Genomic DNA, 111,356 nt, shown 5'->3' on the forward strand with positions numbered 1-111,356 from the left:
CACGCCGTCGTCGAGGCGTAAACCAGCGTCCACCGCAACCCGTCCAACGTCCGTGACGACGGCCGACGCCCTTCTGACCAGGACGGGATGGCGATAGATGCGCACTGATTTGGGTCGGCCGACAACAGAAATATTTTTGATTTACAGAAATTTTACACTTGACACGAATTCTGAAAAACGGAACTGATTTGCCCGTCGGGTCGTTTTGACGCACTTAACCGTCATTGCGAGCGCAGCGAAGCAATCCATAGCGTGGCTTGGGGCAATGTGGATTGCTGCGCTCCGCTCGCAATGACGCGGAGAGGACGACATCCAAATCAAGCTGTCACTCCCCGATCAGCGTCAGCCACTCATCTTCGGTCAGCACGGCCACGCCCAGCTCACGGGCCTTTGTCAGTTTGGACCCCGCATCCTCGCCGGCAACGACATAGTCCGTCTTCTTCGACACCGAGCCCGCGACCTTGGCGCCGAGACGCTCCGCCACCGCCTTGGCTTCATCGCGGGTGAATTTGGTCAGCGAGCCCGTGAACACCACGGTCTTGTCCGACACCGGCGAGCTCTTGCGCGGCCGTTCGGCCGCCTTCACCTCGATCTCGCGCAGGAGTTCGCCGAGCGCCTTCACATTGCGCGGTTCGGCAAAGAACTCGACAACGGCGTCGGCCACGATCTCGCCGATGCCGCCGATATTGTTGAGGTCCTGATAGGCCTCGGTGGTGTTCTCGTCATCCTTCGTGCCCTTGGCGGCCGCCAGCATCGCCTCGCGAAAATTATCGATCGTGTGGTAATGCCGCGCCAGCAATTTGGCATTTCCCTCGCCGACGTGGCGGATCCCGAGCGCAAAGATCAGGCGATGCAGGTCGATGCTGCGGCGGGCGTCGATCGCGTTGAACAGATTGCGCACCGAGGTCTCGCCATAGCCCTCGCGTTGCATCAGCTTGCTGGTGGAGCGGGCGTCACGCTTCTGCAGCGTGAAGATGTCGACCGGCGACATCACGAGGCCGTCTTCGTAAAACTCCTGGATCTGCTTGTCGCCGAGGCCGTCGATATCGAACGCGAGCCGCGAGACGAAATGCTTCAGCCGCTCTGTCGCCTGCGCCGGGCAGATCAGGGCGCCGGTGCAGCGCCGCACCGCCTCGTCTTCCTCGCGCACCGCATGGCTGCCGCACACCGGACAAACCTCAGGAAATTTGTACGGCTTTGCGCTACTCGGCCGCTTGTCCATGACGACACTGACGATTTGCGGGATCACGTCGCCGGCGCGCTGCACGACGACCGTGTCGCCGACGCGGATATCGACGCCATCGCGGAGCGGACTGCCATCATTGCCGATGCCCTTGATGTAGTCCTCATTGTGCAGCGTCGCATTCTGCACGACGACACCGCCGACAGTGACCGGCGCCAGTCGTGCCACCGGCGTCAAAGCGCCGGTGCGGCCGACCTGGATGTCGATGCCGTTGAGAACGGTGGTCGCCTGCTCGGCTGCGAATTTATGCGCGATCGCCCAGCGCGGGCTCCGCGACACGAAGCCGAGACGGTCCTGCCAGTCGAGCCGGTCGACCTTGTAGACCACGCCGTCAATGTCATAGCCGAGCGAGGCACGCTCCTCGCCGATCTTGCTGTAGAATTTCAGGACATCTTCGACGTCCTTGCAGAGTTTGGTCCGTGGATTGACGACGAAACCGGCCTTGTCCATCCACTCCAGCATGCCGTGCTGGGTATCCGCCGGCCGCTCGCTCATCTCACCCCAGGTATAGGCAAAGAATTTCAGCGGCCGCGACGCGGTGATCGTAACATCCTTCTGGCGCAGCGAGCCCGCCGCCGAATTGCGCGGATTGGCAAACACCGTATCGTCAGCTTCCGCCTGCTTCTTGTTCAGCTCCAGAAAATCCTTCTTGAGCATGTAGACTTCGCCGCGCATTTCGCAGGCCGCCGGAATGTTGCGGCCCTTCAACGTGTGCGGAATATCCTTGATGGTGCGGACATTGGCGGTGACGTCCTCACCGGTAAAACCATCGCCGCGGGTCGCCGCGCGGACCAGTTCGCCGTCTTCGTAGCGCAGCGAGAGCGACAGGCCGTCGATCTTCGGTTCCGCGACCAGCGCCGGAATATGGTCGGCATCGAGCTTGAGAAAGCGCCTGACGCGATCGACGAATTCGGTGACGTCCTCGTCGCTGAAGGCGTTGCCGAGCGACAGCATGGGGACGGCGTGCTGCACTTTTGCGAACCCGCGCGCCGGCGCGGCGCCGACTTTTTGCGACGGCGAATCCGTCGTGACCAGATCGGGATACTTCGCCTCGATCGCCTCCAGCCGCTGACGCAATGCGTCATAAGCGGCATCCGAAACGGTCGGCGCATCCTTCTGATAGTAGCGCTCGTTATGCGCCTCGATTTCCAGTGCCAGCCGCATCAGCTCGACCTTGGCCTGGGCCTTGGTCAGCTTGGCGACGTCGACGAGCGGCTTCTTTGCTTTCACAGCCATCGCACCACGCCACCTTCACGCCGTCGCCGCGCGGAGCAGCCGGTCCGCCGCGGCTCTCGCTTCCGCGGTGATTTCCGCGCCGGCCAGCATCCGGGCGATTTCCTCGCGGCGGTGGTCGGCGGCGAGTGCGTTGACGCGGGTGGCGACGCGCTTGCCCTTGTCCATCGCGTCCTTGGAAATCAACAGATGATGGTTGGCTCTCGCGGCGACCTGCGGCGCGTGCGTCACCGCCATCACCTGGACTTTGCCGGCAAGCCGCGCCAGCCGGGCGCCGATGGCGTCCGCCACCGCGCCGCCGACGCCGGTATCGATTTCGTCGAACACCAGCGTGGGCGCCGAGCCGCGGTCGGACAGCACCACCTTGAGCGCCAGCAAGAAGCGCGACAGCTCGCCGCCGGAAGCGACCTTCATCATCGGCCCCGGCTTGGTGCCGGGATTGGTCTGGACCCAGAACTCGACGCGGTCGATGCCCTGCGGGCCCGGCGAAGCGGCGTCGGTCTCGACCTGCGCCATGAATTTTGCACGTTCGAGTTTCAGCGGCGCCAGTTCGGCGTTGACGGCCTTGTTGAGCTTTTCCGAAGCTTTGGTGCGGGCGGCGGAGAGTTTGGTTGCTGCCGCGGCATAGCGCCTGTCGGCTTCATCAGCGGCGGCTTCCAGCTTCTTCAATTGGTCCGCGCCGGCATCGATCAGCGCCACGTCGGAGGCATATTTCGCGGCCAGCGCCGCCAGCCCCTCGACCGGCGTCGAATATTTGCGCGAGGCGGCGCGCAGCGCGAACAGCCGCTCCTCGATCCGCTCCAGCTCGGCCGGATCGAAATCGGCGGCAATCAGCGCGGCGCTGAGATGCTGATCGGCCTCCTCCAGCGCGTTGATCGCGATATCGATCGCCTTCACCGCGGGCTCGACCAGCGCCGGCGAATTGGCGGCACGGCGTTCCAGCCGCCGCACCGCGGCCGCCAGCGCCGGCACCGGCGAATGGTTGCCGCCGACGGCCTCCTGCGCTTCGCGCAGGTCGCTGGCGATCTTTTCGCCCTGCATCATGGTGGTGCGGCGTTCGGCGAGTTCGGTTTCCTCGCCTTCCCGGGGCCGCAGCGCCTTCAATTCGTCGGAGGCGTGGCGGAGGTAGTCGGCTTCGCGGGCCGCGCGCTCCATGTCGGCGCGGTGGGCGTCGAGCGCGGCGTTGGCGGTGCGCCGGATATCCCACAGCGTTTCCAGCGCGGCCACGTCTTTTTCCAGCCCGGCGAAGGCGTCTAGCAGTTGCCGGTGGGTCGAGGCATCGACCAGCGCACGCTCGTCGTGCTGGCCGTGGATCTCGACCAGCGCAGCACCGACGGCTTTGAGCGTCTGCACGCTGATCGACTGATCGTTGATGAAGGCGCGGGTGCGCCCGTCGGCAAGCTGCACGCGGCGCAGGATCATTTCACCGGTATCGTCGAGGCCGTTTTCGGAAAGGATCTTTGCGGCCGGATGGCCCTTGGGCACGTCGAAGGTGGCGGTGACCTGTCCCTGCTCCACGCCATGGCGGACCAGCCCGGCGTCGCCGCGGCCGCCGAGCGCCAGCGCAAAGGCATCGAGCAGGATGGATTTGCCCGCGCCGGTCTCCCCGGTCAGCACCGCGAGGCCACGGGAAAACTCGATATCGAGCCGTTCGATCAGGACGATGTCACGGATCGACAGACGGGCCAGCATGCGAACTAAATTCCTAGCCGAGACCCATCTTCTTGAAGGCCCTGGAAATATAGGAACCCTGATTCTCGCTCGGCTCGAGACCGCCGGACTTTACTAGATTATAGGCGTCCTTGTACCAGCGACTGTCAGGAAAATTGTGCCCAAGCACGGCGGCGGCGGTTTGCGCTTCGCCGACGATGCCGATCGCTATGTAGCCCTCGGTGAGGCGGAACAGCGCTTCCTCGACGTGGCGGGTGGTCTGATAGCGGGTGACCACGGTCTTGAAGCGGTTGATCGCCGCGGTGTAGTCGCGCTTTTTCATATAATAGCGGCCGACATCCATTTCCTTGCCGGCAAGCTGGTCACGCCCGCCTTCGAGCTTGGCCTTGGCGCTGGTGGCGTATTCCGAGGTCGGATATTTGCGAATCACCTCTTCGAGCGCGGCGATCGCCTTTTCGGTGCGGCCCTGATCGCGCGAAATATCCGGGATCTGGTCATAATGCGAAGCCGCGATCAGGTATTGCGCGTAGGCGGCGTCGGGGCTGCCCGGATGCAGCGTAACGTAACGGGTCGCCGCGCCAATGCAGCCGTCATAATCGCCGGCTGAGTAGAACGAGTATGCCGACATCAGCAGCGATTTGCGCGCATAGTCGGAATAAGGATGCTGGCGGTCGACCTCTTCGAATTTCTTCGTCGCCGCCTTCGCATCCTTGCGCTGGTTCATCAGGTACAAGCCCTCATTGTAGAGCTTGTCCGCGGGCTCCTCGATGAAGGTGTCGTCCTTGGCGGTGAACTTGTCCCACAGCGAACCGGTGCCGCATCCGCTCAAGGGGACAGCCAGCGCGATCAGGCCCGCCGCGAGCCGGAGCGACCGGGCTGCCCGATGAAGGCGAGAAATACCCGCTGATTTGCATGGTTCGAGCGTCATACGCTGTGCCGACATGAAATGTGAGACCTGACGCCTTTTACGCAGTTGTAGCTACGCAGTTGGTAGCGGTGCGGTTGGTGGTTGAGCCCGTCCATCCATGAACCGCGGTCATGAACGCAATATTCCCCAAGCCCAATATTCCCTGGCCCCATATTCCCAAGCGCTCAGTATTCGTGGCGCCCTGTCTTGCAACCGCGGGCCTATCTAGCCGAAAAATGGTCCTTAACCAACCGAATACGCAGGCATTTCGCCCGGATTAAGGCGGCAAGACACCATCGTTACTAATTGTGGTTACTACGGAAATTGGAACGGGCGGCAAGAAAGCCGGCTTCGGCGCATCTCGAAATCGAAAGTCAGGACGTTTCGAAATCGAAAGTCAGGACACGTCCGGGCCATAGGCAGGGGCGACCATGCCGCCGACCATTCCGGCGCCGGCTTCGACGCGGGGGCGGCGTGCCGGTTCGGCCTCGACCACCCGCCAGGCGCTGCGATCGGCCATCAGGGCGGTCAGCACCGCGTGGTTGAGCTTGTGGCCGCCACGGGACGACCGGTAGGCGCCGAGCAGCGGCAGGCCGGCCAGCGCGAGATCGCCGATCACGTCCAGCACCTTGTGGCGGGCGCATTCGTCGCTGTAGCGCAGGCCTTCGGTGTTGAGCAGACGGGTCTCGTCGAACACCACCGAATTCTCAAAGGACGCGCCGAGCGCGAAACCGGCGCTCCAGAGCCGCGCCACGTCATTCATGCAGCCGAAGGTCCGGGCGCGGGAAATCTCGCGGCGGAAGCTTTCGGGGCTCAGATCGAGCGAATAGCTCTGGCGGCCGATCACCGGATTGGCGAAGTCGATCTCGACCTCGGCGCGGAAACCGTTGGCATAGGGGCGCAGTTCGCCAAAGGAATCACCGAGCGAGACTTGCACCGGCTTCAGCACCTGGATGAAGCGGCGCGCGGCGGACTGGGTCACGATGCCTGCCTGATCGATGGCGGCGACGAAGGCAGCCGCGCTGCCGTCCATGATCGGAACTTCCGGGCCGTCGACTTCGATGGTGGCGTTATCGACACCCATGCCCCGCAGCGCAGCAAGCACATGCTCGGCGGTGGAAACGAGCGGGCCCTGGCGGTCACCGAGTACGGTCGCAAAGTCGGTGGCGATCACGGATTCCGCGATCGCGGGAACTTCGCGGTCGGCATCGTCCAGACCGGTGCGGACAAAAATAAAACCTGCGTCGACAGGCGCAGGTCCGATGGTCAGATTAACCGGTAAACCGGAATGAACGCCGACACCTGTCACGGTGGCTTGCGACCGAAGCGTTGTCTGACGGCTGAACTTCATTCGATAATCGCCCGCTACCCGACTTTACCAAAAGACAGGAACTGTCCGCTTTCGCGTCGAATCTGCTTCCGGTATCCCCAAGTCACGGCAGACCATAGTCACTGCCCTCAAGCGCACAACTCACGCTTTTTTACCGATTGTTACCCTATCTCTGCCGCATTCGCGCCAAGGCTTAACCAAATTCCGGCGCGGTCCGGCCGCGGTCCGGCCGCCGCATCAGATCACGCAATTCATAATTAATCATTTAATATCAGTGACTTGATGACGAAGCTGTGAAGCCCGCATTGCCCAAGAAAAAGGCCCCGACGGGTTCCGCCGGGGCCTTTTGGGTTGCCTGAATTGTAACAAAACCTCAGTTGGACTGCCGCCGGAGGAAGGCCGGGATATCAAGATGGTCGTCGCCCTGTGGCGCCGGGGCAACAGGTGCGGGGCGGCCATGGACGTCCAGACCCTGCGGCGCCGGACGACGAGCATACTCCGATACCGGCTCGTTACCCATCTGCTGGGCGACGGAACGCTGCGGTTTGCGCTCGGGGAGCGGCGGCAGCGGCGCCATCGCCGGACCCGAGGCGCGGGCCGCGATCGGCGGCTCGCTCTCTTCATCGCGGCGGCCGAGGCCGACATTGGCCAGGCGCTGCAGCAGCGACAGCCGGGTCTTCTGCGGAGCATCCTCGTCCGTCTCGCCGCGGGCCTGCCGGATTTCGGCCTGGGCCGGCATCGGAAGGTCCTCGAACTTGGGCATCCGCGGGCTGCGGGACGGCGGACGTTCGGCCGCCTGCGGGATGAAGGTTTCCGGCAGCGCAGCCTGCGCTTCCGGCTCGGCGCGGGCCGCCTCGTTATGATCCGGGAACAGCGTCGGCTTCTGGGCAATCGGGCGAACCGTGACGTCGCCATAGGAGCCGGGCTGCAACGGCGCCTGGGCCTGCGGGACTTCCGGAGCAACGGCCGCGGCAATGGCGGCGAGCGCGGCACGCTCGACGCTGTTGGACGCGCGCTGCTGCGGGGCTGCGGCGGGAACCGGGGGTGGCGAGGCCTGCTGCACGGGCGCGGGGACCTCGTGCCTCTGGGCGCGGTCGGCAAGGCGCTGGTTGTCAGCGCGCAGCCGTGCGGTCAGATCGGCCAGGCGGGTGTCCGGCGTCGAGGCGGGCGCGTTGGTCACGACGGCAGCGGGTGCTGCCGCGTTGCGGGCGATCAGCGCCTGTTCGATGCCGGTGGCCACGACGGAGACGCGGATCACGCCGTCGAGGTTTTCGTCGAAGGTCGCGCCGACGATGATGTTGGCGTCCTGGTCGACTTCCTCGCGGATTCGGGTGGCGGCTTCGTCGACTTCGAACAGGGTCAGGTCCTTGCCGCCGGTGATCGAGATCAGCAGGCCGCGCGCACCCTTCATCGATGAGTCGTCGATCAGCGGATTGGCGATCGCAGCTTCAGCCGCGGTCAGCGCGCGCTTCTCGCCGGTGGCTTCGCCGGTGCCCATCATCGCCTTGCCCATCTCACGCATCACGGCGCGGACGTCGGCGAAGTCGAGGTTGATCAGGCCTTCCTTGACCATCAGGTCGGTGATGCAGGCGACGCCCGAATAGAGCACCTGGTCAGCCATCGCGAAGGCGTCGGCGAAGGTGGTCTTTTCGTTGGCGACCCGGAACAGGTTCTGGTTCGGGATGATCAGGAGCGTGTCGACCACCTTGTGCAGTTCGGCAATGCCCGATTCGGCGGTGCGCATGCGGCGCTGGCCTTCGAAGTGGAACGGCTTCGTCACCACGCCGACGGTGAGGATGCCCATCTCGCGCGCGGTCTTGGCGATCACGGGCGCTGCACCGGTGCCGGTGCCGCCGCCCATGCCGGCGGTGACGAACACCATGTTGGCGCCGGTGAGATGATCGCGAAGCTCGTCGATGACCTCTTGCGCCGCGGCCGCGCCGACATCGGGCTGCGATCCGGCGCCGAGGCCCTGGGTCACTTGCGTGCCCATCTGCACGATGCGCTGTGCCTTGGACATGGTCAGCGCCTGCGCGTCGGTATTGGCGACGACGAAATCGACGCCCTGCAACCCGGCAGTGATCATGTTGTTGACGGCATTGCCGCCTGCTCCACCGACGCCGAAGACGGTGATCCGTGGTTTCAGCTCGCTGATGTCAGGGGGTGTCAGATTGAGTGCCATGGTTGCCTCTCGATTATAACGCGCGCGTTGGTTCGCCCCGGCCGACGGCCGCAGGAGTTGATAATTGTCGTTTGGTATGAAGACCGGTCATCAGAAGCCCTCTCGCAGCCATCGTCCGACCCTTCCGAAATAGCCGTCAGTCCCTGTCCTGAGCTGCCGCGTATGCCGCGGTTCGACGTGTTCAAGGTGTGCGTATTGCGGGTAGACCAGGAGGCCCGCGGGCACCGCGAACGAAGCGCTCTTGGCCTCATTGGGCAGCCGGCCGAAGCCGAGCGGGCGGCCGATCCGGACCGGCCGGTTGAGAATGCGGGTGGCGAGTTCGACGGTACCGGTGAGCTGGGACGCGCCGCCGCTCAGGACAACCCGCGCCCGCGGCTCTGCCGCAAAGGGGGAATCCGCGAGCCGGTCCCGGACCATTTCAAAGATCTCCTCGGCGCGATGCCGGACGATGTTCGCGATCGTGGCGCGCGAGACGATCTGCGGCGCATCGCGCTCGTCATCGCCTGCGGTGGGTACGGACATCAGCTCGCGCGCGTCTGACCCGCCGGTCAGCACGGTGCCGTATAAGGTCTTGATTCGCTCGGCATCCGCAATGCAGGCGCCGACGCCGCGTGCAAGATCCATCGTCATGTGTTGCCCGCCGACCGCAAACCCCGAGGCGTGCACAAAGCGCCCGGCCGAATAGGTCGCGATCGTGGTCGATCCGGCGCCCATCTCGACCACGGCGGCGCCGATGTCGGCTTCGTCGTCGGTGAGCACCGAAAGGCCGGCCACATAAGGACTTGCCGCCATGGCTTCGACGTTGAGATGGCAGCGCTCGACCACCAGCATCAGGTTCTTGGCCACCGTCGCATCCGCCGTCACGACGTTCATGTCGACGCCGAACTGTCGCGCCACCATGCCGCGGGGATCGCGGATGCCCTTGACGCCATCCAGCGTGTAGCTGACCGGCAGCGCATGCAGCACGGTGCGGCCTTCGCCGGTGGCGTGGCGCATGCCGGTGGACGTCACGCGGGTGACATCTTCCGAGGTGACCGAGCCGCCTCTGATATCGGCGGCGGCTTCGACCAGCTGGCCCTGCAGCCGGCCGCCGGAGACCGACAGCAAAACGGATTCGACGCGGACCTTGGCCATGCGTTCGGCCAGCGCCACCGCCTGGCGCACCGCCTGTTCGCATTCGGCCAGATCGACCACCGCGCCGGCCTTGACGCCGCGCGACTGGATCTGGCTGTAACCGATCAGCTCGACCGCGTGGCTGCGGCCGCGCAGCGCCTCGTTCGGCGGCGATGGCTTCAGCCGCGCGATCATGCAGGCGATCTTGCTGGTACCGATGTCGAGCGAGGCCACCAGCGCGGTGCGCTTCTGCGCCATCGGCCGCGTCTTCGGGGTCTGGTTGCGATCGAGGCCGGTCATGCTGCGTCACCGGCTTTTTTCTTGGTCTTCTTGTCCTTGAACAGTTCCTCGCGGGCCTTCGCCGCCTCTTCGGACAACAGCACCGTCAGCCGGTCCGGCAGGCGCATGTCGACCACGACGATGTCGCGGGAGAACAGCCTGTCCTCCTTGTCGAGCTTGCTCAGCAGCGCCAGCGCATTGCCGACGTCGTGTTCCGGCAGGCGGATATCGAGACCATCCTTGAGGCGCAGGTTCCAGCGCCGTTCGCCGACATAGATCGCAGCCTTGGTCACGCTGCGGACCTGCGGATAGCGATCCAGCAGCGCCAGGAAGTCGCGCGCCTTGTCGGCGGCACCCTTGCCCACCACCAGCGGCAGCGAAATGAATCGCCGCGACATATAGGGTTCGAGCACCGCGCCATCCTCGGCGATGACGGACAGCCGGCCGTCCTGCTGCCACAGCGCGAACGCGGTACGCTCGACGATGTCGATCTGCAGCCGGCCGGGATAGAGCTTCAGGATCGCGGCGTCCGATATCCAGGGATTGGTCTTGAGCTTGTCGCGCACGGTGGCGGCATCGAGGAACAGCAGCGAGGAACGGCCGTTGACGCCGCCGATCGCGAGCACTTCATCCTGGCTCAGCTGCTTGCGGCCGTTGATGGCCACCTCGGTGATGCGGAAACCGGCCGAATTCGCCAGCGCGTTGCGGGTATCGCTGAGCGCACCGACGAACTCGTCGACATGGCCGCCCTTGACGACACCAAGCGAGGCGCTGCCGAGCAGCATCAGCACGGTCAGGGCGACGCCGGCACGGTTCGGCAGGTAACGTTCGAGCAGAAGGATCAGGCGGTTCGGCGGTTCGCGGTCGATCGCCCGCTTCGCCCGCACGCGGGCGCGAAGGCCCAGCCGCTCGCGCAACAGCACGACCGCTCCGATAGCGGCGGCTTTCAGGTCAGCTTGGGGCCCCAGCGATCGCAGCGATCGAGCGAGGCGTCCTGCACCATCCATTGCACGAGCTCGTCAAAAAGTTGTTCCCGCAAAAAGGCTTGCGGGCTCTGGCGCACGTGATGTCTCGGTGATGCCGGGATGGGTTAAGACCTCGGTTGTGAGGAGGCCATTTTTCCCTCGATGCGATCGTCGAAGCGGAAATCCGCAACAGCTTACGCCCCGGCAGCCAAGCGCCACATGCGCCGCCAGCGTTAACCTTCGGACTTCCTGGTAAACAAAGGGTAAATCTGGCCGGTCAGAGGCGTGTTTTGAGCAGCCTTGTGAGTAGTTTGCCGGGCATTGGTTAGGATTTTAGTAATATTTCATCCGGCCGGGGCGGGTTCCCTCACCTGACGCATTAACTTGGCGAATCACCCCCGCCTGTCGACACGCTTCTCGGCCAGTACGATCTGGTCGCGCAGGAAATCGGAAAAATCGATTCCCTGGGCCTTCAGCGCCTTCGGATACAGCGAGGCCGCGGTCAGTCCCGGCAAGGTGTTGGTCTCGAGGTAGATCAACCCCTTGGCCGAGACGATGAAATCGCTCCTGGAATAGCCGCTGCACGAGAGTGCCCGGTGCGCCCGGTGCGCCTGGTCCATCAAGGCCGCGGTAATCGCGGGCGAAAACCGGCCCGGACAGATCTCCTGGGTCGATTTGAGCAGATACTTGGCCGTGTAGTCGAACGCACCCTCGCCCGGAATGATCTCGACCGGCGGCAGCGCCATGATGGTGCCGTCGGAGCGTTCCAACACGCCACAAGTGGCTTCGACGCCGGAAACGAATGCCTCGATCAGATATTCCTCGGACTTGGCGGCGTTACGGACCGCGACGAGATCCTGCTTGGCGTTGACGAAGATCAGGCCGTAGCTCGATCCGTCCCGCGCCGGTTTCGCAATCAGCTTGCCGTATTCGGCAAACGCGGCATCGATATCGTCGAGCGCGATGCCTACCGGCGTCTCCACGCCCGCAATCGCCGCGAAGCGCTTGGCCGCGGTCTTGTCGAAGGCCAGATTTGAAGACGCCGAGCCGGATCCCGTGAAGGGAATGCCGCGCATTTCGCACATCGCCTGCAGTTCACCGTTCTCCGCCCTGCCCCCGTGCAGGCCGAGCACCAGCACGCGATCTTCGGCTTTCGCTTTATCGAGCGCCGCTTCGAATGCGATGCCGCGATTACCGGGCTCGAACTCGTCCTCGAACGGCCGCTGGTGATTGAGCAGGGCTTCCGACTTCACGTCGTGCACGGTGTCGGCGACATGCCAGAACCACAGGTCCGCCTCCGGCAAGGCGCGATGCAGCGCCTGCGCGCTCGCCACCGAAACCAGCCGCTCCTTGTTGGTGCCGCCGAAGAGAATGGTAATCCGCATCAGCCTTGCTCGATTCCAGGTTGTCCGATTCCGATCCGCTTGATTTCCCAGTGTAACTCGATTCCGGAATTTTCCTTAACCCGCGCGCGCACGGTTTCACCCAGCGTTTCAATGTCATGCCCGGTCGCGTTGCCAGTATTGATCAAGAAGTTGCAGTGCATTTCCGACACCTGTGCGCCGCCGATGCGCAAGCCGCGGCAGCCAGCGGCATCGATCAACTTCCAGGCGCTGTTGCCGGGCGGGTTCTTGAAGGTCGATCCCCCCGTCTTTTCGCGGATCGGCTGCGCGGTCTCGCGATGGGTCTGCACTTCCTCCATCCGTGCCCGAATGGCCTCGGGCGCGGCAATGGCGCCGCGAAAGCGCGCGGAAGTGAAGATGATGGCAGGATCAACGCCGCTGTTGCGATAGACGAACTTCATGTCGGCATTGGTGAAGGTGTGCTTCCTGCCGTCGCGGCCGATGCCGGTGGCCTCGATCAGGACGTCCTTGGTCTCGCCGCCGTTGGCGCCGGCATTCATGCGCAGCGCGCCGCCGATCGTGCCGGGAATGCCGAACAGGAATTCCATGCCGCCGATAGTGGCTGATGCCGCGGTTTCCGCCACGCGCTTGTCGAGCGCGGCGGTGCCTGCGACCACAATGTCGCCTTCCGCGCGGGTCTCGCCGAACGCGCGCGGCGACAAGCGGATCACGACGCCGGGAATGCCGCCATCGCGCACGATCAGGTTGGAGCCGACGCCGACGACATAGACCGGCAATTCGTTCGGCAGGTTCTTCAGGAAGTACGCGAGATCGTCTTCATCCGACGGCGTGAACAGCAGCTGCGCCGGACCGCCGACGCGAAACCAGGTCAGCTCGGCGAGCGACTGGTTCGCCAGCAGCCGCCCGCGCAGGCCGGGCATCGCGGATTTGAGATCGGGGGTGATGTCGGGGAAGGTCAACGGAATTCTCTCGGTTCGTCATGGCCGGGCTGGCTCTTCCCATTCCCTCCCCCCTTGCGGGGGAGGGTTAGGGAGAGGGGTAAGCCACGCGCACCGCCGTTGCCGCCACCCCTCTCCCCAGCCCTCCCCCGCAAGGGGGGAGGGAGCCGAGTGTGCCGAGTCTCAACTGCGGTGTTCATCAACGCCACCCTCACCCCAGCGCCTTCAGTTCGCCGGGCAGCGCGTAGGCCCATTGGGTGATGTTGCCGGCGCCGAGGCAGACCACGTAATCGCCATTGCCTGCGATGCCGCTGATCACCTTGGCCAGTTCGGAAGAGTTTTGCAGCGGAATCACCTCGCGATGGCCGTGGGCGCGCAGGCCGAGCACGAAATGGTCGCGGTCGATGCCTTCGATCGGCGCCTCGCCGGCCGGATAGACTTCGGCGACGACGACCGCATCGGCGTCGTTGAAGCAGGTACAAAATTCCTCGAACAGCGATTGCAGCCGGGTGAAGCGATGCGGCTGCACCACGGCGACGATCTTGCCGTTGGTGGATTCGCGCGCCGCCTTCAGCACCGCTGCGATCTCGACCGGATGATGGCCGTAATCGTCGATGATGGTGACGCCGTTCCATTCGCCTGTCTTGGTGAAGCGCCGCTTGACGCCGCCAAAGCCCGCCATCGCCTTGCGGATCACCTCGCCGGAAATGCCGAGTTCATGCGCCACCGCGATCGCCGCCGTCGCATTCGATGCGTTGTGGCGTCCCGGCATCGGCAGCATGATGTCGGATATCTCATGCGTGGCGCCGGTCTTGCGGTTGCGGAACACGACCTTGAACTTCGAGCCGCCGCCCATCGGCGTGAGATCGACCAGCCGCACATCAGCCTGCGGGTTCTCGCCATAGGTGATGATGCGGCGATCCTCGATCTTGCCGACGAGGGTCTGCACCACGGGATGATCGGTGCACATCACGGCAAAGCCGTAGAACGGCACGTTCTCGACGAAATTGCGGAATGCATCCTGGATCGCCTCGAAAGTGTTGAAGTGATCGAGATGCTCGGGATCGATGTTGGTGACGATCACGACGTCGGACGGCAGCTTCAGGAACGTGCCGTCGCTCTCGTCGGCCTCCACCACCATCCAGTCGCCCGCGCCCAATCGCGCATTGGAGCCATAAGCATTGATGATGCCGCCGTTGATCACGGTCGGATCGAGGTCGCCGGCATCGAGCAGCGTTGCTACCATCGTCGTCGTGGTGGTCTTGCCATGGGTGCCGGCGATCGCAACACAGCTCTTCAGCCGCATCAGTTCGGCCAGCATTTCGGCGCGGCGCACCACGGGAATGCGCTGGGCACGCGCCGCCATCAGTTCGGGATTATCGCGCTTGATCGCGGTCGAGACCACCACCACGTCGGCGCCGTCGACATTCTCGGCCTTGTGGCCGACCGAGACTGATATGCCCTTGTCGCGCAGCCGCGTGACGTTGCCGCTTTCAGAGGCGTCCGAACCCTGCACGGTATAGCCGAGATTGCTCAGGACTTCGGCGATGCCGCTCATGCCAATGCCGCCGATCCCGACGAAGTGGATGGGTCCGATCTCGCGCGGCAGTCTCATGGCATTCTCACCTTCGTCATGCCCGGGCTTGTCCCGGGCATCCACGACTTCTACGTCACTTCATGCAAGACGTGGATGGCCGGGACAAGCCCGGCCATGACGCAAAAACAATGAAAATCGACCGTCGCGGCCTAGATTCCGGCAACTTTCTGCACCAGATCGGCCAGCCGCCCGGCCGCGTCCAGCCTGCCCACGGTGCGGGAGGCGGCGGCCATCTCGGTCAGCTTCGCCGGCTCGGCGGCGAATGCGGAAATTTCAGCAGCCAGGCGGTCCGGCGTGAACTCCGCCTGCGCGATGCGCAGCGCGCCGCCGACCTTGGCCAGCACGCCGGCATTGGCGAACTGGTCCTGATCGATCGCGCCGGGCAGCGGCACCAGGATCGAGGGCCGGCCGATCGCGGCGAGCTCGGCCACCGTGCCGGCGCCGGAGCGCGAGACCACCAGATGGCTGGACGCCAGCCGCGCCGGCAGATCGCTGAAGAACGGCGCCAGCTCAGCATCGATCTTGAGCCGGTCGTAGACCGCGCGCACCCGCGCCATATCCTCTTCGCGCACTTGCTGCGTCAGCATCAGCCGACTCCACAGCACCGGCTCCAGCCGTTCGATCGCCGGTGGCACGATGTCGCTCATTACGCGCGCGCCCTGGCTGCCGCCGACCACCAGCAACCGAAGGGGTCCGTTCGCCTCCGGCGACGCAAAGGGTATCGCGGCGGCGGCCAGGATCGCCGGACGCATCGGCGTGCCCACCGTCGTTGCCTTGCCAGCCAGCGCCGGATCGCGGTCGAGCACGCCCGGCAGCGAGGTCGCGATCGCGTTGACTCGGCTTGAGAGAAACCGGTTGGCGCGGCCGAGCACCGCGTTGGCGTCGTGGATGAGACTGGGCACGCCGAGCAACCTGGCCGCCATCAGCGGCGGCAGCGTCGGATAACCGCCGAAGCCGATCACGGCTGATGGCTTCAGCCGCCGCACCAGGTTGAGCGCTATGAGGCCGCCATAACCGAGCATGACAGCGGTGCGTGCCAGCGCGATCGGATTGCGGCCGCGCACGGTCTCGCTCGGGACCACGTCGATATTGTCATTGGCCCTGGAGAACAGGCCGCTGTAGCGCAGCGCGCGGGCATCGGTCGCAAGCCGCACGCGAAAACCGCGTTTGATCAGCTCGACGCCGAGCGCTTCGGCCGGAAACAAATGGCCGCCGGTACCGCCGGCGGCGAGCAGGATCAGAGGTGCGTTTTTTTCCATGGAAGGTCTTTTACAAGCAACAAGCCGTCATTGCGAGCGCAGCGAAGCAATCCATAGCGCGGCATAACGGATGGGTGGATTGCTTCGTCGCTATCGCTCCTCGCAATGACGAGGAGATACCTTCACCGCCTACGCGTAACTCCGCACCGCGTTGGCATTGTTCTGCGACTCGATCTCGGTGCGCGGGCGCTGCCGCGTCAGCGCCAGCATCATGCCGACGCCGTAGGCCAGCGAGATGATCGAGGAGCCGCCATAGGAGATGAACGGCAGCGTCATGCCCTTGGCCGGGATCAGCTGCAGATTGACCGCCATGTTGATCGCGGCTTGCACGCCGAACAGGATGGCGAGGCCGGAAGCGGCGAACCGCGAGAACATGTCCTCGCTGGCATAGGCGCGCAGCAATGTGCGGATCACGACAAAGGCGAACAATGCCACCAGTGCCAGGCACAGGATGATGCCGAACTCTTCGGCCGCCACCGCGAACACGAAGTCGGTGTGGCTGTCCGGCAGGCTGCGCTTGGCGATGCCTTCGCCGGGCCCGAGCCCGAACCAGCCGCCGTTCCAGAACGCATCCATCGCCATGTCGAGCTGGAACGTATCGCCCGAGCCGGGATTCATGAAGCGTTTGATGCGGTGCGCGACGTGCGGCACCAGCAGATACGCGCCGAACAAGCCAGCGGCGGCAGCGCCGGCAAGACCGGCCACCCAGATCATCCGCATGCCCGCGATGAAGAACAGCGCGCCCCACACCATCAGGATCAGCATGGTCTGGCCGAAATCCGGCTCCATCACCAGGAGCGACACCAGCAGCAACAGCAGCACCATCGCCATCGAGGTCGCCGGCATCTCCGGACGTTTGGTCGATTCCGCAAACAGCCACGCCGCGACCACGACAAAAGCCGGCTTGGCGGATTCCGAGGCCTGGATATTGACGCCGAGCAACGTGATCCAGCGCCGCGAACCCTTGACCTCGGCGCCGAACATCAGTGTCGCCACGATCAGCACGATCGAGACCGCGAATATCAGCAGCGCCCCACGGCGGATGTGCTTCGGGGACATGAAGGATACCCCGATCAGCACGATGAAGGACGGCAGCAGGAACATCACGTGCCGGTTGAAGAAGTGGAAGGGATCGAGCCCGATCCTTGTCGCCACCGGCGGGCTCGCCGCCAGCGACAGGATGAGGCCGCCCACGACCAGCGCGATGATCGCCGCGAGCAGCAGTCTATCCACGGTCCACCACCATTCCGAGAATGGGGTGCGTTGGTCACGGGCGAGCATGGGCGTCCCCAAATGGCAGAGGTAACATCCATTGGTGGCGGAGGATGGTTTCCAAGGGGTTAATGGGGGCCTCAAATTTTCGGTTTCACCAATTGCGCCCTTGGCTTTAGGGTAAGCTCCAAAATCACAAGCCTTGGGGGAAACCATGCGTTCGCTTACCGGTATCGTCGTGGCATCGCTGCTCGTCGCATCACTTCAGACGGCGTCTGCCAAGGATAATGAGAACTGGGTGGTGTCGTGGACGGGTTCGGTCCAGGGCCCCTATCCGGTCGGCAACCCGTCCGCCCAGCCTGACCAGAAATTTGCGTTCCCCGATCCTGCGGCCGGCGCGCGGGATCAGACCTTTCGCCTGATCGTGCGGCCCGATATTTGGGGAAAACAGGCCCGCATCCGCCTCAGCAATGCCTTCGGCACCAAGCCCGTGACGTTCGACGGCGTTTGTGCCGGCCTGCAATTGGGCAGTGCGGCGCTGCTCCGCGGCTCCAATCGCCTGGTGACGTTTGGCGGCAAGATGTCCGTCACCGTCCCACCCGGCGATTCGGTCTGGAGCGATCCCGTCACGTTGCCGTTCGCAGGGCAGCCCGACACCCTCGCCGGCCGCCGCCTCGCGGTCAGCTTTCACGTCGTGGGCGAAAGCGGCCCGATGACCTGGCACGCCAAGGCGCTCACGACGTCGTACGTCACCGCACCCGGTGCGGGATCCAAGGGCACGTTGGAGGACGAGGCGGCATTTCCGTATACGACCGCGTCGTGGTTCTTCCTCGATGCGATCGAGATGACGGCCCCGACCGACGCCTTCGCCATCATGGCGTTCGGCGATTCCATCACCGACGGCACCGCGTCCACCATGAACGGCGACGACCGCTGGCCCAACGTGCTGTCGCGCCGGCTAAAGGCGATCCATGGCAACAAGGTCGCGGTGGTGAACGGCGGCATCGGCGGCAACCAGATCGCCGGACCGGCCGAGTACGGTCCCGGCAAACCGTTTCCCGGTGGCCCCGCTTCGGGCCAGCGGCTCGAGCGCGACGTGCTCTCGCTCTCCGGCATCTCCAGCCTGATCTGGCTGGAAGGCATCAACGACTTCAGCAAGAACGGCAACGCCGAAAGCGACAAGGTCATCGCTGCCATGAAGGAGGGTGTCGCGCGGCTGCGCGCGAAATGGCCGCATATCAAAATCGTCGGCGCCACCGTGACGACGGCGCTCGGCAGTTCCAGCGCCGCCCACGGCTTCCCCGAACAGGACACCAAGCGGAAGGCACTGAACGACTTCATCCGCACGTCAGGCACATTCGACGGCGTGATCGATTTCGACAAGGCGACCCTCGATCCGCAATCGGGCGGCCTCAAACCGGAGTTCGTCCCCGACAGCACGACGGGAGGTGCCGGCGACAAGCTGCACCCCAATCGCACGGGTTATCTGGCGATGGGCCAGGCGATCGATCTGGACTTGTTCAAACCGGTGCGCGCCGGTCGGAGTGCTAAGCGCAAAGAATAGCCGCGCAAGTCTAAAGGCGAGGGATCCAACCCGGACGGCTCAACAGATATTCGACCATTCGCGGCGGAATGCTCAGGGCTGCGGCTATCTCGCGTTCATCCTTCGGCAGTCCCGCGATGATTGATGCCTCATTCCTGCTTCGGACTTTGGAAAGCCACTCCGGATCAACTACCACGGCACGGCCGACCGCAACCAGATCAGCTCCCATTGCGATCGCCTCTTCGGCATCCCTACACGTTTTAATCCCACCGCTCGCCATGACTGCGCTGCGGCCCGCTATAACGCGGGCAAATTCCGTGATTGGATTCTCTGCAGGGGCGTCATTCTCCTCGACCGGACCATTATAAACACGGGTCTCTCGCTGAGGTCGGCTCTTGCGATAGTCATCAAGCGAAATGGAGATGTAGTCGAGATCCAGCCTGGCAAGTTCATTGCAAAGCAGCTTGGCGTCCTCAAGCGTATAACCGTCCGGCTCGGCCTCGAACGGCGTAACGCGAAACCCGGCAATCAGCTTTGGACCGAGGGCGTCGCGAACGGCCTGCGCGACAGCGAGAGCAAAGTTCATGCGTTTTGAAAGCGTTCCTCCCCAATGATCAACGCGATGATTGGCCCGAGGTGAGAAAAACTGATGAATCGCGTAATGGTTGGCTCCGTGAATCTCGACGCCGTCGAAACCGGCTTTTCGCGCCAGGGAAGCAGCCTCTCGAAAGCTCGCGATCAGGCTTGCAACCTCATCTGATGTCATTGCCCTTGGCGTCTTTGCTCCGGGCCGCAACGATGCAACCGCAGACGGCGCACGCAGACATTGCTCACCTATCAACTCGGGCTTCGCGATGCGGCCACCGTCATAGATCTGGAGGATCGCAAGACCTCCTGCGGCATGCATTGCTTCGGCGAGCCGACGGAGACCAGGCAGGTGCCCGTCATGTGTCGCGCCTGTTCCCTGCCACGAGCGCCCGTTTTGTTCGACGTAAGTGGCGGAAGAAATGGTCGCGCCGAATCCGCTGGCGGCTCGCCGACGGACGAATTCCAGTTCGTGTTCGGTAGCCGTCCCCTCTTCATGGGAAGAATCGGTTGTCAGCGGAGCAATGGCAAACCGATTTGCCATCTCTTGTCCGCTGTTGAACCTGAAAGGAGACCAAACGACCATCGATCGAACCTCGGTTATTCCTCAAGCTGGGCGGCATCGAATGGAGGCGCGTCTAGTGGAAGACGCGTCCGGAGTCGATGACGACAGTTTGGCCGGTCATGGTCTCGGTGCGGCACATGGCGACAACCATGTCGGCGCAGTCGTCCTTGTCGGCCGGCTTCTTCAGGAGCGAGGCCGATGCGGAGCGTTCGACCTGCTCGGGCCTGAGGTTCGCTGTCGCGCGGGTGCCGTCCAGGAGACCCGGTGCCACGCAGTTGACAAGCGTCTCGGGCGCCAGCGCCACCGCCATGCAACGCGTCAAGTGAATGAGGCCCGCCTTCGACACGGCATAGGCGATCGAAGAACCGGTTGGGCTGAGCCCCGCCACCGAGGCGATGTTGACGATGCGGCCTTGTCCCTGGGCCTTCATGACAGGAGCGACCGCCTTGATCAGTTGCATCGGCCCCGTCAGGTTGGTGGCCATGATCCTGTTCCACACCTCCATCGACAGACTGTCGAGATCGCCGAACGGGATCGCGAGATTGTAGGCGGCGTCATTGATCAGGATATCAAGGCGGCCGAAGGCCTGCGTTACCTCGCCGACCAGCCGATCCACGGCTGCGGCGTCGGTGATGTCGCAGGCGAAAGTTCGAGCGTTGATCTGATAGCGCGACGCTAGTTCGCTGGCGACGCTTTCGGCCTGGTCCCGGCTGCGCGCGTACATAACAGCCACATGTGCGCCCTCCTGCGCGAGCGCGTGGCAGATGCGCTGCCCCAGTCCGCCGTTGCCGCCCGTCACCAGTGCAACCATGCCCTTCAGATCCATCGCTTCTCTCCTTCAAATGCGCATGCGCCGGTCCGCGCGGGCTTCCAGGGCCCGCGATCGATACATGGGGTCGGCGGCGCGTTGATATCAGGCTCGGCTTTCGCTGGGTACCGCCTCAGCGCTTCACCAACGGGCAAGCGCTCTCGCTCAGCGGCCGCGCCGCTTGCTCAGCCGGCACCGTGGCAAGGAGCTTGAGATAATCGAACGGGTATTTGGATTCCGAAGGCTTCTTCACCTGCAGCAGAAAATAAGGCCGCATCACACGTCCGTCCTCGCGCACCGTGCCCTTGGTGTAGAAGTCGTCAATCGGCAGTTCCTTCATCTTGGCGACGACTTGGGTCGCATCGGTCGTACCGGCTGCCGCGACCGCCTTGAGGTAATGCAGCGTGGCCCCGTAGGTCCCGGCATGGATCATGCTCGGCGGTTTCCCGGCGTTCCGGGCGATCAGGCGTTTGGTCCAGGCACGGGTCGCATCGTCGAGGTCCCAGAAGAAAGTCTCGCTCGCGGTCAGGCCCTGCGCCGCTTCGAGGCCAAGGGCGTGGGTGTCCGGAAACTGCAGCAGGAGTGCTGCCACGCGCTGGTCGCCTTTGCGGCCGAGGCCAAATTCCCCGGCCTGTTTAATCGCGTTGATGGTGTCGCCGCCGGCGTTCGAGAGCGCGACGATCTTGGCCTTGGAGGCTTGCGCCTGCAGCAGGAAGGACGAGAAGTCGGCGGTATTGAGCGGATGGCGCACGGCCCCCAGCACCTTGCCGCCCGCGGCCGTGACGAACGCCGAGGTGTCCTTCTCGAGGGCATGCCCGAATGCGTAGTCAGCGGTGATGAAAAACCAGCTATCGCCGCCCTGCTTCACCAACGCCTGGCCGATCGTCGCCGCAAGGCCGTAGGTGTCGAAGCTCCAGTGCACGCCGTGCGACGAACAGGCTTTTCCGGAGAGATCCGACGTCGCGGCGCCGGTGTTGATATCAACGGCGTCGCGCGTCCGCGTTATCTCTCGCACCGCGAGCCCCACGGCCGAATTGGGAACGTCGAGGATGAGTTTGACGCCCTCATTCTCGATCCACTGCCGCGCGATGTTGGCACCGATGTCGGGCTTGTTCTGGTGGTCGGCGAAGATGACTTCGATTGGCCGGCCCAGCACCTTGCCGCCGAAATCCTCGACCGCCATGCGCGCGGCATGGACCGAGCCCATGCCGGACAGATCCGCGTAAAGTCCCGTCTGATCGTTGAGAACACCGAGCTTGACCGGTTGCTGCGCGACCGCGGAGGCGGTCAGCCCCGCTCCCGACAACAGGAGCACGAACGCGGCGATCATATTGCGACGCATGAAGAGCCTCCCCTTTTTCGTGACGACCGCTTGATGCCGGTCGTCTTGACAAGATGGTACAGGGGAAGCGCATCGCTGGAAAGCGAGGCGCCGGCTTTTGTTTCCGTGCCGCGCATCGTGCTGCAGGGCAGCGACAGCAGTCGCGGCGGCGATAACTTCACACCACCGGCTTCACACCCGGCATCGCCGTGACGAGATCGCGGAATTTGGTCCCGCGGATTTCGAAGTTGCGGTACTGGTCGAACGAGGCGCAGGCTGGCGACAGCAGGACCACGGGATCGGCAAGGCCTGAGGCTTCGGCGTCGCGCGCGGCGCTGGCGACGGCGACTTCGAGCGTCTGCGAAATCTCGTGCGGCACGCGGGTGCCGAGCGTGCCGGCAAATTCCTGCGCCGCTTCGCCGATCAGATAGGCTTTGCGGATGCGCGGGAAATATTCGGTGAGGCTGGTAATGCCGCCGAGTTTCGGCTTGCCGCCGGCGATCCAGAAGATGTCGCCAAAGGACGACAGCGCATGCGCCGCTGCGTCCGCATTGGTGCCCTTGGAATCGTTGACGAACAGCACATTGCCGAGGCGACCGACCTGCTCCATGCGGTGCGCGAGACCGGGAAAACTGCGCAGGCCGTTCTGCAGGATGTCGGTCGAAATCCCCATCGCCAGCGCGCAGGCCGCTGCACAGGCCGCGTTCTGTGCGTTGTGCAGGCCGCGCAATGAGCCGATGCCGCCGAGCTTTGCGATTTCGCTCCGCGCGCCGCCGGAAGCACGAACGATGGTTTCGCGCTCGACATAGACGCCGCCGGGCAGCGGGTTTTTCACGGAGATGCGCACCACGCGCTTGCCGGTCTGATCGAGCCGGTCGGCGATGTTGCGGCACCAGCCGTCGTCGACGCCGACGATGGAGGTGCCCTGCGGCTGCACGCCCGCGACCAGCCGCGCCTTCACCGCCGCGTAATGCTCCAGCGTGCCGTGGCGATCGATATGGTCTTCGCTGACATTGAGCAAAATGCCGACGGAGGGATCGAGCGAGGGCGCCAGATCGATCTGGTACGACGACATCTCGATCACATGCACCCGCCCCATCCGCGGCGGCTCCAGCGACAGGATCGCGGTGCCGATATTGCCGCCCATCTGGGTGTCGTAACCGGCGACCTTCATCAGGTGCGCGATCAATGCCGTGGTGGTGGATTTGCCGTTGGTGCCGGTGATGGCGACGAACGGCGCATCGGGCGCGTGACGCCTTCGCTCCCTGCAGAACAATTCGATATCGCCGATCACCTCGACGCCGGCCTGCCGCGCCATCAGCACCGACCAATGCGGCGCCGGATGGGTCAGCGGCGCGCCGGGAGTCAGTATCAGCGCGGCGAAATTATCCCAGGACGCCGTACGCAGATCGGCGGTGATGAAACCTTCCTGCGCCGCCTTGGCGACGTTGTCCGCACTGTCGTCCGCGGCAATCACCTCCGCGCCGCCCGCCTTCAGCGCGTGGCAGCTCGCAAGGCCGGAGCCGCCGAGGCCGAATACGGCGACGGTCTTGCCCGCAAAGGAAGTGACGGGGATCAAATTATCACCGCAGCTTCAGCGTGGAGAGGCCGGCAAGCGCCAGCATCACCGAGATGATCCAGAACCGGATCACGATCTGCGGTTCGGTCCAGCCCTTCTGCTCGAAGTGATGATGCAGCGGCGCCATCCGGAATACGCGTTTGCCGGTCAGCTTGAACGACACCACCTGCACGATCACGGAAACCGCTTCCAGCACGAACAGGCCGCCGATCACGGCCAGCACGATCTCGTGTTTGACCGCAACCGCGGTCGCGCCCAGCATGCCGCCGAGCGCGAGCGAGCCGGTGTCGCCCATGAAGATCGAGGCCGGCGGCGCGTTGAACCACAGGAATCCCAGTCCGGCGCCGAGCACCGCGCCGCACAGCACCGCAAGCTCACCGGTGCCGGCGACGTATCTGATCTGCAGATAGTCGGAGAACACCGCGTTGCCGGTCAGATAGGCGATCATGCCGAAGCTGGCGGCGGCGATCATCACGGGCACGATCGCGAGACCGTCGAGACCGTCGGTCAGGTTGACCGCGTTGCCGGCGCCGACAATGACGAAGGCGCCGAAGATCACGAAGAACCAGCCGAAATTGAACACCATGTCCTTCAGGAAAGGAATCGCGAGCGAGGTCGAGGTCACGTCGCGCCCGAGCCGCACCAGCGCGTAACAGGCAATCAGCGCGATCACGCCTTCGATGGCGAGACGAAACTTGCCGGCAAAACCGCTATGGGTCTGTTTCGTCACCTTCAGGTAATCGTCATAGAAGCCGACGAAGCCGAAGCCGAGCGTCACCGCGAGCACGATCCAGACATAGGGATTGAGCGGGTTGGCCCACAGAAGCGTCGAGACGACGAGGCCGGACAGGATCATCAGCCCGCCCATCGTCGGCGTGCCCTTCTTGGCAATGATATGCGAGGCCGGACCGTCGGTGCGGATCGGCTGGCCCTTGCCCTGCCGAAGCCTCAAGTGATCGATGATCCATGGACCGAACAGGAACACGAACAGCGCGCCCGTCACCATCGCCCCGCCGGTGCGGAAGGTGATGTAGCGGAAGACGTTGAGGAGGCCACGCAAAAAGGCGAAAGCGGGGACGGTGTTGGAAAGCTCGATCAGCCAGTAAAACATTCAATATGCCCTATTGCGCGGCTTGCGCCGTCTTGCCGGGTAAGCGCATTGCAAGCGCGTTGACAATCGTTTTCATCCTCAAACCAAGCAAATCTTGGTCACGATCGCGGCGGCGGTTGCGCGAATCACCACGGAAATCACGGGTGGGTCAGCCCGGCCAGTTTACGCTCTTGCCTGCAAGGCAGCCAGCAGCTTGGGCACAAACTTGTTGACCCAGAACATCTTTTTGCTGCCCTTGACCACCACGACGTCACCGCTTTGCAACAATGCGGCGATTTTCTGCGGCTCCAGCGTGGCGGGGTCGTCGTGCCAGCCGAGGGCGCGATCGGCCGGCAGCAGGTCGTAGAGATGGCGCATCAGCGGGCCGACGCAGTAGACGCCGTCGATGCCGGGCAGGTCCCTGGCCAGCTTGACATGATAGGCCGGCGCGTCGGGGCCGAGCTCCAGCATGTCGCCCATGATGGCGATGCGCCGGCCTGACTTGACCGGCCGCGCCTTCAGGCTGTCGAGCGCCGCGACCATGCTGGCCGGATTGCCGTTGAAACTGTCGTCGATCACGGTGACGCCGGCGGCGGTCTGCTCCACCCCGCGCCCGGTCATGATGCCGACCTTGCCGAGTTCGTTGGCCAGCGCCGCTTCATCGAGGCTGGCAGCATGGATCGATGCCAGCGCGGCCAGCGCGTTCTGCAGACGATGCGGCGCGCCCGGCGTCAGGCCGAATGCGACCTGCTTGCCGCCGACTTGCGCCGAGACCGCCCAGCTTTCGCCATGCGGGCTGTGTTTCAACTCATGCACTTCCGAGCCGTTGCCGAAGCGAACAAGCTTGCCGTTCCACTCCGGCGCTTCGACGTCGGTCGGCAGCACCAGCACGCCATCTTTTGGCAGGCCTTGCGCGATGCTCACCTTTTCGCGCCGGATCGCCTCCAGGCTGCCGAGCTTTTCCAGATGCACCGGCTGGACATTGACCACCAGCGCCACGGTCGGCTGAGTCAGCTCGCTGAGCCGCGCGATTTCGCCGGTCTGGTTCATGCCCATTTCCACCACCCACAGCGAGGCGCCCGGGCTGGCATTGCACAGCGTCAGCGGCACGCCCCAGAAATTATTGAAACTGCTCGGGCTGGCATAGGCGGCAGGGTAAGCGGCGAGATATTCCTTGGTGCTGGTCTTGCCCGCGCTGCCGGTGAGGCCGATCACCGGGCCCTTGAACCGCGCCCGCGCCGCGCGCGCCAAGCCCCAGAGACCGTCGATCAGCGTATCCTTGACGATCAGCTGCGGAACGCTGACGCCTTCGATCCTGTGCGGCACGATCATCGCCACAGCACCGGCGGCTTCCGCCTTGTCGGCGAATTCCCAGCCGTCGCGCGCGCTGGCGAAACTCGAAATGAAGCCGCCGCTCGGCGTGCCGCTGAGCGCCACGAACAGGCATCCGGGTTTTACCAATCGGCTGTCCTGCGTGACGAAATCGATCGCCGTATCCGGAAATGTTCCGGCCAGTCCCAGCGCTTTCGCGACTTCGGCAATCGTCCACAATGGCGCAGCGCTCATGTCGTCCTCTCCGCGAGTGCGGCCGCCACCGCGTCGTGATCACTGAATGGTAGCGTCTTGTCACCGACGATCTGGCCGGTCTCGTGGCCCTTGCCAGCGATCAATAGCGCGTCGCCCGGCTGCAACGCCGCGATCCCGGCCTTGATGGCTTCCGCCCGGTCGCCGATGTCAGTGGCACCCTTGGCGGCATCCAAGATGGCGGCGCGAATTTTTTCCGGGTTCTCGCTGCGCGGATTGTCGTCGGTAACGATGACGCCGTCGGCGTTCTCGGCCGCGATCGCGCCCATCAGCGGACGCTTGCCGGCGTCGCGGTCGCCGCCGCAGCCGAACACCACGACCAGCTTGCGCTTTGCATAAGGCCGCAGCGCCTGCAGCGCCTTCGCCAGCGCGTCCGGCTTGTGGGCGTAGTCGACGAATACAGGCGCGCCATTGTGTTCGCCGACCTGCTCCAGCCGGCCCTTGGCGCCTTCGAGATGTTCGAGGCCGGCGAGCACCGCCGCGGCTTCGCTGCCGGTGCCGATCGCCAGCCCCGCTGCGACCAGCGCATTCTCGATCTGGAATTCGCCGACCAGCGGCAGCTTGATCATGTGCCTGCGCCCGCGATGTTCCAGCGTCAGCTTCTGCGCAAAGCCATCGACGGCGGCATCGACCAGACGGATGCCCTCGCCCGCACCATCGGCGTTGCGGCCGATGGCGATGATCCGCAGTTTCCGTTCCCGCGCTGCGTCGATCACCTCACGCGAACAATCATGATCGGCCGAGATCACGGCGGCGCCATCGGCTACGACGAGATCGCGGAACAGCCGCAGCTTGGCGTTAAGGTAATGCGCGACGTCGGGATGATAATCCATGTGGTCGCGCGTCAGATTCGTAAAACCACCGGCGGCGATGCGTACGCCGTCCAGCCTGTATTGGTCGAGCCCGTGCGACGAGGCTTCAAAGGCAAGATGGGTGACGCCATCGCCGGTGATCTCGTCGAGCTGGCGATGCAGCGCGATCGGGTCCGGCGTCGTCAGCGAGCCGTAGACCGTGCGCTTCGGCGAAACGAGACCAATGGTGCCGATGCTGGCGGAGGCATGGCCGAGCCGTTGCCAGATCTGGCGCGTGAACGCCGCGACCGAGGTCTTTCCACTCGTGCCGGTGACGGCCGCGATTGTCTGAGGCTGCTTCGGATAAAATCGCGCCGCCGCCAGCGCCAGCGCGCGGCGCGGATTTGGCGTCGTGACGAACGGCACGCGATCGCTGGTGGCATGATCGCCCGCGATCGCGACGGCGCCTGCGGCAATGGCTGAATCGACAAAGCGCGAACCATCAGTCTTGCTGCCGGCGAGCGCGAAAAACAGATCGCCCGGCTTCACCGCGCGGCTGTCCAGCGCCAAGCCCTTCACGTCGACAGATTCGGCCTGCGGCTCGATCGCGGCATCATTGCTGAAGAGGTCGCGAAGTTTCATGGTCGTCCAGTCCGGCCCGGGCGCAGCTTGGCGCGTCGTCCTACGCCTTACTGGGTTGTCCTCGATGTCGCAAGAATGAGGCGATCTGCCGTCGGCAGATCGAAGCGCGGTTCGACGCCCAAAAGCGGTCCGATTCGAGCGATCACCTTGCCGCCGGTCGGCACCGTGTTCCAGCCCGAGGTAATGAAACCATGGGTTTCCGGCAGCGCCTTGGGCTCGTCCAGCATGATCAGCAGCTGATATTGCGGGTTGTCGGCCGGGAAGATTGCGGTGAAGGAATTGAGCACCTGCTTCTTGGAATAGCGACCATTGACCACTTTTTCCGAGGTGCCGGTCTTGCCGCCGATGTAATAGCCCTTCACGTCGGCCTTCTTGGCGGTTCCGATCTCGGCGTTAAGCCGCATCAGATAGCGCATCTTGTCCGACGTTTCGGTCTTGAGCACCTTCTTGCCGATCGCCCTGGCTTCTTCCTCCGAGCGCTTGAGGAAGGTCGGCGGGATCAGATAGCCGCCGTTGACGACCGCGTTGATGCCCATCACGGCCTGCAGCGGCGCCACCGCCATGCCGTGGCCGAAGGCAATGGTGATGGTGTTGAGTTCACCCCAGCGCTTCGGCACGATCGGCGACGTGCTTTCCGGCAGTTCGGTGCGCAGCCGGTCCAGCTGGCCGAGCTTTTTCAGGAACGCCTTGTGCGCCTCGACGCCCTGCCCCAGCGCGATCTTGGCGGCGCCGACGTTCGAGGAAAACGTGAATACTTCCGACAGCGTGATCGAGCGGCCGACGGGATGCGTATCGTGGATGGTGAATTTGCCGTACTTCATCGCACCCCGGCCGTCGTACAGCGTGTTGAGGTTGGCCTTGCCGGAATCCAGCGCCATCGCCAGCGTCAGCGCCTTGAAGGTCGAGCCCATCTCGAACACGCCCGTGGTCAGGCGGTTGATGCGGTCGGGGTCGTGCGCCTCTTTCGGGTTGTTCGGGTCGAAGTCCGGCAACGACACCAGCGCGACGATCTCGCCAGTCTTGACGTTGGAGACGAGGCCGGAGGCGGCCTTGGCCTTGTACTTCTCTTTCGCCTTCATCAGCTCGTCGCGCAGCGCGTGCTCGACGCGCAGATCGATCGACAATTCGACCGGCCGCTGCAGCCGGTCGGTGGCGAAGCCTGCGCGATGCAGGTCGGCCAACCCGTTATTGTCGAGCCATTTCTCCATCCCGGCGATGCCCTGGTTGTCGATATTGACCAGGCCGATCAGATGGGCGACCGACGCACCGGTCGGATAGACGCGCTTGTTCTCGCGCAGGAAGCCGATGCCGGGAATGCCGAGGCGATGAATGGCCTGCTGCTGCTTCGAGGTGATCTCGCGCTTCAGCCACACAAAGCCCTTGCGCGACGACAACCGCTCGCGCACCTCTGAAGTGTCGAGATCAGGCAATGTCGCGGTCAGAAGCTCGATCGCCTCGTCCTTGTCGATGATGCGACGCGGTTCGCCGAACAGGCTCGGCGACTTGACGTCGGTCGCCAGCACCTCGCCGTTACGGTCGACGATGTCGGGCCGCGCGGTCGCGATCGCGTCCCGCGAACCGGTGCGGGCTGAATTGTGGCTGTCGGCGCCGATCGCAAACATGACGAGGCGTCCGGCGATGATGGCGTACACCAAGGCGAACGCCAACACTGCAAATCCGACGCGGGCCCGCGCCTTCGCCGCGCGATCGACATTGCGCCCGTAGAGCAGGCTGCGGATCAGCCGCTGACGCCAGGGCTCGGCAGGCTTTGCAGGTCGGGTGGTGGCAAGCGCCTGATCGGTCATTGCTGAGCTCCCGGCGCGGGCACCGAGCCGGTCACGGTCGGCGCATCGGTGGCAGCCTCGATGGTATTGATCATCGCGCCGATCGGATCAGGCGCGCCTGGCCTCGCAAAGCTGGGCGGCCGTTCCGGCAGGTTCTTCAACTGGTCATATTGCGTGGCGACCAGGGACTTCAGCGGAAGGTGGCGGTCGGCAAGGCCCTGCAGCCGGAGCGGCGCGTCGAGCTTGGCCCATTCGGCGCGGAGCGCGGCAATGGCGTCGCGCTGCTCGCGGATTTCCGCGTTGAGCCGCAGCACGCGCTCGGTGCGCGAGGTCGATTCCATCTTGATCCGGTAGACATAGGAGGCGGCAAACACCAGCATGCCGATCACGAGGAGGTGGATGATCCGCATGGTCAGCCTCCCCTCATGACGCTGTCGATGGTCGGCCACGCCGGCAATTCGTCCACCGCATGCGCCGGCGCCGCCGTACGCTCGGCGGCGCGCAGTTTGGCGGACCGCGCGCGCGGATTGGCCGAAACCTCCGCCTCATTGGGCGTGACCGGACGCTTGGTCAGAATCTGGAAACTCGGAACGGCCTGTGCGACCTCGGGCAAATGCCGCGATCCGCCGCCGGACTTGCCGCGCTGGTTGAGGAAATCCTTGACGATGCGGTCTTCCAGCGAATGAAACGACACCACGACCAGCCGGCCACCCGGCTTCAGCACGCGCTCCGCCGCCGACAGCGCCAGATGCAGCTCGTCGAGTTCCGCGTTGACGAAAATCCGCAAGCCCTGGAACGTCCGCGTCGCCGGATGAATTTCGTTCGGCTTGGAGCGGACCACCTTGCCGACGATATCGGCGAGCGCCTTCGTGGTCGTGATCGACGCTTCCTTGCGGGCGGCGACGATGGCGCGCGCGACGCCGCGGGAGTGACGCTCCTCGCCGAAGATGTAGATGATGTTGGCGAGATCGGCTTCGGAGGCTTTCGCGACCACGTCCGCCGCGGTCGGGCCATCATGCCCCATCCGCATGTCGAGCGGGCCACCGAGCCGGAACGAAAAGCCGCGCTCGGCCTGGTCGAGCTGCATCGAGGAGACCCCGACGTCCATCACGACGCCGTCGACGGCATCAACGCCCTGCGCGGCACAGACCTCGGCGAGATTGGAAAACCTGTCCTCGACCAGGGTCAGCCGGCCATCCGCATGGTCGACCAGATCGAACCCGCCAGAAATTGCCGACCGGTCGCGGTCGATACCGATCACCCGGGTTCCGGCGGTTTCCAGGATCATGCGGCTGTAGCCGCCGGCGCCGAAGGTGGCGTCGACATAGATGCCGCCGTCGCGGGGGCCAAGCATCTCGACCGCCTCGCGGCCGAGAACGGAGATATGGCGGGAGGCAGCCGGGGTCATTCGCCGGCCTTCAGCGTATTCCAAGGTACGATACGGAAACTGGACACCAACCGGTCCATTGCGCCTCAAATCCCTGCGCTTCGCCGGGCTGTTCCGGCCAAAAAACCGCTGCGAGGCGCGCTGGCTGTTTCCCGCCCCCGCCCGCAAACCCTGTTTTCCGGACGGAATTTGCTGGGCTGCCATGGCTTTTTCGAGCGTGAAAGAGGGCCTCGGCCGTCCCCAAAACCGGTTCGGCTCTTCATCACTTAGTAACGGCACTTAGCGTTAAGAAAGCGTTGATGATCGGCCGCGGCTTTTACGCGCTTTTTTACTACTGCAGGCCAGTGATGTCCCGGCTCACTGGTGCAGCCAGTGATGCCCGCCGCACACACTCGGTCAAAATGCGAAACCGGGGGCGGCTGCCCGATTGCGCGGATGACTTGGTAAAGGAATAGTAAAGATCGATATTTTGTAAAATTTGCGGGTTGTCGTTCTCCTGCCCGGTTTGAGCTCATATAATGGCTGCTGGTTCGTTCACGTCTGCTGGTATTGATTCGAAGCGTCAACGCGCCCTTCCCGTTCCCAGGGCCATCGCGGACATGAAGACTTTTACCCCGGATTCCTCGATTGCCTCCGACGTGATCCCGTCGGCGAACTATGGCGATCGGAACAAGGGGCGCCTGCCCGACATGATCCTGCTGCACTACACCGGCATGCCGGATGTGGAAGGCGCGATTGCCCAGCTCTGCACGGCGGGAACCGACGTATCGGCGCATTACATCGTGCTGGAGGACGGCCGCATCGTGCAATCCGTGCCCGAGAGCAAGCGCGCCTGGCATGCCGGCGTGTCGTTCTGGGCCGGCGAAGAAGACATCAACTCCTGTTCGATCGGGGTCGAGATCATCAATCGCGGCCACGACTGGGGTTATCCGGATTTTCCGCTGCGCCAGGTCGCCGCCGTAATCGCGCTGTGCCGCGGCATCATGCTCCGCCGCAACGTGCCGCCGCATCGCGTGCTCGCGCATTCCGACGTCGCGCCTGCGCGCAAAAAGGATCCCGGCGAGAAATTCCCGTGGCACTCACTGGCCAATTCCGGCGTCGGCCATTGGGTGCAGCCGGCGCCGATCGTGCGCGGCGAATCGCTCAAGCTCGGCAGCATCAGCGACGATGTCGCCGGCCTGCAGACCGCCCTGGCGCGCTACGGCTACCAAGTGCCGAACCACGGCAAGTACGACGGCCCGACCATGGAAGTGGTCACCGCGTTCCAGCGCCACTTCCGCCCGGCCCGCGTCGACGGCATCGCCGATCATTCGACCATGAGCACGCTGCACGCGCTGCTGGCCACTCTGCCGGCCGATGCGACGCCGACGCAGGTCGCGGCACAGTAATCCGCGCGAGATTTTTTAGCCGTCATTGCGAGCGCAGCGAAGCAATCCATGCTTCGGCTTGGCGAGCTATGGATTGCTTCACTGCGCTCGCAATGACGGCTACAATTCACCCAGCTCTGCCATCCGCCGTGCGTAAAGCCGCCGCAACGGCTCCAGTTGCGTCGCTGACGTGGCGGCCTGATAGGCTTCGCGTGCGGCGTCTCGCCGGCCGAGGCGGCGGAGCAGATCGGCGCGGACGGCCGGCAGCAATTCATATCCCTTCAGCCCGCCGCGCGCCTCGAGCGCATCGATCAGGTCGAGCGCCCGCGCCGGTCCATCGACCATCGACAGCGCGGCGGCGTGATTGAGTTCGATCACCGGCGATGGGCTGATCCGCAGCAGCACCTCATAGAGGCCGGCGATCTGCGGCCAGTCGGTGTCGTTATAGTTCGGCGCACGCGCGTGCAGCGCCGCGATCGCGGCCTGCACCGCATAGGATTGCGGCCGCCCCGGCATGCGCAACGCCTCTTCTACCAGCTTCAAGCCCTCCGCGATCTGGGCCTGATCCCACAGCGAACGGTCCTGCTCTTCCAGGAGCACGATGTCGCCGCCCGCGGTCTCGCGGCCGGCGCGGCGGGAATCGTGCAGCAGCATCAGCGCCAGCAATCCCTTGATCTCGCCGCGGCCGGGCATCAGCGCGTCGAGCAGCCGCGCCAGCCGGATCGCTTCGCGCGCCAGATCAGGCCGCATCAGATCTTCGCCCGAGGTCGCGACATAGCCTTCGGTAAAGACCAGGTAGATCACCGCGAGCACGCCCCGCAGGCGCGGCTCCAGCGCTTCGCGTTCCGGTACTTCGTAGGCGATTCCGGCGAGGCGGATTTTCTGCTTGGCGCGAACGAGGCGCTGCGCCATCGCATCCTCGCTCGCGAGAAACGCCCGCGCCACCTGCGCTGTCGAGAGCCCGCACACCGTGCGCAGCGTCAGCGCCACCTGCACTTCCATTGCAAAGGATGGATGGCAGCAGGTGAAGATCAGGCGCAGCATGTCGTCGTCGAGCACATTGTCGGCGGCTTCGTCAGGCGCCGACGCGTTGAGCAGGATTTCGCGCGTCAGTTCCTGCTGCTTGCCGCGAAACGCGACGTTGCGGCGGACGCGATCGATCGCCTTGTTGCGCCCGACATTGACCAGCCAGGCCCGCGGATTGGATGGCAGATTGGCGGTGGACCAGCGCTCCAGCGCCACCGCGAACGCATCCTGCAGCGCGTCCTCGGCGAGATCGAAATCGCCGACGAGGCGGATCAGGGTCGCCAGCGCCCTGCCCGCCTCGTCGCGGAATATCTTTTCGATCTCGGTGGGGGTCATGGAGCCATTCAGCGATAGTCATTCCGGGGCGTGCGCAGCACGAGCCCGGAATCCATAACCACGATCGGGAGTATGGATTCCGGGCCCACGCGAAGACGCGTGTCCCGGAATGACGGAGAGTGGTGGTCAATCATAAACCATCACCGGCCGCACCTCGATCGACCCCGTCTTGGCGCCGGGAATCCGCGCGGCGATGGCCAGCGCGGTGTCGAGATCCTTGGCCTCGACCAGATAATAGCCGCCGAGTTGCTCGCGCGTTTCCGCGAACGGACCGTCGGTCGTCAGGGTCTTGCCGTCGCGAACGCGCACGGTGGTCGCCGTCGTCGACGGCTGTAAGCCGTCACCGGCCTTGAAATGGCCGCTCTGAACGATGGACTGGGTGAACGCGCCGTAGTCGGCCATCATTTGCTGGCGCCCCGCGGCGTCCATTTTGCCAAGCTCAGCCTCGCTCCGATAGATCAACAACAGATACTGCATCGCTCTACTCCTCCTGATCGGCGGGTTTGCCGACACCCAGTCGAACGGGCCGGACGCGAAACGACATCTTCAGGATAGTTTATTTTGCTCCGTTTCGTGGCTTGACGCCACGCCGCCCAGCCCCCATGCGTAAGGGGTCAGTCGGCCGGACGGCCGCTCCCGCTACGGTCGAAAGGCTGCGGGAGAGGAAAGTCCGGGCTCCATCGACATACGGTGCCGGATAACGTCCGGCGGGGGCGACCCCAGGGAAAGTGCCACAGAGAACGAACCGCCTTCTCCTTGGGAGGAGGCAAGGGTGAAAAGGTGCGGTAAGAGCGCACCGCGGGTCCGGCAACGGAACCGGCATGGCAAACCACACCGGGAGCAAAACCGAATAGGGACGGCACCGCGGGCAGTTCGCGAAAGCGAAAACGCCGCAGGGCGATGTCAGGCTCGCCGTCCGGGTAGGTTGCTCGAGGCCATGTGCAAACAGGGTCCCAGAGGAATGGCCGTCACGTATCGTCAGCGAAAGCGAGCGGTGCCCTACAAAACCCGGCTTACAGGCCGGCTGATGTTTCTAAAATGAGGGGTTCGGCGTAACGCGCCGGACCCCTCGCCATTTTCAGGAGCGCGCGCTCCGGCAGCTCAATCGCGCGCCGCCTCCTCGATCGCCTGCGCGAGCCGCGCCGGATTGCTGAAGAACATCTCATGGCTGCCGTCACACTCGACGAGGCGAAACAGGCCGAGGCGCTCCGATAGCCGCGGATGCCATGGCAGGCTGTGCGGCAAGGCAATGTCCTGCCGGCAATTGACGTAGGATTTGCCGACCGGCAACTCCGCCAGCGGACGCTTCAAAGCGATCTTGTCGGTGAACGTCCGGTAGGGATGCGGGTTGAGCTTGGCGTACGCGGACTTTGCCAGTTCGAAGTCGGCGTCGTTGATGAAAGCATCGCGCCAGATTTCAAACGGCAGCATGACCGCGTTCTTGTTGGCGGTGGCCACCGCATCGAACAGCCCGACATAATGCGGCGGCACCATGTCGTTGAGACACTGCCCGTCCAGCGGGACGAAGGCGTTGACATAGACGAGGCGCTTGATGCGATCCGTCAGCCGGTCGGCAACGCCTGAAATCAGCATTCCCCCATAGCTGTGGCCGACGAGCCAGATATCCCGCAGATTATTGGTTTCGATGTAGCTGGTAACCGACGCGATCGCCTGTTCGAGCCCGATCTTGTCGCGATCGTCGCCCGCGTTGTTGCCAGCAACCGTCGGGCAATGCACGGCATGGCCGGATTTGCGCAAGTGTCCGGCGACGGCATCCATTTCGGCACCGGTGTGCCACGCGCCGTGTACAAGGACGTAAAGGCCTGCCATTTCCGTCTCCCCCGTTTATGGAAGTGGATTTGATAGGCCGGGCAGATTATGCCGGATGGCCGGATCAAGCCACCATCATCGCCGATTTACGCCAGGGGCTTTGCCTGAACGGGTCAGCGCTGCCGCCTGAATGCGGCCGGTGTCATGCCGAGATATCTGCGGCATTGGCGAATGAAATGGGACGGATCGGACAGGCCGACGCGCAATCCTATTCCGCCGACACCGATGTGATCGAATCGCGCTTCACTCAGCATCCTGCGCGCGACCGCCATCCTGCAGTCGTTCAGCACGCCGCTAAACGTCAAGCCCGACTTGTTGAGGCAGCGATGCACCGTCCGCTCCGAAACCCGCAGATGCTCCGCGACGGAAGCGGCCGTCAACCCCGGTTCGGCGTAGAGCAACCGGATGGCGCGACCGATCTGGCCCAGGAGATTGCCCGCATCGCGCTGCTCGGACGGCGTGGTTGGAATCTCGCTGCCTGCCGCCAGCGCCAGCAAGCCGCCGAGCTGGTCGGTGAGAACCTGCGCGGGCAGCGGCAGGTCGACGGCCAGATGGGGCGACAGCTGACATGCAAATGCACTGAGCGCCGCGCCCCAGCCGGTGCGCCCGTCGATGCGCTGCCCGGCCCGCCGTTCGGGATCGACGATCCACGATTCAACCCAGGGGATCGGCAGCTCCAGCGACAGCGTATTGGAAGTCACCGGAAAGTTGAATTCATAGCAGCGCCGGGAGTCCAGCAACACGAGATCGTGCGGCTGCATGATCGACCGATGGCCGTTCTGCATCACCGTCCAGTCGTTGTCGGTCTTGCACAGAAGGTAATAGTAGTTCGACGCGCTGCGGTCGAGGCTGGCTTTCCTGCGGTAGACGTGCTGCGCGGAGCCTTCGACGCGATTGATGCCGATGGTGTCGAGTTGCCCGCGCTGGACCGAGCAGTCGAAGCCCGACCGGACCGGCGTCGTGATATCCATCTCGAGAAAGCACTCGCAGACGGCGCCGATCCAGTAGTCCAGCCGCCGCTCCGGCTCGACCAGGCCGGTCGACCATTTCTCGATGACTGCCGCCGTCCTGGCCGCCATGGCTCCGCCTCCCCAAGTTTTACGCCACGATCTTCTCCAACAGCGCCATCAGCGCTTCCGGCGCGGTGACGTTCGGCGCGTGGCTGGCGTCGATCTCGAAATAACGCCATGCCGGATCACTCCTGGTCTTCCTCGCAAACGGACCGAACGTATCGGCCGGCGGGAAGCGGGTGGCGTAGATGTAACTGCGTGGCAGCGTCAGTGTGCCGCCTTGCAGCTTGAGCCTGGTCTCGAAGCATTTGACCGGCATCGGAACGCGCCGCACAGCCAGCCATTCGACGTCTTCAGCCGCGGTGTCCGGCGGCGACGTCATCGGCGGGATGCGCCAGCCATCGCCCTTTTTCGCGCCATCCAGCATCGGCTGCCGGCCCGGCTCGTTGATGTCGAACAGCGACTGGCCATCGTCAGGCACGAAGGCGTCGACATAGATCAGCTGCGTCACGCGATCCCTGGCGCGATCGGCCACGCCGGTCGCGACCATGCCGCCATAGCTGTGGCCGATCAGCACGATGTCGCGCAGATCCTCGTATTTGATGACGTTGAGCATGTCCTCGATATGGGTTTCGAGATCGATCGAGGGGTTTGCCAGATGCGCGCGCTCGCCAAGCCCGGTGTAGCTCGGCGTCACCAGCCGATGCCCGGCGGCGCGCATCAGCGGGTGCATCTTCTTCCACGCCCAGCCCGCCGACCACGCGCCGTGACAGACAAGGAAGGTTTTTGCGGAGGTTGAGCTCATCGGGGGCGTTTCCGTGAAGTTATTGTTGAAGGTTTCGATTGCGATAGTACCTGCTGGCGCCGTCGTGTAAATGTCGGCGCAATGACCAAGAAGACGGGACTCTGATGGAAACGTCCGCCTATGCGCTGTTGCTTTTTGGCGCGCTTGCCGGAGGCTTCGTCTCCGGCCTTGCCGGTTTCGGAACGGCGCTGATGGCGCTGGGGATCTGGCTTTACGTGCTGCCGCCGTCGCTGGCCGTACCCTTGGTGCTGATCTGCTCGGTCAGCTCGCAGATCTCGACGCTGCCGACAATGTGGAAGGTTCTCGACTTCAAGCTGGCCGCGCCGTTCGTCATCGGCGGGCTTGCCGGCATGCCGATCGGTGCGCTGCTGGTCGCGCAGGCCGAGCCGCAAATATTCAAACTGAGCGTGGGCGTGATGCTGCTGGTGTTTCCGGCCGCGCTGTTTTTCGTCCGCAAGCCGATGGCGTTCGCCTTCGGCGGCAAGCCGGCGGACGCTGCCGTTGGATTTGCCGGCGGCATCCTGGGCGGCCTTGCCGGGCTGTCCGGCCCGCTGCCGACCCTGTGGGCCAGCGTGCGCGGCTGGACCAAGGATCAGCGCCGCGGCGTATTCCAGATCTTCAACGGCAGCGTGCTCGGCGCCGCCTTGCTGCTGCAGATCATCAGCGGCTTCGTCAAGACCGAAGTGTTCTGGCTCGCGCTCCTGGCGCTGCCGGGCACGCTGATCGGCGCACGGATCGGCGCGCGGACCTATCAGGCCCTGAGCGACCGCAATTTCTACGACATTGTGCTCGGCTTGCTGTTTCTGTCCGGGCTCGCACTGGTGTGGAGCAGCATTGCTCCGAAGTAGCTGCGCATGGCCGCCATGTGCTCCGAGTAGATTGCTGTACGCTGATCTGCAAAACAGTTATCCAGTCGCATCATGACCTCTCCAACTTTTTCACGCGCACGTCTCGGTCTGTTGCTGGGTTTCGTCGGCGTGCTGATCTTCGGCGGCACGCTGCCGGCGACGCGGCTCGCGGTCTCCGCAATTGATCCGATTGCACTGACCTCGCAGCGCACACTGATCGCCGGAATATGTTCGCTGATATTGTTGGTCGTGCTGCGCCGCCCGCTGCCGCCGCGCGAACTGTGGCCGCAACTGGTCGTCACGATGATCTGCGTCGCGATCCTGTTTCCGTTCCTGATGTCGGTGGGGGTGCAGACCGTCGACGCTTCGCATGGCGGCGTGGTGTTCGGGATCATGCCGATCGCGACCGCTTTGGTCGCGGTCATGATCACCCATGAACGGCCGCGGCCGCTGTTCTGGATCGCCTCGTTCGCCGGCGCAGCATTGGTGATTACGTTTGCGCTGCGGCAAGGCGGCGGCGAACTCTCGGGCGGCGACCTGTTCCTGCTTGCCGCGGTGGTCGTCTCCGGCATCGGCTATGCCTTCTCCGGCCGACTCACCGCGCAGATGCCGGGCTGGGAAGTCATCAGCTGGGTGCTGGTGATCGCCTTGCCGCTCTCGATCCCGGCCGCCGCGCTGACGATGCCGGCTGACATCACCCACATCCCCTTAAAACCGTGGCTCGGGCTGCTCTACGTCGCGCTGTTCTCGCAATGGATCGGCTTCTTTGCCTGGAACGCCGGCATGGCGATGGGCGGCATCGCGCGGGTGTCGCAGGTGCAGCTGCTGCAGCCCTTCGTGGTGTTTGCACTCGCGGCGGTTTTCAACGACGAGACCATCACGCCGCAGATCGTGCTGTTCGCCGCCGGCGTGGTCGCGACCGTCGCGATCTCGACCCGCACGCGCGGGCGCAAAGCGCCCGATCGTTCGGAGCTGACATCCGTTCCAGGCGTCACGCCGCCGGCAACGCCGACTTGAGCGGCGCCAGGCGTTTCCTGAACTCCAGATGCAGCAACCACAAACTCAATGCGGCTTGCAGCGTCGTCGTGGCGTTCGAGATGTACCATGCATATTCGATGCGAAACCCGGGTCTGGCGGAGAGCCAGAGAACCGGTAAGGCGTAGGTGATCAAACGTGCGCCGGAGCTCAGCAGAATCGGTTTGGTGTTGCCCAGTCCCTGAAACATACTGTTGCTCACAAAGGTAAATCCCTGCGCCACGAGGTTCAGCGAGACCATCTGCAAAAACAGAATGGCAACGGCAATCGTTTCCGGATCGTTCGCGAAGCCGCCGAGCAGCAGCCCGGGCTGCCACTGCGCCAGGATCGTGAAAGTCACCATCACCAAGGTGGCAACCACGGCGGCCTTGGTGAAGGTTTCCCGCACGCGCGCGGCGTTGCCGGCGCCGAAATTCTGCCCCGCGATCGGTCCGGCGGCGATAGCGATCGCCAGCGCCGGCATCTGGATCAGGCCGAGCACACGCGTTCCAATGCCGAAGCCGGCCTGGGCCGCCGCGCCGAAGTCGCGCAAAGCGTAGAAGATCACGCCCATCCAGAGGAAGATAATCGCGAACTCGCCGCCGGCCGGCAGGCCGACATTGAGAATGCGCTTCCATTGCCGGAGCTGCGGACGAATTTGCGCGAAATCGAAGCCGACATAGCGCTCAAGCCTGCGGAAATAGATCCACATCATCAGGACGCCCATCACGACTGCGAGCGAACTCGCAAGGCCGGCTCCCGCGACGCCGAGCGCAAGGCCGGTACCCCAGCCCGAAATCAGGACCGGCGCCAGCGCGATATTGATCATCACCGCGAGCGTCTGCACGATCATACTGGGTCGCACGATGCCGGTACCGCTCAGCGCGGCGCCCATCACCCGCGAAGCGAATTGCAACGCCAGCGCGGGCATGAACCAGAGCAGATAGGTCGTGCCCGCCGCGACGGTGGCTTCGTCAGCCGCCACCATCCGCATGTAACCGCTGGCGAATGCGGACCCGACAACCCAGGTCAGCAACCCGGACACGGCCGCCAGGCCGAGCGCCTGGTTGAACACCAGATTGGCGTCCAGTCGATCCTTGCGGCCCACCGCATGGGCGATCAGCGAGACGGTTCCGACGCCCAGCACCTGCAACCCGCCATTGAGAAGAAAGCCGAGATTGCCGGCCGCCGCCACACCGGCGATGGCTGCTTCGCCAAGCCCCGCGACGAAATACAAATCGACGAGCTGGCAGATCATGATCGTGACCATGCCGGCCAAAATCGGCGGCGCCATGTTGAGGATGTGGCTCACGATGGAGCCCTGCGTCAGGTCTTTCATTTCAATTCCATATCTTCAAATCTGTCTCTGGCACGCGGCCTCGGAAGGCCGCGCGCCGCAATGCCATTTACTCGGCCGCTGTAATGCGGCCGAACTCCGTCGCCTGCCGCTCGAACAGCCCGCGATAGATGCCCCCCGCGCGCGCCGTCAGCATCGCGTGGGTGCCCTGCTCGACGATCTTGCCGCGATCGAACACCAGGATCCGGTCGAGGCTGCGCACCGTCGACAGCCGGTGCGCGATCACGATCGAAGTACGGCCTTTCATCAGCCGCTCCATCGCCTGCTGGATCAGGCCTTCGGACTCCGAGTCGAGGCTGGAAGTCGCCTCGTCCAGGATCAGCACCGGCGCATCGGCCAGGAACGCCCGCGCCAGCGCGACACGCTGACGCTCGCCGCCCGACAGCTTGACGCCACGTTCACCGACAAGCGTGCCGTAACCCTTCGGCAGCCGCAGGATGAACTCGTGCGCATTCGCCAGCCTTGCCGCCTGCTCGACCGCTGCCATGCTGGCGCCGGGCCTGCCATAAGCGATGTTCTCGGCCAATGATCGGTGAAACAGGATCGGCTCCTGCTGCACGATCGCGATCTGGCTGCGCAGCGAATGCTGCGTCGCCTTGGCGATGTCCTGACCGTCGATCAGGATCTTGCCGCCGCCGATGTCGTAGAGCCGCTGCACCAGTTTGACGAACGTCGTCTTGCCCGAACCGGAACGGCCGACCAGGCCGACACGCTCGCCGGCACGGATGTCCACCGACAGGCCGTCGTACAAGGGATCGCGATGTCCGCCGTAATGGAACGTCACGCCGTCGAACACGATGCGGCCGCCCTGGATGTCGATCGGCCTGGCGTCGGGCGCATCCGCAATGCCGATCGGCTCGGCATGGATCGCAACCAGTTCCTCCATGTCGTTTACCGAACGCTGCAGATTGTTGATGTGCATGCCGACGTCGCGCAGATACGCATGGATGATGTAGTAGCTGGTCAGGACGTAGGTGACGTCGCCCGGCGTGGCGCGGCCCGCGATCCACAGCAGGATCGCGCCGCCGATCACGGACGTGCGAAAGCACAGCAGCACCGCGAGCTGCGCCGTCGAGGTGTAGTTGTAGCGTATCCAGGTCCGCCGCACGCGCCTGCCCCAGCGGCCGATGACGCCGGCCAGCCGTCCGTCCTCGCGCCCTTCCGCGCCAAAGGATTTCACCACCGCGTTGCAGGTCAGCGCATCCGCCAGCGTGCCGCCGACCTTGGTGTCCCAGGCGTTGGAGACTCGCGCGGCCGGTGCGATGTAGTTCATCGAGAACGCGATCGTCATCGCGACATAGATCACCGTGCCGACCGCAATGACCGCCCCGAGCGAGGGCCAGTGCAGCCCGAGCAGGATCATCGAGCCGAGCAGCACCGTCAGCGACGGCGCCAGCGCCATCAGGATGGTGTCGTTGAGCAGGTCGAGCGCCCACATGCCGCGGGTGATCTTGCGCACGGTGGACCCGGCGAAGCTGTTGGCGTGCCAGTCGGTCGAGAAGCGCTGCACCCGCATGAAGGCGTCGCGCGACACGTCGGACATGATCTTCAGCGTGAACGGCACGATCGCCTGCAGGCCGATCAGCCGCAGCACCATCGACAGCGCGCCCAGCGCCACGATGCCGCCAAAGGCGATCATCGCCGCGCGGCGCGCAGCGGGATCAGACGCGCCTTGCGTCAGCGCGTCGACCAGATGGCCGGAGAACAGCGGCATGAACAGGTCGGCGGCTGTCGCCCCGAGCAAACCGCCGGCAACAACGCTGGCGCGGCCGGGCTGTTCGAGCCAGTGCCGGAACACGAACGGGAGCACCACCCGGATCGCCGTGGGACGCTTATTGGTTTGAGCGGTCATGGCCTCATCCGGCACCGCTTGCGCGCACGCCGGCTCCATCTGAAAGGACGCAAGGGACGGCACAGGGCCGAACGCAAGCGTCGTTGAAAAAATCGGTAACTCGTTGAGAAGTTTTGAAGATCGGGGAAGCTTGGGATGATCGGGACGTCAGGCCCGGTCAGCGCTGGCGAAATTGGGGCTCAAAGGCCCGGTACGGCGTCCAGCATAGGCATCGAACGCGAGCGGGCGGTCTGCGAATAAGACGAAATCATGCAAATCCTCCCCGGTTCGAGCGACAACGCGCATGCTTATAAATGCATCACGGGTGATTTGCAATATGACAACCGCGTGAGCGCGCGAAATCAATCGACGCTAAGTTCAGTGCCACCACTTCAATGCCCCGGGCCGCCCGCTTGCCACGCCGGCGGCTTGTTCAGCAGCACGACCAGAAGACTGAGGCCGACATAGAAAACGGCCAGCATGAAGAAGGCGTCGCCGAACCCCATCACCACCGCCTGGCGGTGGACGATCTGCGATAATTGCTTCATCGCCATCCGCGCGGCGTCGCCCATGCCCTGCATACGCTGGGTGAACATGTTGAGCGTCTCCACCGCGGTGGCGTTGCCCCAGTTCATGCGATCGTGCAGCCGCGAGATGTGCAGATCGGTGCGCTCGTTCAGCACCTGGTTGATCAGCGCGAGCCCCACCGCGCCGCCGAGATTGCGCGTCAGGTTGAACAGGCCGGAGGCGTTCTTGACCCGCTCCGGGGCCAGCGTGCCGAGTGCGATGGTGTTGGTCGGCACCATCGCGAACATCATGCCGACGCCGCGCAGGATTTGCGGGACCAGCAGTTCATAGAAATCATATTCGCGGGTGATCCAGGTCATCAAATAGGAGCCGAGCGCGAAGCTGCAAAGCCCGAAGGCGATGAGGTAACGCATGTCGACCTTGGTCATCAGCCGTCCGACCAGCGGCGCGGTGAGGAACATGGCAACGCCTGAGACGAACATGGTCTCGCCGATCATCAGCGCGCTGTAGCCGCGCACTTCGGCGAGATAACGCGGATAAACATATGTCAGGCCGTACAGCCCGATGCCGACGCAGAACGAGATCAGGCAGCCGATGGCGAAATTGCGGTCGCCGAACGTCCTGATATCGACGATCGGTTCATGCGCGGTCAGCACGCGCCAGAAAAACGCGATCGCGGACACCAGACAGACGGCGGCGCAGGCCGCGACCGACGTATCCTGCAGCCACTGATATTGCGGGCCTTCCTCGAGCACATATTCGAGCGAGCCGAGGAAGCCCGCCATGAACAGCAGGCCCCACCAGTCGAAATGTTCGAGCAGCTTGAAGTTCGGCTCGTCGAAATCGACCAGGATCAGCACGCCGATGGTGATGCCGATGCCCGGAATGATGTTGATGAAGAACAGCCAGTGCCACGACATCAGGTCGGTGATATAGCCGCCGACGGTGGGACCAATCGTCGGCGCCAGCGTCGCGACGAGGCCGATGATCGGGCCGACGATGTAGAATTTCGAGCGCGGAAACACCGTATAGGCGGAGGCGAACACGGTTGGGATCATGCCGGCGCCGAGAAACCCCTGCAGCGCGCGCCACACGATCATCTGCTCGATCGTGGAGGCGAAACCGCAGAAGAAGCTCGCGATGGTGAAGCCGGAGGCGGAGATCGCAAACAGCAGGCGGGTGCCGAACGCACGCGACAGGAACCCGGACAGCGGAATCGCGATCACCTCGGCAATCAGATACGAGGTCTGCACCCACGACACTTCGCTCGAGCTTGCCGAAAGCCCGGCCTGGATCTCGTTCAGCGATGCCGAGACGATCTGGATGTCCAGGATCGACATGAACATCCCGAACACCATGATGAGGAACGCAAACAGCCGCCGCGGCGGGATGCGCTCGTCCGGCACGCTTGCGGCTGGTATCATCGACGGCGATGCGGTGGTGGCGTCTGCCATGATCTGCTCAGGACGCGCGCCGGGCTTAACCCCGGCGCTATAAAATTACTTCGGATGAAGCATCGGCGACGCGTCGAGGTCGGCCTCGTTGTCGGCATCGGCGGCGCCGTCACGGGTGTTGACGGTGGTGTAGACCGACATGCCCGCGCGCAGCAGGTTTTGCTTCGCGACATCCTTCGGCACGCGGATCCGCACCGGCAGCCGCTGCACGATCTTGGTGAAATTGCCGGTGGCGTTATCCGGCGGCAGCAGCGTGAACACCGAACCCGCCGCGGGTGAAATGCTGTCGACCACGGCCGCGAATTTGCGATGGCCGTAGGCGTCCACGGAAATCGTCACGGGCTGGCCGGGACGGATGCGCTTGAGCTGAGTTTCTTTATAGTTGGCGTCGATGAAGACGTCGTTGAGCGGCACCACATTGCCGAGGCGCTGGCCGGCCTGGATGAAATCGCCGGTGTTGACGATGCGGTTGGAGAAGGTGCCGTCGACCGGCGCACGCACCGCGGTGAAGGCGAGATCGCGCTCCGCCTTGGCCAGCGTGGTCTGCAACTCCGCCAGCTGGGCGCGGGCCTCGTTCTGCTGCGCCCTGGTCACCTCGACATTGTCGCGCGCGGCATCAAAGGCCGCCTGCGCCGATTTTACCTGCGCCACACCCTGATCGCGGCCGGCTTCGGAAACTTCAAACGTGGCCCGCGAGGCAAAGCCCTTGGTGCTCAGCGCCTGCTGACGGTCGAAGTCGAGACCTGCGCGCTTCAGCGCCGCTTCCGCGGAGACGAGTTGCGCCTTGGCCTGCTCGACCGCGCTTTCCATCGCCGCCACCTGACGGCCGATGCGGTCGATGGTGGCCTGCTGGGTCGCGATCTTGGTGCGCGCGGCATCCACGGCGATCCGGTAATCGCCGTCATCGATCCTGTAGATCACGTCGCCGGCGCGAACGATTGAATTGTCTGCTGGAATGATCGACGCGATATGGCCGGCGACCCGCGCACCCAGCGTGGTATTATTGGCGCGCACATAGGCGTCGTCGGTCGAGATATAAAAGCGTCCGATGAATGTGTAGTAGACGCCGTAGCTGACGGCCGCGAGTGCCAGCAACGCGAACACGCCCATCATCACGAATTTGCGCTTGCCGGATTTCGGCGTGGCGGGTTGTGCGGCATCGGCGGGCGGTGCGGCCGGCCTGTCGGTTGCCGGCGCGCCTGGAGCAGTTGCCGGCTGGCGCCTGGTTTCTTCCGCAACGTGAGTTCGCAGCTGGTCCGCCAACTCGGCGGGGTCGCGCGCGGCTTCGTCTTCGGCCGTTGCCGCCTCCGGCTCCTGACGAGCCGACGCCTCCGGCTGTTGCCGAACGACACGTGCGGCCTGGTCTCTCGCTGCGGCCATACCCCGGCCTCCCCATTACTCATGCACGGCGCAGACGCAGCCGAAACCCGGCCGTGAAGGCATCGCCACTTCCAGAATTAGCATTGACCGAACCGTTCGGTCAAGATACATTTGCGTGAAGGGACCTTAGAGCGAAAGCACCTTCCCGTGCATATGTCGGGTTGAAATCTTTCCCGAGAAGATAAACCAATGGTTGCAGACACGTCGCATACGCTTGATGTCGTCGCCGACGAGGATTCCTCGAAGCGCCGCCAGATCCTCGATGGCGCGCGGAAAGTGTTCCTGGATCTCGGTTTCGACGGCGCCAGCATGGGCGAGATCGCGCGCTCCGCCGGCGTCTCCAAGGGAACGCTCTACGTCTATTTCGCCGACAAGCACCGCCTGTTCGAAGCCATCGTCGAGGAAGAATCGATCGAACAGGGCAAAACCGCATTCAATTTCGATCCCGACCGCGGCGTCGACATCACGCTGCCGGAATTCGGCCGGGCCTACATCCAGGTGCTTTGTCGGCCCGGCGGCGGCTCGGCGATCCGTACCGTGATGTCGATTGCGGAGCGGATGCCGGAAGTCGGCCGCAGATTTTATGACAATGTGCTGGCCCGCACCGTCAACCGCTTCGCCGCTTATCTTGAGGCGCGGGGGCGACTCGGTGAGCTCGTGATCGACAATTACGAACTCGCGGCCTGGCAATTCATGCAGATGTGCCAGGCGACGCTGTTTCAGGCTTTCATTTTCCAGGCCAAGCCCTCACCGTCGCCAAAGCAGATCGCAACCGTCGTCGACAGCGCAACGCGGGTGTTTCTGACGGCGTATCGGGCGAAGGTGGTGTGAGCTTAACTTCGTAGGGTGGGCAAAGGCGCCCTTGCGCCGTGCCCACCGCTCCATGCGCGAATGCAAGATGGTGGGCACGCGGAGCCTGTCATCGGGCGCGCATTCGCGCGACCCGTTGGCTTTGCCCACCCTACGACTGCAATGACGTCACTCGCGCCCTCCCGTTCGTTCAAATTGTCCGCAACTGCAACCGGGTGCCCCCTCGCCGCGTTTGACCCGTGGGAGGAATCCGCCATGGCAATTTTCGGTCGAAAGCCCCGGCCCTCTCGCCGGCGAACCAACCAGGCTGCATGGATGACCATCGACGGCAGTTTTGCCGCGCGTCAATGCACCGTCATCGACATTTCGGAAGGCGGTGCGCGATTGCGGGTGGAAGACCCGCAATTCGTCAAGCCGCATTTTCATCTGAAGTTCGACCGGGCCTCGCCGGGCAGGGCCTGCAAGGTCGCCTGGAAGAAGGGCGACCTGATCGGGATCAAATTCGTTTAGGCCGGACGGCACCGTCTGCTAGTTTAAGCCGATCCCCGCGACGACCGCCATCGTCATGCGGCGCAGCAATCGACGCCCGCTATGGAACAAGTGTTCCCGCCAGCCGTTGCCTGCGACGAAACCAAATCGACCTTTGATTCAAAAGCCGGGTTCGTATTTGCGCCGACGCAGGCTCGCAAAGCGCAATCATTTGGGAGGCTCGGGGGAAAAATAGGCCATGCGTGTCCTGATCCTTGCCTTGTCGATCCTGGGAATTCTTGTCTGCTCGGACGCTGCCAAGGCGGGGCCCAGCACGACCACGCGCGAGCAGGCCGCATCCGTCGATGAGGCGGTCTTTACCGAAGAAGCAACGCAGGAAACCGAGGATCGGATCGGCCTCGACAAGCGAAAGCGCCGTGACCTGCAGCGCCGGCTGACCCGTCTCGGCTTCGACACCAGGGCCAGCGGAAAGTTCGACGCGCGGACCCGCGCCGTCATCACGCGATGGCAGGCCGCGCGCGACTATCCCAAGACCGGCTTCCTCAACCCGTTGCAGCATCAGGCGCTCCTCAACGAGTCCGCCTCGACGGCGAACGCCAGCATCCGTGACAACAAGTCCGGCGGTAACGAGCGCCGGGCCCGACGTCGCGGAGGCGGCGGCGGTCCGGTCGGTGTGATCGGCGGTGTCGTGGGCGGCGTGGTCGGCGGAATTTTCGGACGCCGGTAGTCCGCAACTAGTCCTGGGCTTGAACTCGGCCGCCGCGACCGGCAGCCAGACGTGGGGCAGTTAGCCGCGCCCCAACACAAATCCGTCATTTGACACTTCGTCTTATTTTGTCAAATTCGTCAAATGAAGCCCCGCGACCGCATCCTCGATGCCGCCATGCTGGTGTTCCGCCGGCAAGGTTTCCGGCGCTCGTCGATCGAGCAGGCGGCGGAGGCCGCCGGCCTGACGCGGCAGGCGCTCTACCATCATTTCAAGTCCAGGGAAGAACTGTTCCGCGCCGTGATCGAGCGGCTGCATGAGAACGCGCTGGCCGCCGAGATCGCGGCGGGCGAGGCCACCGAAAAGGCCGGCGGCGGTCTCGCCGACATCCTGATCGCCGAGATCACCGCGCGGATCGGGCAGTTGATCGCGCCGCTCGAGGGTTCGCCCCATATCGAAGAGCTGTTCTCCGAGCACCTGCTGCAGGCCCGCGACATCTACCAGAAATATGCCGCTCATTATGCCGCGCAGCTGACGTCCACGATCGAACGCGTCTGCCGCAAGCAGCGTCTCGCGATCAACGGCATGACCGCGCCCGACTTCGCGCGCTGCATCGAAATGGCGTTCAACGGCACCAAGTCAGCCTATCCGGCGATGCAGCCGGCCGACGCCTTCCTGCGGGCTTTCGGCATCATGGTGCGCACGCTGGTCGCCGGCGCCGTGAGCCCAGCGCCAAAGCCGCGTTCAAGAGAAGCTGCAGGAAAACCTGCGAGAAAAACTGCAAGAAAACCTGTCGCAAGCAAACCCGCCCGCAAATCAGGAGATCGCAGATGAGTACGATGACGATCAACGGCCGTGTCGCCCCCCTGCCCGACGACCTCGACGCGATGCTGATCGATGTGGTCAGAAGCGATCTCGACCTCACCGGCACCAAGCTCGTCTGCGGCGCCGGCGTTTGCGGCGCCTGCACCGTGCTGGTGGATGGCGCGCCGGTGGCGAGTTGCCTGATGCCGGCCCGCGCCGCCGCCGGCAAGACCGTCACCACGGTCGAGGGCATCGGCGCCGAAAAGCTGCACCCGGTGCAGAAGGCGTTCATGGTGCACGATGCGCTGCAATGCGGGTTCTGCACGCCGGGCTTCATCGTCGAGGCCGCGGCGTTTCACGACCACTGGCGGGCAACACGAGGAACGGCAACACCTTCGCGCGACGACATCGGCGCTGTCCTGTCGGGGCATCTGTGCCGCTGCGGCGCCTATGACGGCATCTTCAGCGCGGTGGCCGCGGCCTGCAGCGGCCAGTTCGACGGCGGCGACATCGTCTCGCCGCGCGTCGAGGCGCGCGACAAGGTGACGGGTGCGGCGAAATATACCGTCGACATCCGTCATGAAGGCCAGCTCGAAGGCGTCATCCTGCGCTCGGAGATCGCGCATGGCAAAATCGGCGAACTCGATTTCGCGCCCGCGCTGGCGCTGCCGGGTGTCGGCGCCGCGATCTCGCTGCTCGCCGAAGACCGTATCGTCCGCTTTGTCGGCCAGCCCATCGCCGCCGTCGCGGCAAGCGACCGCAAGACCGCGCTGGCGGCGATTGCCGCGATCAAAATGTCCAGCGAAAAGCTGCCCTCGGTGATCGGGCTCGATGAAGCCCGCAAGCCGAATGCGCCGGTGGTGTTCGAAAAGGCGGACCGCAAGAAAGCCGGCAACGTCTCCGAAGGCGGCGGCTCGCCGGCGCCGTGGAAGGCGAATATCCGCGGACCCTCGGCGGCGTTCTCGCTCAAGCCCAAGCTGGTGCGAAGCTGGGTCGAAAGCGCGCGTCAGGAGAAAAATCCATTGTTGGTCGAAGGCGTATTCCGCACCGGCACGCAATCGCATACCTGCCTGGAGCCGCACGCCACTGTCGCGCATTTCGAGGGCGACCGCCTCACCGTGCACGCCTCGACGCAGAGCGTGTTCCATCTGATGGAGCTGATCGCCAAGCGCTACAAGCTCGACCACGACAAGATCCGCGTCATCGCCGATCACGTCGGCGGCGGTTTCGGCTCGAAGGCCAGCCTCGGCGCGGAGACGACGATCGCGATCGATCTGGCGCGCGCCGCCAACGCGCCAGTCCGCGTCGCCTTCGACCGCCACGAAGAACTTTCGGTGACCGGCTATCGGCCGGCGTCGGAGGTCAGGATCGCGCTGCTGCCGTCCGAGCAAGGCGGCTTGAAAGCGCTGTCGGTGACCGCCTATGCCGACACCGGCGCCGCGATCAATTCCACCATCGCAACCCTGGCGCGGCTGATCTATCCGGCCGAAGGCAAGGAGCTCGCCGATTTCGACGTCATCAGCAATCTGCCGCCGGGCGCGGCGTTCCGCGGGCCCGGCGGACCACCGATGGCGTTCGCGGTGGAGCAGGCGATCGACGAAGCCGCGCTGCGGATGAAGGTCGATCCGATCGAGCTGCGCAAACGCTGGGATACCGATCCCAACCGGCGGCGGCTTTATGAATGGGCGCAAGGGCTCGACGTCTGGCGCAACCGGAAATCACCGGCCGAGCAGACCGGCCGCTATCGCCGCGGCGTCGGCATCGCCACCGGCTACTGGCTTTATCTCTGGCAACCCGGCTCGAAGGTCGAAGTGTCGGTCAAGGGCGGCCGCCTGATCGCGAGCACCGCGATCCAGGATATCGGAACCGGCAGCCGCACCGTGATCGCGAATACGGTGGCGCGCGAATTCGGCCTTGAACCGCACGAGGTCGAGGTTCACATCGGCGATTCCAAACTGCCGGTAGGCCCGGGCTCGGGCGGCAGCCGCACCACCGCCTCGGTGGTGCCGCCGACATTGCTCGCGATTCAAAAGCTCAAGGCCGCGATCGAAAAAAATGCAAAGCGAAAGCCGGCGCCGGGCTCCAATGCACCGTGGCGCGAATTGCTGGCGGCCTCCCCCGACCTCACCGCATCAGGCGTGCGGCCGGAGGACAGCAACCAGACGGCGCCGGGCGTCGAGTCGCCGCTGAAGCAGGTGGGGATTCTGGGCTGGATCTTCGGCAAGATGATGCGCTGGATGTCCAACATGGTGATCGGCGCCGGCGTGCCGAGTTCGGTGCAGGTGATCGAGGTCGAAGTCGATACCTGGCTCGGCCATGTCCGCGTCCTCAACGTCCACACCGGCATTGCGGTGGGCAAGATCGCAGCGCCGGCACTGGCGCGAAGCCAGGCGGCGGGCTCGGTCATTCAAGGCATCGGCTACGCGCTTTACGAAGCCCGCGAGATCGACGGGCGAACCGGCGATACGCTGAGTGGCGGGCTGGAGGATTATCGGATTCCGGGGATCGCCGACACGCCTGTGATCGACGTGCATTTCGACGAAGCCGGTTTCGATCACGTGCTCGGCGGCAGCGTCGGCATCGGCGAGGTCGCGACCGTGCCGACGTCGCCGGCGGTCGCCAACGCGATCTACAACGCCACCGGCATCCGGCCGATGGAGTTGCCGATCCGGCCTGATCGTTTGATATCGGCCCTGAAAGGGAGGGCCGCCGCATGACACCAGCCATGACGACCGAATTCCGCGCCGCCGGCACTGATCTTTCCGAACGCCGCCGCAGCGGCGTCTCGAAGGGCCCGCTGATGGATATCGTGCCCGCGTCTGACATCTCGGGCATGAACTGGGGCGCCGACGGCACGCTGCGCATCGGCGCCTACACGACCATCGCCGCAATCGCCGCCGATCGAAGCATTGCCGCCGCCTATCCCGGCATTGCGGCATCGGCGCAGGGCCTCGCGACACCGCAGATCCGCCATCTCGCCACGCTCGGCGGCAATATCGCGCAGCGTTCACGCTGCTGGTATTTTCGAAATCCGCATATCGCCTGCCTGAAAAAGGGCGGCACCGATTGTCCGGCCCGGAGCGGCAATCATCTCTATCATGTCGCGTTCGATCTCGGCCCCTGCGTGGCGCCGCACCCTTCCACGATGGCGGCGGCGTTGCTGGCCTATGACGCGACCATCATCACCTATACGCGAAGCGGGCTTTCGATCCCGGATGTGCTCGGCGACGGCTCCAACGGCACCGTCGACAATTTGTTGCAGCCGGGCGAGATGATCCGGGGCATTGAACTGCCCAAGCCCTTGGAAGGCGAGCGCGCGGTTTACAAGCGCGCGATCAGCCGCGCCTATGCGGAATGGCCGCTGGTCGAGATCTGCGCCCGCGCGGTCATCAATGACGGCACGTTCCAGTTCATCCGCCTCACCGCCGGCGGCATCGCGCCGGTGCCGCTGCGGCTGAAGGCGGCGGAAGGCGCCGTGCAAGGCAAGGCGGCCAATGCGTTGAACATTGAAGTAGCCGCCAAGCTTGCGACCTCGGGCGCAAAGCCGTTGCCGATGACGGGCTACAAGCTCGATCTCCTGGAAGGCGTGGTGCGGGATGTGCTGGAGAAGTTGGCTGCGTAAGATTTCGTAGGGTGGGCAAAGGCGCGCAGGCGCCGTGCCCACCATTACAACCGCGCGTGCCGATCGATGGGTACGCTTCGCTTTGCCCACCCTACAGACCTGGGGCTAATGCCCGTCGAACTCGTCTTCTTCGTTGACCTTGCTGGAGTGCCGGTGCGCCCTCCTGCCGCCGAGCGAACCCGTCATGTAGGGTTCGCGCGATGACGCGTAGGAACTGCGCCCTCCGGCCCTACCCGCGACCTGATCGCCGGAGACCGCTGCCGGCTGGCAGATCACCCGCCCGCTGGATCGGCGCATCAGATCGACGTGGATGTGGTCCTCGTGGTGACGGTTGGAGCCCGGCGCCAGCACGGTGTTGAACTGCTGGCAGGCGCTCGCCTGCACATCGCGCAGAAAGCCCTGCTCTTCCGGCATGCCGCGCCAGCCGCCCTTTACCGTCACGCGCCTGCCATCGGCCAGCGTAAAGGAGGCGATATCGAGCGCGTTGCCAAAAGCGTGTTCGGAAATATGCGAGTTCGGATTGCCGTTCATGCCGCGGCAGGAATAGGCGGAGATCTGCCTGATCTCGACCACGCGCACGCCGAACCAGCGCTGAGCGGCAGGCTGCACCGAATCGGCAAGCCAGCGGTCGAGCACCGAGACGATCGGACAGGCCAGCGTCGCGGTCGGCTTGATCGCGACCGGTCCCACCGTGTTGACGGGATCGCCCAGCGTCGGCCCGAGCCGCGGCGGCGGCGCGGCGGCGGGCGCCTGCGAATAGGGTGCCGGTGAATAATTCGGGGATGACGGGTAGCGGTCGCGCGGCGGATAGGAAGGCGCGGCCATGTAAGAGCCGCGCGGGTCGCGCGATTGCGGCGCGCCTTCGGCCGGCAGATCGATTTCGTCGTCCTGCTGGGCCACGCCCGGCGCGGTCAGCGAGATCGGCCCGTTGGACGGCGCGCCATAGCTCGGCTGGCGCAGCGCCGTATCGGAATAGGTCTGCGACGGTGCGGCGGCAGGCGCCGGCCGGACCGGCCAGCGCGGCTGGTTGCCGATCGTGCCGGGCGGCCGCAACTCGTCGGCGAAACCGAAACTGGGGCTGCCTTCGCCGAGGGCTGCGACTTTCAGCGGAAATTGCGCGCCACAGGCGCCGGGACCGGAAATCGGGTCAATCCGGACCAGTTCGGGGGTCTCCTTGACCGCTCCGGACTTCAGGCATGCGACCTCGGCCTCGGCCCGCCACGGTTCACGCTCGGCGGACTGAAACAGTCCGCGGCCGCAACCCGCCAAGGAGACAAGGACGAAGGAGCCGACGAGATACAAACGAACTCCACGCGTCATCCGCGCACGTTCGGCGAATTTATTTAAGAAGTCTTCAACACGTTGATTTCATGAATCATTTACCATGTTGCCCGAAGCGGCCCGCTGTGGACAGGCGGGGATGGACAGCAACGCTGACTTGTTTGGGCCGGGAACGCTTTGTTAGCCTAAAGCGTTATGAGCGGGCACGACGTGAACCAAGGGAGTATTCCCATATGACCATGGTCAGCAGACTGAGCGTTGTAACCGCGTATCTCGCATTCGCCTTCGTCGGCGCCATTGTGATCGGCGTGTTCTAGGCTTCCCCTTCCAGGCGTGAAGCCAATCGAAAACTGTTCGCCCGGTGGTCACTCCACCGGGCATTTTCATGCGTGATGACTACGACCGCGGCTCCGCAAAAGTCTGTCGCGATGACATCAGGCTTTCCGCTGTAGTGGTGATCGGCCTAGCGTTGATCCGCCGCCAGTTATTGCCCGAGCAGTAGAAGCGGCCGAGCGCGCAGGCTTCGACGCGCAGCGTGTTCTGGCCTTTCAAATCCATGGTGCCGTAATAGGTGTCGCCGCTGGCCTGGCTGTAGACGCTGCCGGTCCACTGCTTCTCGCTTTTCGGCTTCATGTTGATCAGGACGGCCTCACCCTTGTCGTTGGAGGACGAATTGAGCACGTAGCCGCACAGCGCGTTGCCGCATTTGGCGATACGTACCGATCCCTTGCCTTCGGTCTGCCAGTCTCCAACAGGCGTGTCGGCATCGTCGGCGAAATCATGCGAGACCCGCGAAATCTGCGGCACGGCCACCGGCGTCGGGCGCGCCGGCTCGGCCGGCTTCGCAACCGGTGGCGCAGGCGGCGGTGGTGGCGCGGGCGGAACAGCGAGTGTTGCCGGCGGAGCGGGCGACTGCGGCACAGGCACGATTTGCGTCGCGGCGGCGGCCGGCCTGTACACGGCCGGCGGCGGAGCGGTTACGGATTGAACCGGCGGCGGCGCGACCGCCGGTGCGGTTGGTAATGTCCTCGTCGACTCGCTGATCCTGCGATCATCGCGATAGCGATCACCGTCGTTGTAACGATCACGGTCGTCATAACGACCTCGGTCGTCATAGCGATCCCGGTCGTTATAACGACCTCGGTCGTCATAACGAATGCGGTTGCGCGAGGTGCCCGAAATAGAAACCGACGCGCAGGAGGTCGAACGGCAATATCTGGACGCGTCGATCTGGATGCGATGGCCGCCGACCACGAATGAGATCGAGTCGCCGGCATAGGCGGGCGGACTGAGCAGCATTAGCGCGGCGAGAAAACAGAAACGCTTCATCGGACCCTCCCCGGATTAAGCGCAAAGGCTAGGCCGCGGGCGGTTCCCTGGATGTGATTTGCGTCACCTGGCTCCCCGTGACCTACGTCACAGAAGGCGCGGCCGGCCGGGCATAGGGTCCCGCGCAAGTTCATCGCCAACCAATTCAAGCCGCCCAGGAGGCTCTCATGAAGAAGCTCTACATCCTCGCAGCCCTGCTGTTGGCCACCACCTCGGCCCATGCCGGTGGCATCTCGTTCCAGATCGAAGGCCAGCGCGTCTACATCGAAGCGCCGCGCGGCTGTGCCTCGCTGTCCTGCATCAACATCACGGCGCCCGGCTTCAAGGGCCTCAAGTCCAACCGCTACGACGATGATGACGATGTCGCACCGGCGCCGGCACGGCCTGCGTACAGCGACTCCAAGCGCTATAATGACGATGATTACGCCCCGGCGGCCGGCAAGCCCCGTTACAAGGGTTACCAGGCGAAGCGCTACAACGACGATGACTATGCGGCAGCGCCTCCAAGGCAGGACCGCCTTCCGGCCCCGGCTCCTGATCAGGCGGCGGCACCTGCCCCCGCCCCGGCTCCGGCTCCGACCACCTACGCCGCCGCGCCTCCGCAAGCCGACGTCGCACCGCCGGCACCTCCTCCGGCTGCCGAGCAGGCGCCTGCCAGGTACTCAGCTCCGGCTCCGGTTGACGCTGGCCCCGCATTCGATCCGAACTCGCCGATCGGCGTCTGGGCCACCGAAGAAAACAAGGGCAATGTCCGCATCGAGCAGTGCGGCGACAATCTCTGCGGCTACGCCGTCAAGACCGGCGAAAAGATCCTGATCAACATGAGACCGCAGGGCTCGAAATGGGCCGGCCGGATCAACGATCCCGATAGCGGCCGCAAGTACGACTCGACAATGTCGATGAAGAGCAACGGCTCGCTCCGCGTGCAGGGCTGCGCCTTCGGCGGCATGTTCTGCGGCGGCCAGACCTGGAAGCGCGTGAGCTGATCTTTCTTCAAGCTGGACGTGAAAGGGCCTCGTGACACGTCACGCGGCCCTTTTCGCGTTTCCATTCGTTAACGACTCCTTACTCGCGATCGACGACGAAACAATTCTCCGCGCGACGAAACCGTTTTGGTCCCGCGACGAAGAAATCCCGAAACCAAGCCCGCGTAGTTCTCTTGCCCAACGAGGCGCCACCCGGCGCGCAACTCGGGCGCACCACTCACCAAACCTGCAAGAGGGACACATCATGGCTTTCGCACGCTCCACCATCCGTAACTGCCAATTGCTGATCGCGGCCACGCTTGCGTTCGGGATGCTGACCACCGTTTCCCAGGCCCATACGCCAGAGCAGGAACAGATGTGCGCCGGCGACGCGATGCGGCTGTGCGGAGCGGAAATTCCTGATGTCGATCGCGTCACCGCCTGCATGATCCGGCAGCGCGCGTCGCTGAGCGACGGCTGCAAGGCCGTATTCCGCTACGAGCCCCCGGCCGCGACACCCGTCAGCTACGCGCCGTCGGCCAAGCCGTCGAAGCCGATGAACCTGACCCCGCACAAGCGCGGCTGATCAACACTCTATGTAAGCTGAGATGGCGCCATGCCCGGCGATGCCGGACGTGGCGCTTGTCCGTTTTGCCTGACCATGACAACAAGGCGGAAACGTTCATCCCGCATTCAGCCAGGCAGCGCTGAAATCTCACCGCCGCTCCTCGCCCTCGTCTCTCCCTGGTTTCCCGCCCTGATTTCCCGGAACTCCCCTTGATGCTGCGCCGGTTGCTAGTCGCGCTTCTGCTGTTGGTTTGCGGTACGCTGGTTGGCGCGACGAACGGTTTCGCTGGCCCCTCCGTCACAGCACGATCAGCGCAAGCCCAACCTGCACCCGCACAGCCTGCGGCACAGGCCGCGCCCGATCCGGCGGCGCCCGCCGCCGACGCACAACAGGCCTCGGAAGAGCCGATCGGCAATGTCGCGACCGTGATCGGCAGCGCCAGCGTGATCCGCAACAACGAGACCACACCGCTCAAGGTCAAGGACGACATCTATCTCAACGACGTCGTGCAGACCGGTGCAAAATCCTCGCTCGGCATCACCTTCAGCGACGCCACCACCTTTAACCTCAAGGCGAATTCGCAGATCACCATCGACAGCTATGTCTATGAGGATGGCGGCAAGCAAAATGCCGGCGTATTCGACGTCGCCAAGGGCACGGTCGCCTTCGTCGCCGCCGCCGTCGCCAAGACCGGCGACATGAAAATCACCACGCCGACCGCGACGCTGGGCATTCGCGGCACCACCGGCCTCGTTGAGGTGCCGGAAGGTGCGGCCGCCAACAGCCCGAACAACGTCGCGATCAAACTCTATCCCGACGCCGACGGCAGGGTTGGACGCATCGAGGTCAACGACCGCGCCGGCGCGCGGCTGGGTTTCCTCAGCCAGGGCTCCAGCGGCTTTACGATTCGTCCAGGCAGCGGCGGCGTACGCTTTGCCGCGGTGCCGCTGACGATTTCGCCGCAGCAAATGCTGCGCGATCAGGGCTTTGTGCGCCAGGTACACTCGACGCAAAATCTCGGCCGCCGCGTCTTCAACGAGCAGCGCGATTTCCGCCGCGCCAACCCCGGCTTCAATCGTGGCAACGCACCGCGCCGCGGACCGCAGCAAAACGGATTGCCGGGACAGAACCGCACCGGGCAACAACCGGGCTTACAGAATCGTCCCGGGCAACAGCAACAGCCGGGCCAGCAGAACCGTCCCGGACAACAGCAGCAGCCGGGCCGGCTGAACCGTCCCGGGCAACAACAATTGCAGAACCGGCCGGGCCAGCCGCAGCAGTTGCAGCAACCGGGCTCGCCTAACCGGCAGGGTCAGCAGCTGCAGCGGCCGGGATCGACGCCATCAGGTTCGCCGCGAGAGACCGGCTTGCCGCCGCGACCCGGTCAGCCGCAACAACCGGCGACGGCCGGACGATCGGGCGCGCCCGCGCAAACCGGTGCACCTTCGCAAGCCGGCGGACCGCAGCGCGTCCAGCAGCCCGGCGGTCAACAACAGGGCGTTCAGCAACCGGGCTTCCGGCAAGGCCTGCGACCGGGCGGCATGCAGGCTGCGCCCGGTGTGCTGCGGCAGGGTCAGCCGGTGAGACCTGCGCCCGGATCACGCGTGCCATCGCCAAGGGGAAGCAAGCCGCCGAAGGACGTGCGGTAGGTGTGGCCTAACCTCGCCCCGCTTGCGGGGAGAGGTCGGATTGCGAAGCAATCCGGGTGAGGGGGTACAGGTCTCACCAATTATAGCGTGCTCGCCGAGAGAGCCCCTCACCCCAACCCTCTCCCCGCAAGCGCGGGGCGAGGGAGTCTAAAGATCACGCCGCGCGACGAAACCAGTCTCGCATCTTCTGCACGAGGCTGCGCCGATCCCGAGCTTCGCTGATCGTTTCAATTCGGATTGGCTCCGGTGTACGAGCGATGGACGTGCCGCTCTGCGCAATGCCCGCCGCCATCGCGATCGGCCCGACATTTTCCAGAAACGCGCGCTCATACCCCCGCGACAGCCGCTCGACCGCATCGGCCAGCGGCAGCCACTCGACCGCCTTGACGTCGCGCATCAGCTTGCGGACGGGCTCGGCGCCGGCCTCCATGCGCCAGAAGTGCACGACCTTGGAGCCGCCACGGGATTCGTAAACCAGCGTGCCGAGGAACTCGTGTACGGCGACATCGTGGCCGGTCTCTTCATTGACTTCGCGCTCGGCCGCATCGCGCGGCGTCTCACCGCGATCGAGCTTGCCCTTCGGCAGAACCCATTCGTTGCGCTTGCGCAGGCGCACGATCGCGACCAGCGGCGTCGCCGCCTGCCGCAATACAATGCCTCCCGCCGCCAGCACAGGCGTCCGCGCCATCGCCATCTTCTCCGATTGTCGTTGGAATACTCCACACATAGAGAATTTCACGCGGCGATGCTACCGTCCGTGTTCGTCAGCCCAGAGAAGCCGCCATGCACGACAAAACCGCCAGAACCGTCGGCGCTCTGTTGATCGGATCAGCCGGAAAGGTCCTTCTCGGCTTGCGCGCGCCCTCGAAAAAGGTTTGGCCAGGCCATTGGGACACGATCGGCGGGCATGTCGAGGACGGCGAGAGCCTCGATGACGCTCTGGTCCGTGAGGTTCAGGAAGAGACAGGCGTAACGCCCACTCAATTCCGCCTGATCGCGACGGTCCGGGAACGGCAGCCCGAACGATATGGCGATGCGCTCCATCACATCTACGCCGTGACCGCCTGGCAAGGCGGCGATCCCGCCAATATGTGCGACGAACACACGGAGCTGCGATGGTTCAGCATCGGCGAAATGCGCGCACTCGTGAACATCGTGGATGCCGACTATCCCTCCCTTGCCGAGCTCGGCATAGCAGGAGGCGTCCGCGCCTGACGGCCGGCACGCAGCAAACGCAGGGCCGCCTCGCGGCGGCCTCCGTGATTTTGATTTACTGAGCATCGCCGCCTTGTCGTTTCGACGCTGACGACGCGGTCAGCCCTTGCGTGCCATTGTTGCAAGTCCTTCTCCGATTGACTTCAGGGCGTCGGAGAACGCGCTTCGGAACATGGCGCCACCGGAGACGGACTCAAGCTTCCTTCAAGACTTGCTCGCCCAATGTGCGCTGGTTTCCATTGATCGACTTGCCGGTCTGCGTCATCGCACTGCTCCCGTGTTTGCTGCGGAGGTATTAGCGGAGGCAAGATAATCGCACCATGTGTAGTGGGCCTCGGTGATCCAGCTCACAGTCGCGGCAGAGTCCCGCAGAGCACCACCATCATCCCTTTGGTTTCCGCAGCAACGCCTCGCCGGCACGAACGCGCGCGCCGTCTGCGACGTTGTCGGCAAACTCAAAATGTTCCGGCGCCAGCACGATGATGGTCGAGCCGTGCTCGAACCAGCCGAGCTCATCGCCCTTGCGCATGCTGGCGGCGCACGGGAAATCCACCGGCCCCCTGCTCTGCGCGTTCAGCGTCACATCGAGGAAGTGCAGGCGGATGCTGGCGACCAGGATCGCGGCGACCGGCACCAGCGTCAGCGCTTCGCCGGAGGCAAGCCGCGTCTCGAGCACCGCGCGTTCGTTCCTGCAGAACAGCCGCTCCACCCTTTTCAACGCAATCGGATTGACGTTCCAGACGTCGCCATGGATGAACCTCACCCGCTCGATCGTGGCGTCATAGGGCGCATGAAAGCGGTGATACATGCTCGAGGTCAGCCGCAGCGTGAGATAACGGCCGTTGCGGTGACGCTCCACCAAAGCGGGATCGCCGAGCAGGTCCAGCAGCGAATACGGCGCGCCCTTGATCTGGAACAGTTTTGTGTCCTCGATCCGGCCGAACGCGCCAATGATCCCGTCGGAGGGGCTGGCGACGACGCCCGGATCCGGGTCGGCGGGGCGCAGGCCCGGGCGCAACTCGCGGGTAAAGCAATCGTGCAGGCTCTTGAACTCGGTCTTCTTCGCCTCCGACAGGTCGAGATCGGAAAACAGCCGCCAGCAGGCGATCGAGGCGTCCCGGACAAACGGGTTCTCGATCTTGCTGAACCACCCCATGAAACGGGTGACGGCCGCCCGGGGAATCCGGTTGGTCAGCAGGAAATTGAGGTCTTCCTGCTGGGTAAAGGCCGAAATCAGGCCTTTGACTGTCATGAATCTGTTAGCAGGATTAGCTAGCGCTGGTGGCATGGATTCGCCCCTTTCGATTCTGTCGCTGTCCGCCGTTGCGATTGCCGGCGCCGCGGTGACCTTCCCCAAATTGCAGGCGCGGCTGGCGCTGTCGCGCGCCAAACACCGCTCGCTGACCGGACATTCCAAGATGTCCAAGATGGTGGCGCGGCTGATGCCGCATTACGAATTCGATATCGGCGAGTTCTTCTGTTCCGACGGCGCGCCGGCCGATGTCGCGGCGCAGCGCCAGGACGGCTTCTTCCGTCTCGCCGGCGTCTATCAGCACCGTTATCCCAAGGGCCGGCAGATGACCGCCGAGGCGGCCGAGCACATTTCCGACCTGCAATTCACCGAAGCCTACCGGGTGCCGTTCCAGTACAGCCGCCTGGTGCGCGAGCATCTTTCCACCAGCGCCTTCGTGCAATCCTCTTCCGGCGTCACCGTTACCGATGTCGACGGCAATGTCTCCTACGACCTGACCGGCTCGTACGGCGTCAACATTTTCGGCAACGACTTCTACAAGGACTGTATTACCGAGTCGGAAAAGCGCGCGCATGCGCTCGGGCCGGTGCTCGGCCCCTATCACCCCGTCATCACCGATAACGTCAAACGGCTGTGCGAGATTTCCGGCCTCGACGAAGTCTCGTTCCACATGTCCGGCACCGAGGCCGTGATGCAGGCGGTCCGGCTGGCGCGCTACCACACCAGGCGCACCCATCTGGTTCGCTTTGCCGGCGCCTATCACGGCTGGTGGGGCGACGTGCAGCCCGGCGTCGGCAATCCGGTGTCGCCGCACGAGACCTATACGCTGGCCGACATGTCGGAGCGGACGCTGCACGTTTTGAAGACGCGCCGCGACATCGCCTGTGTGCTGGTCAATCCACTGCAGGCACTGCACCCGAACGCCAACGCGCCCGGCGATTCCGCGCTGGTCGACAGCTCCCGTTCCGGCAATTTCGATCGCGCCGCCTATACCGAATGGCTGAAGAAGCTGCGCGAAGTCTGCACCGAACGCGGCATCGTTCTGATCTTCGACGAGGTCTTTGTCGGCTTCCGCCTCGCCGCCGGCGGCGCGCAGGAATATTTCGGCGTCCGCGCCGACATGGTGACCTATGGCAAGAGCCTGGCCGGTGGACTTCCGGTCGGCGTGGTGTGCGGCCGCAAGGATTTGATGCGGCGTTTTCGCGACGATCGCCCCGCAGACATCTGCTTTGCCCGCGGCACCTTCAATTCGCATCCCTACGTCATGACGGCGATGGACGAATTCCTCGGCCGGCTCGCCAGCCCCAATTTCAACTCGGTCTATAACGGGCTGGACGAGACCTGGAACGCGCGCGCCAAGACGCTCAACGACCGGCTCACCGCGCAGGACCTTCCGGTGCGCGTCAGCAATCTGTCGTCGATCTGGATGGTGCATTATACCGAGCCGTCCCGTTACAACTGGATGCTGCAATATTACCTGCGCGCCGAAGGGCTGGCGCTGAGCTGGGTCGGCACCGGCCGGCTGATCTTCAGCCTGAACTATACCGATGACGATTTTGCCGCGGTCGCCGACCGTTTCGTTAGCGCTACCGAGAAGATGAAGCGCGACGGCTGGTGGTGGCGCGATGCGGGCCTCACCAACAAGAACATCAAGCGGCAGATTCTGAAAGAGATGTTCACGCGAAAGCGGCGTCGGTAGATCGACTGCAGACCGCGAACTCAACTCTATCTCCGTCATCCTGAGGTGCGCGCTCTTGCACGCCTCGAAGGACGACGGCCCGGCTGGTGGCCGCACACCCTTCGAGGCTCGCTGCGCTCGCACCTCAGGGTGACGGAAATTCAAGGTAGCCAAGCTCCAAAGACGTGGATGCCCGGCACAAGGCCGGGCATGACGCGCATTCGATAAGTTCAAAATCAACTCTCAGGCGTGCTTGACGTGCTTTTCCAGGCCCGGGTCGATCAGCTCGCCCTTCATCAGGGCGATCGGCGCCTTGTAGTAGAGCTTGAGGTCGCTGAACGGGTCGGTCACGATCTTGGTCATCCAGACAAGGCCGGTCTCGACGTCGCGGATGAAGAACAAATGGATGGTGCGGAACAGCAGCCCGCCGATACCGATCGCCAGCCAGATCTTGGCGACCTGACGCATGAAGTCCGCCGTCGTCTCCCACGGCGCGAACATGCCGAACAGGGTCGGATCGACATACAGCACCGCCGGCGACAGCGCCCAGATCACCATCAGCACGACCTTGCGCTGCAGATTGTAGCCGACCTTGATCTCTTCCTTGTGCTCGTGGGTGGCGTGGTTGACGTGGTCATAGCCCTTGGGCTCGAAGAAGAAATGCCCGGCCTGGCGTGACGTCATCGACACCAGCCAGCCGACCAGCGCCGACACCACCGGGTCGATGAAGAGCATGACGTAGGCGAACAGAAAGCTCGCGGCGCTGACGAAGTGCAGCGACTGGTTGATGCGGCTGTGGTGATAGTAACGATGGTCGTCCCAACGCTGGGTTCGCAGTTCCTGCATGAAGTTCTTGATCATGATCTCCCCCAAAATTCTTTCGGGTTAAGGATTAACGGGATTCGATGTCCGGCGTATGACATCATCGAAATGTCATATGAAGTTTCGCGGCGCCGCATTGACGCAGCGCCGCGGCGGCGCGCTACGCAGCTTTCGCGACGTCGATTTTCCGGAAACGCACCAGCGAGAAGTGACCGAGCGGCGGCACCAGGCGGCGCTCCGCCAGCTCCATGCCGCGCGCGCCTGATAGCCACTGCGCGTAGCGCGACCACGCGAACTCGGCGGTGCGGAAGCCGAGCGGGCGAACCACCGGCTGCAGGCGCTGCTCGATGAAGCGGCGCACGCCGGCGTCCGCACTGACGCGGGTCAGGATGATGAGTTCACCGCCCGGGCGCAGCACGCGGGCGAATTCGTCGAGCGCCGCCTCCGGGTTCGGCACGGCCGTGACGACATATTGCGCCATCACGACGTCGAAGGAGTTGTCGGGGAATTCGAGTTTCTCGGCGTCCATGACAGCCAGGCCCTCGACGTTCTTCAGCTTGAGTTCGTCGACGCGCTTCCTGGCCTTCTGCAGCATCGCTTCCGAAATGTCGGTGCCGAAGATGCGCAAGTGCGGTGCGTATTGCGGCAGCGAGATGCCGGTGCCGACACCGACCTCGAGCACGCGGCCGCCGATCTTGTTGGTGGCCTGGATCGCCGCCTTGCGGCCCTTGCTGAACACGCCGCCGAAAACGAGGTCGTATACCGGTGCCCAGCGGTCGTAGGCCTGCTCGACCGTCTCGCGGTCGAAGTCCAACGCCCTGGTGCCGTCAAGTTTGATGATGTCTGCCATGGTCTGCCTTCTCGTCTCTCTTCAAAAGTAGATTGAACTAACCCTGTACGGCGCTGGTGCCGGGGATGCGGCGCGCCGGCAGCGTGGCGCGGCTGGGCTGCAGCGCGGCCAGATTGCCGATGAACTGACGGGCGCTGTTTTCCCAGGAACGCCCCAGCGCAAAGTTCCGGCAGGTCTCGCGCGACATCGTCAGCGCGCGCAGGCAGGCACTGCGCAGATCCCAGTCCAGCGCACCGATCGGATGATCGGAGATGACGTCCAAAGGCCCGGTGACCGGAAACGCCGCAACCGGCGTGCCGCAAGCGAGCGCTTCCAACTGGACGACGCCGAAGGTGTCAGTGAGGCTCGGAAACACAAAGACATCGGCAGCGGCGAGATGCGACCTGAGATCCTCGCCCTTCTTCTCGCCGAGGAAGACGGCGTGCGGATATTTCTGCGCCAGTTGCGCCCGCTGCGGCCCGTCGCCGACAACGACTTTCGTTCCCGGCAGGTCGAGCGCGAGAAACGCCTCGAGATTCTTTTCGACCGCAACCCGGCCCATGGTCATGAAGATCGGCCGCGGCAGGTCGATCGTGGCCGGGCTCTCAGGCGAGAACAAATCGGTGTCGACGCCGCGGGTCCAGAAGCCAAGCTTGCGAAAACCGCGCTCGCTCAGCTCCTGCCGCAATGAGGCGGTCGCGACCATGGTGGTCGACGCCGCCGCATGAAAATGCCGCAACAAAGCGTAGCCGACGCTGGCCGGGATCATGGTGCGGACCGCGACATATTCCGGGAAGCGCGTGGTGTAGGACGTGGTGAACGCGAGCTTGTGGCGGCGGCAATAGCCGCGCACCGCCCAGCCGATCGGGCCTTCGGTCGCGATATGAATTGCCTCGGGCGCCGCCGCCTCGATCCGGCGAGCGATCTCGCGGCGGTTCGGCAGCGCGATGCGCAAGCCGGGATAGGTGGGAACGCCGACGGACGGAAATCCGTCGGGCGTCAGGAAGCTGATCTCGGCGTCAAGCTTGGACGCACTGCGCGCCAGCGAGGTTAACGTCCGGACAACGCCATTCACCTGCGGATGCCAGGCGTCGGTTGCTATCAATACCCGCATGTCGGGACCCCGGGATTATCCATGATTCTCACTTCCCGACGTTGGTTCATGGATATTTCAAGCGTATGACGTCATCGATCTGTAAGGATGTTTTTCCCGTCACCCCGGCGCTTTTTCGTGTAACGTGACAGTACGATGTCAAACCCGAACGCAAATTCCGCCCCATCCCGCCCACGCCGGAAGCGAAAGAACAATTCGCTGCTGGTGCTCGCCGCCGGAATTTTCATTTTCGGCGCCGCCGCCGCCACGCTCTATTACCTGTTGCAGCCGACTACCTTGCGGATCGCGGTTGGCCCGCCCGGAAGCGACGATCAGAAACTGATCCAGCTGATGGCGCAGACCTTCGCGCGCGACCACAGCTCGGTTCGGCTGTCGCTCGTTTCGACCCCGGGCGCGGTCGAGAGCATCGCGCTGTTCAACAGCGGCAAGGCGGACCTTGCGGTGGCGCGCGGCGATCTGAACCTGCCGGCCAATGCCGAGTCGGTCGCCATCCTGCGCAAGAACGTCGTGGTGCTGTGGGCGCCTTCAGGCATCGCGCCGAAAGGCTCGAAGAAAACGCCGGCGGCCAAGATCAAGAGCCTCGACGAACTCGCCGGACATCGCGTCGGCGTCGTCGGACGAACCGAGGCCAACGTCAAGCTACTGCGCACGATCCTGACCGAGGCCGGCATCAAGGTCGACAAGGTGACGATCACCCAGTTCGGCGTCAATCAGCTCGCCGAGATGGCGCGCGACCAGACCGTCGACGCGTTCATGACGGTCGGCCCGCTCAACAGCAAGATCACCGTGGACGCGATCAACGCCACCGTAGCGGTCCGAGGCGAACCGAAATTTCTCCCGATCGACGTGTCGGAGACGATTTCGAAGAAGCACCCGGTCTATGAAGCCGAAGAAATTCCCGGCAGCATCTTCGCATCATCGCCGGCGCGCCCCGAAGACAAGATCGATACCGTCAGCGTCAACCATTTGATCATCGCGCCGAAGTTGCTGTCCGACACCGCGGTCGGCGCACTCGCACGCCAGATCTTTACCCACCGCCAGCAGCTCGCGCGCGAACTGCCGAGCGCCTCGCAAATCGAGAAGCCGGACACCGACAAGGACGCCGCGCTGCCCGCGCATACCGGCGCTGCCGCCTATATCGACGGCAACGAGCGGACGTTCCTCGAGAGAAACAGCGACTATCTCTGGTTCGCGATCATGGTGTTCTCGGGCATCGGCTCGGCCTGGGCGTGGCTGCAGCATTACTGGAAGCGCGAAGAGCGCGAGCAATATGCCGGGCATCGCGACAATCTGCTCGACCTGATTTCGAAGGCGCGCACGGCACAAACGCCCGAAGAACTGTTCGAGATGCAGGGTACGGCGGATGCGCTGTTGCGCGAGGCGCTCGACTTTCACGAGGAGGGTGCGATCGAGGACGGGGAATTAGCCGCCATCGGGCTGGCGCTCGAACAATTCCACCATGCGGTGACCGACCGCCGCGCCATGATCGGCACGGCCGAACCCGACATGCAGCGGCTGCGGGCGCTACAGAGCTAAAAGCGTTTTCGAGCGAAGTGGATGCCGGTTCGCGTAAAGAAAACGCGTCAAAACAAGAGTCTGGAGAACTGCGGCTTTTTCTCCATTTTTTTAATGCTTTGCGCACGAACTGCGCTCCCGCCGCCGTCTCCAAACCCCTGCGACGAAGCCGTCCTGAAACAATTCCCTAACGCGACGAAACCATTTTGGCGACATTGTGCAAATGTCCTGAAACGGTTGGCCTGTACTGGATTGCCTCAACGACGCGCTGGAACTGGCGCGACAGGGCGCAAACTGAAGGGGACGACCGATGTTCAACTCATTCAAACTGAATACCCGCCTCGCCGCCGCCGCTTTCGGCGCCATCGCGATTGGCGCAACCGCATTATCTACACCCGCCGCCGCAGCCCCGCTGCCGCTGTTTCCCTTCTTCATGGCGCCCCCGGTTGAAGCCGCTCCGCCGCCGGTCGCGGTTGCTCCCTCGCAGGATGAAGAGCGCTTCGAGCTGCCCGCCCGCCTGCGCCGCCAGGTCGTGAACTACAACACCCGCGAAGCTCCAGGCACCATCATCATCGACACCCCCAACACCTATCTCTATCTGGTGATGGGCAACGGCCAGGCGATGCGCTACGGCATCGGCATCGGCCGCGACGGCTTCACCTGGTCCGGCACCCAGACGATCACCAAGAAGGCGGAATGGCCGGCATGGACGCCGCCCCCGGAAATGATCGCCCGCCAGCCCTACCTGCCGCGCCACATGACCGGTGGCCCGGGTAACCCGCTCGGCGCGCGCGCGATGTATCTCGGCGGCACCATCTATCGCATCCACGGCACCAATGCTCCGGAGACGATCGGCACCCGCGTTTCCTCCGGTTGCCTGCGCCTCACCAATGAAGACGTCAGCGACCTCTACTCGCGGGTCAGCGTCGGCACCAAGGTGATCGTGCTGCCGATGACGGATCGCCGCGCCGACCTCGGCCGCACCATCCGCTAAGGCGTTCCGTCTTCAATATCTGAAAACGGCTCCGGCATTCGCCGGAGCCGTTTTTGCGTTGCGGAGTTCACTGCCGCCGGTCCAATCCTCCAAAAACATCTTCGCGCACGGCCGAAGTGCGATATGTTGCCTGGAACTCGGCAATCAAAAGCAACGACGCCGTCGGCCGGCACAATTTGTTCGGCGGTCAAAAAGGCGGAATAACGCCGCCGTCGATTGTAGGGAGGATTCATGAAGCTTCAGCCGCAAGCGGGCAGTGCCGAAGGCCCGTTGGAGTGCTAGCGGTATTTTGCCCACGGCGGGCTTGCAATGTTCATCTCACGTTTTGGGGGGCCGATCCGTTTTCAATGGAGTCGGCAGGGAGGCGTGCGCCTCGTTGATCAAACACACCCAACAGGAGAACATCATGCATTTTTGTATGACAGCACAGTATACGCCTCAGGCTCTCAACAAAATCATGGAAAATCCCAAGACCAATCGCCATGAAGCGGCGAAAAAGCTGATCGAAGCAGCTGGTGGCAAATTACTCTCGATGTACAGCACCGCTGCCGATGGACCCGGCGTTCTGGTAATCTTCGATGTACCTGACCCCAATGCAGCACCGGCCATTTCAGGCACGGTGGTGGCATCCGGTGCCATCCACAATGTACACCTCACTCGTTTGTGGACGCAGGATGAAATCACGCTGGTTCGCCAGAAGGCGGTCCAGCTTCGTGGCTCATACACGCCGCCCGGCGGCTAGTCCGCAGGAGAGCCCAACGGGCGCGCGCAAAGTGCGGCCCGTTGGGCGCCACTCGCAACTCCATCCTGCGCCGACGACGAACGATCGTCGTCCGCGATCGGTGTGCGGAGATTTTGGTGGAGATGATCGCACGGAGCCTTTCGCTGACCCCTTGGCGAAAGCCGGTCGCCAGCGAGCCGCCGCCCAATCCAGCCTCACGGACAGGATCAACCTCAGCGTTGCTGAGGCCTTCGTCAACGTCGGCTCGCTGACCCGGCTGAACCTATACATCCATCGCCGCCCGCGCAAATTTGCGTGTGGACTGTTTTGTCTGGCGCTCGATTTCCTCGCCGAGGCGATCCGCAAACCGTCACCTGGCAAGATCGGCTGCCCGCGCGCGCGATGGCTTTCGTGAAATCGGTATTGGCCTGATCGCGGCCGAGCATACGTAAATGCGGTCAATCGGGTCGGTCTTCAAGGAAATCCGATCAAGCGATCGCAATTATTTGTGAGCGCCGCAAATCGCGTGGCGTCTGCCGCTATCGTGCCGTTAATCCGCCATCTCACCTAGCCTTGTTGCCTTGTCCGCACGCCGCTACGGCGTGCCCGGTGTTAACGGATTAACGTGATGAGTTCCGGCCCACTCTGGCGCCCCCCTCGCCGCCCCTGTAAGAGAAGTAATTCAATCGGTCCGGGGGGACGATGCGTCTGCCGATGCATTCCAAAACGATCCTGATCGGGGCCGCGGTAATCGCGGTCTCGTTTCTGATCAGCCTCAAAGCTATGGATTGGCTGGCGCCGAGCGGCACGGTCAAGCCGCCGGCGCTTGTCGAATTGCCGCCGCTGGCTCCCGCCCCGCGCAGCTCCACCGTGATGGCGCCGATCGCGGTGGCGCTGACGGCGATCCGCGACGCCGCCGATCGGAGTTCGCCGCGCGCCTTCAACGGCAAGGCGGAAAATCCCATCTCGCAGATCCTGCAGAACGCCGATATCGGCTGGACCGCCTCGCGCGGCCCGATCGCCGCGACCGGCGCGCAGGACGCGCTGACGCTGACGACGCCGCTGACCGGGACGCTCAACGTCACCGGCTCGCTATCGGCCAAGGCAACGGGGGCGGTCGGCGACGCGCTCGGCGGCCTCCTCGGCGGCAACGTCGCCAAACAGATCGGCAGCGTGAACATCAAGAACCTCAACGCGTCAGCCGAGATCAAGGGCAATGTCGTCATCACCGCGCGGCCGAAGATCGCCGCCGCCTGGCGCATCGAGCCCAATCTCGCCGCGCAGGTGAATCTGGGCGACACCAGCGTTGCGATGGCCGGCGCCCGCATCAACGTGCCGGCCCAGGTCAAGCCGCTGATCGACAAGACGGTCGCCGATCAGATCAATCTGGTGCAGGCGCGGATGCGCAATGATCCCGCGTTTGAAAACAACGCGAAGGTGCAGTGGGCCAAGGCCTGCCGCTCGATCCCGCTGCAGGGCACCAGCGCCAGCTCATCGCTGCCGGCGCTGTGGCTCGAACTGCGGCCGACAAGGGCGATCGCCGCCCAACCGCGCGTCGACGCGCAGGCGCTGATACTGACGCTCGGCATCGAGGCGGAGACCCGCATCACCCCGGTCGAGACCAAGCCCAGTTGCCCGTTCCCCGCCACCATCTCGATCGTGCCGCCGACGCCGGGGCGGGTCGCGATCGGCGTCCCCGTCGACATGCCCTTCACCGACATCAACAAGATCGTCGAGGCGCAGTTCGCCGGAAAGACCTTTCCCGAGGACGGTTCGGGTTCGGTCGACGTCACCGTGAAGCGCGCCACGGTGGCGGCATCCGGCAATCGCCTGCTGATTTCGCTGTTGGTGAATGCCAAGGAGAAGAAGAGTTTCTTCGGCTTCGGCGGCGAGGCCAGTGTGCATATCTGGGGCAAGCCGGTGCTCGATCAGGCACAGCAGACCCTGCGGCTGACCGACATCGAACTCGCGGTCGAATCGGAGGCGGCGTTCGGCCTGCTCGGCGCTGCGGCGCGCGCGGCGATGCCACATCTGCAGAAGGCGCTGGCGGACAAGGCCACCGTCGACCTCAAGCCGTTCGCCAGCAACGCGCAGAAAAAGATCGCCGCCGTGATCGCGGACTTCCAGAAGAACGAGGACGGCATTCGCGTCGCCGCCGAGATCACCAAACTGAGATTGGCCGACATCGCCTTCGATTCAAAAACGCTGCGCGTGATCGCGGAAGCCGAAGGCGCCATCAATGTGTTTGTGACCACGCTGCCGGGGTTGTGAGAGAACAGCTTTATCCGTCGTCATGCCCGGCCTTGTGCCGGGCATCCACGTCTTCCATCAAGCAAGAAAGACGTGGATGGCCGGGACAAGCCCGGCCATGACGATGGTGGGCGTGCATATCACCCTTCAAACTTGAACGAGACTTTCACCTTGGCGCGGTAGGCTTCGACCTTGCCTTTGGCGTCCAGTTGCAGATCGAGTTGCACGACTTCGGCGACGCGAAGATCGCGCAAGGACTTTCCGGCCCTCGCGACGGCCGCAGTCGCGGCCTTTTCCCAGGAGTCCTTGCTGGTACCGATCAGCTCAATCACCTTGTAGACGCTCTCAGCCATGTCGTCCTCCCGTTGATGTTTACAGGCAGGACTTAAAGTGCTCCTGCCGCGCCTCAGCCTAACATCGCAATTTCAGGCCTGATAGGATGCGGTGCAGCAATTGCACGCAGAGCGAGCTTCAGCAAAACAAAAGGCCGGGCGGCAATGATGCCGTCCGGCCCTTCGGTTCAGTCGAGACTTTAAAGTCGCGAGCTTAGTTGGTCGTATATTTGAACTGGCTCATCGCCTTCAGCTCATCCTTGGTCGCGCTGAGCACGGCGTGATCCGGATACCAGGGATTTGGCTTTGCGGCAGGCGCCGTGGCCGCACCCGTGGTCGTGGTCGATCCCGGCCGTGCGCCGCCGCTGGCGGGCGCATTTGCAGCGCCGGTATAGGCGACAGGCTCCATGACGAACTTGACCTTGTCGAGCGGCACCGCAACCAGGTGCTCGCCGACGCCGAGGAAGCCACCAACGCCGATCACAACGGCCTTGATGTCACCGCTCTTGTCGGTGAGCAGGTCGTTGATCGAGCCGAGGCTTTCATTCTTGTCGTTGTACACGTTCAAGCCGACAATCTTCGAGGCGCGCCAGATGCCCTGGAACGACGAAGACATGTCCGATGCTGTCGCAGGCGCTGGCGCCTTGCTCGATTCAGCGGGAGTCGTCGGCGACTGTGCGAACGCGACAGATGCAAGCAACGCAGAACCGGCCAGGCCGGCGATGGTATATTTGGCTAACATATCGGTTCTCCTCAGTTTCGAAATCGTGCTGAGGAAACCCGCCAACTAAGCAAGCGTTCCAATGGAACATGCGACAAGAGTTCCCTTTGAACGCGCTTTCTGCCGCAGATAAGTCTACGCAATCTGCGTAAACTTGATTGCTATGCGAACCGGTACCCACTTCGCTCGAAAGCGCTAGAAGCCGCCCCAGTATGGCGGCATGCCGTAGTAGCGGTGCAGTTCCGCTTCCTGTGCGCGATCGCCCCAATCGAAATCCTTGTCGGCGCGGAACGACGGCGCGCGCTTCAACTCTTCATCGTCGATGTCGAGTTCGTAAGCTTCGAATTTGGTGTTGTAGCTGAGCCGGCCCCACGGCAACGGAAGCAGGTTGGTGCCCATGCCCAGGAACCCGCCGAAACTCAACACGGCGTAAGATACTTTGCCGGAGATCTTGTCGATCATCAGCCGTTCGATATGACCGATCATATCGCCGTTCGGTCGTCGCACCGCGGTGCCTTCGACACGATCGCTCGCGATCAACTGATGCGGCTTGGTCATGACGTCGATTGCCATCGGACCCTCCACACATGGAATCAAGGCTCTAACGCTCGAGCCGGTGGCCGGTTCCCGCACCGCAAAATGAGACAGCCACCCTTCCCTTTCGGCAAGGATGGCTGCGAAGGATGGCTGCATCGCACGCTGCGCAGAAAAGACGTCAGCTCCGGTAGTCGATCAGCAGCGCCGAGAACGACGCACTGGCGCTCGATGTGCTCGAACTGCCGGTCGCGCTGTAGCTCGACGACGACGCCGATAGTGATTCCTGCAGCGTCTGCAAGAACTGCTTGAGGATGTCGTCGAGCGAAGTGGTGCTCGAAGAACTGTCGTCACTCGAGGACGCGCCTTCAGCGGGCGGCGGACCGCCGGGAGGCGGACCACCGGCGCCGCCGGGTCCACCCGGACCGCCAGGACCAGCCCCGCCGGGGCCATTGGCGAAGGCGGCTTTGAAGACGCCCTGCAATTCGGTGGCCTGCTCGCTGGTCAGCTTGCCGCTGGAAACCTGGCTCTCGATCAGATCGTCGATCTTCGACTTCATCTCCTCGGGCGAGGGCCTCGTGCCGCTGGCCTGGTCGCTGGCCCGGCTGGACTGCATCGCGGAGTCGATATCGGTCAGCGCCGCCGACAGCGCATCCTTGTCCGACGAGCTGATAACGCCGGAATTGACTTCCGACAGCAACTCGTTCTGCAACTTCTGAAGGGGCGACTGGTAGGACTGGGCCGAGGCCGCCGAAATCGAGGTCATGAAGGCTCCAAAGTTTCGTAGCAAGACGTCACGACCGTAGGGTTAACGGTGTTAACGAGGTCTTTGCAGCCGCTCCCTGACCTGTTGCCCCGTATTGCCCGACTCCGTCCGGAAACATTTGGAAACAAAAATCCTTCGCCCGCATCCCCGAATCACCGACAAAAGGTCGACATGGCCCAGGCACAACCCAACATCCTCGTCGTCGAGGACGATCGCGAGACGCGCACGCTGATCGCGAAATATCTGCGCAACAATTCCTGCAACGTCACGACGGCGAGCGACGGAAGGGAAATGGCGCGCGCGATGACCGACCATCGCGTCGACCTCCTGATCCTCGACGTCATGCTGCCCGGCGAGGACGGTCTCAGCCTGTGCCGTAAGGTGCGCGCGACATCGCAGACCCCGATCATCATGCTCACCGCACGCGGCGAGGACGTCGACCGCATCCTGGGCCTCGAGATGGGCGCCGACGATTATCTGCCGAAGCCGTTCAACCCGCGCGAATTGCTGGCGCGGATCAACGCCGTGCTGCGCCGGCAGGCCGCCGCGCAAACCGCCAGCGCGGTCGAAGGAGCGAGCGTACTGACATTTCTGGGCTGGCGGATCGACTGCCGCTTACGCGAGCTGGCAATCCCGAGGGCGCGCGCGTCGCCATGACCAGCGCCGAGTTCGACCTGCTGCGGACCTTCTGCGAGCGGCCCGGCCGCGTGCTGTCGCGCGACAGCCTGCTCGACCTCACGCAAGGGCGCAACGCCGGCTCGTTCGAGCGCTCTATCGACGTGCTGGTCAGCCGCATCCGCCGCAAGATCGAGCCCGATCCGCTGGAAGCCACCATGATCAAGACGGTGCGCTCGGGGGGCTACATGTTCACGCCGAGGGTTGAAGCATTGGAAGTCGAGGCAGTGACCGCCGGCGGCAGGTGATCATGAAGCTTTTGGGCTTTTTGAATCTTCGCGGCATCAGCGGCCAGATCGCGGCCCTCGTCGTCGTCTCGATCGCAGCGCTGCATCTGATCATCACCGCGGGTTTCTGGCTGCACCGGCCGGACCAGCCCGACCCGTCATTCGACCGCGGGCACGGCCAGCTTGTCAGCGCCGTGCAACTGCTCGGTGCGGCACCCGCCGCCGAACGGCCCCGGCTTTCAGGCGACATCGCGCGCGCCTTTCCGCAGCTCGGCCTCCAGATCCTGTCGCCGGGCTTGACGCCGGAGTTGCGCGAACCCGAGGGCAATCTGCGCGGCCTGCAACGGCGGCTCGGCCGCGATTATCGCATTTTTGCGCTGCCGCCTGGCGGCGACGTCCGCAAGATCGGCGTGGCCTTGCCGGATGGCGCGATGGTTTCGGCGAACCTGATGCCGGACCAGCACCGGCCACCCTTCCTGGGCGGACCGTGGATGATGACGCTGCTGTTTGCGGTCATCAGCGTCACCCTGCTCGGCCTTTGGGCGGCCCGCGCGCTGACCGCGCCATTGTCGTCGTTCGCCAAGGCCGCCGAAAGCTTCAGCCTCAACGGCGCGGCGGCGCCGCTGCCCGAGCGCGGCCCGGAGGAAATCCGCTCCGTCGCGCGGGCGCTGAACCGGATGCGCGCGCGCATCACCGGCCTGATCGACGACCGCACCAAAATGCTCGCCGCCATCAGCCACGATCTGCGCACGCCGATCACCAGAATGCGGCTGCGCTCCGAGTTCATCGAGGACGAAACCCATCGCAGCCGCATGCTTTGCGATCTCGACCAGATGCGTTCGATGCTGGAATCGGTGCTGTCGTTCCTGCGCAACGACCGCAGGCTTGAATCGATGACGCTGGCCGACATCGCCAGCACGCTGCAGCTGATCACCGATCAGTTCGGCGACATGGGGCGCAAGGTCGCCTACGACGGCCCCGCGCATGCGATGGCGACGGTGCGGCCGGACGATCTGCACCGCAGCGTCACCAACCTCGTGGAAAATGCCGTGCGGTTCGGCGCCGAAGCGACCATCCGTCTTCGCGTGTCTGATGATCAGATCGCCATCGACGTCGAAGACGACGGCCCCGGCATTTCGGACGCGCAGAAGCAAAACATGCTGGAGCCGTTCGTGCGCGGTGACGACGCCCGCAACATGGATCAAGCCGCGGGCTTCGGCCTCGGCCTTTCCATCGCCAACGCCATCGTGCTCGCGCATGGCGGCACGCTGTCACTGCACGACCGGCAGCCGCGCGGGTTGGTGGTGCGGATACAATTGCCGGTTCATCAGCACAGCGTTGCGGCGTAGATCGTGTTGTTGCTACTCAAGCCGCGAGCGAATCCGGATGCGATTCCTCGTAGATCGCGACCGCCTCGAACTGATAGTCGCAGGCGCGGCAATACCACAGGAAGGACGTACGGCCCGCATTGCTTTCGATCCAGTCGGGTCTCGAGATCGGTGTTCCGCACTGGGCACAGGGATTCTCACGGGGCAAATAGCTGGAATCCAATCGAGCCATGGCGCATCTCCCCTCGCTGATATTTTTGCTTTGTATTTGAAATAGACAGCTTTGCTGTCGAAACTGAACACGCTGTCGCGCAGTCTTTTAAACCTTCCTCGAATCATTTGCACGACATTCATGCTCGGACGAATCGCCGCAATCCTGTTTGAACCAGTCGCCGCAATGGCGTCGAATTTTTCCGCTATTGCCGGTCGATCCTCCGCAATAATCGTGATACGCAAACCGTTAACGCGCAAGTTGCGCTCGAGACTCTTTGATGAAGGCTTTGATTTGTTGATGAAAGCTTTGCTGAAGCTGACTTCGTTTCCCGTCGTCGCAGCATTTTTGGTTGCGCCACCAGCTGCGGCGCAACAGCGCGCGCAATATGAAAGCCTGGTCGCCGCCCATGCCAGCGCCAACAATGTGCCGGAAGCGCTGGTGCACCGCGTAATCGTTCGCGAGAGCAAATATCATCCGGATCTGGTCGGACGCGGCGGCACCATCGGCCTGATGCAGATCAAGCTCGCGACCGCGCGCGGCGTCGGTTACACCGGCGACGCGGCGGGCCTGCGCGATCCCGCCACCAACCTCGCCTATGGCGTGAAATACCTCGCCGGCGCCTGGCGCGCTGCCAACGGCAACCAGGACCGGGCCGTGCGCCTTTATGCCGGCGGCTATTATTACGTTGCCAAGCGCCAGCGGCTGGAACGGCTGAACCAGCCCGGACCGGTGCTGGCGAGCGCCCCGCCAATGAACATCGCGCCGGCCAAGGACGCCCCGGTGGAGGCGACGGAAGCCGCTATTGAGCCGAAACAAGCTTTGAAACCAGCTGAAGCGGTCGAAAAGCCGAAAGCGGCGGCGACGCTTGTCCCGATCCCGAAGAAGCGTCCGAAGAAACTCGCCGAGGCGAAGCCGCAGGTTCCGCAGCCGCCGGACGCCTTATCAGGTGCAAACGGCGCCAAGCCGCGTTGACACGCCCCCACATCGGCCTACATTAGACCTGTTCCGAGGGGAGCTCCGATGAGGAGCTGAGATACCGCAAGCTTGGGCCTGTTTGGCTTGGGACCGCGGTGACCCTTTGAACCTGATCCGGGTCATGCCGGCGAAGGGACAGGGATGTTTCAGAGTACTAAGCCGCGGGGGGATTCCCCTGTATCTATTATCGGCGCCGGCATTGCCGGCGCGTGGCAGGCGTTGCTGTTCGCAGAGGCCGGCCATGCCGTCATCTTGTACGAGCGCAGTGACGCCGGGATGACGCTTTCCACCAGCCATTGGGCCGGCGGCATGCTGGCGCCCTGGTGCGAGGCCGAAGCGTCGGAACCCGTGATCGGCCGGCTCGGCATCCGCTCGCTCGACCTCTGGCGCGAGCATTTCCCGGAAACGCCGTTCAACGGATCGCTGGTCGTGGCGCATCCGCGCGACCGCGCCGATTTCGAACGCTTTGCCAAGCTCACGTCAGGTCATGTCAGGCTCGACGCGCCAGCCTTGCGCGAACTCGAACCGTCGCTGGAGGGCCGTTTCCGCGACGGGCTGTTTTACGCCGATGAGGGCCATGTCGAGCCGCGTCGCGTGCTGCCGGAACTGCACGCGCGGATCGCCGCGGCCGGCGGAAAGATCAAATTCGAGAGCGACGCCAGCGCGGACGACCTCGACGGCCTCGTGATCGATTGCCGCGGCCTGGCCGCGCGCGACGCGCAGCCCGAGCTGCGCGGCGTCAAGGGCGAGATGATCATCGTCGAGACGTCAGAGGTGGAACTGGCGCGCCCGATCCGGCTGATCCATCCGCGCTGGCCGCTCTACGTGATCCCGCGCGGCGACGGCAGGTTCATGCTGGGCGCGACCTCGATCGAAGCCGAAGACACCGGTGTCAGCGTGCGCTCGGCGCTGGAGCTATTGGGCGCCGCCTACGCGGTGCATCCGGCATTCGCCGAAGCGCGCATCGTCGAATTCGGCTCGGGGCTGCGCCCCGCCTATCCCGACAATCTGCCGCGGATATCAATCAACGATGAAAAGATCGCCGTCAACGGACTCTATCGCCACGGTTTTTTGCTGGCGCCGGCGCTGGCGGAACTGACGCTCGCTTTCGTTCAGCGCGGCGTGATCGACAATGAGGTGATGCAATGCGTGTGACCATCAACGGCGAGGCGCGGGAGATCAACGCGTCAAGCGTCGATGCGCTGCTGCGCGAGCTCGAATACGAAGGCACCCATTTCGCGATCGCGCTGAATTACGACGTGCTGCCGAAGAGCCGCTGGGCCGAGACGCCGATCAAGAATGGCGACGAGATCGAGATTATTACGCCACGGCAGGGAGGATGAATTGATCGCAACCTCTCCCCCCACGTCGTCCCGGCGAAAGCCGGGACCCATAACCACCGGCTTGCGTGGTTACGGGAAGCGTCTGCCATTGTGCCACCAAGCGAGATCACGCGGTATGGGTCCCGGCGTTCGCCGGGACGACAGGAACTAACGCCATGCTGAACTTCTACGGCAAAACCTTTTCCTCCCGCCTGCTGATCGGCAGCGCGCTCTATCCCTCGCCCGCGATCATGCAAGGCGCGATCCGCGCCTCCGGCGCCAACATCGTGACTGTGTCGCTGCGGCGTGAAGCCGCCGGCGGCAAGACCGGCGATGCGTTCTGGTCGCTGATCCGCGAGCTCGACGTATCCGTGCTGCCGAACACCGCCGGCTGCCGCAGCGTCAAGGAAGCCGTGACCACCGCAAAGCTGGCGCGCGAATTGTTCGGCACACCCTGGATCAAGCTCGAAGTGATCGCCGACAACGACACGCTGCAGCCTGACGTGGTCGGCCTCGTCGAGGCCGCCGGCATCTTGATCAAGGACGGCTTTGAAGTATTTCCCTACTGCACCGAAGACCTCGGGGTCGCCATGCGGCTGGTCGATGCCGGCTGCAAGGTCGTGATGCCGTGGGCGGCGCCGATCGGCAGCGCCAAAGGCATCACCAACCGCGATGCCTTAAAACTGCTGCGCGACCGGCTGCCCGACATCACGCTGGTGGTCGACGCTGGTTTGGGCGCGCCGTCGCACGCCGCCCACGCCCTTGAACTCGGCTACGACGCGGTGCTGCTCAACACGGCCATTGCAAAAGCCGCCGACCCCGTCGCGATGGCGAACGCGTTTCGCCTCGGCGTCGAGGCTGGACGTACCGCCTATGAGGCCGGGCTGATGGAAGCCCGCGATTTCGCCTCCCCTTCAACCCCTGTCATCGGGACACCGTTCTGGCATGCCGTATCCTGATAAATTCTATCCTGTCGTCGACAGCGTCAAATGGGTGGCGCGGCTGACCGCGCTCGGCGTCGGCACCATCCAGCTGCGCGCCAAGGACCTCAATGACTCCGAGGCGCTGCAGATCGTCAGCGACGCGCTCGCGGTGACCAAGGGCACCGCGACGAAGCTCGTGGTCAACGATTACTGGCGCGCGGCGATCGTCGCCGGCGCGGAGCATCTGCATCTCGGCCAGGAGGACCTCGTCGATGCCGACCTCGATGAAATCCGTAAAGCGCGGCTGACGCTCGGCATCTCCACCCATGACGACGAGGAACTGGCGACCGCGCTGCGCGCAAACCCGGATTACATCGCGCTGGGGCCGATCTTCCCGACCACGCTGAAATCGATGCGTTTTGCGCCGCAGGGCATTCCAAAAATCACAGAATGGAAAAAGCGCATCGGCGACATCCCGCTGGTCGCGATCGGCGGCATCAAGTTCGAACAGGCAGCCGAGATTTTTGCGGCTGGCGCCGACTCGATCGCGGTGGTCTCCGACGTCACCCAGAATACCGACCCCGACGCGCGGGTACGGCAATGGCTCGGCCAGGATGCGAAGGCCGCATGATGAATTCACTAAACCATCGACGTCATTGCGAGGAGCGCAAGCGACGAAGCAATCCATCTCTCCCTTTGCCGCACCATGGATTGCTTCGCTGCGCTCGCAATGACGGAACCAACCAATCAGAAATTCAACGGAGGATAACATGAACATCCGCTCCAACCCCGACACCACCCTGCCCGCCGTCACCACCGGTCCCCTTCCCGCCTCGCGAAAAATCTGGGTCACGCCCGATGAGGCGGCGGATGTCCGCGTTCCCCTGCGCGAGATCATTTTGAGCGAAGGCGCCGGCGAGCCGAACCTGCCGGTCTACGACACTTCCGGTCCCTACACCGATCCTGACGTCACCATCGACGTCAATGCCGGCCTGAAGCGCGCCCGCATCGAGTGGGTGAAGGAGCGCGGCGGCGTCGAGGAATATCAAGGCCGCGACATCAAGCCGGAAGACAATGGCAATGTCGGCGCTTCCCATGCCGCCAAGGCCTTCACCGCGCACCACAAGCCGCTGCGCGGGACAGGTGACCACATGATCACGCAGCTCGAATTCGCCCGCGCCGGGATCATCACCAAGGAGATGATTTACGTCGCGACCCGCGAAAACCTCGGCCGCAAGGTGCAGCTTGAGCGCGCGGAAGCGGCGATTGCCGACGGCGAAAGCTTTGGCGCCGCGGTGCCCGCGTTCGTGACGCCGGAATTCGTCCGCAGCGAGATCGCGCGCGGCCGCGCCATCATTCCCTGCAACATCAACCATGGCGAACTCGAGCCGATGATCATCGGCCGCAACTTCCTGACCAAGATCAACGCCAATATCGGCAACTCCGCGGTGACCTCGTCGGTGGAAGAGGAAGTCGACAAGATGGTGTGGGCGATCCGCTGGGGCGCCGACACCGTGATGGACCTTTCCACCGGCCGCAACATCCACACCACGCGGGAATGGATTCTTCGCAATGCGCCGATCCCGATCGGCACCGTCCCGATCTATCAGGCGCTGGAGAAGTGCGACGGCGATCCGGTCAAGCTGACCTGGGAACTCTACAAGGACACGCTGATCGAGCAGTGCGAACAGGGCGTCGACTATTTCACCATCCATGCCGGCGTGCGCCTGCCCTACATCCACCTCACCGCCAACCGCGTCACCGGCATCGTGTCGCGCGGCGGCTCCATCATGGCGAAGTGGTGCCTGGCGCATCACAAGGAGAGCTTCCTCTACACCCACTTCGAAGAGATCTGCGACCTGATGCGCAAGTATGACGTCTCGTTCTCGCTCGGCGACGGCCTGCGTCCGGGCTCGATCGCCGACGCCAACGACCGCGCGCAGTTTGCCGAACTGGAGACGCTCGGCGAGCTGACGCAGATCGCCTGGAAGAAGGGCTGCCAGGTCATGATCGAAGGCCCCGGCCATGTGCCGCTGCACAAGATCAAGATCAACATGGACAAGCAGCTCAAGGAATGCGGCGAGGCGCCGTTCTACACGCTCGGGCCGCTGACCACGGACATCGCGCCGGGCTACGACCACATCACCTCAGGCATCGGCGCCGCCATGATCGGCTGGTTTGGCTGCGCCATGCTCTGCTATGTGACGCCGAAGGAGCATCTCGGCCTGCCCAACCGCGACGACGTCAAGGTCGGCGTCATCACCTACAAGATCGCAGCCCACGCCTCCGATCTCGGCAAGGGCCATCCCGCAGCCCAGCTGCGCGACGACGCCCTCTCCCGCGCCCGCTTCGACTTCCGCTGGGAGGACCAGTTCAACCTCGGCCTAGACCCGGAAACCGCCCGCGCCTATCACGACGAAACGCTGCCCAAGGAAGCCCACAAGGTCGCCCATTTCTGCTCGATGTGCGGCCCAAAATTCTGCTCGATGAAGATCACGCAGGACGTACGCGACTACGCCGCCACGCTGAACGACCCCGACAAGCGCGCGGTGGCGGGCAGCGTCGGCATGTCGATGTCCGGCGTGATCGAAGATGGGATGGCGACGATGTCGCAGAAGTTCAAGGATATGGGCGGACAGGTTTATCTGGACGCGGAGAAGGTGAAGGAGAGTAATCGGGTGTTGTGAGGCACGCGCACTCACCTGGACCACAATGACCGACGATCTGACCGGCGTCTGGGACGGCACTTATATTCAGCCGTCGATTGGCATGGTCACGTTTCTGACGACGCTCATCGATTCCGGTGGCGCGCTCGGAGGAAGCGTGACCGAACCTTGCATGACGTCGGGCTGCCCGGTGAGCACTCACAATGCTTCGATTTCAGGTCAGCGATCCGGCAGCGCGGTATCGTTCGTCAAGACGTACGAACCGCCGGGCTACGGCTATGACAAGGTCTTCTATGAAGGCGCGGTCAATGCAGACGCCACGGAGATTAGCGGCCGCTGGCGATTGCCGGGCGCCACGCTCTCGGGGACATTTTTGATGGTCCGCTCGAGCAAGACGGCGGAAACGACCGCAGCCGAACAACAGGCCAAGGAGCCGGTGCGCTAGCGAACGCAGCTCGTAGGATGGGTTGAGCCCTTGCGAAACCCATCGCATGTCGCGATTGCCTCGATGGGTTTCGCTTCCACCTTCGCCGGGTTGAGCTTCGGTGGGCGCGGTCGCTCTACCCATCCTACGAGCTACTTCGTTCTCCAACCAGGAGTAGTGTACGCCTTCTCCTTCCCCCGTTAGCATTTCGTTAACCATTTCCGCCCACCTTCCCCTCAGCGGCTTGGGGGCCGTTGATTCCTGATGCTTCTGCTCCGTGTTTGGGGGCTAGCGTTGATCGGGAGGTGTTGTATGTCCCAAGAGTTTCGTGCTCATTCCCTTGAGCAGTCCTTTGCCGGCGCGCCGGAGTTTACCTCGCCGCATCCGCACGACCTTGCGCCCCATGAAATTGTTCCGATGCTGATCGGTTCCACCGTCGAGGCGGTCGAGCGCGAGCTCGTGGTGCAGACGCTGGCGCGGTGCGACGGCAATCGCACCCGCGCGGCGCGCGTGCTCGGCCTTTCCGTGCGCACGCTGCGCAACAAGATCCGCCTGTACACCACCGACGGGCTCGACGTTCCCGGGCCTGAGTAGAAGCGGCGCGTTGCTGGCTCGCAGGGTGGATCAGACAACCCGCGTAGCCCGGATGAGCGCGAGCGACATCCGGGGTACGCTTATGCGGGCTACGTGCTTATGCAGGCTACACGACGCAACCGCGAGTCACACCTCACTGATCCCTACTCCACCCGCCCGGCCCTGATCGGGTTCGACGCCCGCAGCGCCTCAAGCGCCGTGAAGGTGTTGCCGTCGAATTCACCGTCGGTGCGCCCGACCTGGAAGCCGAACTCCTTCAGCAGTTCCTGCACCTGGGCCCTGGTATCGGCGTGCCAGGCGGCGTGTTTCTTGAACAGGCTTTCGCGTGCATCCGGCGAGCCCATGCGGAAGGCGGTCAGAAGATATTCGGCCGATTGCTTGGGGTTGCGCGGCACCGCTTCGCCCTGGTCCAGCACCAGCGCATAGTTGCGCATGCCGCCGGGATGGCCGCCGGCCGCCGCGCGTTCGAACCAGCGCGCCGCTTCCACGCCATCCTTCTCAACTCCCTCTCCGCGCTCGTAGAGATAGGCAAGATCCGACATCGCCGCGCCAAGCCCCTTGTCGGCGGCCTGCCGAAACCAGAAGGCGGCCGCGCGCTTGTTTTCCTTGAGGAGTTCGCCGCCATAATAGCAAATGCCGATCCGCCACATCGCCGCAGGATAGCCGTCCTTCGCGAGGTCAAGCAGCATGTCGAGGCCGGCGACCTTGTCGCGCTTGGCCAGCGCGTCCAGCAGTGCGCGGGCCAACTGGGCGCGCAGCCGCGGCGTGCCGGGTTCCTGCAGAATCGCGGCGACGCAGGCCGGCACGGCGTCCTTGACGCGGATATCGTCCCGCTTGACGCGCGGCGCCCGCGAGTCCGGAACGTCGGAGCCGTAGCTGGCGAGGCGATCGCAATTCGCGACCGCGTTCGGGTTGGCGAGATCGGCGCGCACCATTTGCGGCTGTCGCTTGAGAAAGTCGTTGAAGGCGCGATTGTTGAACACCGCGCGAGCCACGGGCTGTGACGGCTGCGGCGGCAGGCTGGCCACGTCAGGCGGCCTGGCCGGCTTGTTGCTCGCGACAGGCGCTTCCTGCGCGCTCTTCGCGGGCGCTGCACCATCGCCGGCGAGATACAATTGCCCGATGATCTGGTCGTAATAGGCCGGCACCTGGGTGTGGCTGACGGTCAGCGAAAGGTCACGCACCGCGACCTGGGTGGATTTCGCGATCGCGACCAGCGTGTTCTCTTTCTTCTGAACCTCCTTGAGGAAAACCCGCGTGAACACCGAATTCGGATCGGAATCGCTGTCCGACATGCGGTCGAGCGCCGCCTGCCCGACACCAGCCGAATAGAGCACGAACACCCCTTCCGGCGGCGTGCCCTGCGCCAGCCCGCGCACGCCGCCCAGGCTTCGGGTCGTGCCTGTCTTGAACGGGTTGTCGCGGCAGGCATCCAGCACGAACACCGAAGCGCGCGCGCCGCGGTCCTGCAGATCGGTGATGATCTTTTCGGTCTGCACCGCCTCGCCGGTGAGCAGGCTTTCCTGGCCCTGCTTCACCGGCGGAATGTCGGTCGGCAGGATGTAGTTGACGCCACGAACCTCGATGCCATGTCCGGCGTAATAGATGAGCGCGAGATCGCCCGCAGACACCCTGTCCATGAAGGCGGAAAGCTGCCGGATGAAATCGCGGCGGTTCAGATCGGTCGCAAGCTGAACCTGGAAGCCGAGCGCTTGCAGCGAGGACGAAACCGCCTTCGCATCGTTCACCGCCTTCTCGAGTTTTGGCACGCTCTCATAGGCATTGTTGCCCACCACCAGCGCAAGACGCTTTTCCGCGCGCGCCGGGGTCGCCGACACCGCCGCAACAAGGGCGAAAACGGCGAAGGTCGCGCGAACGGCGGATTTGGCTGCGGAACGCAAGAGTTCGTCCTTGAAATAAACTGCGGCTTCTATGCCGCCCGAAAATGCTGCGATCAGCTCGAGCAGCATCTTAAAGGCTCAGTCCGGCACTTTGAAAGAGCGTATCATCACCCTTGAGCCAAGTGCGTCGCCTCGCGCGCAAGTAAAATTTCCCGCCCGGACTGCGACAAATCAACCCGACGGGCAAATCAGTTCTGATTGTCAGAATTCGTGTCAAGCCCTGAAATGAAAAATATTTCTGTTTCCCAGAATGAAAATCAGGTGCATATGTTTGGCCATCCCGTCCCACTCAGAGGGCGCCGGCCGTCGTCACGGACGTTGGACGGGTTGCGGTGGACGCTTGTTTGCGCTGAGACGATGGCGCGGACTAAGCGTACGGCAAAACCGTGTGGTCCTGGCACCCGTTGCAGGTGTCAAGTTGCCGGAGAAGCGCGAGCTGAACCGGCAGCGACGGAGTCAACCAAGAACTCGTCTCCGGGGAGAGCACGATATAAGCCGTAAAGCCATTGCGCAGGGAATGTCGGATGTTCTCCGCTGCCCTGTATGCTCATGTGCACCTTGTTTTGTGCAAGCCGCACATGAGACCGCGGGTGCAGCGCGCATCCGGCATTCCCTGCGCCCTCTATTTTTTGGGGGCGGGAAGTTTCTGGCAAAGCTCGGGCGCGATGCGCCGCGAGGCTGCGAAGTTATATCTGCTGTTGGAAAACTGAATTGAGAATGCGCGCCACGCAAATGGTCGGCTCCCTCCCCCTTGCGGGGGAGGGTTGGGGAGAGGGGTAAGCCACGCACACCGCTTATGCCGCCACCCCTCTCCCTAGCCCTCCCCCGCAAGGGGGGAGGGAACGATCCCGCCACGCAGTTGCGAGGAGCGCAAGCACATAGATGATTGCAAGCCATACGCGGGTTGGGCAGTGTATTCCCAAGCGCCCAAATTCCGGAGAAGCCCCATGCCCATCCAGCATTTCCTCCCTCCCGCCGGCATCAAGTCGCCGCCGCTGTCGTTTGCCGCCCGCGTCGGCGATCTGCTGTTCATCTCGGGGATTCCCGGCTTCGAGACGACATAAGGCAGCTGCCCGCGCGGCGCCGACGACGGCGAGACGATCGGCGACAGTGAGACCATCATCGCGCATCTGGTGCGAAAATATCGCCTCACCATCGACGCCGAACAGTTCTGGATAGGAATAAAGCGTCAGCATCGCGTCACCGCGCCTTCAGCGACGCCACGCCCTCGATCTCGATCAGCATCTGCGGGTTCGGCAGCGCCACCACCACGCAGGTGGTGCGCGCCGGATAGGGCGCCGGCCCGAACGCTTCCGCATAGAGCTTGTTCATGGTGGCGACGTCGGACGCGCGCGTCAGCAGCACGTTGACCTTGACCAGATCGCGGAGTGTCGCGTTGGCTTCAACGAGGATGCGCTTGATGTTGATCACGACGTTGCCGAACTGCGCCTCGAAGCCGTCGGGCAGCGCGCCTTTTTCGTCGGCGAGCTTGAGGAAGGCGAACACTTTCAGCCCATAGCCGTTATTGTCGGCGAACGCCGAGGCGTCGAACAGGTGCTCATGGACGAACGGCACGCCCGCCGCACTGACGCCGGCGCAGCGCATGACCGATCATCTGGTCACGCGCATGCTCGACGATCTCTATTGGGTGATGTCGTATTCGCGCTGGAAAGACGATCGGTATTTCCCCGCCTTCCGTGACGGCTTCATGGCGCAGCATGCGCAGATCGACGAAGCCGGGCTGAACAAGGCGCGGGACTACAACGCGCAGCGCTATTATTATCAGGGCATCGGCCGCTACACGCCCGACCAGGCCTACGCGCGCGGGCTTTCGGATCTGCAGGTGCTGGCTGATCTGATTCCGTCGGATGGATATGTGCATGGGGTGACGCCGACCAGCGTCGATGCCGGCATCTACGGCTTCATCGCCAACATCCACTTCTTCCCGATCCCGACGCCGCTGAAGGCGTTCGTATCGGATCATCCCAATCTCGTGCGCCATTGCGAGACGATCCACGCAATGGTGAGCAAGAAATCGTAGGGTGGTTACGCTCCAACCTCGTCATTGCGAGGAGCGAAGCGACGAAGCAATCCATGTCTCAGCAAGCGGAGAGATGGATTGCTTCGCTCCGCTCGCAATGACGCGGATAGAGCGCGGCCAAATCGCGAGCGCCCTACCTCAGCGTAATCGCCAAGCCGCTGAGATCCGCATTCGCCATCAGCCCGGTTTGCTGGCCGGCGAGCTCGAGCACCGCGCCCTTCTGGTTGGTGAGCACGATCGCACGCGCGCCGCGGCCGATCGCAAGGCCCGCGCCCGCCGCGCCATAGACGCCGGCGACGTCGGACGGGCGGTAGATGTTGCTGACGCGGCCGCGCAGCACGGTCTTCGAGCCGCCGAACACCAGGCCGTAATCCAGCCCGCCGGTGGAAAGCGCGTAGCGCCGGCCGCGGAAGTTCAGCGTGCCGCTGCCGCCGGAGCCGCCGATGACCCATCCAGCCTTGTAGATCGTCATCGCGATGGTGCCCTCATCGGCGCGGGCGACGGAGGACAGCGCGGCGCCGGCGAACGCCGTTAGCGCGACGAGCGCTACTCGAATGGCAGATGACTTCTTCATGCAGTGTTTCCTTGAGGTGGAGAGCGAGCGCCGCGACGGTGAATCAGGTCGCGCTTGCCCGATTGTAACCGATTGACGGGATCGACAAAGCTTATTCACGCCGCGCGATTTGCAGGGTTCCATCGCGCCTCAAGCCTGGCCATTTCCGCGCCTCGGCTTTGAACCAATCGGACACTTGGGGGACATAATTCATGACCGGGACATGACGTCTCGGGCGCCTCCCCGATGGCACGCGGGAGAGCAGCAAACCCCCTGATATTTGGAGACCCTCGATGCGCCGTCTTTGCCTCCTCGCCGCCACCGCCGCTGTTGCCGTCACCACGCTTGCCGCCATGAGCCCCGCCGAGGCCTCCTTCCACCTGATCCGCTGGCAGGATTCCGGCTTCTGCCAGATCTGGGACCAGAGCATCCCGACCGCGCCGTATCCGGGCAACTACACCGTCGTCGTCGGCAGCGAAGTGCCGACCTTCGGCGACGCGCTGGTGCTCAAAGACGGCCTGCTGCACAACGGCACTTGCTCGTTCTGAGCGCGGCGTTAACGCTTCGATCGAGGCCGGCCCTGCCGGCCTTTTTCGTGGCGGAGAAATTGAACCAATCACGCTTTCGCCACACTCAATGAATGCCCGGATCCCCATCGGGCGCCGACCCCGCCAGCGCCGCTGGGAAGGCACCGGCGCCTGCCAGATCTGTGACGAGAGCATTCCGACCAAGCCGATCCCCTCGAACTACAAGACCGTCAGCAAGCCGGTCCCGACCTTCGCCGCAGCGATCGCGATCAAGGACGGCATGCTCCAGAAGGGCGCCTGCAATATCTAGGCTTGCGCTCTCCAGCAACATGAATTCGTCGATCAAGGCCGGTGGGTTGATACCCCGCCGGCCTTGCTGTTTTGCTCCATGCTCCGCACACCTGCCCCGCGCTGCTCGCACCATCCGGGGGCTGACGGCGCGCAATCCGCATCCTAGTATGCCCCTCACATAAAAACAGAACCGTTGAGGAAACATCCATGCCCCTGCTCCAAAATCACATCGCTGTCATCACCGGCGCAGGCTCCGGCATCGGGCGCGCGATCGCGAAAGGCTACGCCAGCGAGGGCGCGCGCGTGGTGCTGCTCGACATGAACGAGCAGGCCGCTGCCAGCGTCGCCGGCGAAATCCGCGACGCCGGCGGCAAGGCGGAGAGCTTCCTGCTCGACGTCACCAAGCGCGAGGACTGCGTCGCGATCGCCAGGCGCGTCGCCGACAAAATCGGACAGGTCTCCATCCTGGTCAACAATGCCGGCATCGCCCGCCGCAACGGCATGCTGGGCGCAGCCGAAGCCGTGATCAACGATTGGGAAGACATCATCGCGATCAACCTCACAGGTGTTTTCAATGTGACGCATGCGTTCCTCGAGCCCTTGCGCGCCGCCAAGGGACGCATCGTCAATATCGGCTCGATCCAGTCGTTCGTGCATCTGAAGACGCCGAGTTCGCCGGCCTACACCGCCTCCAAGCACGGCGTGCTCGGCTTCACCAAGGCGCTCGCCGCCGAACTCGGCAAGGACGGCGTCCGCGTCAACGCGATCGGCCCGGGCTTCATCGAGACGCCGCTGAACGAAAAGGTCCGCGCCAGCAATCCGGCGCTGGCGAAGGTGTTCGTCGACCACACCCCGCTCGGCCGCGCCGGCACCGCCGAAGACATTGTCGGCCCCGCGGTCTTCCTGGCGTCCGATCTGTCCGCCTATGTGTCAGGGTCGATCGTGATGGTGGATGGCGGCTACCGGACCGTCTGAGCCGACGGGACCCGCGATTTGGTGCGGGAACCCAACAAAAACGGATTGCCGGGTCAGGCCCGGCAATGACATACTTGCCTAGGCAACTAAGTTAGCTCTCCCACCCACGGCAGCCGATCATGTCCAACGCCCCGCATTTCGACATCGACGTACCAACGTTCTGGGCCGATCCCTATCCGGCCCTGGCGCGGATGCGGAAGGAAGCACCGATCGCGTTCGTGCCGCAGCTGGGCTCGACCGTGTTCACACGGCGGGACGACATCTTCACCCAGGAAAAACGCATCGACGTGTTCTCCTCGCATCAGCCGGCGGGGCTGATGAACACGCTGATGGGCCACAACATGATGCGCAAGGATGGCGATGCGCATATGTCGGAGCGCGCGGCGATGTTTCCGGCGGTGTCGCCGCGCACCGTGCGCGACACCTGGGTGCGCCAGTTCCAGGCCCATGCCGACCGCATCCTCGACGAGCTCGTGCCGCAGGGCAAAGCCGATCTGTGCAAGGCGCTGGCGCTGCCGCTGTCGGCCGAATGCCTGAAGGACATCACCGGGCTGACCAACATGCGCTACCAGGACATGGATGCCTGGTCGCAGGCGATGATCGACGGCATCGCCAATTACACCGGGAACAAGGAAGTCGAAGCGCGTTGCCACGCCGCGACCTCAGGCATCGATGCCGCGATCGACGACATGATCCCGGTGGTGGCCCAACATCCCAACACCTCGATCCTCAGCGTGCTCCTGGCCTCGGGCCAGAACATGGAAAGCATCCGCGCCAACATCAAGCTGGCGATCTCGGGCGGCCAGAACGAGCCGCGCGACGCCATCGCGGGCGCGACCTGGGCGCTGCTGACGCATCCCGAACAGCTCGCGCTGGTCCAGGGCGGCAAGGCGAAGTGGCTCGACGTGTTCGAGGAATATGCGCGCTGGATCGCCCCGATCGGCATGTCGCCGCGCCGCGTTGCAAAACCGTGGTCCTATGGCGGCGTCGATTTCGAGCCGGAGGACCGCGTGTTCTTCATGTTCGGCTCCGCCAACCGTGACGAGGCCTGTTTCGGCGACCCTGACCGCTTCGACATCACCCGCAACACGTCAAAGAGCATCGCCTTCGGCGCCGGCCCGCATTATTGCGCCGGCGCCTTCGCCTCGCGCGCGATGGTCGCGGATGTCGCGCTGCCCGGTATTTTCACACGGCTCAAGGGTCTGCAACTCGACGAAAGCGAGCCGGTGCGGATCGGCGGCTGGGCGTTTCGCGGCCTGCTCAATCTGCCCGTGAGATGGAACGCGCACTAGTGTCACGCTTCACTAGGCTGTTGATCGCGGCCACAGATGCGGTTGCGTAATTGAAGCCGTCATCTAACGTCTGATATGACGCAGCCTGCGTTGACAGGCGGAGTAAGCACGTGGCCAACGACACCAAACAGGGACGACAGGGACCACAGGGCCCGCGCGGCGAGCCCGGACGTCCCGGACCGCAGGGGCATCCCGGACCGCCGGGCCTGGAAGGCCCGCGCGGCAAGGCCGGAGCGGACGGCAAGGCCGGCGCGCAAGGTAAAGCCGGACCGCAAGGTCCCCGCGGCGAGGCTGGTCCGCAGGGCAAGCCCGGTCCGCAAGGCGCAGCCGGTCCGCGCGGCGAACCTGGACCGCCCGGCCAGTTGCCCTCGATCGAGCAGGTCATGCCGTGGCTGCATCTGATTTTCGATGCCTGGGAAGATCACCGGAAAATGCGCGAGCGCGAGGCAGCGGAGCGTGAAGCTGCGGCACTCGAGGACACCGAACGCGAAGCCGCCGAGCGAGAGGCGCTCGAGACGGCCCTGCACGGTGATGATGGCGACGCTGATGATGACGACGATCGCCGCAAGGAAAAGAAGAAGCACAAGCGCAAACACAAGGACAAGAAGTAAGCGCGCCGCTCGGCGCCGCGGACGCGGCAACAAACGCGCGATTCAATGAGCGGCGCTGGGCCCGCGGCCAATATCCGGCAGCAGGCGCATCAGCCGAAAGCACCAGCGCATGACGCGATACCAGAGAAAACCCGCAATGGAGCCCGAAATCGCGAGAATGGCGATGATGGCGGGCTCGTAGCTTCCGCCCATCCACAGCATCCAGCCGGACCACAGCACGGTGAAAGCGATGGCGCTCAGTTTCAGGGGAATCGTCGGCTGCATGACACCCTCCACGGCAATCGGATGGTGCCAACCTATGCCCGGGGGACCGGCCGCACTGTGAGCTACGTCACGTGGGCTACGGACCCCCTGGAAAATGCGATGCGGATCGCCTCCAATTCAATTGCCGGGGCGCAGCCCGACCTACCCGAATCTCGCCCGCGATCGTTCCCGTGCCTTCTCGGCCTCGACCTCGCGGTCGCGGGCCGGTGCGTTGGTCTGCAGCGCCGCCAGCAGGCGGCGGGCGCTGTCGGAAACCTCGGTGACCGCGCGGTTGAAGGCCTCGGCATTGGCCTGCGACGGCGAGTTGAACCCGGACAGCTTGCGCACGAATTGCAGCGCCGAAGCATGGATTTCCGCGTGCGTCGCCGGCGGCTCGAAATTGAACAGGGTCTTGATGTTGCGGCACATGTGGTTCTCTCCTCGGGATGCAGGCTGGCCATTCCAGGGACGAACGGCCGATGCAAAATCCGACAGTTTCGACTATTCTGTCATGGATTGACCGGCGCGTTCACCCTCTCGGCAATGGCAATAGCGAGTTCCCGATGAACCACGTGACCTACAAGATCGTCGAGCATGACGGCGGCTGGGCCTATACCGCCAATGGCGTTTTTTCCGAACCGTATCCGACCCATGCCGCGGCGCTCGCGGCCGCGCGGCGCGCGGCGGCCGAGCAGCGGGTGCCCGGGCGCACCGAGGTGATCGAATACGAAACCGCTGACGGCAAGTGGCAGACCGAGACCGCGGCCGGCAACGACCGCCCGGAGACCGATGTCGAGGACACCGCCTAGCCGCGCGCAGGTTCGCGGTGCGCCGAAACAGCCCTTGTGATAGGCTCCCTGACAAGTGGCCGCACAAAAGAGCGCCGCATCAGGGGAGATCAGCATGAATTTTTCGCAAATCACATTAACGGCTGCACTCGCCTTGACCTCCTTCGCCGCGTCTGCCGCAGATTATCCGGCGCCCAAACAGGGCGACTGGATCGCCAAGGATTTCAAATTCCACTCCGGCGAAACCATGGAGCTGCGGCTGCACTACACCACGATCGGCGAGCCGACAGGCCAGCCGGTGCTGGTGCTGCATGGATCGGGCGGCTCCGCCACCAACATGCTGACGCCGACCTTTGCCGGTGAATTGTTCGGCCCCGGCCAGCCGCTCGACGCGGCGAAATACTACATCATCATCCCGGACGGGCTCGGCCACGGCAAATCGTCAAAGCCCTCCGACGGCATGAAGACGGCATTCCCGAAATACAATTACGAGGACATGGTCGACGCGCATTACCGCCTGGTCAAGGAAGGCCTCGGCGTGAAGCACCTGCGGCTGGTGATCGGCAATTCGATGGGCGGCATGCACACCTGGATCTGGGGCGGAAAATATCCGCAGTACATGGACGCGCTGGTGCCGATGGCCGCGCAGCCGACCGAGATGGCGGCGCGCAACTGGATGCTGCGACGGATGATGCTGGAGACCATCCGCAACGACCCCGACTACAACCGCGGCAATTACATCACCCAGCCGCGCATGATGAAATACGCCATCGCCGCCTATGGCATCGCCACCGGCGGCGGCACGCTGGCCTATCAGATGCTGGCGCCGACGGGCGCGAAGGCGGACAAGATGGTGGACGACCGGCTGGCGCTGCCGATTACGGCCGATGCCAACGACTTCATCTATCAGTGGGAAGCCTCGCGCGATTACAATCCGACCGCAGGCCTCGACAAGATCGAAGCGACGCTGCTTGCGATCAACGCCGCCGACGATGAGCGCAATCCGCCGGAGACCGGTGTCACCGATGCCGCGATGAAACGCGTCAAGAACGGCCGGCTGTTCCTGATCCCGGCCTCGACCGAGACGCGCGGACACCTCACGACAGGCAATGCGGCATTCTACAAGAAGCAATTGCAGGAATTGCTGCAGACCGCGCCGCAGCGGACGATGTAGGCCCGGAAGAAAGCGTGCAATGTCAACCAGCCGCTTTCGTCGGACCGCACTCGCGCTTTCCGATACGGTGGAGAGCGCGCATCACGGCAAGGCCGATTTCCGTGTCGGCAAACGGATCTTCGCTACGCTGGGCCATCCCGACGAAGACTGGGGCATGGTGAAGCTGACGTACGAACAGCAAGCGATGCTGGTAGAGGCGGAGCCCGAAATCTTCCGCCCGGTGCCGGGTGGGTGGGGCAAACAGGGCTACACCAATGTTCGCCTGGCCAAGGCCAATGCGGCGACGCTAAAAAGCGCGCTTACAATGGCCTGGCAGAATGTCGCGCCGAAGGCATCCGCCAAGCGACGCGGGATGCCACAATAGCAATTGCTGCAACCCCATCGCTCCTTTCGATGGCTGCATCATCTATCGTCGACACGCCGGGATATTCGGAATTCGGGACAACTACCCCATGGGACGTTGCGCGCGCGATTTTTGTCGGGGGTACCTTTCAGCCCGGCATGCAGAACGTTCACTTCCTGCAACTCGTATCGATCGGTGGCAGCGTCATGAGAAAAGATCACGTCAATGGTCGTGTACGACCATATCAGGCAAAGAACACACACAGGCGCGAAACGCACTTGAGGCAAGTAATATTGGAAATGGACGCGCGAACTGGCGCGGTCCCCGCGCATGTCCGGCACTTCCTGCGTTTGGACGTATTCCGCACCCATGCTGCGCATCACGGCATGGGCCGAGGCCAGTTGGCGATTCATCGACGCGTCGGACCCAGCAAGCTCTCTGACATGTGAGAGAAGCTGATCATTGAGATTGCTGTTGAAAGACGCTGTCGGGCCGCGAAAGCCATTGTCCGACGGCCAAAACACGCCATTCGACAGACCCGGCCATACAGTCCAGCGTTGCGCGCCGGCCCGAGACAGGATGCGCTCGTATTCAGCAACGCTAATCGAACCGACGCTGCATTTCTCCAGCCCGAGGAGTTCGGTAAAGCTGAAAGCCCAGAGCAGGACGGGGAGCGCAAACAGCAATCCCACGGGCGAAAGGAGGCCTATTGCAATCTTCGGATTCGTGCCCAACGCGTTTCCAATCGTGAAGGCGCCCGTAGAGCGGCTCCTTCCACCAACCACGGGCGGTCAGACCGCATGTTAGGCAACTTGCTGCCCCCGGCAGTTCACCACACATCCACCCGCAAGAAGATAGCACGTTCGTGCTGCGTCCATTTCAAGGCCGCAATCAGTTCGATGCGACGGCCGAGCGGCCAGCATCCGATTTCGCACCGCATCAAATTTGGGCCCGCCACATCGCTCATTATTTGAGCGTGCATCAGTTCGCCTGCTCCGCTTGAATTGTCATCGATACGATTCGAAAGACAACACGGTGGAGGATTGGATGCGAAGACTCGCGCAGCTCGCTCTGCTCGTGTGTCTCTGTGCGCTCGCAAGCGCCGCGCTCGCCGTCGACAGGGGCCAGTTCGAACATGTCCCGCCCGATATCCGCAACTGGTTCAAGAGTGTGATCGCGCCGAACGGCGTGCCCTGCTGCGATATTTCCGACGGCCATCGCACCTCCTACGACGTGCGCGACGGCGTCTATTGGGTGCCGATCCAAGGCCAGTGGATGGCGGTGCCCGACCGCGCCGTCATTCGCGATCACGGCAATCCGATCGGAGAGGCCGTGGTGTGGTACGTGCATCACCGCGGCAGCATTATCATCAGCTGTTTCGTGCCTGCGGACGCGGTGTAGGATTCCGGCAGCGTCCGGGATCGCAGGATGGAGAGATAATAGGTGGTCGCCGGAATACCGCGATGGTATCTTCACGTCATCGCGCCGCATTCACTCAGGAGATGTGCCTTGACCGACTTTGCCGCCAGCGACCTCGCCGCGATCTATCCTGCCCCCTCGCCGCGCGTGATCGCGAAGGCTCGCCCCGAGATCGACGTCCATGCGAAGAAATTCATCGGCATGTCGCCGTTCTGCGTGCTGGCCACGTCGGGCTCGGACGGCAGCGTCGACGCGTCGCCGCGCGGCGGCAATCCCGGCTTCATCCGTGTCGCCGGGCCGAGGGCACTGCTGATGCCGGACCGCTCCGGCAACAACCGGATCGACAGTTTTCGCAACATCGTCGAGGGAAGCGGCTTCGTGCAGCTGATCTTCTTCGTGCCGGGGATCGACGAGACGCTGCGTGTCGGCGGCAAGGGCAAGGTATCGGTGGATCCGGAGGTGATGGCGTCGATGGTCGAGTTCGGCAAGCTGCCGCGCGCGGTGCTGCACATCGACGTGCATGAAGCCTATTTCCATTGCGGCAAGGCGCTGATGCGATCAAAGCTGTGGGCGGGCGAAACGCGGGTTGAACGCGCTGTGATGCCCAGCATCGGCGAAGTCATTCACGACCAGACCGGCCTTGGCGAACGGGAAAGCCAGGAAGTGATTTACGAGCGGTACAAGACGCAGCTGTAGGGAACGCCGAGGCTGGTCCCGGGATCAGCGATCGGTCGCAGGACTGCTTGCGCTACCGGCCAGGCGAAGTTCGGCCAGTCGCGCTTCCCTGTCGGCAATCCATTGCTCTACTTTTTGGGCCTGGCTTGGGCCGAACTCAAATTCCCCCATCGGCGTGCCCGCATCGATCCAGCGCCGGTTGCTGGCAGGCAAGAGCCAGACAATCGCAGCGATGGCCGCCGCCGCGACCACAGCGAGCGCGCCCATCACGAAATCGGCCCACAAGAGATAGCCAAGGAAAACGGCAAGCGCGGCGAGCATGAACATGCTGCCGCGCTTCATCACCCGCCCATTACGCTCGAGATGCACATAATGCGATCTCAGCTCCGCCAGCTCTCGCTCGAGCCGGGCAATTTCCTCAGAGGGCGCCATCGCGCCTCCGCTCAGTGCTCGCTCTCGAGCCCGCCGACGTGCTTCTGGGTGTAGAGCTCAAGCCCGATGCGCTTGATCAGGTCGAGCTGGGTCTCGAGGAAATCGATGTGGTGCTCCTCGTCCTTCATCAGCTGCTCGAACAGGTCGCGTGAGACGTAATCCTTGACGCCGTGGCAGTGGGTGGCGGCTTCCTGGTACAGCGTGCGCGCCGATATCTCGGAGGCCAGGTCGCATTCGATGATTTCCAGGACGTTCTGGCCGATCCGCAGGGGATCGAGCACCTGCATGTTGGGAAAGCCGTCGAGGAACAGGATCCGGTCGGTGAACTTGTCGGCGTGTTCCATCTCCTCGATGGATTCCTTGCGCCAGACCTTGGCCATATTCAGCAGGCCCCAATTGTTCAGGAGCCGGTAATGCAGCCAGTACTGGCTGATCGCGGTAAGCTCGCTGCGCAGGCCCTTGTTGAGATAATCGATGACTTTTGGGTCGCCCTGCATTGGTGCACTCCGGGGTTTTGAGGCCAAATCGGCCCGAAACTGTATTTAGAACGTTTCTAAATCAGTTTGGAGGCAAGAGCAATGGTTCCCGCAAAAAGGAACCGAACTATCCCGCGGATTTGGAAGGTTTCAGGAGGCGGCGAGCGCGAACTCGTGGGCCTGCTCTTCGGTCACGGCGTGACTATGCGGGCAGCCCGAGCAGCAGGCCTTGGCGCAGGGACCCAGCGCTTGGTCGATGATGGCCTTGATGGTGCGCGCGCAGCGGCCGCACTCGGCGCTGCAGCCGAGGCATCCGTAGATCTGCTTCGGATTGCGCGGCAGGTCCGAAGCTGCACTGACGGCATTGCGGACATCATGGTCGCTGAGGACGTTACAGGAACAGACAATCATGAAGTCGGCAGGCCCTTCGGTGATGCTTACCCACTTCGATATTGAAGCGGCGGTCGCGATGCAAAAGGAAAAACAACACTTTCAAGCAATTCCAAACTGAGCCCAAGTCAGTTTGGAATGAGTCTAAAAAGCCTTGTCTTACAAGCACAATCGCAGGTTTCCCGCGCAGGCACTGTGACCTTAATCACCACCACCTCCACCACTATCAATCATCACTACTACCGCCGCTGTCGCTGTCACTACCGCTGTCGCTGTCGCCTCCCCCGCTATCATCGCTGGAGGAATCACTCGACGAGCTGGAGTCGTCGGACGAGCTGAAATTGTCGGACGAACAGCTGGAGCTGGAATTATCGGCCGGAGTGGAATTGTCGGACGAGCAGTTCGAACTGGAATTATCGCTGCTGAACAGGTTGGCGATGCTCGAGCCACTGCTGCCGCCGCCGCTACTGGAACCATAGCTGTCATCATCGCGGTCGCGATAGCGGTCGCTATCGCGCGACGAGCCGCTGGGCCATGCGCTGATATTGTACGTCCGGGCCACCACCCAGTAGAACATCACCGCCATGCCGCCGAGTGCGACCAGATATATTGGCATCCCGCTCATCCCGGAATCCTCTTCAAAAGCGGTTGGGTAGCAGGCCTTTTGCACCGCAATGAAGCCCAACCGCGTGCCCCTTGGTCGCCAAATGAGGCAGTCCCGTTCATTGATCATTTCAGCAAAATATGGAACTTTCCGCTCCGACGGACCGCTTTCCCGCCGTCCTTTGCTCCATCAGAAAGGTGAGGCCCATGAAGAAGACATTGATGGCGCTGACTGCCGTCACCGCTTTGGCTGTTTCCGCGGTAGCCGTTCCAGCTCCTGCCCACGCGCAGCGTGGCGTAGCGGCCGGCGTCGCAGCCGGATTGATCGGCGGCGCCATTGTCGGCGGCGCGATCGCCTCGCAGAACGGCTATTACGGTGGTCCGGGCTATTATGCGCCGGCTCCGGGCTATTACGGCGGCCCGGCCTATGTCGCCGAACCCGGCTACGGGCCGGACTGCATCTGGCAGAAGCAGCGCTTCTGGGACGGCTATGGCTGGCGCGTCCGCAGCGTCCGGGTTTGCGACTAGAGCATTGTCGGTTCTGATTTGGTCGGATCAGAACCGACGCTCGAAAACGCGCTGAACACCCGTTCACCTTCATTAAATCGCACGCAAAGTCCCGGAAACCCGATGGGTCTCCGGGACTTTGCCGTTCCACGGCCAGAAAAAACCGCTTTTTTCGGCCATCAAGCCCGCACGTTTACTTTCGGTTGACCGTTGTGCGCTCTTTTCGAAGCGGCCAATTCGAGTACGGCGTGTGTGCCTAACCCTAAACCCGGCGTCGGCTGATCAGGCGCCACCTCCAGGAGAGTCCCCAACATGAAGAAGACATTTGCTGCCTTCGTCGCGGCCGCAACAATTGCCGGTTCGCTCGCTGCGGCACCCGCACCCGCGAACGCCCAGCGCGGCGTGGCGGCTGGCGTGGTCGGCGGCCTGATCGGCGGCGCGATCATCGGTGGCGCCATCGCCTCCAGCCGCCCGGCTTACGGCGGGCCGGTGTATGTGGAAGACGCCCCCCCGGCCTGCCGCCTGGTTCGCGAGCGCTTCTGGGACGGCTACGGCTGGGCCTACCGCCGCGTCGAGGTCTGCCACTGATCTGACCGACCGGCGCGTCTAACGCGCCTTGCGAGTTCAAGCCCGGCCGGGATCCTCGGCCGGGTTTTTTCGTTCGCGCTGATGTCTTTTGCTTGCAGCATAGCTTCCGTAGCCCGGATGAGCGCAGCGATATCCGGGAACAAGGCGCGCACCGACCCGGATGTCGCTTCGCTCATCCGGGCTACGATCAACCAAGTCAACGCGACGAGCTGATCGAGCGCAGCACCGCTTCGCTTGGCCAGCAATCAACCTTCAGCCCTGCTTGCTTCTGATACGCCCCCAGCGCCGCGCGGGTCTGCATGCCGGCCTTGCCGTCGAGCTTGTCCTTGTAGAGGCCGATCCGCGTCAGATGACGCTGCATGGCATCGACGTCCTTGCTGCGCAATTGCGTCGATGCCGACCATGGCGTCGCGAATGGCAACGGGTTCGACATGCGGTCAGCAAGATGGCCGACGAACAGCACGTACAAATCAGAGAAGTTATATTCCTTGATCACGAAGTAGTTCTTGGTGGTCAGGAACGCCGGACCATAGATGCCTTCGGGCTGCAGCAGCGAGGCCGGCTGGGCCTGCTCGGCCGCACTCAATTTTTGTCCGCGCACCGGCACGAAGCCCGCGCGCAGCCATTCGCCGATCGGCTTCGTCACCTCGGGCACGCCCATGGTGCAGTCGGCATTATCAGGCGCGCGCACTTCATAAGCCCAGCGCAGGCCCGGCTGCCAGCCCTTGTTGACGAGCTGCTGGGCGGCGGAGGCGAGCGCGTCGGGCACCGAATTCCAGATGTCGATGCGGCCGTCGCCATCGAAATCGACACCATGCTTGTAATATTCGCCCGGCAGGAATTGCGTCAGGCCGGTGGCGCCGGCCCAGGACGAGCGCATGTCCTTGCGCGTCACGGCGCCCTCGCCGAGGATCTTCAGCGCCAGGATGAATTCGGCGCGGTACTGATCCTTGCGCCGGCCGACATAGGCCTGTGTCGCCACCACGCGCACGGTGTCGTAAGGCAATCGATGACGGCCATAGTCGGTTTCGCGGCCCCAGATCGCGAGCACGACCGTGGCGGGCACACCGAAGCGGCTCTCGATCTGGCTGAGCGCTGTGCGATGCTTTTGCATCAGCTTCTGCCCCTCTGCCGCCAGCCGCGCGATCGAGGCCTCCTTCACATAATCGGCCGGCACCTGCACGAACTCGGCCTGCGACGGCGCGCCGGTGGCGGGCCGTCCGGGCAGGATCAGGTCGGGCAATTTGTAATCCGGCTCGAGGCCGCGGGTCTCGGCGTCAAACGTCGCCCGCGATACGCCGGCGGCCTGCGCCTCCGGCCACAGCGAGGCGATGAACTGCGTGAAGCCGGCATCGGCGGCGTGAACCGGGCGCGTTGCTCCCAGCGTCATCGCCGCCAAAATCAGGACCGCCGCTATCGCGCTCTGTCGCAAGACCGAATCCCTTCGATCGACATGCCGCCCGTCAATGCGAGACGGCGTGTTTGGCGTTCTCCGTGGAATCATTCGACAGCTTGTCGACATAGGCAATGCCGATCGCCGACAGAATGAAAACCGTATGGATGATGGTCTGCCACATCACGCCGGTTTCGGTGTAGGCGCTCTTGCCCGAGGACAATGCACCGGCCTCGATGAAAGTGCGCAACAGATGGATCGACGAGATGCCGATGATCGCCATCGCGAGCTTGATCTTGAGCACGCTGGCGTTGACGTGGCTGAGCCATTCCGGCTGGTCGGGATGCCCTTGCAGATTGAGCCGGGAGACGAACGTCTCGTAGCCGCCGACGATGACCATCACCAGGAGGTTCGAAATCATCACCACGTCGATGAGGCCGAGGACCGCCAGCATGATCTGCTGCTCGCTGAAATCAAAGGCGTGAGCGAACAGGTGCCACAACTCCTTCAGAAACAGCACGACATAGACGCCCTGCGCGACGATCAGGCCGATATAGAGCGGCAATTGCAGCCAGCGCGAACTGAAGATCAGGAACGGGATCGGACGCAATGCCTTCCTCTCAGCTGGGGGCGGCAAGGGCGTTTCCGGCGTCATGGACATGGTCGGGGGTCTTTCTGTGCGGGACTCAAGTGGGCAATCGCGGCCAATCTAATAGCCGGATATGGCACATTCCGGACGAGCGGCATTGAGCGGCCATTTGGCGCAGGCCGAGTAGCGCCTGCGACACGGCTTCGTCATCTCAGCGCGAACCACAACTCAGCGCGTCAGCTTCTTGTACTTCACGCGGTGCGGAATGATGGAGTCCTGGCCGAGCCGGCGCATCTTGTCCTTCTCGTAATCCTGGAAATTGCCTTCGAACCATTCGACATGGCTGTCGCCTTCGAAGGCGAGGATGTGGGTGGCGATACGGTCGAGGAACCAGCGGTCATGGCTGATGATGACGGCGCAGCCGGCGAAATTCTCCAGCGCCTCTTCCAGCGCGCGCAGCGTGTCGACGTCGAGATCGTTGGTCGGTTCGTCGAGCAGTAGCAGGTTGGCGCCCGACTTCAGCATCTTGGCCAGGTGCACGCGGTTGCGCTCACCGCCCGACAGGGAGCCTACCTTCTTCTGCTGGTCGGCGCCCTTGAAGTTGAATGACGAGCAATAGCCGCGTGAGTTCACCTCGCGCTTGCCGAGCAGGATCAACTCGTTGCCGCCGGAGATTTCCTCCCACACGTTCTTCTTGCCGTCGAGGTCGTCGCGCGACTGGTCGACGTAACCGAGATGCACGCTTTCACCGACGGTGATCGTGCCCTTGTCCGGCGTCTCCTGCTGGGTGATCATCCGGAACAGCGTGGTCTTGCCGGCGCCGTTGGCGCCAATCACGCCGACGATGCCGCCGGGCGGCAGCTTGAAGGTGAGATCGTCGATCAGCATGCGGTCGCCAAAGCCCTTGCTGAGGCCTTCGAAGTCGACGACGTTCTGGCCGAGCCGCTCGGCCACTGGAATCGTGATCTGCGCGGTCTGGGTCTGCTTCTCGCTGGCCTGCTTCAGCAGGTCCTCGTAACGCTGGTAACGCGCCTTGGACTTGGCCTGGCGCGCCTTCGGTGACGACGCAATCCACTCCTGCTCGCGCTCAAGCGTCTTCTGGTGCGCGGCGTCCTCGCGGCCTTCCTGCAACAGGCGCTTCTGCTTCTGCACCAGCCAGGACGAATAATTGCCCTCGTAGGGAATACCCTTGCCGCGATCGAGCTCGAGGATCCAGCTCGTGACGTTGTCGAGGAAGTAGCGGTCATGGGTCACGATCAGGATCGCGCCGGGATAGTTGCGCAAATGGCCTTCCAGCCACGACACCGACTCGGCGTCGAGATGGTTGGTCGGCTCGTCCAGCAGCAGCAGGTCCGGCTGGTCGAGCAGCAGCTTGCATAGCGCGACGCGGCGGCGCTCACCGCCCGACAGCTTGGTGACGTCGGCATCGTCGGGCGGGCAACGCAGCGCGTCCATCGCCTGGTCGACCTTACTGTCGAGATCCCACAGGCCGGCGGCCTCGATCTCGTCCTGCAGCTTGGTCATCTCGTCGGCGGTCTCTTCCGAGTAGTTCATCGCCAGTTCGTTATAGCGATCGAGAATCGCCTTCTGCTTGGCGACGCCCAGCATGACGTTCTCGCGGACCGTCTTGGTCTCATCGAGATGCGGCTCCTGCTCGAGGTAGCCGACCCGGGCGCCCTCGGCGACCCAGGCCTCGCCGTTATATTCCTTGTCGAGGCCGGCCATGATCCGGAGCAAGGTCGATTTGCCGGAGCCGTTGACGCCGAGCACGCCGATCTTGGCGTCCGGGTAGAACGACAGATGGACGTTATCGAGCACCTTGCGGGTCGGGTAGCTCTTGGTCAGACCCTGCATGAAATAGACGAACTGGCGAGCCATCGCGATCCCTTGAAACCAGAGGATTTATGGAAATTTGCTGCCGCTGATGTAGCGGCGCGGCCCCCAAAGGGCAACCGCAGGGGCGCGTTTTCTGTTCGTTCACCACGGATGAATACGGGATGGTCACCATGTGCGCGTCTGTGTGCGCCAGATCACGACAATTGAAACCTTCTTTTAATAAATCAGGCCAAAAGTCGTTCAAGACGCCGAAAAACGGCGTCTCCGCGGCGAAACCGCGAATGGCAAACCAGAGACCTGAGTCATGGCGACGACCAGTTCGGCATCCCTTTCCACCCCGGCGCACGGCCACGGCCTTGCAAAGCCGCTCGCTGAACTTCGCAACTTCTGGCGCCAGTTCGTGGCCAAGGCCTTCAACCCCTACCGCCCGGAACTGCACTATATGCGCGGCCCCGGCCCCGCCTGGCGCGCCAAGCACATCTCCCGCTCGAACTGAGCTTCCCGGAATTTTGACCTGGCCCTGCTTCTAGGCCGCTTGCGCGCCTCTCGATTGCGCGCGACCATGGCGATCTCCCCTGACGGCCCAATTCCGCCGTCACCCTCGCCATGATCGGACTTTCCAATGACGCGGCTGCGCTGTGCAATCCTCGACGACTATCTCGATGTGGCCCTGAAGGTCGCGGACTGGTCCCAAATCGCCGACCGGGTCGACGTCACCGTCTTCAACCAGCCGTTTGCGAACGCGGAAACCGCCGCCAGTGCGCTGAAGGATTTCGAAATCATCTGCGCGATGCGCGAGCGCACGCCGTTTCCCCGCGCCCTGTTTGCGGCGCTGCCGAAACTGAAACTGCTGATCACCTCGGGCATGCGCAATGCCGCGATCGACATGGAAGCCGCCAAGGATCAGGGCGTGGTGCTGTGCGGCACCCAATGGGGCCGCGACCCAACCGCCCCCCTGACCATGGGCCTGATCCTGGAACTGACCCGCAATATCGGCCGCGAGAACGCGCGGATGCATGCCGGCGAACCGCTGCAGAAATTCGTCGGCATGGAAATCGAGGGCCGCACGCTTGGGGTGATCGGCCTCGGCAAGCTCGGCACCAAAGTGTCAAAACTGGCGCAGGCCTTCGGCATGAACGTGATCGCCTGGAGCCCGAACCTGACGCCCGAAAAATGCGCGGAAGCCGGCGTCGGCTACGCCTCCAAGGAGGAATTGTTCGCGACATCAGACATCGTCACCATCCACGTCGTGCTGGGCCCGCGCTCACGCGGGCTGGTCGGGCGGGAAGATCTCGCGCGCATGAAACCGACCGCCTACCTCGTCAACACGGCGCGAGGGCCGATCGTCGACGAGGGTGCGTTGCTGGAAACGCTGCAACAGAAAAAGATCGCGGGCGCCGGCATAGACGTGTTCTCGGTCGAACCGCTGCCGGTCGATCATCCGTTCCGAAAACTCGACAACCTCGTGCTGACGCCGCATCTCGGCTACGTCACCGAGGACAGTTTTCGCAACCACTATCGCCAGATGGTCGAAGGCATCGACGGCTGGTTCAAGGGCGAGGCGCCGCGTAAGCTGGCCTGAGAGCGCAGGCCTCAGTCAGGCCGCATTTCTATCCGCCACCTGCCTCGCGACCATTGCAAATCCCTCTCGCCAGGATGAATAGGCCTGCCGCCAGCCCAGTTCCTGCCTCGCCTTGGCGTTCGAGCCGGCCCGCACCTGGGTCATCATCGAGACCATATGCTCACCCGCCAGCAGCCGGCCGAGCCAGGCCGGCACGTGAAATGGCGGCTTGGCGCCGAGAATGCCTGATAGCGCCGGCAGCCAATCCCTGACTTGCGCCGGCTCATCGTCGACGATGTTGTAGATGCTGCCGGGCCGGCCATGCTCAATGGCGGCAACGGTCGCGGAGGCCGCGTCCTCGACGTGCACGAACGACCACCAGCCGCCGCCGTCGCCGATCAGCGGCACGCGGCGATGGCGCAACTGGCCGATCATGGCTGACGACAGCATACCGGTATCGGGTCCATAGAACGATCCGTAGCGCAGCACGATGCCTTCAGGGGCGACTGATGCGGTCACGGCCCGCTCCAGATGCTGGATCGCTTCGAGCGTGGGGCGCAATTCCTGCGGCGGATCAGCATCGAGTTCATCGACCTCGGTTTTGACCGGTCCGCCACCGCTGCCATAGGTCCAGCCGCAAAAGCTCTGGGCAATGAAACGCTTCGCGCCGGCATCGCGCGCCGCAACCAGCAGAAAATCGGTGCCGCGCGTTCGCAGCTGATTGGTGGTGGCGAAGGCGCGATCGAAACGGCGCAGATCCGTCACCGCGGCAAGATCGGTCATCTCATCGATGACGACATCGGGCTTCGCCGACATCACGGCGGCATGAACGGCCGGGGCGTCGAGGCCGTCGGCCACGACCGGTTCAGCCCCCAGCCGTTTGACGGCATCGGCGTTCGCCGCCGTCCGCGTCATGCCGGTGACGGAATGACCGGCCGCAACCAATGCAGGAACGAGTTCGCGGCCAACGGCGCGGGTGGCGCCCGCAACGAAAATTCGCATGCTGAGGTTCCTTCTGCTTGCCGCCCAGCCTCTGATGTCGGCGGCAAATAGTCGGAAGAAATGTGAATTCAAGCGTGCGAATGTGGCAGCCGAACGGGGCACGGCGCGCACCTCGCGCCCAACAAAAAAGGCACGCTTTCGCGTGCCTTTTTTAAACGATGTCGATCTCGAACCAGCGCCTAGCGCACCGTCACCGGCGCGGGCAGCGGGGGCACCACGGTCGGCTGCATGCCGGGAACCGGGGCGAGTTGCGCCTGAGTCGGCGCACCCTGAGCAGCGGCAGGCGGCAAGCCTTGTGCGGGTGCCAAGCCTTGGGCAGGCGCGGCCGAAGCGGTCGCAGTTCCAGGCGGCGGGCCGCCGGGCATTACGACGACGCGGGTGCCGACTTTGACGCGTTCGAACAGGTCGGACACGTCCTCGTTCAGCATGCCGATGCAACCCGACGAGACGAACTTGCCGATCGTCGAGGGCTGGTTGGTGCCGTGGATGCGGTAGACGGTCGAACCCAGATACATCGCGCGGGCGCCCATCGGATTGCCAGGGCCGCCGGCCATGAAGCGCGGCAGATAGGGCTGGCGCTCGATCATCTCGGACGGCGGATGCCAATCCGGCCACTCGGCCTTGCGGCTGACCTTCTGCACGCCGGTCCAGGTGAACCCGTCGCGGCCGACGCGGACGCCATAGCGGATCGCGCGGCCACCGCCGAGCACGTAATAAAGGTAGGTGTTCGGCGTATCGACGACCAGGGTGCCGGCGGGCTCCTTGGTCGCGAACGAAACTTCCTGACGGCGCAGATGTGGCGGGAGCTGCACGGGCGCCGCTTCCGGCTGTTCTTCCGGCGGCAAGGCGGAAAGCACCATCGGTCTGCCGTCGGCGCCGACGGCGGGTTGCTGCTGCGGTTGCAAAGCGCCGGTGACGGCGGGTCCGCCGCCGACGGCTTCCGGCGGACGCATGCGATCATCACCGGGAACGCGACGACCATCACCGCGGTCCGAATAGATCACGGGTGGCGGACCGGCGGGCCGACCGTAACGCGGGTCATCTGGCGAAAGAATCGGGCCCGTAGGCATCGGCTGGCCGCGGTCCGAATAAACCGGCGCGCCGGCGGGACGGCCGTAACGCGGATCATCCGGCGAAAGGACGGGGCCTGTGGGCATCGGCGGGCCGCGGTCGGAATACATCGGCCGGCCGTAGCGTGGGTCGTTCGGCGAAAGCACCGGGCCAGGCGGCGGCAGCGCGGTCGAACTCTGGGCGTTCGGCGCCTCGTCGTCTTCCAGGTCGTCGAAATCGGCTGTGCCGGGTCCGCGGCGTTCATCGACGCCATAACCACCGGGAACATACTGTCCCGGAGCCGCCGAATAGACGGGGCCTGGGGGCAGCGGATAGCCCTGCTGTGCCTGGGCAAGCGAGGTTCCCGCCATTGCAGCAGCAATGGCAGCGCTGATCGTCAGAATACGGTTAATCATCATCGCTCTTGTATAGTCCCCAAGCCACACCGGACCGTTAACGGCAGATGACGGAAGATAGCGGCGCATTCAAGACAAATCAGCAAATTCGGCCCAAATCGGTCATTTCGTGATGGACCGTGAACGCTGCGGCAAAGATGCCGCACGGCGCGAAAAACATAGATTACCAGCCCCTCGCCGCCATTGGCCGCCAATTTTGTAACAAACAGGTTCGAGACGTTGAGATACTCTCGAATCGGCCTGATTCGCGGTGCGAATCCAGCCGCTTCCCAGTGGTCACCGCGTTCCCTTGGCATCAACAGCCCTGCATGTTCCCGGCAAGGCGGAACTCGCGTCCATGCTCCCCGGTTTTCGCTTCCTGTTCGCCGCGATCGTGCTGTCGATGTCGGTTCTGGTCTTTGGGCTTGGTGCGGCCGCGCTGCTGCGTGCCTCGCATGAGCAATTTGCCAGCCTCCCGTCGCGGCGGCCGCCGCCCGAACCGGTTTTTGTCAGGCAGAACGAACCGCCCATGCCGACGCTGGCCCTGCTGCGCGTCGAGCCCGACGTCGCGGAGAAGGTGCCGGACAATGTCGCGGCTCCGATCATCGAGACCGTGACCCCTGCCGCGCCAGCTCCGGAAGCGTCGCCGGCCGAACCGGAAAAGACGGCTGCGCTGAAGCTCGACGAGCCCGTGAAGCTGAACGATGCCGTAGCGGCCGAGACGGTGAAAGCGGAAATCCCGGCGGCAGAAACAATACCGGCTGTTCAGGCCGCGCCGGCCGAGATGCCGGCCGCCGAGACGGCTGCTGCCGAAACGCCTGCGGCCAAGACGCCTGCTGCAAATGAAGAAGTGAAGCTCGCGGCGATCGCGGAAACGCCGCCGCCAGCGACATCAGCCGTATCGACCGAGCCTGCGCCGGTGGCGGAAGCGCCTTCCCTGGAAGGCAACCTCGCCGCGATGAAGATCGCCACGCTGGGCGGTCCTGCCGTCGCTATCCAGGAAACGGCTTCGGTGAAACCGGCGGCCGCGAAACCAGAGCGCAGCGTCAACCGGAAGCGGGCGCAGCGCGCCAAGGAGCGCCGCCGCATCGCCGCGGCGCGACGCGCGCTGCAGGCACGGCAGCTGGTTCAGCAAGCGGCCGACCCGTTTGCGCAACTAACCGCGCGCAGCAGATAATAAAACGCGCCCCGTTCAGGTGGGGCCGGTCGCAACCGGCGGCCCGCCCTGCATCCCCCATTCGGTCCATGAGCCGTCATACAGCGCAGAGCCGCGGACGCCGAGACGATAAAGCGCCAGCGTCAGCACCAGCGCGGAGACGCCGGAGCCGCAACTCGTCACGATCGGCGCGTCGAGCTTGACGCCAGCGCCGACAAACACGGCACGCAGCTCCTCGAGCGACTTCATCGCACCGGTCGAGGCGTCGAACAGCTGGTTGTAGGGCACGCTAAAACTGCCGGGAATATGCCCCGAACGCAGGCCCGGCCGCGGCTCGGGCACCTTGCCCTGATAACGTTCGTTGGCGCGCGCATCGAGCACCTGCTCAGCGCGGCTTTCGAGGTTGTCGACCATCTGCTCGATATTGCGCGTGTAACTGGGATCGAAGGTCGCCTTGAACGTCGCCGGCTTCGGCGTGACCTCACCGCTCTCTACCTTGCGGCCTTCGGCACGCCACTTCTTCAGGCCGCCATTCAGAATCCGGACGTTCTGGTGTCCGAACGACAGGAACATCCACCACACGCGGGGTGCTGCGACCCATCCGCCGGAATCGTACAGCACGACCGTATCGCCGTTGGCTATTCCAAGCCCGCCGACATCGCGGCCGAACTGCGCGGCGCTCGGAAACATGTGCGGCAGCGGAGTGGAATGATCGGACACCGCGTCGACGTCGAAGAACACCGCGCCAGGAAGGTGGGACGCGAGATAATCGTCCTTCGGCAGCGGCAGAATACCCGGCATCTTGAACGACGCGTCGATGATCTTGATTGTTGGATCGTCGAAATGCGCGGCGAGCCAGTCGGTGGAGACAAGCGGATCATCGGTGGAAGACATCGTACGAAATCCTTTGGTGTTCGTCATGGCCGGGCTTGTCCCGGCCATCCAAGCCTTTGTTATTGCAATTACAGTAAGACGTGGATGCCCGGGTCAAGCCCGGGCATGACGGCGGTGGTTGTGGCTGGCGAACCTCAGCCCTTCTTCTTCGGCTCCCACTTCTCGACCGGGCCGCCCGCGTCGCGCCAGGCGGCGAAGCCGCCGGCCATGTGCGCGACCGGCTTCAGGCCCATGTCTTTCGCGGTCTTGGCCGCCAGCGCCGAACGCATGCCGCCGGCGCAGTGGAAGATGAATTTCTTGTCCTGCTGGAACACCGGCTTGGCGTAGGGGCTTTCCGGGTCGATCCAGAATTCCAGCATTCCGCGCGTGCAGGAGAACGCGCCGGGAATGCGGCCATCGCGCTCGATCTCGCGCGGATCGCGGATATCGACGATCACGACATCGTCGCCGGCAGCCGCCTTGATCGAATCCACAGCGCTCAGGGTTTCGATCTCGGCATTGGCTTCGTCGATCAGGGATTTGATACCGCGGTGGATGGTCTGGGGCATTGATTGCACCTTTATTGTTTCGACGCGTTCCGCGTGACGGCTGTTCGGACGCCTACCGCACCAATTCCTTCATCGCGCCTTCGAGGCCTTCGATCGTGATCGGGTACATCCGTTCCGAGAACAGCCGGCGGATGATGGTGGTGGATTCCGAATAATCCCAGTGCTTCTTCGCCACCGGATTGAGCCACACCGCGTGCGGATAGGTGCGCGTGATGCGATCGAGCCAGACCGAGCCGGCCTCCTCGTTGACGTGCTCGACCGAGCCGCCGGGGACCATGATCTCGTAAGGCGACATCGAGGCGTCGCCGACGAACACGACCTTGTAGTCGTGCGGGTATTTATGCAGCACGTCCCAGGTCGGCGTGCGGTCGGTGAAGCGCCGCTTGTTCTGCTTCCAGACGCCTTCATAGAGGCAGTTGTGGAAGTAGAAATATTCCATGTGCTTGAACTCGGTCTTCGCCGCCGAGAACAGCTCCTCGACCTGCTCGATATGCGAATCCATCGAGCCACCGATGTCGAAAAACACCAGCACCTTGACCGCATTGCGCCGCTCGGGGCGCATATGCACGTCGAGATAGCCGTGGTTGGCGGTCTCCTTGATCGTGGTGTCGAGGTCGAGCTCATCGGGCGCGCCGGTGCGGGCGAATTTGCGCAGGCGGCGCAGCGCGATCTTGATGTTGCGGATGCCGAGCTCGACATTGCCGTCGAGATCCTTGAACTCGCGCTTGTCCCACACCTTGACGGCGCGGTTGTTGCGGTTCTTTTCCTGGCCGATCCGCACCCCTTCGGGATTGTAGCCGTGGGCGCCGAACGGCGAGGTGCCTGCCGTGCCGATCCACTTGCTGCCGCCCTGATGGCGGCCCTTCTGTTCCTCGAGCCGCTTGCGAAGCGTCTCCATGAGCTTGTCCCAGCCCATCGCCTCGATCTGTTTCTTCTCTTCCTCGGTGAGGTATTTCTCCGCGAGCTTCTTCAGCCATTCGGCGGGAATGTCCGCCTTCTCCATCGCGTCGAGCAGGTTCTCCAGCCCCTTGAACACGGAGCCGAACACGCGGTCGAACTTGTCGAGGTTGCGCTCGTCCTTCACCAGAGCGGCGCGGGAGAGGTAATAGAAATTCTCCACCGTCTGGTCGGCGAGATCGGCGTCGAGCGCCTCCATCAGCGTCAAATATTCGCGCAGGGTCACCGGGACCTGTGCGTCGCGCAGCGATGTGAAGAATTGCAAGAACATGGAATACAGATTGCCCGCCGGGCCGCTGACGTCAAGGGCTGGCGGATTCCCGACGGGGAAGGCCAGCGCATACCAGACAGACCTAGACCGGGAGGGTTTTTCCTCTAGAATTGAGCCATAAAGGGCTTATTCCGGCAGGGGAAATTCAATGGGGATCATAGCTGCGCTGATCATCGGCGCGATTGCGGGCTGGCTGGCCGGGAAGATCGTGCGCGGCGCGGGCTTCGGGCTGATCGGCAACATCGTGATCGGCATCATCGGCGCGCTTCTTGCGGGCTGGCTGTTGCCGCAACTGGGTGTCAACCTCGGCGGCGGCTGGATCCGCGAGATCATCAACGCCACCATCGGCGGCGTGATCATCCTGGTGATCCTCTCGCTGGTCAAACGCTGAGAGGCGCGCATCACCTTCCAATCGCGACCGCCGAACCGGCGGTCGTTTACTGTTCAGGCCGGAAATGGCCACGGAACGAACAACAAGGCAAAAAGATAGATGAAATTTACCGGCACCAAGGACTACGTCGCCACCGAAGACCTCAAGGTCGCGGTCAACGCCTCGATCGTGCTCGAGCGCCCGCTGCTGATCAAGGGCGAGCCCGGTACCGGCAAGACCGTGCTGGCCGAGGAAGTCGCCAAGGCGCTCGGCGCGCCGCTGCTCACCTGGCACATCAAGTCCACCACCAAGGCGCAGCAGGGCCTTTACGAATACGACGCGGTATCGCGGCTGCGCGACAGCCAGCTTGGCGACGCCAGGGTCTCCGACATATCCAACTACATCAAGCGCGGCAAGCTGTGGGAAGCCTTCACCCATGACAAGCGCCCGGTGCTGCTGATCGACGAAATCGACAAGGCCGACATCGAATTCCCCAACGACCTCCTGCTCGAACTCGATCGCATGGAGTTCTTCGTCTACGAGACCGGCGAAAACATCAAGGCGAGCCTGCGGCCGATCGTGATGATCACCTCGAACAACGAGAAGGAATTGCCGGACGCGTTCCTGCGCCGCTGCTTCTTCCACTACATCAAGTTCCCCGACGCCGACACCATGGGCCGGATCGTCGACGTGCACTTCCCCAACATCAAGAAGCGCCTGGTCGAGGAAGCGCTGCGGATCTTCTTCGAGGTGCGCGAAGTGCCGGGCCTGAAGAAGAAGCCCTCGACGTCGGAGCTGCTCGACTGGCTCAAGCTGCTGCTCAACGAGGACATCACCCCGGAAATGCTGCGGGAGCGCGATCCGCGCAAGCTGATCCCGCCGCTGCACGGCGCGCTCCTGAAGAACGAGCAGGACGTGCATCTGTTCGAACGGCTGGCGTTCCTGAGCCGCCGCGAAGTGTAATCGGAAGACGACAACGCCAGAACCCGGGGTTCTGGCGTTTTGCTTTTGAAACGACAAAACCCAAATCAACAAAACAAGCGACAAGAAGAACAGGGAAGATGAACGTTCAAACCCAGATTCATGCCGCCTCGCCCGGCCATACCGAGCACTTCGACGTCCTGATCGCGGGCGCCGGGATCTCCGGCGTCGGTGCGGCCTACCACCTCACCACGCAATGTCCGGGCACGAGTTTCGTCGCCCTCGAAACCCAGAAGACATTCGGCGGCACCTGGAGCACGCACCGTTATCCGGGCATCCGCTCCGACAGCGACCTGCACACGTTCGGCTACCGCTTCAAGCCGTGGACCTCGGCGCCGATCGCGAGCGCGGCCGAGATCCTCAAATATATGGGCGACGTCATCGAAGAGAACGATCTCGCCCGTCACATCCGCTATCAGCACACCATCACTTCGGCGACCTGGTCGAGCGAG

General features: G+C 63.8%; 108 protein-coding genes, 1 other RNA gene, 5 pseudogenes and 1 riboswitch (1 of these 115 running past the window's edge). Of the genes and pseudogenes, 52 read left to right on the forward strand and 62 right to left on the reverse strand.

Annotated elements, in window-relative coordinates:
• Positions 1–325 precede the first annotated feature (325 nt).
• From ligA to ftsW, 13 genes and pseudogenes are all read right to left on the reverse strand, one after another.
• Entirely contained in the window at positions 326–2,479 is a 2,154-nt protein-coding gene (gene ligA / locus JQ575_RS14010; protein WP_212033772.1) for an NAD-dependent DNA ligase LigA, read from the reverse strand.
• Between the two features lie 15 nt (positions 2,480–2,494).
• The gene (gene recN / locus JQ575_RS14015; RefSeq protein WP_212033773.1) at positions 2,495–4,168 is read right to left on the reverse strand and encodes a DNA repair protein RecN; all 1,674 of its coding nucleotides are present in this window, start codon (positions 4,166–4,168) and stop codon (positions 2,495–2,497) included.
• Between the two features lie 13 nt (positions 4,169–4,181).
• Positions 4,182–5,090, reverse strand: coding sequence for an outer membrane protein assembly factor BamD (locus JQ575_RS14020; protein WP_192738059.1), 909 nt, complete (start codon positions 5,088–5,090; stop codon positions 4,182–4,184).
• 361 nt (positions 5,091–5,451) lie between these two features.
• The gene (gene lpxC / locus JQ575_RS14025) at positions 5,452–6,405 is read right to left on the reverse strand and encodes a UDP-3-O-acyl-N-acetylglucosamine deacetylase (protein WP_212033774.1); all 954 of its coding nucleotides are present in this window, start codon (positions 6,403–6,405) and stop codon (positions 5,452–5,454) included.
• A gap of 352 nt (positions 6,406–6,757) precedes the next feature.
• Positions 6,758–8,566, reverse strand: coding sequence for a cell division protein FtsZ (ftsZ, locus tag JQ575_RS14030; RefSeq protein WP_212033775.1), 1,809 nt, complete (start codon positions 8,564–8,566; stop codon positions 6,758–6,760).
• A 90-nt stretch (positions 8,567–8,656) separates the two neighbouring features.
• Positions 8,657–9,979: a cell division protein FtsA gene (ftsA, locus tag JQ575_RS14035; protein ID WP_192738062.1), complete on the reverse strand. Its 1,323-nt coding sequence runs from the start codon at positions 9,977–9,979 to the stop codon at positions 8,657–8,659.
• Positions 9,976–10,965 (reverse strand): cell division protein FtsQ/DivIB, encoded by a 990-nt coding sequence (locus JQ575_RS14040; RefSeq protein WP_212033776.1) that lies wholly within the window; start codon positions 10,963–10,965, stop codon positions 9,976–9,978. Before JQ575_RS14040 ends, ftsA begins: the two co-directional genes overlap by 4 nt.
• A pseudogene (locus tag JQ575_RS44595) lies at positions 10,905–11,238 on the reverse strand (D-alanine--D-alanine ligase); the annotation flags it as partial. The gene JQ575_RS14040 and the pseudogene JQ575_RS44595, both read right to left, overlap by 61 nt.
• Before the next feature lie 77 nt (positions 11,239–11,315).
• Positions 11,316–12,308, reverse strand: coding sequence for a D-alanine--D-alanine ligase (locus tag JQ575_RS14045; protein ID WP_212033777.1), 993 nt, complete (start codon positions 12,306–12,308; stop codon positions 11,316–11,318).
• Positions 12,308–13,246 (reverse strand): UDP-N-acetylmuramate dehydrogenase, encoded by a 939-nt coding sequence (gene murB / locus JQ575_RS14050; protein WP_212033778.1) that lies wholly within the window; start codon positions 13,244–13,246, stop codon positions 12,308–12,310. Before murB ends, JQ575_RS14045 begins: the two co-directional genes overlap by 1 nt.
• Positions 13,247–13,436: 190 nt before the next feature.
• Positions 13,437–14,840, reverse strand: a complete 1,404-nt coding sequence (murC, locus tag JQ575_RS14055; protein ID WP_212033779.1) for a UDP-N-acetylmuramate--L-alanine ligase — start codon at positions 14,838–14,840, stop codon at positions 13,437–13,439.
• A gap of 131 nt (positions 14,841–14,971) precedes the next feature.
• Entirely contained in the window at positions 14,972–16,081 is a 1,110-nt protein-coding gene (gene murG / locus JQ575_RS14060) for an undecaprenyldiphospho-muramoylpentapeptide beta-N-acetylglucosaminyltransferase (protein ID WP_212033780.1), read from the reverse strand.
• Positions 16,082–16,210: 129 nt separating this feature from the next.
• The gene (ftsW, locus tag JQ575_RS14065; protein ID WP_212033781.1) at positions 16,211–17,362 is read right to left on the reverse strand and encodes a putative lipid II flippase FtsW; all 1,152 of its coding nucleotides are present in this window, start codon (positions 17,360–17,362) and stop codon (positions 16,211–16,213) included.
• Between the two features lie 145 nt (positions 17,363–17,507).
• Here ftsW and JQ575_RS14070 point away from each other — a divergent pair, with 145 nt between their 5' ends.
• A complete protein-coding gene (locus tag JQ575_RS14070; RefSeq protein ID WP_212033782.1) occupies positions 17,508–18,857 on the forward strand; it encodes a GDSL-type esterase/lipase family protein in 1,350 nt (449 codons plus the stop codon).
• A 10-nt stretch (positions 18,858–18,867) separates the two neighbouring features.
• Here JQ575_RS14070 and JQ575_RS14075 read toward each other — a convergent pair whose 3' ends face one another.
• The 10 genes from JQ575_RS14075 to rsmH all read right to left on the reverse strand — a co-directional run bounded on the left by JQ575_RS14075 (position 18,868) and on the right by rsmH (position 30,993).
• A complete protein-coding gene (locus JQ575_RS14075; protein ID WP_283842614.1) occupies positions 18,868–20,007 on the reverse strand; it encodes an alpha-hydroxy-acid oxidizing protein in 1,140 nt (379 codons plus the stop codon).
• 52 nt (positions 20,008–20,059) lie between these two features.
• Entirely contained in the window at positions 20,060–20,812 is a 753-nt protein-coding gene (locus tag JQ575_RS14080; protein WP_212033784.1) for an SDR family NAD(P)-dependent oxidoreductase, read from the reverse strand.
• 115 nt (positions 20,813–20,927) lie between these two features.
• Entirely contained in the window at positions 20,928–22,136 is a 1,209-nt protein-coding gene (locus JQ575_RS14085) for an ABC transporter substrate-binding protein (protein ID WP_212033785.1), read from the reverse strand.
• A gap of 157 nt (positions 22,137–22,293) precedes the next feature.
• Complete coding sequence (murD, locus tag JQ575_RS14090; protein ID WP_212033786.1) at positions 22,294–23,694, reverse strand: UDP-N-acetylmuramoyl-L-alanine--D-glutamate ligase; 1,401 nt, start codon at positions 23,692–23,694, stop codon at positions 22,294–22,296.
• A gap of 4 nt (positions 23,695–23,698) precedes the next feature.
• Positions 23,699–24,805 (reverse strand): phospho-N-acetylmuramoyl-pentapeptide-transferase, encoded by a 1,107-nt coding sequence (mraY, locus tag JQ575_RS14095; protein WP_212033787.1) that lies wholly within the window; start codon positions 24,803–24,805, stop codon positions 23,699–23,701.
• Positions 24,806–24,967: 162 nt separating this feature from the next.
• Positions 24,968–26,350 (reverse strand): UDP-N-acetylmuramoyl-tripeptide--D-alanyl-D-alanine ligase, encoded by a 1,383-nt coding sequence (gene murF / locus JQ575_RS14100; protein WP_212033788.1) that lies wholly within the window; start codon positions 26,348–26,350, stop codon positions 24,968–24,970.
• A complete protein-coding gene (locus JQ575_RS14105; RefSeq protein WP_212033789.1) occupies positions 26,347–27,801 on the reverse strand; it encodes a UDP-N-acetylmuramoyl-L-alanyl-D-glutamate--2,6-diaminopimelate ligase in 1,455 nt (484 codons plus the stop codon). Before JQ575_RS14105 ends, murF begins: the two co-directional genes overlap by 4 nt.
• 47 nt (positions 27,802–27,848) lie before the next feature.
• Positions 27,849–29,606, reverse strand: coding sequence for a penicillin-binding protein 2 (locus JQ575_RS14110; RefSeq protein ID WP_212033790.1), 1,758 nt, complete (start codon positions 29,604–29,606; stop codon positions 27,849–27,851).
• Complete coding sequence (locus tag JQ575_RS14115) at positions 29,603–29,995, reverse strand: hypothetical protein (RefSeq protein ID WP_192738079.1); 393 nt, start codon at positions 29,993–29,995, stop codon at positions 29,603–29,605. Before JQ575_RS14115 ends, JQ575_RS14110 begins: the two co-directional genes overlap by 4 nt.
• Positions 29,996–29,997: 2 nt before the next feature.
• Complete coding sequence (rsmH, locus tag JQ575_RS14120) at positions 29,998–30,993, reverse strand: 16S rRNA (cytosine(1402)-N(4))-methyltransferase RsmH (RefSeq protein WP_212033791.1); 996 nt, start codon at positions 30,991–30,993, stop codon at positions 29,998–30,000.
• Between the two features lie 497 nt (positions 30,994–31,490).
• Here rsmH and JQ575_RS14125 point away from each other — a divergent pair, with 497 nt between their 5' ends.
• Complete coding sequence (locus JQ575_RS14125; RefSeq protein WP_212033792.1) at positions 31,491–32,360, forward strand: N-acetylmuramoyl-L-alanine amidase; 870 nt, start codon at positions 31,491–31,493, stop codon at positions 32,358–32,360.
• Positions 32,361–32,459: 99 nt separating this feature from the next.
• Here JQ575_RS14125 and JQ575_RS14130 read toward each other — a convergent pair whose 3' ends face one another.
• Both JQ575_RS14130 and JQ575_RS14135 read right to left on the reverse strand, forming a co-directional pair.
• Positions 32,460–33,701, reverse strand: coding sequence for an RNA polymerase sigma factor (locus tag JQ575_RS14130; RefSeq protein WP_212033793.1), 1,242 nt, complete (start codon positions 33,699–33,701; stop codon positions 32,460–32,462).
• A 126-nt stretch (positions 33,702–33,827) separates the two neighbouring features.
• Positions 33,828–34,178, reverse strand: coding sequence for a YciI family protein (locus JQ575_RS14135; protein ID WP_212033794.1), 351 nt, complete (start codon positions 34,176–34,178; stop codon positions 33,828–33,830).
• A gap of 137 nt (positions 34,179–34,315) precedes the next feature.
• Between JQ575_RS14135 and rnpB the strand changes: the two genes are divergently transcribed.
• An RNA gene (gene rnpB / locus JQ575_RS14140) (RNase P RNA component class A) lies at positions 34,316–34,733 on the forward strand.
• 69 nt (positions 34,734–34,802) lie between these two features.
• Here rnpB and JQ575_RS14145 read toward each other — a convergent pair.
• The 3 genes from JQ575_RS14145 to JQ575_RS14155 all read right to left on the reverse strand — a co-directional run bounded on the left by JQ575_RS14145 (position 34,803) and on the right by JQ575_RS14155 (position 37,346).
• Entirely contained in the window at positions 34,803–35,531 is a 729-nt protein-coding gene (locus JQ575_RS14145) for an alpha/beta fold hydrolase (protein ID WP_212033795.1), read from the reverse strand.
• Positions 35,532–35,644: 113 nt separating this feature from the next.
• On the reverse strand, positions 35,645–36,610 hold the full coding sequence (locus JQ575_RS14150) for an AraC family transcriptional regulator (protein WP_212033796.1): 966 nt from the start codon (positions 36,608–36,610) through the stop codon (positions 35,645–35,647).
• A gap of 19 nt (positions 36,611–36,629) precedes the next feature.
• Positions 36,630–37,346 (reverse strand): alpha/beta fold hydrolase, encoded by a 717-nt coding sequence (locus tag JQ575_RS14155; protein WP_212033797.1) that lies wholly within the window; start codon positions 37,344–37,346, stop codon positions 36,630–36,632.
• A gap of 104 nt (positions 37,347–37,450) precedes the next feature.
• Between JQ575_RS14155 and JQ575_RS14160 the strand changes: the two genes are divergently transcribed.
• The gene (locus JQ575_RS14160; protein WP_212033798.1) at positions 37,451–38,194 is read left to right on the forward strand and encodes a sulfite exporter TauE/SafE family protein; all 744 of its coding nucleotides are present in this window, start codon (positions 37,451–37,453) and stop codon (positions 38,192–38,194) included.
• Positions 38,195–38,266: 72 nt separating this feature from the next.
• Positions 38,267–39,211, forward strand: a complete 945-nt coding sequence (locus tag JQ575_RS14165; protein WP_212033799.1) for a DMT family transporter — start codon at positions 38,267–38,269, stop codon at positions 39,209–39,211.
• Here the strand turns inward: JQ575_RS14165 and JQ575_RS14170 are convergent.
• The 4 genes from JQ575_RS14170 to JQ575_RS14185 form a co-directional block, all read right to left on the reverse strand.
• Positions 39,186–40,547, reverse strand: coding sequence for an MATE family efflux transporter (locus JQ575_RS14170; protein ID WP_212033800.1), 1,362 nt, complete (start codon positions 40,545–40,547; stop codon positions 39,186–39,188). The genes JQ575_RS14165 and JQ575_RS14170 overlap by 26 nt on opposite strands.
• A gap of 67 nt (positions 40,548–40,614) precedes the next feature.
• Positions 40,615–42,417: an ABC transporter ATP-binding protein gene (locus JQ575_RS14175; protein ID WP_212033801.1), complete on the reverse strand. Its 1,803-nt coding sequence runs from the start codon at positions 42,415–42,417 to the stop codon at positions 40,615–40,617.
• Between the two features lie 371 nt (positions 42,418–42,788).
• Complete coding sequence (locus JQ575_RS14180; RefSeq protein ID WP_212033802.1) at positions 42,789–44,378, reverse strand: DHA2 family efflux MFS transporter permease subunit; 1,590 nt, start codon at positions 44,376–44,378, stop codon at positions 42,789–42,791.
• Positions 44,379–44,423: 45 nt separating this feature from the next.
• The gene (locus tag JQ575_RS14185; protein ID WP_212033803.1) at positions 44,424–45,758 is read right to left on the reverse strand and encodes an HlyD family secretion protein; all 1,335 of its coding nucleotides are present in this window, start codon (positions 45,756–45,758) and stop codon (positions 44,424–44,426) included.
• A 189-nt stretch (positions 45,759–45,947) separates the two neighbouring features.
• On the opposite strand from JQ575_RS14185, the gene JQ575_RS14190 reads away from it, so the two are divergent.
• The 6 genes from JQ575_RS14190 to JQ575_RS14215 all read left to right on the forward strand — a co-directional run bounded on the left by JQ575_RS14190 (position 45,948) and on the right by JQ575_RS14215 (position 52,189).
• A complete protein-coding gene (locus tag JQ575_RS14190; protein ID WP_212033804.1) occupies positions 45,948–46,589 on the forward strand; it encodes a TetR/AcrR family transcriptional regulator in 642 nt (213 codons plus the stop codon).
• Between the two features lie 234 nt (positions 46,590–46,823).
• A complete protein-coding gene (locus JQ575_RS14195; protein WP_212033805.1) occupies positions 46,824–47,078 on the forward strand; it encodes a PilZ domain-containing protein in 255 nt (84 codons plus the stop codon).
• A 217-nt stretch (positions 47,079–47,295) separates the two neighbouring features.
• Entirely contained in the window at positions 47,296–47,784 is a 489-nt protein-coding gene (locus JQ575_RS14200) for a peptidoglycan-binding domain-containing protein (protein WP_212033806.1), read from the forward strand.
• 123 nt (positions 47,785–47,907) lie between these two features.
• A complete protein-coding gene (locus JQ575_RS14205) occupies positions 47,908–48,597 on the forward strand; it encodes a TetR/AcrR family transcriptional regulator (protein WP_212033807.1) in 690 nt (229 codons plus the stop codon).
• The gene (locus tag JQ575_RS14210) at positions 48,594–51,284 is read left to right on the forward strand and encodes a molybdopterin-dependent oxidoreductase (RefSeq protein ID WP_212033808.1); all 2,691 of its coding nucleotides are present in this window, start codon (positions 48,594–48,596) and stop codon (positions 51,282–51,284) included. Before JQ575_RS14205 ends, JQ575_RS14210 begins: the two co-directional genes overlap by 4 nt.
• Positions 51,281–52,189, forward strand: a complete 909-nt coding sequence (locus tag JQ575_RS14215; protein WP_212033809.1) for a xanthine dehydrogenase family protein subunit M — start codon at positions 51,281–51,283, stop codon at positions 52,187–52,189. Before JQ575_RS14210 ends, JQ575_RS14215 begins: the two co-directional genes overlap by 4 nt.
• A gap of 105 nt (positions 52,190–52,294) precedes the next feature.
• On the opposite strand, the gene JQ575_RS14220 is transcribed toward JQ575_RS14215, so the two are convergent.
• Complete coding sequence (locus JQ575_RS14220) at positions 52,295–53,509, reverse strand: extensin family protein (RefSeq protein WP_212033810.1); 1,215 nt, start codon at positions 53,507–53,509, stop codon at positions 52,295–52,297.
• 357 nt (positions 53,510–53,866) lie between these two features.
• Positions 53,867–54,799, reverse strand: coding sequence for a DUF2147 domain-containing protein (locus JQ575_RS14225; RefSeq protein ID WP_212033811.1), 933 nt, complete (start codon positions 54,797–54,799; stop codon positions 53,867–53,869).
• Between the two features lie 167 nt (positions 54,800–54,966).
• On the opposite strand from JQ575_RS14225, the gene JQ575_RS14230 reads away from it, so the two are divergent.
• From JQ575_RS14230 to JQ575_RS14240, 3 genes are all read left to right on the forward strand, one after another.
• A complete protein-coding gene (locus JQ575_RS14230) occupies positions 54,967–55,785 on the forward strand; it encodes a DUF2147 domain-containing protein (RefSeq protein ID WP_212033812.1) in 819 nt (272 codons plus the stop codon).
• Positions 55,786–56,029: 244 nt separating this feature from the next.
• Positions 56,030–56,350 carry a hypothetical protein gene (locus JQ575_RS14235; protein ID WP_249166651.1) on the forward strand — a complete coding sequence of 107 codons (321 nt, stop codon included), beginning with the start codon at positions 56,030–56,032 and terminating at the stop codon, positions 56,348–56,350.
• A gap of 194 nt (positions 56,351–56,544) precedes the next feature.
• The gene (locus JQ575_RS14240) at positions 56,545–57,981 is read left to right on the forward strand and encodes a FecR domain-containing protein (protein WP_212033813.1); all 1,437 of its coding nucleotides are present in this window, start codon (positions 56,545–56,547) and stop codon (positions 57,979–57,981) included.
• A gap of 154 nt (positions 57,982–58,135) precedes the next feature.
• On the opposite strand, the gene JQ575_RS14245 is transcribed toward JQ575_RS14240, so the two are convergent.
• Positions 58,136–58,669, reverse strand: a complete 534-nt coding sequence (locus JQ575_RS14245; protein WP_212033814.1) for an NUDIX hydrolase — start codon at positions 58,667–58,669, stop codon at positions 58,136–58,138.
• 95 nt (positions 58,670–58,764) lie between these two features.
• Here JQ575_RS14245 and JQ575_RS14250 point away from each other — a divergent pair, with 95 nt between their 5' ends.
• Positions 58,765–59,196, forward strand: a complete 432-nt coding sequence (locus tag JQ575_RS14250) for an NUDIX hydrolase (RefSeq protein WP_212033815.1) — start codon at positions 58,765–58,767, stop codon at positions 59,194–59,196.
• Positions 59,197–59,578: 382 nt separating this feature from the next.
• Here the strand turns inward: JQ575_RS14250 and asd are convergent, their stop codons facing one another.
• Positions 59,579–60,448, reverse strand: a complete 870-nt coding sequence (asd, locus tag JQ575_RS14255; protein ID WP_212033816.1) for an archaetidylserine decarboxylase — start codon at positions 60,446–60,448, stop codon at positions 59,579–59,581.
• 34 nt (positions 60,449–60,482) lie between these two features.
• Here asd and JQ575_RS14260 point away from each other — a divergent pair, with 34 nt between their 5' ends.
• Entirely contained in the window at positions 60,483–62,147 is a 1,665-nt protein-coding gene (locus tag JQ575_RS14260; RefSeq protein ID WP_212033817.1) for an aminotransferase class III-fold pyridoxal phosphate-dependent enzyme, read from the forward strand.
• 222 nt (positions 62,148–62,369) lie between these two features.
• On the opposite strand, the gene JQ575_RS14265 is transcribed toward JQ575_RS14260, so the two are convergent.
• The 3 genes from JQ575_RS14265 to JQ575_RS14275 all read right to left on the reverse strand — a co-directional run bounded on the left by JQ575_RS14265 (position 62,370) and on the right by JQ575_RS14275 (position 64,891).
• On the reverse strand, positions 62,370–62,987 hold the full coding sequence (locus JQ575_RS14265) for a hypothetical protein (RefSeq protein ID WP_212033818.1): 618 nt from the start codon (positions 62,985–62,987) through the stop codon (positions 62,370–62,372).
• A gap of 121 nt (positions 62,988–63,108) precedes the next feature.
• Positions 63,109–63,798, reverse strand: a complete 690-nt coding sequence (locus tag JQ575_RS14270) for a class I SAM-dependent methyltransferase (protein WP_212033819.1) — start codon at positions 63,796–63,798, stop codon at positions 63,109–63,111.
• A 37-nt stretch (positions 63,799–63,835) separates the two neighbouring features.
• On the reverse strand, positions 63,836–64,891 hold the full coding sequence (locus JQ575_RS14275) for a glycosyltransferase family 1 protein (protein ID WP_212033820.1): 1,056 nt from the start codon (positions 64,889–64,891) through the stop codon (positions 63,836–63,838).
• Between the two features lie 135 nt (positions 64,892–65,026).
• Between JQ575_RS14275 and JQ575_RS14280 the strand changes: the two genes are divergently transcribed.
• From JQ575_RS14280 to JQ575_RS14300, 5 genes are all read left to right on the forward strand, one after another.
• Positions 65,027–66,427 (forward strand): TAXI family TRAP transporter solute-binding subunit, encoded by a 1,401-nt coding sequence (locus JQ575_RS14280; protein ID WP_212033821.1) that lies wholly within the window; start codon positions 65,027–65,029, stop codon positions 66,425–66,427.
• Between the two features lie 289 nt (positions 66,428–66,716).
• The gene (locus tag JQ575_RS14285) at positions 66,717–67,400 is read left to right on the forward strand and encodes a L,D-transpeptidase (protein WP_212033822.1); all 684 of its coding nucleotides are present in this window, start codon (positions 66,717–66,719) and stop codon (positions 67,398–67,400) included.
• 376 nt (positions 67,401–67,776) lie between these two features.
• Positions 67,777–68,142, forward strand: coding sequence for a GYD domain-containing protein (locus JQ575_RS14290; RefSeq protein ID WP_249134799.1), 366 nt, complete (start codon positions 67,777–67,779; stop codon positions 68,140–68,142).
• A 151-nt stretch (positions 68,143–68,293) separates the two neighbouring features.
• The gene (locus tag JQ575_RS14295) at positions 68,294–68,536 is read left to right on the forward strand and encodes a hypothetical protein (RefSeq protein ID WP_212033823.1); all 243 of its coding nucleotides are present in this window, start codon (positions 68,294–68,296) and stop codon (positions 68,534–68,536) included.
• Between the two features lie 287 nt (positions 68,537–68,823).
• Entirely contained in the window at positions 68,824–70,392 is a 1,569-nt protein-coding gene (locus tag JQ575_RS14300) for a DUF4403 family protein (RefSeq protein ID WP_212033824.1), read from the forward strand.
• Between the two features lie 119 nt (positions 70,393–70,511).
• Here the strand turns inward: JQ575_RS14300 and JQ575_RS14305 are convergent, their stop codons facing one another.
• The 4 genes from JQ575_RS14305 to JQ575_RS14320 form a co-directional block, all read right to left on the reverse strand.
• Entirely contained in the window at positions 70,512–70,724 is a 213-nt protein-coding gene (locus JQ575_RS14305) for a dodecin family protein (RefSeq protein ID WP_212033825.1), read from the reverse strand.
• A 193-nt stretch (positions 70,725–70,917) separates the two neighbouring features.
• Positions 70,918–71,445, reverse strand: a complete 528-nt coding sequence (locus tag JQ575_RS14310) for a PRC-barrel domain-containing protein (protein ID WP_212033826.1) — start codon at positions 71,443–71,445, stop codon at positions 70,918–70,920.
• Positions 71,446–71,619: 174 nt separating this feature from the next.
• Positions 71,620–71,997, reverse strand: a complete 378-nt coding sequence (locus JQ575_RS14315; RefSeq protein WP_212033827.1) for a PRC-barrel domain-containing protein — start codon at positions 71,995–71,997, stop codon at positions 71,620–71,622.
• 142 nt (positions 71,998–72,139) lie between these two features.
• Positions 72,140–72,724 (reverse strand): hypothetical protein, encoded by a 585-nt coding sequence (locus tag JQ575_RS14320; protein WP_212033828.1) that lies wholly within the window; start codon positions 72,722–72,724, stop codon positions 72,140–72,142.
• A gap of 171 nt (positions 72,725–72,895) precedes the next feature.
• On the opposite strand from JQ575_RS14320, the pseudogene JQ575_RS14325 reads away from it, so the two are divergent.
• Positions 72,896–73,647 (forward strand): annotated as a pseudogene (locus JQ575_RS14325) (response regulator).
• Between the two features lie 2 nt (positions 73,648–73,649).
• Positions 73,650–74,975 carry an ATP-binding protein gene (locus JQ575_RS14330; protein ID WP_212033829.1) on the forward strand — a complete coding sequence of 442 codons (1,326 nt, stop codon included), beginning with the start codon at positions 73,650–73,652 and terminating at the stop codon, positions 74,973–74,975.
• Between the two features lie 16 nt (positions 74,976–74,991).
• Here the strand turns inward: JQ575_RS14330 and JQ575_RS14335 are convergent, their stop codons facing one another.
• Positions 74,992–75,186, reverse strand: a complete 195-nt coding sequence (locus JQ575_RS14335; RefSeq protein WP_192738155.1) for a hypothetical protein — start codon at positions 75,184–75,186, stop codon at positions 74,992–74,994.
• 279 nt (positions 75,187–75,465) lie between these two features.
• Here JQ575_RS14335 and JQ575_RS44600 point away from each other — a divergent pair.
• The 8 genes and pseudogenes from JQ575_RS44600 to JQ575_RS14375 form a co-directional block, all read left to right on the forward strand.
• A pseudogene (locus JQ575_RS44600) lies at positions 75,466–75,930 on the forward strand (transglycosylase SLT domain-containing protein); the annotation flags it as partial.
• 236 nt (positions 75,931–76,166) lie between these two features.
• Positions 76,167–76,297: riboswitch (TPP riboswitch) on the forward strand.
• Positions 76,285–77,298 (forward strand): FAD-dependent oxidoreductase, encoded by a 1,014-nt coding sequence (locus JQ575_RS14345; protein ID WP_212033831.1) that lies wholly within the window; start codon positions 76,285–76,287, stop codon positions 77,296–77,298. It overlaps the preceding riboswitch by 13 nt.
• Entirely contained in the window at positions 77,289–77,486 is a 198-nt protein-coding gene (gene thiS / locus JQ575_RS14350; RefSeq protein WP_192738128.1) for a sulfur carrier protein ThiS, read from the forward strand. Before JQ575_RS14345 ends, thiS begins: the two co-directional genes overlap by 10 nt.
• A gap of 155 nt (positions 77,487–77,641) precedes the next feature.
• A complete protein-coding gene (locus tag JQ575_RS14355) occupies positions 77,642–78,424 on the forward strand; it encodes a thiazole synthase (RefSeq protein WP_212033832.1) in 783 nt (260 codons plus the stop codon).
• Positions 78,411–79,019 (forward strand): thiamine phosphate synthase, encoded by a 609-nt coding sequence (locus tag JQ575_RS14360; protein WP_212033833.1) that lies wholly within the window; start codon positions 78,411–78,413, stop codon positions 79,017–79,019. Before JQ575_RS14355 ends, JQ575_RS14360 begins: the two co-directional genes overlap by 14 nt.
• Before the next feature lie 139 nt (positions 79,020–79,158).
• On the forward strand, positions 79,159–81,075 hold the full coding sequence (thiC, locus tag JQ575_RS14365; protein ID WP_212033834.1) for a phosphomethylpyrimidine synthase ThiC: 1,917 nt from the start codon (positions 79,159–79,161) through the stop codon (positions 81,073–81,075).
• A gap of 25 nt (positions 81,076–81,100) precedes the next feature.
• Positions 81,101–81,499, forward strand: a complete 399-nt coding sequence (locus JQ575_RS14370; RefSeq protein WP_212033835.1) for a hypothetical protein — start codon at positions 81,101–81,103, stop codon at positions 81,497–81,499.
• Positions 81,500–81,790: 291 nt separating this feature from the next.
• Positions 81,791–82,072 (forward strand): helix-turn-helix domain-containing protein, encoded by a 282-nt coding sequence (locus tag JQ575_RS14375; protein WP_212033836.1) that lies wholly within the window; start codon positions 81,791–81,793, stop codon positions 82,070–82,072.
• A 143-nt stretch (positions 82,073–82,215) separates the two neighbouring features.
• Here JQ575_RS14375 and JQ575_RS14380 read toward each other — a convergent pair whose 3' ends face one another.
• The gene (locus JQ575_RS14380; protein WP_212033837.1) at positions 82,216–84,042 is read right to left on the reverse strand and encodes a caspase family protein; all 1,827 of its coding nucleotides are present in this window, start codon (positions 84,040–84,042) and stop codon (positions 82,216–82,218) included.
• A 455-nt stretch (positions 84,043–84,497) separates the two neighbouring features.
• Between JQ575_RS14380 and JQ575_RS14385 the strand changes: the two genes are divergently transcribed.
• Positions 84,498–84,683 (forward strand): hypothetical protein, encoded by a 186-nt coding sequence (locus JQ575_RS14385; RefSeq protein ID WP_212033838.1) that lies wholly within the window; start codon positions 84,498–84,500, stop codon positions 84,681–84,683.
• A gap of 237 nt (positions 84,684–84,920) precedes the next feature.
• A pseudogene (locus JQ575_RS14390) lies at positions 84,921–85,028 on the forward strand (RidA family protein); the annotation flags it as partial.
• 145 nt (positions 85,029–85,173) lie between these two features.
• Here JQ575_RS14390 and JQ575_RS14395 read toward each other — a convergent pair.
• Positions 85,174–85,578, reverse strand: a complete 405-nt coding sequence (locus JQ575_RS14395; RefSeq protein ID WP_212033839.1) for a RidA family protein — start codon at positions 85,576–85,578, stop codon at positions 85,174–85,176.
• Here JQ575_RS14395 and JQ575_RS14400 point away from each other — a divergent pair.
• A pseudogene (locus JQ575_RS14400) lies at positions 85,553–86,014 on the forward strand (glutathione S-transferase family protein); the annotation flags it as partial. The gene JQ575_RS14395 and the pseudogene JQ575_RS14400 overlap by 26 nt on opposite strands.
• Positions 86,015–86,147: 133 nt before the next feature.
• Here the strand turns inward: JQ575_RS14400 and JQ575_RS14405 are convergent.
• A complete protein-coding gene (locus JQ575_RS14405) occupies positions 86,148–86,588 on the reverse strand; it encodes a hypothetical protein (RefSeq protein ID WP_212033840.1) in 441 nt (146 codons plus the stop codon).
• Positions 86,589–86,860: 272 nt separating this feature from the next.
• Between JQ575_RS14405 and JQ575_RS14410 the strand changes: the two genes are divergently transcribed.
• The 5 genes from JQ575_RS14410 to JQ575_RS14430 all read left to right on the forward strand — a co-directional run bounded on the left by JQ575_RS14410 (position 86,861) and on the right by JQ575_RS14430 (position 90,263).
• Positions 86,861–87,115, forward strand: coding sequence for a hypothetical protein (locus JQ575_RS14410; RefSeq protein ID WP_212033842.1), 255 nt, complete (start codon positions 86,861–86,863; stop codon positions 87,113–87,115).
• Positions 87,116–87,203: 88 nt separating this feature from the next.
• Positions 87,204–87,404: a hypothetical protein gene (locus tag JQ575_RS14415; RefSeq protein WP_212033843.1), complete on the forward strand. Its 201-nt coding sequence runs from the start codon at positions 87,204–87,206 to the stop codon at positions 87,402–87,404.
• 188 nt (positions 87,405–87,592) lie between these two features.
• Positions 87,593–88,360, forward strand: a complete 768-nt coding sequence (locus tag JQ575_RS14420; protein ID WP_212033845.1) for an SDR family NAD(P)-dependent oxidoreductase — start codon at positions 87,593–87,595, stop codon at positions 88,358–88,360.
• Positions 88,361–88,479: 119 nt separating this feature from the next.
• Complete coding sequence (locus JQ575_RS14425; protein WP_212033846.1) at positions 88,480–89,652, forward strand: cytochrome P450; 1,173 nt, start codon at positions 88,480–88,482, stop codon at positions 89,650–89,652.
• A gap of 110 nt (positions 89,653–89,762) precedes the next feature.
• Positions 89,763–90,263 (forward strand): collagen-like protein, encoded by a 501-nt coding sequence (locus JQ575_RS14430; protein WP_212033848.1) that lies wholly within the window; start codon positions 89,763–89,765, stop codon positions 90,261–90,263.
• Positions 90,264–90,305: 42 nt separating this feature from the next.
• On the opposite strand, the gene JQ575_RS14435 is transcribed toward JQ575_RS14430, so the two are convergent.
• Both JQ575_RS14435 and JQ575_RS14440 read right to left on the reverse strand, forming a co-directional pair.
• Entirely contained in the window at positions 90,306–90,527 is a 222-nt protein-coding gene (locus JQ575_RS14435; protein WP_212033850.1) for a hypothetical protein, read from the reverse strand.
• Positions 90,528–90,668: 141 nt separating this feature from the next.
• Positions 90,669–90,935 (reverse strand): DUF2277 domain-containing protein, encoded by a 267-nt coding sequence (locus JQ575_RS14440; RefSeq protein ID WP_212033852.1) that lies wholly within the window; start codon positions 90,933–90,935, stop codon positions 90,669–90,671.
• Between the two features lie 134 nt (positions 90,936–91,069).
• On the opposite strand from JQ575_RS14440, the gene JQ575_RS14445 reads away from it, so the two are divergent.
• From JQ575_RS14445 to JQ575_RS14455, 3 genes are all read left to right on the forward strand, one after another.
• Positions 91,070–91,315 carry a DUF2188 domain-containing protein gene (locus tag JQ575_RS14445; RefSeq protein WP_212033854.1) on the forward strand — a complete coding sequence of 82 codons (246 nt, stop codon included), beginning with the start codon at positions 91,070–91,072 and terminating at the stop codon, positions 91,313–91,315.
• Between the two features lie 94 nt (positions 91,316–91,409).
• Complete coding sequence (locus JQ575_RS14450) at positions 91,410–92,468, forward strand: alpha/beta fold hydrolase (protein WP_212033856.1); 1,059 nt, start codon at positions 91,410–91,412, stop codon at positions 92,466–92,468.
• Positions 92,469–92,487: 19 nt separating this feature from the next.
• Positions 92,488–92,832: an MmcQ/YjbR family DNA-binding protein gene (locus JQ575_RS14455; protein WP_212033858.1), complete on the forward strand. Its 345-nt coding sequence runs from the start codon at positions 92,488–92,490 to the stop codon at positions 92,830–92,832.
• 38 nt (positions 92,833–92,870) lie between these two features.
• Here the strand turns inward: JQ575_RS14455 and JQ575_RS14460 are convergent, their stop codons facing one another.
• A complete protein-coding gene (locus tag JQ575_RS14460) occupies positions 92,871–93,545 on the reverse strand; it encodes a hypothetical protein (RefSeq protein ID WP_212033859.1) in 675 nt (224 codons plus the stop codon).
• Between the two features lie 313 nt (positions 93,546–93,858).
• On the opposite strand from JQ575_RS14460, the gene JQ575_RS14465 reads away from it, so the two are divergent.
• Positions 93,859–94,212, forward strand: a complete 354-nt coding sequence (locus JQ575_RS14465; protein ID WP_212033861.1) for a hypothetical protein — start codon at positions 93,859–93,861, stop codon at positions 94,210–94,212.
• 108 nt (positions 94,213–94,320) lie between these two features.
• Entirely contained in the window at positions 94,321–94,926 is a 606-nt protein-coding gene (locus JQ575_RS14470; protein WP_212033863.1) for a pyridoxamine 5'-phosphate oxidase family protein, read from the forward strand.
• 24 nt (positions 94,927–94,950) lie between these two features.
• On the opposite strand, the gene JQ575_RS14475 is transcribed toward JQ575_RS14470, so the two are convergent.
• From JQ575_RS14475 to JQ575_RS14490, 4 genes are all read right to left on the reverse strand, one after another.
• On the reverse strand, positions 94,951–95,337 hold the full coding sequence (locus JQ575_RS14475; RefSeq protein ID WP_212033864.1) for a hypothetical protein: 387 nt from the start codon (positions 95,335–95,337) through the stop codon (positions 94,951–94,953).
• Positions 95,338–95,348: 11 nt separating this feature from the next.
• Positions 95,349–95,834 (reverse strand): bacterioferritin, encoded by a 486-nt coding sequence (gene bfr, locus JQ575_RS14480; protein ID WP_212033866.1) that lies wholly within the window; start codon positions 95,832–95,834, stop codon positions 95,349–95,351.
• 129 nt (positions 95,835–95,963) lie between these two features.
• Positions 95,964–96,224, reverse strand: coding sequence for a bacterioferritin-associated ferredoxin (locus tag JQ575_RS14485; RefSeq protein ID WP_212033867.1), 261 nt, complete (start codon positions 96,222–96,224; stop codon positions 95,964–95,966).
• A gap of 205 nt (positions 96,225–96,429) precedes the next feature.
• Positions 96,430–96,888, reverse strand: coding sequence for a hypothetical protein (locus tag JQ575_RS14490; protein WP_212033869.1), 459 nt, complete (start codon positions 96,886–96,888; stop codon positions 96,430–96,432).
• A 125-nt stretch (positions 96,889–97,013) separates the two neighbouring features.
• Here JQ575_RS14490 and JQ575_RS14495 point away from each other — a divergent pair, with 125 nt between their 5' ends.
• Both JQ575_RS14495 and JQ575_RS14500 read left to right on the forward strand, forming a co-directional pair.
• On the forward strand, positions 97,014–97,334 hold the full coding sequence (locus JQ575_RS14495) for a hypothetical protein (RefSeq protein ID WP_192740040.1): 321 nt from the start codon (positions 97,014–97,016) through the stop codon (positions 97,332–97,334).
• Between the two features lie 291 nt (positions 97,335–97,625).
• Positions 97,626–97,901 (forward strand): hypothetical protein, encoded by a 276-nt coding sequence (locus tag JQ575_RS14500; RefSeq protein WP_212033871.1) that lies wholly within the window; start codon positions 97,626–97,628, stop codon positions 97,899–97,901.
• Between the two features lie 196 nt (positions 97,902–98,097).
• On the opposite strand, the gene JQ575_RS14505 is transcribed toward JQ575_RS14500, so the two are convergent.
• The 3 genes from JQ575_RS14505 to ettA form a co-directional block, all read right to left on the reverse strand.
• Entirely contained in the window at positions 98,098–99,291 is a 1,194-nt protein-coding gene (locus tag JQ575_RS14505) for a lytic murein transglycosylase (RefSeq protein WP_249166657.1), read from the reverse strand.
• 73 nt (positions 99,292–99,364) lie between these two features.
• On the reverse strand, positions 99,365–99,955 hold the full coding sequence (locus JQ575_RS14510) for a TIGR00645 family protein (RefSeq protein ID WP_212033875.1): 591 nt from the start codon (positions 99,953–99,955) through the stop codon (positions 99,365–99,367).
• A 156-nt stretch (positions 99,956–100,111) separates the two neighbouring features.
• The gene (gene ettA, locus JQ575_RS14515) at positions 100,112–101,761 is read right to left on the reverse strand and encodes an energy-dependent translational throttle protein EttA (protein WP_212033877.1); all 1,650 of its coding nucleotides are present in this window, start codon (positions 101,759–101,761) and stop codon (positions 100,112–100,114) included.
• Positions 101,762–102,023: 262 nt separating this feature from the next.
• Between ettA and JQ575_RS14520 the strand changes: the two genes are divergently transcribed.
• On the forward strand, positions 102,024–102,215 hold the full coding sequence (locus JQ575_RS14520) for a hypothetical protein (RefSeq protein WP_212033879.1): 192 nt from the start codon (positions 102,024–102,026) through the stop codon (positions 102,213–102,215).
• A gap of 126 nt (positions 102,216–102,341) precedes the next feature.
• Positions 102,342–103,301, forward strand: a complete 960-nt coding sequence (locus JQ575_RS14525; RefSeq protein ID WP_212033881.1) for a D-2-hydroxyacid dehydrogenase family protein — start codon at positions 102,342–102,344, stop codon at positions 103,299–103,301.
• Between the two features lie 15 nt (positions 103,302–103,316).
• On the opposite strand, the gene JQ575_RS14530 is transcribed toward JQ575_RS14525, so the two are convergent.
• Both JQ575_RS14530 and JQ575_RS14535 read right to left on the reverse strand, forming a co-directional pair.
• Positions 103,317–104,282, reverse strand: a complete 966-nt coding sequence (locus JQ575_RS14530; protein WP_212033882.1) for an NAD(P)-dependent oxidoreductase — start codon at positions 104,280–104,282, stop codon at positions 103,317–103,319.
• Positions 104,283–104,461: 179 nt separating this feature from the next.
• Positions 104,462–105,751 (reverse strand): L,D-transpeptidase, encoded by a 1,290-nt coding sequence (locus JQ575_RS14535; RefSeq protein ID WP_212033884.1) that lies wholly within the window; start codon positions 105,749–105,751, stop codon positions 104,462–104,464.
• Positions 105,752–106,085: 334 nt separating this feature from the next.
• On the opposite strand from JQ575_RS14535, the gene JQ575_RS14540 reads away from it, so the two are divergent.
• Entirely contained in the window at positions 106,086–106,904 is an 819-nt protein-coding gene (locus JQ575_RS14540; RefSeq protein ID WP_212033886.1) for a hypothetical protein, read from the forward strand.
• A gap of 15 nt (positions 106,905–106,919) precedes the next feature.
• Here JQ575_RS14540 and sseA read toward each other — a convergent pair whose 3' ends face one another.
• The 3 genes from sseA to JQ575_RS14555 all read right to left on the reverse strand — a co-directional run bounded on the left by sseA (position 106,920) and on the right by JQ575_RS14555 (position 109,553).
• On the reverse strand, positions 106,920–107,777 hold the full coding sequence (gene sseA, locus JQ575_RS14545; protein WP_212033888.1) for a 3-mercaptopyruvate sulfurtransferase: 858 nt from the start codon (positions 107,775–107,777) through the stop codon (positions 106,920–106,922).
• 134 nt (positions 107,778–107,911) lie between these two features.
• Complete coding sequence (locus tag JQ575_RS14550) at positions 107,912–108,325, reverse strand: rhodanese-like domain-containing protein (protein ID WP_212033890.1); 414 nt, start codon at positions 108,323–108,325, stop codon at positions 107,912–107,914.
• Positions 108,326–108,377: 52 nt separating this feature from the next.
• Entirely contained in the window at positions 108,378–109,553 is a 1,176-nt protein-coding gene (locus tag JQ575_RS14555; RefSeq protein ID WP_192740051.1) for a VWA domain-containing protein, read from the reverse strand.
• Between the two features lie 148 nt (positions 109,554–109,701).
• Between JQ575_RS14555 and JQ575_RS14560 the strand changes: the two genes are divergently transcribed.
• The 3 genes from JQ575_RS14560 to JQ575_RS14570 form a co-directional block, all read left to right on the forward strand.
• The gene (locus JQ575_RS14560; protein ID WP_212033892.1) at positions 109,702–109,944 is read left to right on the forward strand and encodes a GlsB/YeaQ/YmgE family stress response membrane protein; all 243 of its coding nucleotides are present in this window, start codon (positions 109,702–109,704) and stop codon (positions 109,942–109,944) included.
• A gap of 99 nt (positions 109,945–110,043) precedes the next feature.
• Positions 110,044–110,886, forward strand: coding sequence for a MoxR family ATPase (locus JQ575_RS14565; protein WP_211997282.1), 843 nt, complete (start codon positions 110,044–110,046; stop codon positions 110,884–110,886).
• Between the two features lie 98 nt (positions 110,887–110,984).
• Positions 110,985–111,356: the start of an NAD(P)/FAD-dependent oxidoreductase gene (locus JQ575_RS14570; RefSeq protein ID WP_212033893.1), read on the forward strand. The gene runs 1,134 nt beyond the window's last position; the window shows 372 of its 1,506 coding nt (coding positions 1–372); the start codon lies at positions 110,985–110,987; its stop codon lies beyond the right edge, outside the window.

The organism is Bradyrhizobium sp. JYMT SZCCT0428 (assembly GCF_018131075.1).
GTDB lineage: Bacteria > Pseudomonadota > Alphaproteobacteria > Rhizobiales > Xanthobacteraceae > Bradyrhizobium.

What these genes read in the sequence shown, in the direction of transcription:
- ligA (WP_212033772.1), bottom strand. Translation starts at nt 2,479, where the DNA reads ATGGCTGTGAAAGCAAAGAAGCCGCTCGTCGACGTCGCCAAGCTGACC.
- recN (WP_212033773.1), bottom strand. Translation starts at nt 4,168, where the DNA reads ATGCTGGCCCGTCTGTCGATCCGTGACATCGTCCTGATCGAACGGCTC.
- JQ575_RS14020 (WP_192738059.1), bottom strand. Translation starts at nt 5,090, where the DNA reads ATGTCGGCACAGCGTATGACGCTCGAACCATGCAAATCAGCGGGTATT.
- lpxC (WP_212033774.1), bottom strand. Translation starts at nt 6,405, where the DNA reads ATGAAGTTCAGCCGTCAGACAACGCTTCGGTCGCAAGCCACCGTGACA.
- ftsZ (WP_212033775.1), bottom strand. Translation starts at nt 8,566, where the DNA reads ATGGCACTCAATCTGACACCCCCTGACATCAGCGAGCTGAAACCACGG.
- ftsA (WP_192738062.1), bottom strand. Translation starts at nt 9,979, where the DNA reads ATGACCGGCCTCGATCGCAACCAGACCCCGAAGACGCGGCCGATGGCG.
- JQ575_RS14040 (WP_212033776.1), bottom strand. Translation starts at nt 10,965, where the DNA reads ATGGATGGTGCAGGACGCCTCGCTCGATCGCTGCGATCGCTGGGGCCC.
- JQ575_RS14045 (WP_212033777.1), bottom strand. Translation starts at nt 12,308, where the DNA reads ATGCGGATTACCATTCTCTTCGGCGGCACCAACAAGGAGCGGCTGGTT.
- murC (WP_212033779.1), bottom strand. Translation starts at nt 14,840, where the DNA reads ATGAGACTGCCGCGCGAGATCGGACCCATCCACTTCGTCGGGATCGGC.
- murG (WP_212033780.1), bottom strand. Translation starts at nt 16,081, where the DNA reads ATGGAAAAAAACGCACCTCTGATCCTGCTCGCCGCCGGCGGTACCGGC.
- ftsW (WP_212033781.1), bottom strand. Translation starts at nt 17,362, where the DNA reads ATGCTCGCCCGTGACCAACGCACCCCATTCTCGGAATGGTGGTGGACC.
- JQ575_RS14070 (WP_212033782.1), top strand. Translation starts at nt 17,508, where the DNA reads ATGCGTTCGCTTACCGGTATCGTCGTGGCATCGCTGCTCGTCGCATCA.
- JQ575_RS14075 (WP_283842614.1), bottom strand. Translation starts at nt 20,007, where the DNA reads ATGGTCGTTTGGTCTCCTTTCAGGTTCAACAGCGGACAAGAGATGGCA.
- JQ575_RS14080 (WP_212033784.1), bottom strand. Translation starts at nt 20,812, where the DNA reads ATGGATCTGAAGGGCATGGTTGCACTGGTGACGGGCGGCAACGGCGGA.
- JQ575_RS14085 (WP_212033785.1), bottom strand. Translation starts at nt 22,136, where the DNA reads ATGCGTCGCAATATGATCGCCGCGTTCGTGCTCCTGTTGTCGGGAGCG.
- mraY (WP_212033787.1), bottom strand. Translation starts at nt 24,805, where the DNA reads ATGTTTTACTGGCTGATCGAGCTTTCCAACACCGTCCCCGCTTTCGCC.
- murF (WP_212033788.1), bottom strand. Translation starts at nt 26,350, where the DNA reads ATGAGCGCTGCGCCATTGTGGACGATTGCCGAAGTCGCGAAAGCGCTG.
- JQ575_RS14105 (WP_212033789.1), bottom strand. Translation starts at nt 27,801, where the DNA reads ATGAAACTTCGCGACCTCTTCAGCAATGATGCCGCGATCGAGCCGCAG.
- JQ575_RS14110 (WP_212033790.1), bottom strand. Translation starts at nt 29,606, where the DNA reads ATGACCGATCAGGCGCTTGCCACCACCCGACCTGCAAAGCCTGCCGAG.
- JQ575_RS14115 (WP_192738079.1), bottom strand. Translation starts at nt 29,995, where the DNA reads ATGCGGATCATCCACCTCCTCGTGATCGGCATGCTGGTGTTTGCCGCC.
- rsmH (WP_212033791.1), bottom strand. Translation starts at nt 30,993, where the DNA reads ATGACCCCGGCTGCCTCCCGCCATATCTCCGTTCTCGGCCGCGAGGCG.
- JQ575_RS14125 (WP_212033792.1), top strand. Translation starts at nt 31,491, where the DNA reads ATGGCTGCTGGTTCGTTCACGTCTGCTGGTATTGATTCGAAGCGTCAA.
- JQ575_RS14130 (WP_212033793.1), bottom strand. Translation starts at nt 33,701, where the DNA reads ATGACCCCCACCGAGATCGAAAAGATATTCCGCGACGAGGCGGGCAGG.
- JQ575_RS14135 (WP_212033794.1), bottom strand. Translation starts at nt 34,178, where the DNA reads ATGCAGTATCTGTTGTTGATCTATCGGAGCGAGGCTGAGCTTGGCAAA.
- JQ575_RS14145 (WP_212033795.1), bottom strand. Translation starts at nt 35,531, where the DNA reads ATGGCAGGCCTTTACGTCCTTGTACACGGCGCGTGGCACACCGGTGCC.
- JQ575_RS14150 (WP_212033796.1), bottom strand. Translation starts at nt 36,610, where the DNA reads ATGGCGGCCAGGACGGCGGCAGTCATCGAGAAATGGTCGACCGGCCTG.
- JQ575_RS14155 (WP_212033797.1), bottom strand. Translation starts at nt 37,346, where the DNA reads ATGAGCTCAACCTCCGCAAAAACCTTCCTTGTCTGTCACGGCGCGTGG.
- JQ575_RS14160 (WP_212033798.1), top strand. Translation starts at nt 37,451, where the DNA reads ATGGAAACGTCCGCCTATGCGCTGTTGCTTTTTGGCGCGCTTGCCGGA.
- JQ575_RS14165 (WP_212033799.1), top strand. Translation starts at nt 38,267, where the DNA reads ATGACCTCTCCAACTTTTTCACGCGCACGTCTCGGTCTGTTGCTGGGT.
- JQ575_RS14170 (WP_212033800.1), bottom strand. Translation starts at nt 40,547, where the DNA reads ATGAAAGACCTGACGCAGGGCTCCATCGTGAGCCACATCCTCAACATG.
- JQ575_RS14175 (WP_212033801.1), bottom strand. Translation starts at nt 42,417, where the DNA reads ATGACCGCTCAAACCAATAAGCGTCCCACGGCGATCCGGGTGGTGCTC.
- JQ575_RS14180 (WP_212033802.1), bottom strand. Translation starts at nt 44,378, where the DNA reads ATGGCAGACGCCACCACCGCATCGCCGTCGATGATACCAGCCGCAAGC.
- JQ575_RS14185 (WP_212033803.1), bottom strand. Translation starts at nt 45,758, where the DNA reads ATGGCCGCAGCGAGAGACCAGGCCGCACGTGTCGTTCGGCAACAGCCG.
- JQ575_RS14190 (WP_212033804.1), top strand. Translation starts at nt 45,948, where the DNA reads ATGGTTGCAGACACGTCGCATACGCTTGATGTCGTCGCCGACGAGGAT.
- JQ575_RS14195 (WP_212033805.1), top strand. Translation starts at nt 46,824, where the DNA reads ATGGCAATTTTCGGTCGAAAGCCCCGGCCCTCTCGCCGGCGAACCAAC.
- JQ575_RS14200 (WP_212033806.1), top strand. Translation starts at nt 47,296, where the DNA reads ATGCGTGTCCTGATCCTTGCCTTGTCGATCCTGGGAATTCTTGTCTGC.
- JQ575_RS14205 (WP_212033807.1), top strand. Translation starts at nt 47,908, where the DNA reads ATGAAGCCCCGCGACCGCATCCTCGATGCCGCCATGCTGGTGTTCCGC.
- JQ575_RS14210 (WP_212033808.1), top strand. Translation starts at nt 48,594, where the DNA reads ATGAGTACGATGACGATCAACGGCCGTGTCGCCCCCCTGCCCGACGAC.
- JQ575_RS14215 (WP_212033809.1), top strand. Translation starts at nt 51,281, where the DNA reads ATGACACCAGCCATGACGACCGAATTCCGCGCCGCCGGCACTGATCTT.
- JQ575_RS14220 (WP_212033810.1), bottom strand. Translation starts at nt 53,509, where the DNA reads ATGACGCGTGGAGTTCGTTTGTATCTCGTCGGCTCCTTCGTCCTTGTC.
- JQ575_RS14225 (WP_212033811.1), bottom strand. Translation starts at nt 54,799, where the DNA reads ATGAAGCGTTTCTGTTTTCTCGCCGCGCTAATGCTGCTCAGTCCGCCC.
- JQ575_RS14230 (WP_212033812.1), top strand. Translation starts at nt 54,967, where the DNA reads ATGAAGAAGCTCTACATCCTCGCAGCCCTGCTGTTGGCCACCACCTCG.
- JQ575_RS14235 (WP_249166651.1), top strand. Translation starts at nt 56,030, where the DNA reads ATGGCTTTCGCACGCTCCACCATCCGTAACTGCCAATTGCTGATCGCG.
- JQ575_RS14240 (WP_212033813.1), top strand. Translation starts at nt 56,545, where the DNA reads ATGCTGCGCCGGTTGCTAGTCGCGCTTCTGCTGTTGGTTTGCGGTACG.
- JQ575_RS14245 (WP_212033814.1), bottom strand. Translation starts at nt 58,669, where the DNA reads ATGGCGCGGACGCCTGTGCTGGCGGCGGGAGGCATTGTATTGCGGCAG.
- JQ575_RS14250 (WP_212033815.1), top strand. Translation starts at nt 58,765, where the DNA reads ATGCACGACAAAACCGCCAGAACCGTCGGCGCTCTGTTGATCGGATCA.
- asd (WP_212033816.1), bottom strand. Translation starts at nt 60,448, where the DNA reads ATGACAGTCAAAGGCCTGATTTCGGCCTTTACCCAGCAGGAAGACCTC.
- JQ575_RS14260 (WP_212033817.1), top strand. Translation starts at nt 60,483, where the DNA reads ATGGATTCGCCCCTTTCGATTCTGTCGCTGTCCGCCGTTGCGATTGCC.
- JQ575_RS14265 (WP_212033818.1), bottom strand. Translation starts at nt 62,987, where the DNA reads ATGATCAAGAACTTCATGCAGGAACTGCGAACCCAGCGTTGGGACGAC.
- JQ575_RS14270 (WP_212033819.1), bottom strand. Translation starts at nt 63,798, where the DNA reads ATGGCAGACATCATCAAACTTGACGGCACCAGGGCGTTGGACTTCGAC.
- JQ575_RS14275 (WP_212033820.1), bottom strand. Translation starts at nt 64,891, where the DNA reads ATGCGGGTATTGATAGCAACCGACGCCTGGCATCCGCAGGTGAATGGC.
- JQ575_RS14280 (WP_212033821.1), top strand. Translation starts at nt 65,027, where the DNA reads ATGTCAAACCCGAACGCAAATTCCGCCCCATCCCGCCCACGCCGGAAG.
- JQ575_RS14285 (WP_212033822.1), top strand. Translation starts at nt 66,717, where the DNA reads ATGTTCAACTCATTCAAACTGAATACCCGCCTCGCCGCCGCCGCTTTC.
- JQ575_RS14300 (WP_212033824.1), top strand. Translation starts at nt 68,824, where the DNA reads ATGCGTCTGCCGATGCATTCCAAAACGATCCTGATCGGGGCCGCGGTA.
- JQ575_RS14305 (WP_212033825.1), bottom strand. Translation starts at nt 70,724, where the DNA reads ATGGCTGAGAGCGTCTACAAGGTGATTGAGCTGATCGGTACCAGCAAG.
- JQ575_RS14310 (WP_212033826.1), bottom strand. Translation starts at nt 71,445, where the DNA reads ATGTTAGCCAAATATACCATCGCCGGCCTGGCCGGTTCTGCGTTGCTT.
- JQ575_RS14315 (WP_212033827.1), bottom strand. Translation starts at nt 71,997, where the DNA reads ATGGCAATCGACGTCATGACCAAGCCGCATCAGTTGATCGCGAGCGAT.
- JQ575_RS14320 (WP_212033828.1), bottom strand. Translation starts at nt 72,724, where the DNA reads ATGACCTCGATTTCGGCGGCCTCGGCCCAGTCCTACCAGTCGCCCCTT.
- JQ575_RS14330 (WP_212033829.1), top strand. Translation starts at nt 73,650, where the DNA reads ATGAAGCTTTTGGGCTTTTTGAATCTTCGCGGCATCAGCGGCCAGATC.
- JQ575_RS14335 (WP_192738155.1), bottom strand. Translation starts at nt 75,186, where the DNA reads ATGGCTCGATTGGATTCCAGCTATTTGCCCCGTGAGAATCCCTGTGCC.
- JQ575_RS14345 (WP_212033831.1), top strand. Translation starts at nt 76,285, where the DNA reads ATGTTTCAGAGTACTAAGCCGCGGGGGGATTCCCCTGTATCTATTATC.
- thiS (WP_192738128.1), top strand. Translation starts at nt 77,289, where the DNA reads ATGCGTGTGACCATCAACGGCGAGGCGCGGGAGATCAACGCGTCAAGC.
- JQ575_RS14355 (WP_212033832.1), top strand. Translation starts at nt 77,642, where the DNA reads ATGCTGAACTTCTACGGCAAAACCTTTTCCTCCCGCCTGCTGATCGGC.
- JQ575_RS14360 (WP_212033833.1), top strand. Translation starts at nt 78,411, where the DNA reads ATGCCGTATCCTGATAAATTCTATCCTGTCGTCGACAGCGTCAAATGG.
- thiC (WP_212033834.1), top strand. Translation starts at nt 79,159, where the DNA reads ATGAACATCCGCTCCAACCCCGACACCACCCTGCCCGCCGTCACCACC.
- JQ575_RS14370 (WP_212033835.1), top strand. Translation starts at nt 81,101, where the DNA reads ATGACCGACGATCTGACCGGCGTCTGGGACGGCACTTATATTCAGCCG.
- JQ575_RS14375 (WP_212033836.1), top strand. Translation starts at nt 81,791, where the DNA reads ATGTCCCAAGAGTTTCGTGCTCATTCCCTTGAGCAGTCCTTTGCCGGC.
- JQ575_RS14380 (WP_212033837.1), bottom strand. Translation starts at nt 84,042, where the DNA reads ATGCTGCTCGAGCTGATCGCAGCATTTTCGGGCGGCATAGAAGCCGCA.
- JQ575_RS14385 (WP_212033838.1), top strand. Translation starts at nt 84,498, where the DNA reads ATGTTCTCCGCTGCCCTGTATGCTCATGTGCACCTTGTTTTGTGCAAG.
- JQ575_RS14395 (WP_212033839.1), bottom strand. Translation starts at nt 85,578, where the DNA reads ATGCGCTGCGCCGGCGTCAGTGCGGCGGGCGTGCCGTTCGTCCATGAG.
- JQ575_RS14405 (WP_212033840.1), bottom strand. Translation starts at nt 86,588, where the DNA reads ATGAAGAAGTCATCTGCCATTCGAGTAGCGCTCGTCGCGCTAACGGCG.
- JQ575_RS14410 (WP_212033842.1), top strand. Translation starts at nt 86,861, where the DNA reads ATGCGCCGTCTTTGCCTCCTCGCCGCCACCGCCGCTGTTGCCGTCACC.
- JQ575_RS14415 (WP_212033843.1), top strand. Translation starts at nt 87,204, where the DNA reads ATGAATGCCCGGATCCCCATCGGGCGCCGACCCCGCCAGCGCCGCTGG.
- JQ575_RS14420 (WP_212033845.1), top strand. Translation starts at nt 87,593, where the DNA reads ATGCCCCTGCTCCAAAATCACATCGCTGTCATCACCGGCGCAGGCTCC.
- JQ575_RS14425 (WP_212033846.1), top strand. Translation starts at nt 88,480, where the DNA reads ATGTCCAACGCCCCGCATTTCGACATCGACGTACCAACGTTCTGGGCC.
- JQ575_RS14435 (WP_212033850.1), bottom strand. Translation starts at nt 90,527, where the DNA reads ATGCAGCCGACGATTCCCCTGAAACTGAGCGCCATCGCTTTCACCGTG.
- JQ575_RS14440 (WP_212033852.1), bottom strand. Translation starts at nt 90,935, where the DNA reads ATGTGCCGCAACATCAAGACCCTGTTCAATTTCGAGCCGCCGGCGACG.
- JQ575_RS14445 (WP_212033854.1), top strand. Translation starts at nt 91,070, where the DNA reads ATGAACCACGTGACCTACAAGATCGTCGAGCATGACGGCGGCTGGGCC.
- JQ575_RS14450 (WP_212033856.1), top strand. Translation starts at nt 91,410, where the DNA reads ATGAATTTTTCGCAAATCACATTAACGGCTGCACTCGCCTTGACCTCC.
- JQ575_RS14455 (WP_212033858.1), top strand. Translation starts at nt 92,488, where the DNA reads ATGTCAACCAGCCGCTTTCGTCGGACCGCACTCGCGCTTTCCGATACG.
- JQ575_RS14465 (WP_212033861.1), top strand. Translation starts at nt 93,859, where the DNA reads ATGCGAAGACTCGCGCAGCTCGCTCTGCTCGTGTGTCTCTGTGCGCTC.
- JQ575_RS14475 (WP_212033864.1), bottom strand. Translation starts at nt 95,337, where the DNA reads ATGGCGCCCTCTGAGGAAATTGCCCGGCTCGAGCGAGAGCTGGCGGAG.
- bfr (WP_212033866.1), bottom strand. Translation starts at nt 95,834, where the DNA reads ATGCAGGGCGACCCAAAAGTCATCGATTATCTCAACAAGGGCCTGCGC.
- JQ575_RS14485 (WP_212033867.1), bottom strand. Translation starts at nt 96,224, where the DNA reads ATGATTGTCTGTTCCTGTAACGTCCTCAGCGACCATGATGTCCGCAAT.
- JQ575_RS14495 (WP_192740040.1), top strand. Translation starts at nt 97,014, where the DNA reads ATGAAGAAGACATTGATGGCGCTGACTGCCGTCACCGCTTTGGCTGTT.
- JQ575_RS14500 (WP_212033871.1), top strand. Translation starts at nt 97,626, where the DNA reads ATGAAGAAGACATTTGCTGCCTTCGTCGCGGCCGCAACAATTGCCGGT.
- JQ575_RS14505 (WP_249166657.1), bottom strand. Translation starts at nt 99,291, where the DNA reads ATGACGCTGGGAGCAACGCGCCCGGTTCACGCCGCCGATGCCGGCTTC.
- JQ575_RS14510 (WP_212033875.1), bottom strand. Translation starts at nt 99,955, where the DNA reads ATGTCCATGACGCCGGAAACGCCCTTGCCGCCCCCAGCTGAGAGGAAG.
- ettA (WP_212033877.1), bottom strand. Translation starts at nt 101,761, where the DNA reads ATGGCTCGCCAGTTCGTCTATTTCATGCAGGGTCTGACCAAGAGCTAC.
- JQ575_RS14520 (WP_212033879.1), top strand. Translation starts at nt 102,024, where the DNA reads ATGGCGACGACCAGTTCGGCATCCCTTTCCACCCCGGCGCACGGCCAC.
- JQ575_RS14525 (WP_212033881.1), top strand. Translation starts at nt 102,342, where the DNA reads ATGACGCGGCTGCGCTGTGCAATCCTCGACGACTATCTCGATGTGGCC.
- JQ575_RS14530 (WP_212033882.1), bottom strand. Translation starts at nt 104,282, where the DNA reads ATGCGAATTTTCGTTGCGGGCGCCACCCGCGCCGTTGGCCGCGAACTC.
- JQ575_RS14535 (WP_212033884.1), bottom strand. Translation starts at nt 105,751, where the DNA reads ATGATGATTAACCGTATTCTGACGATCAGCGCTGCCATTGCTGCTGCA.
- JQ575_RS14540 (WP_212033886.1), top strand. Translation starts at nt 106,086, where the DNA reads ATGCTCCCCGGTTTTCGCTTCCTGTTCGCCGCGATCGTGCTGTCGATG.
- sseA (WP_212033888.1), bottom strand. Translation starts at nt 107,777, where the DNA reads ATGTCTTCCACCGATGATCCGCTTGTCTCCACCGACTGGCTCGCCGCG.
- JQ575_RS14550 (WP_212033890.1), bottom strand. Translation starts at nt 108,325, where the DNA reads ATGCCCCAGACCATCCACCGCGGTATCAAATCCCTGATCGACGAAGCC.
- JQ575_RS14555 (WP_192740051.1), bottom strand. Translation starts at nt 109,553, where the DNA reads ATGTTCTTGCAATTCTTCACATCGCTGCGCGACGCACAGGTCCCGGTG.
- JQ575_RS14560 (WP_212033892.1), top strand. Translation starts at nt 109,702, where the DNA reads ATGGGGATCATAGCTGCGCTGATCATCGGCGCGATTGCGGGCTGGCTG.
- JQ575_RS14565 (WP_211997282.1), top strand. Translation starts at nt 110,044, where the DNA reads ATGAAATTTACCGGCACCAAGGACTACGTCGCCACCGAAGACCTCAAG.